General features: G+C 42.6%; 111 protein-coding genes and 1 pseudogene. 41 read left to right on the top strand and 71 right to left on the bottom strand.

The genetic code is table 11. The features are described from left to right. Positions 1-189: 189 nt before the first annotated feature. A complete protein-coding gene (locus tag ACPUEY_RS01420; RefSeq protein WP_425120867.1) occupies positions 190-441 on the top strand; it encodes a hypothetical protein in 252 nt (83 codons plus the stop codon). On the opposite strand, the gene ACPUEY_RS01415 is transcribed toward ACPUEY_RS01420, so the two are convergent. Next, on the bottom strand, positions 416-1,366 hold the full coding sequence (locus ACPUEY_RS01415; RefSeq protein ID WP_425120866.1) for a tyrosine-type recombinase/integrase: 951 nt from the start codon (positions 1,364-1,366) through the stop codon (positions 416-418). The two genes, ACPUEY_RS01420 and ACPUEY_RS01415, sit on opposite strands and share 26 nt — an antisense overlap. Positions 1,367-1,572: 206 nt before the next feature. Here ACPUEY_RS01415 and ACPUEY_RS01410 point away from each other — a divergent pair, with 206 nt between their 5' ends. The 11 genes from ACPUEY_RS01410 (at position 1,573) to alr (ending at position 12,063) form a co-directional block, all read left to right on the top strand. Next, positions 1,573-2,343: an RDD family protein gene (locus tag ACPUEY_RS01410; RefSeq protein WP_425120864.1), complete on the top strand. Its 771-nt coding sequence runs from the start codon at positions 1,573-1,575 to the stop codon at positions 2,341-2,343. Positions 2,344-2,661: 318 nt separating this feature from the next. Continuing rightward, on the top strand, positions 2,662-3,732 hold the full coding sequence (cyoA, locus tag ACPUEY_RS01405; RefSeq protein ID WP_425120863.1) for a ubiquinol oxidase subunit II: 1,071 nt from the start codon (positions 2,662-2,664) through the stop codon (positions 3,730-3,732). Positions 3,733-3,735: 3 nt separating this feature from the next. Next, entirely contained in the window at positions 3,736-5,724 is a 1,989-nt protein-coding gene (gene cyoB / locus ACPUEY_RS01400) for a cytochrome o ubiquinol oxidase subunit I (protein WP_425120862.1), read from the top strand. Between the two features lie 4 nt (positions 5,725-5,728). Further along, positions 5,729-6,349, top strand: a complete 621-nt coding sequence (cyoC, locus tag ACPUEY_RS01395) for a cytochrome o ubiquinol oxidase subunit III (RefSeq protein WP_092818301.1) — start codon at positions 5,729-5,731, stop codon at positions 6,347-6,349. Further along, on the top strand, positions 6,349-6,675 hold the full coding sequence (locus ACPUEY_RS01390; protein WP_086197269.1) for a cytochrome o ubiquinol oxidase subunit IV: 327 nt from the start codon (positions 6,349-6,351) through the stop codon (positions 6,673-6,675). The genes cyoC and ACPUEY_RS01390 overlap by 1 nt, the downstream gene beginning before the upstream one ends. 10 nt (positions 6,676-6,685) lie before the next feature. Beyond that, complete coding sequence (gene cyoE / locus ACPUEY_RS01385) at positions 6,686-7,564, top strand: heme o synthase (RefSeq protein ID WP_092818302.1); 879 nt, start codon at positions 6,686-6,688, stop codon at positions 7,562-7,564. Positions 7,565-7,878: 314 nt separating this feature from the next. Further along, on the top strand, positions 7,879-8,265 hold the full coding sequence (gene rpsF, locus ACPUEY_RS01380; RefSeq protein WP_092818303.1) for a 30S ribosomal protein S6: 387 nt from the start codon (positions 7,879-7,881) through the stop codon (positions 8,263-8,265). Positions 8,266-8,276: 11 nt separating this feature from the next. Then, complete coding sequence (rpsR, locus tag ACPUEY_RS01375) at positions 8,277-8,504, top strand: 30S ribosomal protein S18 (protein ID WP_004719336.1); 228 nt, start codon at positions 8,277-8,279, stop codon at positions 8,502-8,504. 9 nt (positions 8,505-8,513) lie between these two features. Then, positions 8,514-8,960, top strand: coding sequence for a 50S ribosomal protein L9 (rplI, locus tag ACPUEY_RS01370; RefSeq protein ID WP_086200293.1), 447 nt, complete (start codon positions 8,514-8,516; stop codon positions 8,958-8,960). Positions 8,961-9,219: 259 nt separating this feature from the next. Further along, positions 9,220-10,665: a replicative DNA helicase gene (gene dnaB, locus ACPUEY_RS01365; RefSeq protein ID WP_092818304.1), complete on the top strand. Its 1,446-nt coding sequence runs from the start codon at positions 9,220-9,222 to the stop codon at positions 10,663-10,665. A 333-nt stretch (positions 10,666-10,998) separates the two neighbouring features. Then, entirely contained in the window at positions 10,999-12,063 is a 1,065-nt protein-coding gene (gene alr / locus ACPUEY_RS01360) for an alanine racemase (RefSeq protein ID WP_425120861.1), read from the top strand. 65 nt (positions 12,064-12,128) lie between these two features. On the opposite strand, the gene ACPUEY_RS01355 is transcribed toward alr, so the two are convergent. Genes ACPUEY_RS01355 through ACPUEY_RS01340 form a run of 4 tightly spaced genes read right to left on the bottom strand, consistent with a single transcriptional unit; the run spans position 12,129 to position 15,820 of the window. After that, positions 12,129-12,869, bottom strand: coding sequence for a peptidase (locus ACPUEY_RS01355; RefSeq protein WP_425120860.1), 741 nt, complete (start codon positions 12,867-12,869; stop codon positions 12,129-12,131). 27 nt (positions 12,870-12,896) lie between these two features. Continuing rightward, positions 12,897-13,676 (bottom strand): transglutaminase family protein, encoded by a 780-nt coding sequence (locus ACPUEY_RS01350; protein WP_425120859.1) that lies wholly within the window; start codon positions 13,674-13,676, stop codon positions 12,897-12,899. Further along, positions 13,673-14,275, bottom strand: a complete 603-nt coding sequence (locus ACPUEY_RS01345; protein ID WP_425120858.1) for an alpha-E domain-containing protein — start codon at positions 14,273-14,275, stop codon at positions 13,673-13,675. The genes ACPUEY_RS01350 and ACPUEY_RS01345 overlap by 4 nt, the downstream gene beginning before the upstream one ends. 24 nt (positions 14,276-14,299) lie before the next feature. Next, positions 14,300-15,820 (bottom strand): circularly permuted type 2 ATP-grasp protein, encoded by a 1,521-nt coding sequence (locus ACPUEY_RS01340; protein WP_425120936.1) that lies wholly within the window; start codon positions 15,818-15,820, stop codon positions 14,300-14,302. Between the two features lie 272 nt (positions 15,821-16,092). Between ACPUEY_RS01340 and ACPUEY_RS01335 the strand changes: the two genes are divergently transcribed. Both ACPUEY_RS01335 and ACPUEY_RS01330 read left to right on the top strand, forming a co-directional pair. Next, positions 16,093-17,094: a helix-turn-helix transcriptional regulator gene (locus ACPUEY_RS01335; protein ID WP_131274787.1), complete on the top strand. Its 1,002-nt coding sequence runs from the start codon at positions 16,093-16,095 to the stop codon at positions 17,092-17,094. Positions 17,095-17,642: 548 nt separating this feature from the next. Next, entirely contained in the window at positions 17,643-19,313 is a 1,671-nt protein-coding gene (locus ACPUEY_RS01330; RefSeq protein ID WP_425120857.1) for an FMN-binding glutamate synthase family protein, read from the top strand. Positions 19,314-19,906: 593 nt separating this feature from the next. Here the strand turns inward: ACPUEY_RS01330 and ACPUEY_RS01325 are convergent. From ACPUEY_RS01325 to ACPUEY_RS01310, 4 genes are read right to left on the bottom strand one after another with little or no spacing between them, the layout of a single operon-like run. Beyond that, positions 19,907-20,950: an alpha/beta hydrolase gene (locus ACPUEY_RS01325; protein ID WP_131274543.1), complete on the bottom strand. Its 1,044-nt coding sequence runs from the start codon at positions 20,948-20,950 to the stop codon at positions 19,907-19,909. Continuing rightward, a complete protein-coding gene (locus ACPUEY_RS01320; RefSeq protein WP_425120856.1) occupies positions 20,950-22,077 on the bottom strand; it encodes a YdcF family protein in 1,128 nt (375 codons plus the stop codon). Before ACPUEY_RS01320 ends, ACPUEY_RS01325 begins: the two co-directional genes overlap by 1 nt. A gap of 5 nt (positions 22,078-22,082) precedes the next feature. Continuing rightward, on the bottom strand, positions 22,083-23,117 hold the full coding sequence (gene murB, locus ACPUEY_RS01315; protein WP_425120855.1) for a UDP-N-acetylmuramate dehydrogenase: 1,035 nt from the start codon (positions 23,115-23,117) through the stop codon (positions 22,083-22,085). Between the two features lie 12 nt (positions 23,118-23,129). Then, positions 23,130-23,654 carry a low molecular weight protein-tyrosine-phosphatase gene (locus tag ACPUEY_RS01310; RefSeq protein WP_425120854.1) on the bottom strand — a complete coding sequence of 175 codons (525 nt, stop codon included), beginning with the start codon at positions 23,652-23,654 and terminating at the stop codon, positions 23,130-23,132. A gap of 116 nt (positions 23,655-23,770) precedes the next feature. Between ACPUEY_RS01310 and ACPUEY_RS01305 the strand changes: the two genes are divergently transcribed. After that, positions 23,771-24,931: an iron-containing alcohol dehydrogenase gene (locus ACPUEY_RS01305; protein WP_425120853.1), complete on the top strand. Its 1,161-nt coding sequence runs from the start codon at positions 23,771-23,773 to the stop codon at positions 24,929-24,931. A 159-nt stretch (positions 24,932-25,090) separates the two neighbouring features. Next, positions 25,091-25,528, top strand: coding sequence for an acyl-CoA thioesterase (locus ACPUEY_RS01300; RefSeq protein ID WP_092818315.1), 438 nt, complete (start codon positions 25,091-25,093; stop codon positions 25,526-25,528). Positions 25,529-25,530: 2 nt separating this feature from the next. Here ACPUEY_RS01300 and dnaX read toward each other — a convergent pair whose 3' ends face one another. From dnaX to ACPUEY_RS01275, 5 genes are all read right to left on the bottom strand, one after another. Beyond that, the gene (gene dnaX / locus ACPUEY_RS01295) at positions 25,531-27,648 is read right to left on the bottom strand and encodes a DNA polymerase III subunit gamma/tau (RefSeq protein ID WP_425120852.1); all 2,118 of its coding nucleotides are present in this window, start codon (positions 27,646-27,648) and stop codon (positions 25,531-25,533) included. Between the two features lie 134 nt (positions 27,649-27,782). Continuing rightward, entirely contained in the window at positions 27,783-28,232 is a 450-nt protein-coding gene (locus tag ACPUEY_RS01290) for a copper resistance protein NlpE N-terminal domain-containing protein (RefSeq protein ID WP_425120851.1), read from the bottom strand. A 76-nt stretch (positions 28,233-28,308) separates the two neighbouring features. Next, the gene (locus ACPUEY_RS01285; protein ID WP_425120850.1) at positions 28,309-29,574 is read right to left on the bottom strand and encodes a serine hydrolase domain-containing protein; all 1,266 of its coding nucleotides are present in this window, start codon (positions 29,572-29,574) and stop codon (positions 28,309-28,311) included. A gap of 86 nt (positions 29,575-29,660) precedes the next feature. Further along, positions 29,661-30,515: a MaoC family dehydratase gene (locus tag ACPUEY_RS01280; RefSeq protein WP_131274552.1), complete on the bottom strand. Its 855-nt coding sequence runs from the start codon at positions 30,513-30,515 to the stop codon at positions 29,661-29,663. Positions 30,516-30,688: 173 nt separating this feature from the next. Next, complete coding sequence (locus tag ACPUEY_RS01275; protein WP_425120849.1) at positions 30,689-32,080, bottom strand: 3-oxoacyl-ACP reductase; 1,392 nt, start codon at positions 32,078-32,080, stop codon at positions 30,689-30,691. A 240-nt stretch (positions 32,081-32,320) separates the two neighbouring features. Between ACPUEY_RS01275 and ACPUEY_RS01270 the strand changes: the two genes are divergently transcribed. Beyond that, the gene (locus ACPUEY_RS01270) at positions 32,321-33,838 is read left to right on the top strand and encodes an acetyl-CoA C-acetyltransferase (RefSeq protein WP_425120848.1); all 1,518 of its coding nucleotides are present in this window, start codon (positions 32,321-32,323) and stop codon (positions 33,836-33,838) included. Between the two features lie 91 nt (positions 33,839-33,929). On the opposite strand, the gene ACPUEY_RS01265 is transcribed toward ACPUEY_RS01270, so the two are convergent. Then, positions 33,930-34,457, bottom strand: a complete 528-nt coding sequence (locus tag ACPUEY_RS01265; RefSeq protein WP_425120847.1) for a hypothetical protein — start codon at positions 34,455-34,457, stop codon at positions 33,930-33,932. Positions 34,458-34,674: 217 nt separating this feature from the next. Further along, positions 34,675-35,103, bottom strand: coding sequence for a chlorhexidine efflux PACE transporter AceI (gene aceI / locus ACPUEY_RS01260; RefSeq protein ID WP_261181430.1), 429 nt, complete (start codon positions 35,101-35,103; stop codon positions 34,675-34,677). A gap of 84 nt (positions 35,104-35,187) precedes the next feature. On the opposite strand from aceI, the gene ACPUEY_RS01255 reads away from it, so the two are divergent. From ACPUEY_RS01255 to ACPUEY_RS01240, 4 genes are all read left to right on the top strand, one after another. Further along, positions 35,188-36,078: a LysR family transcriptional regulator gene (locus tag ACPUEY_RS01255; protein WP_425120846.1), complete on the top strand. Its 891-nt coding sequence runs from the start codon at positions 35,188-35,190 to the stop codon at positions 36,076-36,078. Between the two features lie 88 nt (positions 36,079-36,166). Further along, complete coding sequence (gene tal / locus ACPUEY_RS01250; RefSeq protein WP_092818325.1) at positions 36,167-37,156, top strand: transaldolase; 990 nt, start codon at positions 36,167-36,169, stop codon at positions 37,154-37,156. Positions 37,157-37,236: 80 nt separating this feature from the next. Then, positions 37,237-37,887: a leucine efflux protein LeuE gene (leuE, locus tag ACPUEY_RS01245; protein WP_425120845.1), complete on the top strand. Its 651-nt coding sequence runs from the start codon at positions 37,237-37,239 to the stop codon at positions 37,885-37,887. 135 nt (positions 37,888-38,022) lie between these two features. Further along, positions 38,023-39,198 carry a benzoate/H(+) symporter BenE family transporter gene (locus ACPUEY_RS01240; RefSeq protein ID WP_425120844.1) on the top strand — a complete coding sequence of 392 codons (1,176 nt, stop codon included), beginning with the start codon at positions 38,023-38,025 and terminating at the stop codon, positions 39,196-39,198. Between the two features lie 364 nt (positions 39,199-39,562). Here ACPUEY_RS01240 and ACPUEY_RS01235 read toward each other — a convergent pair whose 3' ends face one another. Further along, a complete protein-coding gene (locus ACPUEY_RS01235) occupies positions 39,563-40,576 on the bottom strand; it encodes an alpha/beta hydrolase (RefSeq protein ID WP_425120843.1) in 1,014 nt (337 codons plus the stop codon). Between the two features lie 267 nt (positions 40,577-40,843). Here ACPUEY_RS01235 and ACPUEY_RS01230 point away from each other — a divergent pair, with 267 nt between their 5' ends. Beyond that, complete coding sequence (locus tag ACPUEY_RS01230; RefSeq protein WP_092818329.1) at positions 40,844-41,287, top strand: universal stress protein; 444 nt, start codon at positions 40,844-40,846, stop codon at positions 41,285-41,287. A 130-nt stretch (positions 41,288-41,417) separates the two neighbouring features. Then, complete coding sequence (locus ACPUEY_RS01225; RefSeq protein WP_131274561.1) at positions 41,418-41,861, top strand: universal stress protein; 444 nt, start codon at positions 41,418-41,420, stop codon at positions 41,859-41,861. Between the two features lie 162 nt (positions 41,862-42,023). On the opposite strand, the gene ACPUEY_RS01220 is transcribed toward ACPUEY_RS01225, so the two are convergent. Further along, positions 42,024-42,239, bottom strand: coding sequence for a hypothetical protein (locus ACPUEY_RS01220; RefSeq protein ID WP_092818331.1), 216 nt, complete (start codon positions 42,237-42,239; stop codon positions 42,024-42,026). Between the two features lie 298 nt (positions 42,240-42,537). Beyond that, entirely contained in the window at positions 42,538-45,144 is a 2,607-nt protein-coding gene (gene pepN / locus ACPUEY_RS01215) for an aminopeptidase N (protein WP_425120842.1), read from the bottom strand. A gap of 432 nt (positions 45,145-45,576) precedes the next feature. Between pepN and ACPUEY_RS01210 the strand changes: the two genes are divergently transcribed. From ACPUEY_RS01210 to thiM, 3 genes are all read left to right on the top strand, one after another. Continuing rightward, positions 45,577-45,840 carry a hypothetical protein gene (locus tag ACPUEY_RS01210; RefSeq protein ID WP_425120841.1) on the top strand — a complete coding sequence of 88 codons (264 nt, stop codon included), beginning with the start codon at positions 45,577-45,579 and terminating at the stop codon, positions 45,838-45,840. Positions 45,841-46,104: 264 nt separating this feature from the next. Then, entirely contained in the window at positions 46,105-47,268 is a 1,164-nt protein-coding gene (locus ACPUEY_RS01205; RefSeq protein ID WP_425120840.1) for a hypothetical protein, read from the top strand. 75 nt (positions 47,269-47,343) lie between these two features. Beyond that, positions 47,344-48,165, top strand: coding sequence for a hydroxyethylthiazole kinase (thiM, locus tag ACPUEY_RS01200; protein WP_425120839.1), 822 nt, complete (start codon positions 47,344-47,346; stop codon positions 48,163-48,165). Between the two features lie 110 nt (positions 48,166-48,275). Here thiM and ACPUEY_RS01195 read toward each other — a convergent pair whose 3' ends face one another. The 3 genes from ACPUEY_RS01195 to ACPUEY_RS01185 all read right to left on the bottom strand — a co-directional run bounded on the left by ACPUEY_RS01195 (position 48,276) and on the right by ACPUEY_RS01185 (position 50,812). Next, positions 48,276-48,503 carry a hypothetical protein gene (locus ACPUEY_RS01195; RefSeq protein WP_425120838.1) on the bottom strand — a complete coding sequence of 76 codons (228 nt, stop codon included), beginning with the start codon at positions 48,501-48,503 and terminating at the stop codon, positions 48,276-48,278. 24 nt (positions 48,504-48,527) lie between these two features. Next, positions 48,528-49,007, bottom strand: a complete 480-nt coding sequence (locus ACPUEY_RS01190) for a hypothetical protein (protein WP_425120837.1) — start codon at positions 49,005-49,007, stop codon at positions 48,528-48,530. A 278-nt stretch (positions 49,008-49,285) separates the two neighbouring features. Next, a complete protein-coding gene (locus ACPUEY_RS01185) occupies positions 49,286-50,812 on the bottom strand; it encodes a TerC family protein (protein WP_425120836.1) in 1,527 nt (508 codons plus the stop codon). 861 nt (positions 50,813-51,673) lie between these two features. Between ACPUEY_RS01185 and ACPUEY_RS01180 the strand changes: the two genes are divergently transcribed. The 3 genes from ACPUEY_RS01180 to ACPUEY_RS01170 all read left to right on the top strand — a co-directional run bounded on the left by ACPUEY_RS01180 (position 51,674) and on the right by ACPUEY_RS01170 (position 53,365). Further along, positions 51,674-52,141, top strand: a complete 468-nt coding sequence (locus ACPUEY_RS01180) for a MarR family winged helix-turn-helix transcriptional regulator (RefSeq protein WP_131274568.1) — start codon at positions 51,674-51,676, stop codon at positions 52,139-52,141. Between the two features lie 145 nt (positions 52,142-52,286). Beyond that, positions 52,287-52,751: a MarR family winged helix-turn-helix transcriptional regulator gene (locus ACPUEY_RS01175; RefSeq protein WP_425120835.1), complete on the top strand. Its 465-nt coding sequence runs from the start codon at positions 52,287-52,289 to the stop codon at positions 52,749-52,751. Between the two features lie 149 nt (positions 52,752-52,900). Next, complete coding sequence (locus tag ACPUEY_RS01170; RefSeq protein ID WP_092818340.1) at positions 52,901-53,365, top strand: MarR family winged helix-turn-helix transcriptional regulator; 465 nt, start codon at positions 52,901-52,903, stop codon at positions 53,363-53,365. Between the two features lie 10 nt (positions 53,366-53,375). On the opposite strand, the gene ACPUEY_RS01165 is transcribed toward ACPUEY_RS01170, so the two are convergent. The 5 genes from ACPUEY_RS01165 to ACPUEY_RS01145 form a co-directional block, all read right to left on the bottom strand. Next, positions 53,376-54,035: an SOS response-associated peptidase family protein gene (locus ACPUEY_RS01165; RefSeq protein ID WP_425120834.1), complete on the bottom strand. Its 660-nt coding sequence runs from the start codon at positions 54,033-54,035 to the stop codon at positions 53,376-53,378. Positions 54,036-54,123: 88 nt separating this feature from the next. After that, the gene (locus ACPUEY_RS01160; RefSeq protein ID WP_425120833.1) at positions 54,124-55,578 is read right to left on the bottom strand and encodes an aldehyde dehydrogenase family protein; all 1,455 of its coding nucleotides are present in this window, start codon (positions 55,576-55,578) and stop codon (positions 54,124-54,126) included. A gap of 132 nt (positions 55,579-55,710) precedes the next feature. Next, positions 55,711-57,873: a malate synthase G gene (locus tag ACPUEY_RS01155; RefSeq protein ID WP_261181418.1), complete on the bottom strand. Its 2,163-nt coding sequence runs from the start codon at positions 57,871-57,873 to the stop codon at positions 55,711-55,713. Positions 57,874-58,234: 361 nt separating this feature from the next. Continuing rightward, the gene (zapE, locus tag ACPUEY_RS01150) at positions 58,235-59,383 is read right to left on the bottom strand and encodes a cell division protein ZapE (protein ID WP_261181417.1); all 1,149 of its coding nucleotides are present in this window, start codon (positions 59,381-59,383) and stop codon (positions 58,235-58,237) included. A gap of 96 nt (positions 59,384-59,479) precedes the next feature. Beyond that, positions 59,480-60,487 carry an AraC family transcriptional regulator ligand-binding domain-containing protein gene (locus tag ACPUEY_RS01145; RefSeq protein ID WP_425120832.1) on the bottom strand — a complete coding sequence of 336 codons (1,008 nt, stop codon included), beginning with the start codon at positions 60,485-60,487 and terminating at the stop codon, positions 59,480-59,482. A gap of 157 nt (positions 60,488-60,644) precedes the next feature. Here ACPUEY_RS01145 and ACPUEY_RS01140 point away from each other — a divergent pair, with 157 nt between their 5' ends. Together ACPUEY_RS01140 and ACPUEY_RS01135 are read left to right on the top strand one after the other, a co-directional pair. Beyond that, a complete protein-coding gene (locus tag ACPUEY_RS01140; protein ID WP_425120831.1) occupies positions 60,645-62,156 on the top strand; it encodes a flavin-containing monooxygenase in 1,512 nt (503 codons plus the stop codon). A 49-nt stretch (positions 62,157-62,205) separates the two neighbouring features. Further along, entirely contained in the window at positions 62,206-63,114 is a 909-nt protein-coding gene (locus tag ACPUEY_RS01135; RefSeq protein WP_261181414.1) for a lysine exporter LysO family protein, read from the top strand. A 474-nt stretch (positions 63,115-63,588) separates the two neighbouring features. Here the strand turns inward: ACPUEY_RS01135 and pyrF are convergent, their stop codons facing one another. The 28 genes from pyrF to ACPUEY_RS00995 form a co-directional block, all read right to left on the bottom strand. Further along, positions 63,589-64,269 carry an orotidine-5'-phosphate decarboxylase gene (gene pyrF, locus ACPUEY_RS01130; RefSeq protein WP_261181413.1) on the bottom strand — a complete coding sequence of 227 codons (681 nt, stop codon included), beginning with the start codon at positions 64,267-64,269 and terminating at the stop codon, positions 63,589-63,591. Between the two features lie 237 nt (positions 64,270-64,506). Further along, complete coding sequence (locus tag ACPUEY_RS01125) at positions 64,507-64,872, bottom strand: lipopolysaccharide assembly protein LapA domain-containing protein (protein ID WP_131274578.1); 366 nt, start codon at positions 64,870-64,872, stop codon at positions 64,507-64,509. A gap of 21 nt (positions 64,873-64,893) precedes the next feature. Further along, on the bottom strand, positions 64,894-65,196 hold the full coding sequence (locus tag ACPUEY_RS01120) for an integration host factor subunit beta (RefSeq protein WP_086174991.1): 303 nt from the start codon (positions 65,194-65,196) through the stop codon (positions 64,894-64,896). A gap of 160 nt (positions 65,197-65,356) precedes the next feature. Then, positions 65,357-67,033 (bottom strand): 30S ribosomal protein S1, encoded by a 1,677-nt coding sequence (gene rpsA / locus ACPUEY_RS01115; protein WP_086195468.1) that lies wholly within the window; start codon positions 67,031-67,033, stop codon positions 65,357-65,359. A gap of 107 nt (positions 67,034-67,140) precedes the next feature. Beyond that, a complete protein-coding gene (gene cmk / locus ACPUEY_RS01110) occupies positions 67,141-67,824 on the bottom strand; it encodes a (d)CMP kinase (protein ID WP_425120830.1) in 684 nt (227 codons plus the stop codon). A gap of 17 nt (positions 67,825-67,841) precedes the next feature. Beyond that, entirely contained in the window at positions 67,842-68,273 is a 432-nt protein-coding gene (locus ACPUEY_RS01105) for an SRPBCC family protein (RefSeq protein ID WP_425120829.1), read from the bottom strand. A gap of 58 nt (positions 68,274-68,331) precedes the next feature. Continuing rightward, a complete protein-coding gene (gene tadA, locus ACPUEY_RS01100) occupies positions 68,332-68,853 on the bottom strand; it encodes a tRNA adenosine(34) deaminase TadA (RefSeq protein WP_425120828.1) in 522 nt (173 codons plus the stop codon). Between the two features lie 4 nt (positions 68,854-68,857). Further along, positions 68,858-69,982 carry an enoyl-CoA hydratase/isomerase family protein gene (locus tag ACPUEY_RS01095; protein ID WP_425120827.1) on the bottom strand — a complete coding sequence of 375 codons (1,125 nt, stop codon included), beginning with the start codon at positions 69,980-69,982 and terminating at the stop codon, positions 68,858-68,860. Then, positions 69,979-70,692, bottom strand: a complete 714-nt coding sequence (ung, locus tag ACPUEY_RS01090) for a uracil-DNA glycosylase (RefSeq protein WP_086195473.1) — start codon at positions 70,690-70,692, stop codon at positions 69,979-69,981. Before ung ends, ACPUEY_RS01095 begins: the two co-directional genes overlap by 4 nt. 46 nt (positions 70,693-70,738) lie before the next feature. Continuing rightward, complete coding sequence (locus tag ACPUEY_RS01085; RefSeq protein WP_092818355.1) at positions 70,739-71,335, bottom strand: 6-pyruvoyl trahydropterin synthase family protein; 597 nt, start codon at positions 71,333-71,335, stop codon at positions 70,739-70,741. A 172-nt stretch (positions 71,336-71,507) separates the two neighbouring features. Then, positions 71,508-72,455, bottom strand: a complete 948-nt coding sequence (gene gspK, locus ACPUEY_RS01080) for a type II secretion system minor pseudopilin GspK (RefSeq protein ID WP_425120935.1) — start codon at positions 72,453-72,455, stop codon at positions 71,508-71,510. Positions 72,456-72,473: 18 nt separating this feature from the next. Beyond that, positions 72,474-73,157 carry a type II secretion system minor pseudopilin GspJ gene (gene gspJ / locus ACPUEY_RS01075; RefSeq protein WP_425120826.1) on the bottom strand — a complete coding sequence of 228 codons (684 nt, stop codon included), beginning with the start codon at positions 73,155-73,157 and terminating at the stop codon, positions 72,474-72,476. Further along, a complete protein-coding gene (gene gspI, locus ACPUEY_RS01070; RefSeq protein ID WP_425120825.1) occupies positions 73,154-73,585 on the bottom strand; it encodes a type II secretion system minor pseudopilin GspI in 432 nt (143 codons plus the stop codon). The genes gspJ and gspI overlap by 4 nt, the downstream gene beginning before the upstream one ends. A gap of 91 nt (positions 73,586-73,676) precedes the next feature. Then, positions 73,677-74,237, bottom strand: coding sequence for a type II secretion system protein (locus ACPUEY_RS01065; RefSeq protein WP_425120824.1), 561 nt, complete (start codon positions 74,235-74,237; stop codon positions 73,677-73,679). 9 nt (positions 74,238-74,246) lie between these two features. Next, positions 74,247-74,861: a TetR/AcrR family transcriptional regulator gene (locus ACPUEY_RS01060; RefSeq protein WP_425120934.1), complete on the bottom strand. Its 615-nt coding sequence runs from the start codon at positions 74,859-74,861 to the stop codon at positions 74,247-74,249. A 45-nt stretch (positions 74,862-74,906) separates the two neighbouring features. Continuing rightward, on the bottom strand, positions 74,907-75,680 hold the full coding sequence (locus ACPUEY_RS01055; RefSeq protein WP_131274585.1) for a TatD family hydrolase: 774 nt from the start codon (positions 75,678-75,680) through the stop codon (positions 74,907-74,909). Positions 75,681-75,706: 26 nt separating this feature from the next. Beyond that, on the bottom strand, positions 75,707-76,048 hold the full coding sequence (locus ACPUEY_RS01050) for a PilZ domain-containing protein (protein ID WP_261181408.1): 342 nt from the start codon (positions 76,046-76,048) through the stop codon (positions 75,707-75,709). A 21-nt stretch (positions 76,049-76,069) separates the two neighbouring features. After that, entirely contained in the window at positions 76,070-77,053 is a 984-nt protein-coding gene (locus tag ACPUEY_RS01045) for a DNA polymerase III subunit delta' (protein WP_425120823.1), read from the bottom strand. A 13-nt stretch (positions 77,054-77,066) separates the two neighbouring features. After that, on the bottom strand, positions 77,067-77,828 hold the full coding sequence (kdsB, locus tag ACPUEY_RS01040; RefSeq protein WP_425120822.1) for a 3-deoxy-manno-octulosonate cytidylyltransferase: 762 nt from the start codon (positions 77,826-77,828) through the stop codon (positions 77,067-77,069). Positions 77,829-77,840: 12 nt separating this feature from the next. Continuing rightward, positions 77,841-78,848 carry a tetraacyldisaccharide 4'-kinase gene (gene lpxK / locus ACPUEY_RS01035; RefSeq protein WP_425120821.1) on the bottom strand — a complete coding sequence of 336 codons (1,008 nt, stop codon included), beginning with the start codon at positions 78,846-78,848 and terminating at the stop codon, positions 77,841-77,843. Positions 78,849-78,851: 3 nt separating this feature from the next. Continuing rightward, positions 78,852-80,579 carry a lipid A export permease/ATP-binding protein MsbA gene (msbA, locus tag ACPUEY_RS01030; RefSeq protein WP_425120820.1) on the bottom strand — a complete coding sequence of 576 codons (1,728 nt, stop codon included), beginning with the start codon at positions 80,577-80,579 and terminating at the stop codon, positions 78,852-78,854. Continuing rightward, positions 80,576-81,001: an ExbD/TolR family protein gene (locus tag ACPUEY_RS01025; RefSeq protein ID WP_092818364.1), complete on the bottom strand. Its 426-nt coding sequence runs from the start codon at positions 80,999-81,001 to the stop codon at positions 80,576-80,578. Before ACPUEY_RS01025 ends, msbA begins: the two co-directional genes overlap by 4 nt. Positions 81,002-81,012: 11 nt before the next feature. Then, on the bottom strand, positions 81,013-81,651 hold the full coding sequence (locus ACPUEY_RS01020; RefSeq protein ID WP_425120819.1) for a MotA/TolQ/ExbB proton channel family protein: 639 nt from the start codon (positions 81,649-81,651) through the stop codon (positions 81,013-81,015). Positions 81,652-81,680: 29 nt separating this feature from the next. Next, a complete protein-coding gene (locus ACPUEY_RS01015) occupies positions 81,681-82,568 on the bottom strand; it encodes a ParB/RepB/Spo0J family partition protein (RefSeq protein WP_092818366.1) in 888 nt (295 codons plus the stop codon). Further along, positions 82,565-83,347, bottom strand: a complete 783-nt coding sequence (locus ACPUEY_RS01010; RefSeq protein ID WP_425120818.1) for a ParA family protein — start codon at positions 83,345-83,347, stop codon at positions 82,565-82,567. The genes ACPUEY_RS01015 and ACPUEY_RS01010 overlap by 4 nt, the downstream gene beginning before the upstream one ends. Before the next feature lie 24 nt (positions 83,348-83,371). After that, positions 83,372-84,004, bottom strand: a complete 633-nt coding sequence (gene rsmG / locus ACPUEY_RS01005) for a 16S rRNA (guanine(527)-N(7))-methyltransferase RsmG (protein WP_425120816.1) — start codon at positions 84,002-84,004, stop codon at positions 83,372-83,374. Between the two features lie 84 nt (positions 84,005-84,088). After that, positions 84,089-84,778 (bottom strand): N-acetylmuramate alpha-1-phosphate uridylyltransferase MurU, encoded by a 690-nt coding sequence (gene murU / locus ACPUEY_RS01000; protein ID WP_425120814.1) that lies wholly within the window; start codon positions 84,776-84,778, stop codon positions 84,089-84,091. After that, positions 84,779-85,792 (bottom strand): aminoglycoside phosphotransferase family protein, encoded by a 1,014-nt coding sequence (locus tag ACPUEY_RS00995; RefSeq protein WP_425120812.1) that lies wholly within the window; start codon positions 85,790-85,792, stop codon positions 84,779-84,781. It lies immediately after the preceding gene. Positions 85,793-85,912: 120 nt separating this feature from the next. On the opposite strand from ACPUEY_RS00995, the gene ACPUEY_RS00990 reads away from it, so the two are divergent. Together ACPUEY_RS00990 and ACPUEY_RS00985 are read left to right on the top strand one after the other, a co-directional pair. Further along, positions 85,913-88,381 carry an LPS-assembly protein LptD gene (locus ACPUEY_RS00990; RefSeq protein ID WP_425120933.1) on the top strand — a complete coding sequence of 823 codons (2,469 nt, stop codon included), beginning with the start codon at positions 85,913-85,915 and terminating at the stop codon, positions 88,379-88,381. Beyond that, complete coding sequence (locus ACPUEY_RS00985) at positions 88,381-89,691, top strand: peptidylprolyl isomerase (protein WP_425120811.1); 1,311 nt, start codon at positions 88,381-88,383, stop codon at positions 89,689-89,691. The genes ACPUEY_RS00990 and ACPUEY_RS00985 overlap by 1 nt, the downstream gene beginning before the upstream one ends. Positions 89,692-89,829: 138 nt before the next feature. On the opposite strand, the gene hfq is transcribed toward ACPUEY_RS00985, so the two are convergent. The 4 genes from hfq to tsaE form a co-directional block, all read right to left on the bottom strand. Beyond that, the gene (gene hfq / locus ACPUEY_RS00980) at positions 89,830-90,342 is read right to left on the bottom strand and encodes an RNA chaperone Hfq (protein WP_425120810.1); all 513 of its coding nucleotides are present in this window, start codon (positions 90,340-90,342) and stop codon (positions 89,830-89,832) included. Positions 90,343-90,432: 90 nt separating this feature from the next. Beyond that, positions 90,433-91,377 carry a tRNA (adenosine(37)-N6)-dimethylallyltransferase MiaA gene (gene miaA, locus ACPUEY_RS00975; RefSeq protein WP_131274824.1) on the bottom strand — a complete coding sequence of 315 codons (945 nt, stop codon included), beginning with the start codon at positions 91,375-91,377 and terminating at the stop codon, positions 90,433-90,435. 6 nt (positions 91,378-91,383) lie between these two features. Next, entirely contained in the window at positions 91,384-93,357 is a 1,974-nt protein-coding gene (mutL, locus tag ACPUEY_RS00970) for a DNA mismatch repair endonuclease MutL (protein ID WP_425120809.1), read from the bottom strand. Continuing rightward, positions 93,350-93,826, bottom strand: coding sequence for a tRNA (adenosine(37)-N6)-threonylcarbamoyltransferase complex ATPase subunit type 1 TsaE (tsaE, locus tag ACPUEY_RS00965; protein WP_425120808.1), 477 nt, complete (start codon positions 93,824-93,826; stop codon positions 93,350-93,352). Before tsaE ends, mutL begins: the two co-directional genes overlap by 8 nt. 149 nt (positions 93,827-93,975) lie before the next feature. On the opposite strand from tsaE, the gene ACPUEY_RS00960 reads away from it, so the two are divergent. From ACPUEY_RS00960 to ACPUEY_RS00950, 3 genes are all read left to right on the top strand, one after another. Further along, entirely contained in the window at positions 93,976-94,881 is a 906-nt protein-coding gene (locus ACPUEY_RS00960) for an RluA family pseudouridine synthase (RefSeq protein ID WP_425120806.1), read from the top strand. A gap of 115 nt (positions 94,882-94,996) precedes the next feature. Beyond that, complete coding sequence (locus tag ACPUEY_RS00955) at positions 94,997-95,332, top strand: type II toxin-antitoxin system RelB/DinJ family antitoxin (RefSeq protein WP_425120805.1); 336 nt, start codon at positions 94,997-94,999, stop codon at positions 95,330-95,332. Between the two features lie 92 nt (positions 95,333-95,424). Further along, positions 95,425-95,868 (top strand): GNAT family N-acetyltransferase, encoded by a 444-nt coding sequence (locus ACPUEY_RS00950; protein ID WP_092818378.1) that lies wholly within the window; start codon positions 95,425-95,427, stop codon positions 95,866-95,868. A 3-nt stretch (positions 95,869-95,871) separates the two neighbouring features. Here ACPUEY_RS00950 and ACPUEY_RS00945 read toward each other — a convergent pair whose 3' ends face one another. Continuing rightward, positions 95,872-96,582, bottom strand: a complete 711-nt coding sequence (locus tag ACPUEY_RS00945) for a pseudouridine synthase (protein ID WP_425120804.1) — start codon at positions 96,580-96,582, stop codon at positions 95,872-95,874. Positions 96,583-96,721: 139 nt separating this feature from the next. Between ACPUEY_RS00945 and ACPUEY_RS00940 the strand changes: the two genes are divergently transcribed. Then, positions 96,722-97,174 (top strand): DUF441 domain-containing protein, encoded by a 453-nt coding sequence (locus ACPUEY_RS00940; protein WP_092818380.1) that lies wholly within the window; start codon positions 96,722-96,724, stop codon positions 97,172-97,174. A 53-nt stretch (positions 97,175-97,227) separates the two neighbouring features. Here the strand turns inward: ACPUEY_RS00940 and ACPUEY_RS00935 are convergent, their stop codons facing one another. Both ACPUEY_RS00935 and ACPUEY_RS00930 read right to left on the bottom strand, forming a co-directional pair. Next, entirely contained in the window at positions 97,228-98,403 is a 1,176-nt protein-coding gene (locus ACPUEY_RS00935) for a CynX/NimT family MFS transporter (RefSeq protein WP_425120803.1), read from the bottom strand. Between the two features lie 169 nt (positions 98,404-98,572). Further along, entirely contained in the window at positions 98,573-99,493 is a 921-nt protein-coding gene (locus ACPUEY_RS00930; RefSeq protein WP_131274811.1) for a LysR family transcriptional regulator, read from the bottom strand. A 560-nt stretch (positions 99,494-100,053) separates the two neighbouring features. Here ACPUEY_RS00930 and ACPUEY_RS00925 point away from each other — a divergent pair. Continuing rightward, positions 100,054-100,308 (top strand): hypothetical protein, encoded by a 255-nt coding sequence (locus tag ACPUEY_RS00925; RefSeq protein ID WP_425120802.1) that lies wholly within the window; start codon positions 100,054-100,056, stop codon positions 100,306-100,308. A gap of 108 nt (positions 100,309-100,416) precedes the next feature. On the opposite strand, the gene ACPUEY_RS00920 is transcribed toward ACPUEY_RS00925, so the two are convergent. From ACPUEY_RS00920 to hrpA, 7 genes are all read right to left on the bottom strand, one after another. Next, positions 100,417-100,779 carry a hypothetical protein gene (locus ACPUEY_RS00920; protein WP_092818382.1) on the bottom strand — a complete coding sequence of 121 codons (363 nt, stop codon included), beginning with the start codon at positions 100,777-100,779 and terminating at the stop codon, positions 100,417-100,419. 339 nt (positions 100,780-101,118) lie between these two features. Then, positions 101,119-102,102 (bottom strand): ion transporter, encoded by a 984-nt coding sequence (locus ACPUEY_RS00915; protein ID WP_425120801.1) that lies wholly within the window; start codon positions 102,100-102,102, stop codon positions 101,119-101,121. 111 nt (positions 102,103-102,213) lie between these two features. Beyond that, the gene (locus ACPUEY_RS00910; protein ID WP_425120800.1) at positions 102,214-103,929 is read right to left on the bottom strand and encodes an AAA family ATPase; all 1,716 of its coding nucleotides are present in this window, start codon (positions 103,927-103,929) and stop codon (positions 102,214-102,216) included. Positions 103,930-104,017: 88 nt separating this feature from the next. Further along, on the bottom strand, positions 104,018-106,024 hold the full coding sequence (locus ACPUEY_RS00905) for a hypothetical protein (protein ID WP_425120799.1): 2,007 nt from the start codon (positions 106,022-106,024) through the stop codon (positions 104,018-104,020). A 172-nt stretch (positions 106,025-106,196) separates the two neighbouring features. Then, positions 106,197-106,955 carry a lysophospholipid acyltransferase family protein gene (locus ACPUEY_RS00900; protein WP_425120798.1) on the bottom strand — a complete coding sequence of 253 codons (759 nt, stop codon included), beginning with the start codon at positions 106,953-106,955 and terminating at the stop codon, positions 106,197-106,199. A gap of 11 nt (positions 106,956-106,966) precedes the next feature. After that, positions 106,967-108,076, bottom strand: coding sequence for a beta-ketoacyl-ACP synthase III (locus ACPUEY_RS00895; protein WP_425120797.1), 1,110 nt, complete (start codon positions 108,074-108,076; stop codon positions 106,967-106,969). Between the two features lie 28 nt (positions 108,077-108,104). Further along, a complete protein-coding gene (gene hrpA, locus ACPUEY_RS00890; RefSeq protein ID WP_425120932.1) occupies positions 108,105-112,010 on the bottom strand; it encodes an ATP-dependent RNA helicase HrpA in 3,906 nt (1,301 codons plus the stop codon). A gap of 519 nt (positions 112,011-112,529) precedes the next feature. Between hrpA and ahpC the strand changes: the two genes are divergently transcribed. Next, a complete protein-coding gene (gene ahpC, locus ACPUEY_RS00885) occupies positions 112,530-113,093 on the top strand; it encodes an alkyl hydroperoxide reductase subunit C (RefSeq protein WP_092818388.1) in 564 nt (187 codons plus the stop codon). A 422-nt stretch (positions 113,094-113,515) separates the two neighbouring features. Next, on the top strand, positions 113,516-113,722 hold the full coding sequence (locus ACPUEY_RS00880) for a KTSC domain-containing protein (protein ID WP_092818389.1): 207 nt from the start codon (positions 113,516-113,518) through the stop codon (positions 113,720-113,722). A gap of 47 nt (positions 113,723-113,769) precedes the next feature. On the opposite strand, the gene ACPUEY_RS00875 is transcribed toward ACPUEY_RS00880, so the two are convergent. Beyond that, positions 113,770-114,360 carry an O-methyltransferase gene (locus tag ACPUEY_RS00875; protein WP_425120795.1) on the bottom strand — a complete coding sequence of 197 codons (591 nt, stop codon included), beginning with the start codon at positions 114,358-114,360 and terminating at the stop codon, positions 113,770-113,772. A 62-nt stretch (positions 114,361-114,422) separates the two neighbouring features. Then, a complete protein-coding gene (locus ACPUEY_RS00870; protein ID WP_425120794.1) occupies positions 114,423-114,644 on the bottom strand; it encodes a DUF1653 domain-containing protein in 222 nt (73 codons plus the stop codon). Positions 114,645-114,907: 263 nt separating this feature from the next. Between ACPUEY_RS00870 and ACPUEY_RS00865 the strand changes: the two are divergent. After that, positions 114,908-115,343: pseudogene (locus tag ACPUEY_RS00865) on the top strand (alkyl hydroperoxide reductase subunit F); the annotation flags it as partial.

The raw sequence follows: 115,343 nt of genomic DNA, 5'->3' as shown, positions 1-115,343 counted from the left end.
ACTCAACTATTACCCGAACACTGACAGTGTTCGGGGCCAAGATGGACCATATTTTTCATAATGTCAGCGTTGGTGAAATTGAAGAACTATTAATCAATGCGAAGTTTAAAGAAGCGACCTGGAGAAGATAATGGTTATAAAGTTGAAGTTGCCTTTTGAAGTTTTGCAGAGTTTGAAGGAGGTTCCTTGATGGGTGCTATTGAAGTGGTAACAATCCCAGTTGCTGATTTACGTGAATTAATTCGTCAAGAAACATCCAATGCAATTACAAAAGCATTACAAGGGCAAAATGACGAGCTATTAAATGTTAAACAGCTTTGTGAGCGCATTCCTGGTTTAACGCGACACCTTTTTAAGCAACTTGAAACAAAAGCAAAGCTTAAAAATATTCGTGGGAAATACTCACTTAAAGCTGTTAAAGACGCGATGCAATCTCACTAGCAGTGGGATTGTAATAAGCCATGGCACGTTTAGGGTTGCTCCAGCCAAACATCTTACATAAGTCAAGAATTGGTAACTTAAGAGCAATCCGAGTTGCTGCCGTATGGCGCGAATCATGGAATGTGAATCCGTATAACTCAGCACTAATGCGAGCCTTCATAAACTCGGTGCTGGCAGCAAGTGGTGATAAATTAAAAACAGAGCCTGATTTTTTCTTTTGGCGGCTTGATAGTATTTCTAATGCTTTTTGACTCAATGGCACTTCACGAGGCCGTCCATTTTTAGTAATAAGTAATTTTACATATCGCTTTTCTAAATACACCCTATCCCAAGTCATTCCACAAATTTCAGCCTGGCGCATTCCTGTTTCAATGGCCAATAAGAAGATGTCTTTAAGATCCACAGAAAGGTATTCACATAGTTTATCAATTTCATCTTGAGAGATGACGCGTTCACGATGATCTGAATCTTTTGGCATTTGAACATCTCGTACCGGATTTCGTCTTAACCATAACTTTGTCTCGACGCACCAGGTAAAGAAGCCAGCCAGCAAAACAAAATCCCTACGCGCTGTTCCCGTAGAAACATTCTCCAATCGCCATTCACGCCAGTTCACTAAAAATTCTTTATCAACATTTATTAATGGAATGTCGCATCGCATATGTTTTAATATATAGTTAATACGGCTAATTTCCCTGTCGGCACCCCTTTTCTTTATAGATATGGTGTCGCGGTATTCTTCCATTGCATCTCGTAAGATGACGTGATCGAATATCTGTTGTTTTTCATTCTTGAGTTCAACCTCGGTTTCTTGGGCCCACTTCTTTGCATCACGTAAAGTATCAAAGGTTTTAGACTTTGGTTTGTGTGGCTTGATCCGTACTGTTGCAGTAATGCGACCGTTACGTTTTTGAAAGGTTGCCATGGGCTTGTTGCACTCTTGTTGCACTAAATTTTTAAAACGGTTTAAATTTATTATCAAACCAGTTAAAAATCTAGTGAAAAACCAAGTGCTTTGTAATATGTTTAATTCGGGCTTTAATACTGTTTAAGTAATATCGCCCATTCGTGGGTCTTTTTTTTCTTCTACGATTTTTTGTATTTTTAGATTTATTTTGAGAATTGAGTTTTATGCAAATTTACTTGGCGAGAAATAATCAACAAGCCGGTCCTTACACCTTAGAGCAGCTTAATCAAATGCTCGCTAGCCAACAAGTGCTGCTTACAGATTTGGCCTGGCATCAAGGCATGACCGAATGGAAGGCTTTAGGTGAATTAACCCAAGGTAAACTTGTATATACACCTGAAGGCTATACCGCACCTGCGGCTTTTCCAGAACCCAATCCTTCACAGAATTCGGCTATTCGTAAAGTTCAGGTGGAGAAAAAAGTCACTGCCAAACAGGAACTTGCTTCAATTCCAACCCGTATTTTGGCAAAAATTATTGACTTGCTACTCTGGCTACCTGCCGCCGCAATTCCGTCATTTTTCCTGAAACCGGAGCAATTTAACCAGTTGTCCGAGATCCAGCAAAAAATGCAGACGGCCGAGACTTCCACTCAAGCCATGCAATTACAGCAGGAATTATTTACCCTTATCCCCCCTGAAGCCTGGCAGACCATGTTTATTTACCTCATCATCATGTTAGGTATACAGGCATTCATGTTGGCAAAATCCGGGCAAAGCATCGGTAAAAAACTGACTAAAATTAAAATTGTAGATGCCGAAAATGGCGAAAAAGTCAGCCTGATGCGTGCTTTCACTTTACGTAGCTTTATTTTTATCGTTTTAAATTTGCTCTTTATGCCATTTATTACAATTATTGATCATGTTTTTGCACTGGGCGAAAAGCGCCAGACCTTGCATGATAAATTAGCCAAAACCAAAGTGGTTAAACAATAAGCATATAATTAAACAGGGATTGTTTTTATATCCCTGTTTTCCCCCAGAATATTGATATTAAAATAAAATTCATACAATAAAAGCTTAATTCCGAGTAAAAAAATCAGTTTTTATAACAGATATTTAAAGCCATTTTACATATAGCTTAGTTTGTCGATATCAGGCATAATGCCCTACAACGTAGCGGTGCCTCATGATTGGGAAGGCTTTACTATGCTTAGATTTTCTAAGTGAAAAATAAACATTTCCAATCATGCGACACTTTAATCGCTATCCCATATTAAATTAGGGAATGGGACTCTTCACCGAGGTTGTAAAATGAGACAAACAATTTTAGCTGTATTGTCTTTATCTGCGATGGCTGCACTCTTGACAGGGTGTGGTGGTGATATGGTACTTCTGAACTCTAAAGGTCCAGTTGCTGAAGGTCAATCAAACCTCATGTTGACTGCGATTTACTTAATGCTATTGGTGGTTATTCCATCAGCGATTATGGCATTATGGTTCGGATGGAAATATCGCGCGTCGAATAAAGATGCAGACTATAAACCTACATGGGCACACTCTACTGCAATTGAAATTGTAGTCTGGGGTATTCCTGTTATTATTATTGGTATTTTAGCTTGGTTAACTTGGTGGGGTTCCCACAAGTATGACCCATACCGTCCGCTAGAATCAGATAAAGCACCTTTAAACGTTCAGGTTATTGCTGAACAATTTAAATGGATCTTTATCTATCCAGAACAAAACATTGCGACTGTTAACGAAATTCGTTTCCCAGAAAAAACTCCGGTTAGCCTGCGTTTAACTTCTAACTTCACAATGAACTCGTTCTTTATCCCTGCATTGTCTGGTCAGATTTATGCTATGGCGGGTATGCAAACTCACCTGAACTTCTTGGCAAATGAAACCAGTCCTGCTGAAGGCTACCGTGGTTTCTCTTCTAACTATTCAGGTTATGGTTTCTCGCAAATGCGTTTCCGTGCACACTCTGTGACTGATGCTCAGTTTGCTGAATGGGTGGCTGCAGTTAAAGCTGGTAATGGTAATACCATTAATCCTCAAGCTGTTCAAAAAACACTTTTAGACCAGGCTGAATTTGCAACCCTACGTGACGGTAACCGTTCTAAGTACCAAATCGAAGCAATCGTTGCGAATGCCCAAACTCCTGAAGAGAAGGCTGCTGCTGAAGCGTTGAAGCCTTATCCGACTAAGCCACATCCAGTGACTTATTATTCTTCAGTAGAACCTAAACTGTTCGAATCTGTGATTAACAAATACATGAGTAATTACCACGGTGCTGATCACTCGGCAACTGCTGGTCATGAAGCTGCTGCTTCTGAAGCTCATGCAAATGTTGAACATGCGACTGCTTCTGTAGAGGAATAAGACATGAGCTTCTTAGGTAAGTTAGGTCCGGATGCAATCCCTCACGATCCAATCGTGTTGGTGACAGTTGCCATGATGGTCCTAGGCGGTCTTGCAATGTTTGCAGGTATCACCTATTTCAAAAAATGGGGCTATTTGTGGAACGAATGGTTCACATCTGTAGACCATAAAAAAATTGGTATCATGTATATCCTCGTGTCGATTGTCATGCTTGTGCGTGGCTTTGCCGATGCGATCATGATGCGTCTTCAGCAGTTCCTTGCAAAAGGTGGTGGTGAAGGTTACTTGCACCCAGAACATTACGATCAGATTTTTACTGCGCATGGCGTAATCATGATCTTCTTCGTAGCGATGGGTCTTGTCGTTGGCTTAATGAACATTTCTGTACCACTTCAAATTGGTGCACGTGACGTTGCCTTCCCGTTATTAAACTCTTTAAGTTTCTGGCTGTTTGCCGGTGCTGCGGGTCTAATGATGGTATCTCTTGCTTTAGGTGAGTTCGCTGCAACAGGCTGGATGGCTTATCCTCCTCTTTCAGGTATCGAATATTCTCCTGGCGTAGGTGTAGACTACTACATTTGGGCACTTCAGGTTTCAGGTCTGGGTACGCTTTTAACAGGTGTTAACTTCTTCGTTACCATCATTAAAATGCGTGCGCCTGGCATGACCCTTATGGATATGCCTATTTTCACCTGGACATCTTTGGTCACTGTTGTACTTATCATTGCGACTTTCCCAGTATTGACTGCGACTCTTGCAATGTTGACACTTGACCGTTACTTCGACTTCCACTTCTTTACAAATGACTTGGGTGGTAGCCCAATGTTATATGTAAACTTGATCTGGACTTGGGGTCACCCGGAAGTATACATCCTGGTATTACCAGCTTTTGGTATTTACTCGGAAGTTACTGCCGTATTCTGCCGCAAAGCTTTGTTCGGTTACAAATCAATGGTGTACGCTACTGTAGCAATTGGTGTTTTATCACTTGTTGTTTGGGTTCACCACTTCTTTACCATGGGTGCAGGTGCCAACGTTAACGCGTTCTTCGGTATCATGACCATGATTATTGCGATCCCGACTGGTGTGAAAATCTTCTCTTGGTTATTCACCATGTACAAGGGCCGCATTACCTATACAACCCCAATGCTTTGGACACTTGGCTTCCTTGTGACTTTCGGTATCGGTGGTTTGACAGGCGTATTAATGGCAGTTCCACCAGCGGACTTCCTGGTACACAACTCTTTATTCCTTATCGCTCACTTCCATAACGTAATTATTGGTGGTGTAGTATTTGCGATGTTCGCAGGTATCATTTTCTACTGGCCTAAAATGTTTGGCTGGCAGTTAAATGAAGCTTGGGGTAAAGCAGCGTTCTGGTTCTGGTTCATCGGTTTCTATTTTGCGTTCATGCCACTTTATATCCTTGGTTTCATGGGTATGACTCGTCGTTTGAATACATTTGACAACCCTGAATGGGATCCATATGTAAATATTGCTATGTTCGGTGCGGTTCTGATTGCACTTGGTATTGCATGTTTCGTTATGCAAATCGTGGTTGGTTTCTTGCAACGCGAGAAAAACATGGACGTTACTGGCGATATCTGGGATGGCCGTACGCTTGAATGGTCTACTTCATCTCCTGCTCCGTTCTATAACTTTGCTTATATTCCAAAGATCAATGGTATTGATACTTTCTGGACTGACAAAGAAAACGGTATTGCATACGCTAAACCAACCAAGTATGAAGACATTCATATGCCAACCAACCGTGCGGCTGGTTTTGTTATCGCAATGTTCATTACTACCATGGGCTTTGCTTTAATCTGGCACATCTGGTGGTTAGTAGCGATTACATTCGTTTCTGCGATCATTAGCTTCATCGTGTCTTCTTTCACGAAGAAAGTGGACTACTATGTCCCTGCTGCTGAAGTTGAACGCATCGAAAACGAACGTTATGCACAACTTGAAAAACACTTGAAGAAGGACTAAGACTATGGCTGAAGTACTTCATCACGATAACCACGGACACGATGAACATCATCATCACGATGATACTGACATCACAGTCTTTGGTTTCTGGTCTTACTTGATGAGTGACTTGATCCTATTCGGTACACTCTTCATCGCGTTTGCTGTATTAAGCAGTCACGTTCCAGTTGGTACTCCAAGTGCACGAGATCTTTTTGGTGAATCTCTCGGTTTCGTGTTAACTGAAACATTCGCTCTCTTGATTTCGTCTGTAACGTTCGGCTTTGCTGTTCTTGCTGCCTACAAGAAAGACGTATCTAAAGTTCTGACTTGGCTTGCAATTACCTGGGTATTTGGTGCTGCCTTCATCGGTATGGAATTATATGAGTTCAATCATTTAGTTCATGCTGGTCACGGTCCTAGCACAAGTGCATTCTTATCTGCGTTCTTTACGCTAGTAGGTACACACGGTATTCACGTAACTTCTGGTTTGGTATGGATGATCGTGTTAATGGTTCAAATCAAGAAGTATGGTTTGACTCTTCCAAACACTCGTCGTCTTGCATGCTTAAGCTTGTTCTGGCACTTCCTTGACATCGTTTGGATCTGTGTATTCAGCGTAGTTTACTTGATGGGAGTTCTCTAATGAGTCACGATCACAATTCAGCTGGTGCAGCACACGGTAACGTTAAGCAATATACTGTTGGCTTTATCCTATCTATCATCCTGACCATCATTCCTTTCGGAATGGTGATGGCTGGTGGTTTTGGTCGCGGTATCTTGATTACCGTGATTGCGATTACTGCAGTTGCTCAGATTCTTGTACAGTTAATTTATTTCCTGCACATGAACTCTTCTTCAGAGCAACGCTGGAACGTTATTGCATTCGTTTATACGATTCTGACCATTGCCATCCTTCTGGTTGGTTCTGTATGGATCATGAACTACCTTCACTACAACATGATGATCTAAACTGGTTGTCATGCTGAAAAAGTATTTATTCCTGACTAAACCAGGAATTCTCTTTGGTAACTTCGTTACCACTTTGGGTGGCTACTTTGTAGCTGCCCAAGGTTCTGTAGATTTCCTTCTTCTTCTCATTACCCTTCTCGGTACCACTTTGGTGGTGGCATCAGGTTGTGTGGTCAATAACGTCATTGACCAGGACATCGACCAAAAGATGCAACGTACGCAAAATCGTGCGATGGTAAAAAAATCAGTTTCCGTTCCTGTTGCCTTGGTTTATTCCCTGGTACTCGGAGTCACCGGTTTTAGCATCTTGTGGTTTTGGGTCAATGCGTACGCTTTTTTATTCGCTGTCATTGGTTTTGTCGTATACGTTGGTTTCTACAGCTTATGGACAAAACGGACAACCATTCACCAAACCATTGTCGGTAGTATTTCTGGTGCAGCTCCCCCTGTAATTGGTTATACCGCTGTTGCAAACCAGTTTGACATGGGTGCCTTACTTATTTTTCTTGGGTATGCACTTTGGCAAATGCCTCACTCTTGGGGAATTGCAGTTTACCGCTTTGAAGATTACAAAAATGCAGGGATTCCAATTTTACCTGTAGCACGTTCAATTCATCGTACCAAGATCGAGTCGCTCATCTACGTTGTATTGTTCTGTATCACCATGAATGGATTATTTGTTTATGGTTATACAAATTGGATTTATGTGGTCGTACTGAACCTTTTGTGTCTGTACTGGGTGTATTTGAGTATTCAAGGCTTTAAAGCTGAAAATGATCAGTTATGGGCAAAGCAATATTTCATGTTCTCTGTCAAATTAATCACTGTCATCAGCCTCTTGTTTAGTTTCACTTCAACAGCACCACAACTACCCATCATATTTTTTTAAAAGATAGAGTCCTGCTCTATCTTTTAATTAGATATGCCATCCGCTTTTTTCATTTTCCTTGTCATGCTTTGCTTACTTCCTTATTTTCATAAACAAACTTTTTAGTAAGTGAATGTCTTTTTGTTCTTCATGACCAGCAAAATCTAGCCCAGCACTATTTTCAGTATTTTTGCTTTTTGCTCTTCCCAAACCTTGTATTTAACCTGCAAAGGCTCTAAAATTCACGCTTCGCAATTTATGCGACACAACTTTAGTTGTGACTCCTTGCCTCTGCTTTTATTGGCAGAGGCTGTATAAACCGTAAGGAGCTGACAATGCGTCACTACGAAATCGTACTTTTGGTACATCCAGACCAAAGCGATCAAGTTGTGGGTATGGTAGAACGTTACCTAACTCACATCAAAGAAGCTGAAGGTCAAATTCACCGTTTAGAAGATTGGGGCCGTCGTCAATTGGCTTACCCAATTAACAAAATTCACAAAGCTCACTACATTTTAATGAACGTTGAATGTGGTCAAGCTACGCTTAATGAATTAGAAGAATTGTTCCGTTATAACGACGCAATCCTTCGTAATGTTATTATTCGTCGTGAAAACGCAATCACTGAAGAGTCTTTACTTGCTAAGAGTGCTGAAGAAAAACGTGCGCGTAAAGCTCAACGTGAAGAAGCACAACAAGCTCAAGACTCTGCTGAAGCATAAGGAGAACATCAATGGCACGTTTTTACCGTCGTCGCAAGTTCTGCCGCTTTACAGCTGAGAACGTTACGTACATCGACTACAAAGATATCGATACTTTGAAACAGTACATCACTGAAAACGGCAAGATTGTTCCTAGCCGTATTACAGGTACTAAAGCTCGTTACCAACGTCAATTGGCGCTTGCTATCAAACAAGCTCGCTACTTAGCGTTGATCCCTTACACTGACAATCATAAGTGAGGTTGAGCTGTGGATATTATCTTATTACAACGCATTAAAAACCTTGGTAAATTAGGCGATAAAGTATCAGTTAAAGCTGGTTATGGCCGTAACTTCCTTATCCCTCAAGGTAAAGCAGTTGCAGCAACCGAAGCGAACACTGCTGCTTTTGAAGCTCGTCGTGCTGAACTTGAGAAAGCTGAAGCTGACGTTTTAGCTGCTGCTCAAGCACGTGCTGACCAATTGAACGAAGTGAATATCGTAATCACTGCTAAAGCTGGTGACGAAGGTAAACTATTCGGTTCTATCGGTACTCGTGACATCGCTGACGCTTTAACCAATGCTGGTCTTACTGTTGACCGTGCAGAAGTTCGTTTACCAAATGGTGCGCTTCGTAACACTGGTGAATTCAACATCGCAATCCAATTGCATCATGATGTTGTTGCTGAAGTTCTCGTTACTATCGTATCTGAGTAATTTCCTGCAAGAAAAAGAGCATGCTTTTGCATGCTCTTTTTTTATCTCTAAAAACAGTCAAGATAGTTGAATTAACGTATATAAACGTTGTTCACTTCATTTATTTTGACTGTTTTTAATGACTTAAATAAATGAAATTTTCGATTCGCATTTTTTTTAAGAGCGCGTATCATCTGCTTATACGAAGATAATACCTTTTTTTATTCTTCGGCACTTTTTTCAAATTACTCATTTATTGCATTTAAAATTAGGGTTTTATATGTCACAGGCGAATGCCAGCGCTATGCTTAACTCAGCGAAAGTAGATAATAAAGCAAATGAGTCAGGCCAACTTAAAGAGTTTCGTACTCCTCCGCACAACTTGGCAATTGAACAAGCCGTTCTTGCCGCGCTGATGACGGTCGCCGAATCTTTTGAGCAAGTCGGTGATGTATTAAATGAAAATGATTTCTATGCCACACGTCATAAATATATTTTCCGTGCCATTGAAAAACTAGCCCAAGAAAACTCGCCTTATGATGCGGTTTTGGTCAACGACTGGCTGATCAAACAGAATCTGCTCGAGGCTGTGGGTGGCGAAGAATATTTAATGCAGCTGATGGCAGACTCCCCTTCCAGCTTTTATAACCTGGAAACCTACGGCAATAAAATTAAAGAATTTTCAACCTTACGCAGCATGATCAAGGTGAGTTCTGAAATTCTACAGAACGCGTATGACACCAAGGGCCGTACGGTCAGTGAAATTCTGGATTTAGCTGAAACCAATATCTTCTCCATTGCTGAACAGCATAACAACAATGCCAAAGCGCAAGGTCCAAAACCAATCAATGCGGTAGTCGCCGATGTTTTTGACAAGTTGAATGAACTTTCCCAAATGGAAGGCAACATTACCGGTTTAACATCAGGTTTCGTGGAACTGGATAACAAAACTTCAGGCATGCAAGCCGGAGATTTGATTATTGTGGCTGCACGTCCATCCATGGGTAAAACCACCTTCGCCATGAACCTGGTCGAAAGTGTGCTGTTTAACTGTGACTTGCCTGCCCTGGTTTTCTCTATGGAGATGCCCGCAGATTCGATTGCCATGCGTCTGATTTCTGCTTACGGTAAAGTCCATCAGGGTCATCTGCGTGCCGGCAAACTGGATGGTGATGAATGGTCCAAAGTCACTGGCACCATTTTACAGCTGCAGGAAAAGCATCTGTACATTGATGACTCTTCCGCTCTTCCACCAACCGAAGTCCGGGCACGGGCACGTCGTATTGCCAAACAGCATGGAGGGAAAATTGGCTGTATCATGGTCGACTATTTGCAGCTGATGAAAGTACCGGGCATGGGCGATAACCGTGTTGGCGAGATTTCGGAAATTTCCCGCAGCTTAAAAGCCTTGGCTAAAGAGATGAACTGCCCTGTGATTGCACTTTCCCAGCTGAACCGCTCGCTGGAAAACCGTCCAAACAAGCGTCCAGTGATGTCCGATTTGCGTGAATCCGGTGCGATCGAGCAGGATGCCGACTTGATCATGTTCATTTACCGCGACGAAGTGTATAACAAGGAATCTAAAGAAGCCGGTACTGCCGAAATTATTATCGGCAAGCAGCGTAATGGTCCAATTGGTACGGTACGTCTGGCTTTCGAAGGTCAATACACGCGCTTTAGCAATCTCTCGCCTGAGTTCTATGCCCAGTATGATGATGAAGAATAAGCTATAAAAAACGAGGTTCTGACCTCGTTTTTTTACTCTTTGCCCTGTACCCCCACCGTATTTTTTTAAAGTTCACTTAATCGCGCTATTGCTTTAATTCATCACCGCTCAATATTGCATAAATTTTTTCTGTCTAAAATTTGGTGAAAAATACACTTTAACTTAGTGTTTATTTTCAGTCAGAGGACTACAATACCCTTCTTCATTTTGTTTAAGTTCCTCATTTTCAAGACTGAGGAATGAGCATATCTATAATATTCTTACGTAGCTTATAAGCAATTTGATCTCATAAATTGCTGTAATGTTTTATTGTAACCCCAAGGAGTAACGAGGGTGCGCCAAGCAACAGTTTATATTGATAGAGAAGCCCTTCAATATAATTTAAACCGTGTCAAACAACTTGCACCAACTGCCCAAATTGTCAGTATGGTTAAAGCCAATGCTTATGGACATGGAGTCAAAGACTGTTTAGCAGCCTTAGGTGAAACGGACGCTTTTGGTGTCGCCTGCCTGGAAGAAGCCTTAGAAATTCGTGAACTTGGCTATCAACAACCGATTACCCTGATTGAAGGCATTTTTTCGGAAGATGAAATGCAAGTGGTAATAGAGAACAATATTGAATGTGTGGTTCATCATCAGCAACAGTTAGACTGGTTACGTGCACACAAAGCAGCCTACATTGGCAAAAACTTGAAAGTTTGGGTCAAACTCAACAGCGGCATGAACCGCTTGGGTTTTAAGGTACCCGAAATCATTGAAGTGATTAATTCGCTTAAAGCTGAAGGTTTTAGCTGTGTACTGGCCATGCACTTTGCCAATGCCGATGCCGAACATCCTTTAAATGAACAGCAAAAAAATCAGTTCCTGCAAGTAAAACAAGCCTGCGCCCCCGTGATGGGCTCTTGCTGCAATTCGGCTGCCATTTATAAATGGCCTGAATTGAATTTTGATTTTGTCCGTCCAGGAATCATGCTTTATGGTGCATCTCCATTTGCAGATCGATCTGTCCACGATTTAGGCCTTAAACCGGTGATGACTTTTACGGCCGAGATTATTGCCCTAAACCATATTCAGGCAGGTGAACATGTCGGTTATGGGTCCACCTTTACCGCTAAACAAGACATGGACCTCGCTATTGTTTCAATTGGTTATGGAGATGGCTACCCTCGCGCCTTCCCTAAACAAAATTACGTGGCAATTAACGGTCAAGCGACCCGTGTGATTGGCCGCGTTGCAATGGACATGATTGCGATTGATGTGACCGGTATCGATGCGCCACTTGGAACTGAAGTTGAGCTATGGGGTAAAAACCGCCTGGTTGATGATGTTGCCGAAGCCAATGGCACCATTGGCTATGAACTGCTATGTCGTTTAAGTGCCCGTCCTATAAGAAAATAAGATTTAAAATCCAAATAAAAAACTCAAGCTTGCACTTGGGTTTTTTACAATCTCATAACTGTTTATTACTCTAGATAATCATCAGTCGGGATGGGCAATTCTTGCAAGCCACGGCGCAAAGTATCTGACCACTGTTTACTGAGCTTCCAGAAATAGGGATCTTCTTCATAAATTCGTTTGCCATTTGGAATATGTAAAGAATCTTTTTTATACACCACCGTATCAAGCGGCATCCCCACAGAAACATTGGAACGCAAAGTAGAATCAAAAGAAATTAAACAGCAGCGTACAGCTTCATCCAGAGGCATTTCATAAATTAAGGCCCGGTCGAGTATGGGTTTGCCATATTTACTTTCGCCAATCTGAAAATAAGGGGTATCTTCTGTGGCACAAATAAAATTGCCTTGCGGATAAATATTATACAGCTGCATTTCTGCCCCCTGAATTTGCCCGCCCAGCAAAATGCTGCAGTAATAATTACTTTGTTCATGCGTTTGGGCATCTTCAACCACATCGGCAATCACTTTTTTCAGGGTATGCCCCACCAGTTCGGCCATTTCAAACATGGTGTTGACACTATATAGGTTCGGTTCCTGCTTAAGTTCCAGATGGTTGTTTAAATGACCAATGACTGCTTGGGTTGTGGCTAAATTCCCCGATGTCTGGATCGTTAAAAACCGTTCGCCTTCTATACCAAAAATATAAAGCTTGCGAAATACCGATATGTGATCCACCCCGGCATTGGTACGGGTATCACTGACAAAAACCAGGCCGTCTTTTAACCGTAGCGCACAACAATAAGTCATGAGAAACTCCTTATGACTTTAAAATTTTCAGCAAGCGAGCACTTGAACGATAGAATTCATGGATTCAATACCTCCACGCTCCCGTATCCCTCGCACTGGCGCAACATCCCAGTAATCACGTCCTATGGCAACATATATATGTGCATTAGGCGTAAATAACTGGTTGCTGGTATCAAAACAATACCACGAATTTTCAAAAAAAACCTCTGCCCAAGCGTGACTGGCAAGATGAGAGGTATGGGGTACAAATAAATAACCGGATACATAACGTGCCGGCAAGCCTAAATATTTACACATGGCAATAAAGACATGGCTATGGTCCTGACATACCCCTTGCCGGCATTGAAAAGCCTCCATTGCAGAGGTGTGTACCGAAGTACGGTCAGGTGTATAGGGAATATAATTCAGGATGGCCTCGGACAGTACCATCAGGTTAGCCCGATTGATACGGGGAACATAGCAATCTGCAAAACTTTTCATCTCTGCATTGCACAGCGTACTGGATGTCGGTTGCAAAAATATTTGCGGATTGAGCTCTGTCCCAATTCCAAATTGCGTATCAGGATTAATCTCGACAATGCCCTGCGCCATGATGGTCATTTGGCTGTAGGGCTGTCGCTGCGAACTGGTAATCCAGATGTTGTTAAAGGCATCGTTTTTTGTTTCCTTAAGCCCGGGCACACTGACATCCCAACAATGGACCTGCTGATGGACATTGCTGCCTGGCGTCATTTTAATGTACTGGATACTGTTGCAAGCCGGATCACTATATTGATAATGCGTTTGGTGATTGATCATCAACTTCATACATCCACCTCGAACAGGTTTTGAATATGATCACTAAAGTGATAAAAATTCATACTATCCGGGCTTAATTTAAGCTGCTGCCAGGCCTCATCCAGCTTATCCCAGCCAATCTGCGCCAGCAGGTCAACAATTTGATCCATATTGTCCAAAGTCGTGCGCTGCTCCTGTTTTAGACGGATTTGCCGGTCCAGCTGCTCAATATTCTGTCCCAGGCTAAAAAACAGGAACACATCTTCCGATTCAGCCTCGACAACATCATGGCAATCTGCCGCCACGTCACAAATATAGCTCGCATTCGCATGGGCATTTTTAATCAGCTGATTTAATTCTGCATAGGCTTTTGCTGAAAGTACACCACGCAAGTCCTGTATGTTGTCCTTGGCATGTTGAAATTGTTGATGAAAAGACGACGGCTGTTCAATATCCAGCAATAATGCATTGAGTGAACTTGCATCAAAAGCAGGCAAGCAAAAAGCATGGGCATATTGCAATGCATCCTGATCTTCCACAAACGGAAACTGGCTACAGGTATATTGAATCCGGGTTAAATACCGCCCCAACCAAAAAATATGCTGAGCATTGCTATTTAATAAAATCATAATTTCCTTCCCATGGTTAGATATTTATGAATGCAGGTTATCGACAACCCAGGTGTCTTTAACGCCGCCCCCTTGTGAAGAATTCACCACCAGCGACCCGGCCTGCATGGCGACCCGTGTCAAACCACCCGGAACAATCTCGGTGCGGTATGGTGAGCTGAGGACAAAAGGCCGTAAATCGATATGACGCTCTGCCACGCCAAAATCAGTCAAGGTCGGGCAAACCGATAAATCCAGCGTTGGCTGTGCAATATACAAATGCGGAGCCGCACTAATTTTGTCTCTAAAAGCTTCAATCTGGCGGCTTGAGGCTTGCGGACCAATCAACATGCCATAACCGCCTGAGCCTTGGGCTTCTTTCACCACCAGCTGTTCCAGATTGGCCAGGACATACTCAAGATCTTCACTTTCCCGGCACAAATAAGTCGGCACATTTTTTAAGATGGCCTGCTCGCCCAGATAAAAATGAATCATTTTATCCACATACGGATAGATTGATTTATCATCAGCCACTCCGGTGCCCGGCGCGTTGGCAATCACCACATTGTGATTTAAATAAGCTGACATTAAGCCGGGTACACCCAAGGTGCTATCCGGCAAAAAGCATAAAGGATCGAGATATGCATCATCGACTCGACGATAAATTACATCAACCCGCTGTCTGCCACGAATCGTTTTGACATAAACCTTATCGTTCTCTACAAAAAGGTCACGTGATGTCACTAAAGGCACATCCATTTCCCTTGCCAGGAAGGAATGTTCATAATATGCGCTGTTGTAGCGACCTGGCGTCAGGACCACAATAAAAGGCTTATCGACATAGGCATTTTCAGCCAGAATCTCTTTGAGTAACTGAGGATATTGCTCGATACCCAAAACGTTATTTTGCTGGAACAGCTGTGGCATTAATTTCTGGCTAATTTTCCGGCTTTCCAGCATATAAGACACACCGGACGGGGTTCTTAAATTATCCTCTAGTACATAAAATTCACCATGACGGTCACGGATAATATCGATCCCACTGATTTGGCTGTAAATTTTTCCTTTCAGGTCATGTGCGTACATATGTGGCTGATAAGCTTCATGCGCCAATACCTGCAACTCAGGCACAATATTGGCCTTCAAAATGTCCTGTTGATGATAAATATCATGTAAAAATAAATTCAGGGCACGCACCCTTTGCGCACAGCCAAGCGACACCTTGTTCCATTGCTTTTTCTCCATCACCCGTGGAATCAGGTCATAGGGAATGGTTCGCTCAATTCCTTCAGACTCACCATAAACAGTAAAGGTAATACCATCATATAAAAAATGTTTCTTGGCCGTCTGGTTAAGCGACTTCAACTCTTCCAAAGTATGCTGTGATAACCAATGTTCTATCTTTTGGCAGGTTTCACCCGTCATCCCCTGTTCATCAACCAATTCATTAAAAAAATGCGATTTAAATTGTTGAAACAAAGAATTCAATTTAGTTTGAGGTCTAAATGAGGTTGTTAAAGACTCATTGCCCTTCTCAGCCACTTCATTGTGGGAAAACGTCTCCATTGACGCCATCGAATTTGTATCTTGATTTTCTTTAAGCATACAAACCTCGTAAGTATTTTCTATTGTCTATAGATTCAAGCAACAAGCATGCCAATTATTATTTAGGTTCCTGATTTATTGTGGTTTTATTCATTTCAAGGAATTTCCGGATAAACCCAGGTCAAAATATGCACAGTTTCTAGCAACCCTGCTTGCGAAAATAATTCAGTTTTTTTATTGTGTTCATCATTTAATGGATATATAAACACTCTACCCGATCTTTAATTTTAGTTATGTCTTCACAAGAAAAAGAAACGTCAAATAGCCTGTATCGTCAGTGGCAAATTTTATCTCGTCTTTCTACCGGGAAATGGATGGGTACCCGTGAATTGCAGGAAATTTTGCAGCGTGAAGGGATTGATATCAGCCTGCGTACCATTCAACGTGATTTAAATCAGATCTCGCTACGTTTTCCGATTGAAAGCAGTAAAACCGTGCCCCAAGGCTGGCGCTGGCGCTCAGATGCGCCTATTCAAAGTTTGCCGCATATGACCAGCTCGCAGGCGGTCACCTTTATGATGGTCGAGGAACATTTAAAACACCTGTTGCCGCCTAGCCTGATTGAAGAGATGAATCCGTGGTTCGATCTGGCGCGCCGCAGCCTGTCGACCCAAAACAATGTGCGCCAATGGATTAACCGCGTACGCATTGTTCCGGCAACTCAACCGCTGATTCCCCCTGTCGTCGACAAACTGGCGCAGCAGTCCATTTATGAAGGTTTGCTGCAAGACAAACAGCTGGAATGTGTCTATCAGGGACGCAGCCATTCCGGTGAAGAAAAAACCTATATTTTGAATCCCTTAGCATTGGTACAAAAAGGTGCAATTATTTATCTCATTTGTACCCGTCATGATAAAACCGATATTCAGACCTTTGCCCTGCATCGTTTTAAATCGGCTGTGGTGCTCAATTCGCGTGCAATGCACCCGGTGAACTTTGATATTGATGCCTATATTGAATCCGGTGCCTTAGGCTTTAGGGTCGACTACAACAAACCGACCCATAATGTGGCCTTAAAACTGACCATGACAGAAGAAGATGCACATTATTTTGATGAAAGCCAGCTCAGCACTGACCAGGTGATTGAAAAATTAGAAAATGGTTTAGCCCAAGTCACTGCAAGCGTGCCTTTTACTTCACAACTGGCATGGTGGCTAAGGAGTTTTGGCAATAAGATTCAGCACATCGAACCGCTTGAAGTTTCCAATGCAGTTCGCCAAATCGCAGATGAATAAAAGCTCTTAAATAAACAAAAAAAAAGTCCCAATCTTTGGGACTATAGAATATTTCTGCTTGGATCTATTTTTAGTATGGTCTGGTGGGCTTCTAGAACATCAAGCTTTATTTTCTCACCCCGACACAAAGCTTGATAGCGACTGATTTTACACATGGAGAAAAACCTATTGTGCTTTAGCACGCCAGTTCTCCACTATTATAGCGAATGGATTTCATGGTCATATCAATTACCTCTTTTGGCTTGGATAAAACCAATCTAATCCATTATCTCTGCTTTGTGAAAGCATAAGATCTGAAGTTTTAAGCTGATTATTTATTAAGCATTTATTCTGAATTTCTATTTCCCTGTGTTTATATGCAGCTCATCTGTAGTGTGCATTCCAACTTTAATTAAATTCAAGGATCATTGAAATCAATAATGCCTGCACTCAACCTTAAGCCGAGATTTAGCCTTACTTCCCCTTAGCGGTTTTACAAATCAGAACTTGCACCCTGTATATAAAATAGGCAAATTCATATTATGAACCATTTGATGGAAAACATGAAAATGCCAGTTCCAGCCCAAGCCGTCAGACATAGACTTTTAAATACTTTTTTCTCACGATATTCGGTCTGGTTTAGCTGTATTTTTATTACCTTAACCATTAGCTGGTTTCGGATTATCTATGAACCCCAATCTATTCATTATTTTCTTTCCGATCCCTTTCTGAATTCTTTATGGCTGATCTCAGGAATCCTGACGCTGGTTGGCGTATATGATATCTTGCAAAACCAGCATTCAATCCTGAAAAATTATCCCCTCATTGGACATTTTCGCTTTATTTTTGAAGAGTTTCGTCCTGAAATCCGGCAATATTTTATTGAAAATGATCAGGATGCCCTGCCATTTTCACGGATGCAACGCAGTCTGGTTTACCGACGTGCAAAGAATAAAAATGCCGATAAACCGTTTGGTTCCCTGATTGATGTCTATCAGCAAGATTACCGTTTTATCACCCATTCCATTACGCCATGCAAACCTGCCGATCCGGAAAGCTTCCGTATTCAAATCGGCAATCATCAATGCAGGCAACCCTATAGCGCCTCCATCATGAATATCTCCGCCCTGAGTTTTGGCAGCCTGAGCGCCAATGCGATTCGGGCATTAAATCTGGGGGCGAAAATGGGCAATTTTTATCATGACACCGGTGAAGGCAGTATCAGTCCTTATCATCTGGAAAATGGCGGAGATATTGTCTGGGAACTCGGCAGCGCCTACTTTGGCTGCCGCACCCTGGAGGGTCAGTTCGATCCGGAAAAATTTTCCCGCCAAGCCCGATTACCGCAAATCAAGATGATAGAAATCAAGCTGTCTCAAGGAGCAAAACCGGGTCATGGCGGAATTTTGCCTAAAAGCAAAATTTCAGAAGAGATTGCCCAGATACGCGGAGTGAGCCGCGAACATGATTGTGTTTCTCCGGCCCAGCACTCTACATTTAGCACCCCAATTGAAATGATGCATTTTATCCAGCAACTGCGTGAACTGTCTGACGGTAAACCGGTGGGCTTTAAACTCTGTATTGGTCAGCCCTGGCAATTCATGAGTATTGTCAAAGCCATGCTTGAAACTCACATTGTGCCGGACTTTATTGTGGTAGATGGCTCTGAAGGCGGTAGTGGTGCCGCCCCGATTGAACTGATTGACCACGTAGGTACGCCTTTAAGGGAAGGTTTACTGTTTGTGCATAACACCCTAGTCGGTGCAGGTTTAAGAGATCAAATCAAGATCGGAGCAAGCGGCAAAATTATCAGTGCTTTTGACATTGCCAACACCATGGCGATTGGGGCGGACTGGGTCAATTCGGCGCGCGGCTTTATGTTTGCCATCGGTTGCATTCAGGCGCAAAGTTGTCATACCAACCAATGTCCGGTGGGTGTTACCACCCAGGATCAGGAACGGCAAAAAGCCCTGCATGTTCCCAGCAAGGCTGTTCGTGTCTTGAATTTTCAAAAAAATACCCTGCGTGCCTTATCCGAAATGATTGCAGTCGCAGGCTTGAAACATCCGGCGGATATCAAGCCACATCACTTAGCCCAGCGCATTAATGACCGGGAAATCAAGAATTATGCCCAGTTACACTTCTGGTTAAAAGAAGGTGAATTACTCAACTGCAAAGCGGGAGATGATGAAAACTTCTATTATCGCATCTGGAATTTAGCCCATGCGGATAAATTTTAATCGCGGCACAAATTCAGAGTAAAATACATTAAAAAGAATCAAAAAAGAGGCTACATGGGCCAGCACTGTCTCATAATTGAATTTTATTTTCAGCACCGAATCAATATTTAGTCGATATTAGATTCATGAGTGTGGCATGGATGCCACACGTTTCCCATCACGACAAGGAGGTCGTGTATGGGAAACAAAAGGTTTTTGTCTACTTTTGACCTTTCAAAAGTAGAGAGATTGCCTACGAGAAGGTACAAAAATTAAATCAATCAAATGAGGCCGTGCTGATTTAAAAAATCTAATATTGAACATTTTTTGATTTATGAAAGAGATCTAATATTTGATATTTATTTATATTTAATTTTTTCATAGCCTTGTCTTTTCTTTAAAAATTTAAGTCACTTTGTGTAGGCTGAACCCTACTTTTGACAGACTAAAATAAGAACTCAAAATATATCTTGAGTTCGCAAGAAAAGTCTTTATTCCCCATACTTGACATCCTGAGCCAGTTTTAAGCACTGCTTTAAAACACAGCGCCAGGAAATGGGGAACGTGGGCATCCTTGCCACATGAGCCTCTTTTAGGTAGTCATGCAAAGCAAATCAATAATAACCAGACGAGCTTTGGGCATGTAAAAAAGCTGGAATCAAACCGGTTAAGGCTGCACGAATATCGGCACGTTCGTTGATCAACTGGTGTGACCCTTCTTCCAGCATCAATAAGGTCTGCAAACGGAACTTGCGACGAATAAACTCGATATTATAACGCCAGTCCACAGTCTGGTCCTGCGCTCCCTGTGCCAGCCAGACAGGAATGCGGCAAGCAGGACGCGCTTCCATTTCCTGCATCCATTTTGACATGGCCAGAATCCAGTCCATTCCCATCATACGGGGCTGTAACGGATCTTTTAAACGGACAAAACGCAGAAATTCAGGATTGTGGTTATTGCGTCTAAAATGCCTTGGTACCTGACGCTTAATCCGGCGAATAATGCCCAGACCGACAGAATTATGCCACCAGGCCGTCTTGGCAGGTCGAATCAGGGGTGAAAGCAATAAGACACGGTCTACATAGGGATTTTCACGACGTTGGGCAAATTCCAGCAAATGATGCATCCAGATGGCACCACCCGTACTCTGCCCGATGCCTAACCAGGGTTTCGGTAATTGTTCGGCATTTTTAATGTAGTGATAAACCGCATGCAATACCTGCTGGTAATGGTCAAAATTCTTGATGTTTGCCGGAGAACCGTCACTGAGGCCATGACCGGGCAAATCATAAGTAATGACACTAAACCCCTGTTCCAGCAATTCACGAATAATCGGCTGGTAAATTCCACTATGTTCCAGATAGCCATGCAGTAAAAATACCGTACCGCGTATTTTCGGCAAAGCAATTTTTTCCAGATGTGGTTGAAACACCTGTACATGCAATTTAAACAAGGGCATTTGTACATAGCCTTGCCAATGTTCACAATCCAGCAGATGCAAACCATATAACTGGCGATAGGCCTGAATTTCGACTGAAGGCTGATAAGGCTTGTTCAGATTTAATGCTTCAAGTAACTGAGGTGTGGTTTCACGGCTTGGAACGGGTAAATCCAGCTGTTTTAAAATGGCAGGATTTAAGAATGGAATATCGGGCATTAAGGTACCTCTCGGCAATCACTGGAACCAAACCAGATATCACGAATAGTGGCTAACATTTCATAATTGGCACGGCGACTATGATCATAATTCTGTTCACTTGGACGCCACTTGGTCAATTGAGTCGGCATGGGTGCTTCTACGGGTACAGTTTCAATACCATTCAAGGCAAATAAACGACGGGTACGCGGCATATGATAACGGTCAGTAATCAAAATCACCCGTGGAGCTCCACCTTTTTTCTGCAGTAATAACGAGCTAAAACGCGAATTTTCACAGGTATTCATGCTGCGGTCTTCCAGCAGTTTCGCATCGACATTATATGCTTTTAACCAGCGCTGCATATAAGGGGCTTCTACACCACTCAACACAATCGGTAAGCGATACTGCTGTTCTATGGCTAAGGTTTTTTCCAGACGCAGACGGGTATATTTGTTTACTACTATATCCTTTCTGTTTTTATCCAGTGTCAGCCCGCCACCCAGAACCACAATCGCATAGGGTTTAGAACTTTGTGGCTGTGATTGTTCATTTTGCTCCTGAATCAGGGCAATATCCTGATAGATGGTTTCATCGACAGCTTCGCTGGCCACCTTTTCCTGTTCTATTTCATGCGTGCGCAGAAAATCCAGATATTTTTCCATTAAGGCTTGATTTTCAGTACTGTTCAAATCCAGCAAGTCTTTAACTGTTTGAGCTGGATCTTCTGCCTCAGATGCAGCCTCAACCGGCTTTGCCAGCAGCGGAACCTGCGGTTTGTCCTGTTGCTCTTCTTCCTGAATCTGGGTATCTTCAATGGTTTGCTGCAAGGCCTTGTAACGCGCCTGAATCAGAATTAAATCCTGTGAATTTTGCGACTGGATCGCCTCTTCCATCAATTTCAGATAGGCTTGACGGGCAATCCAGACTCTGGAACCTGGCTCCAGATTTTCATGTTCACTCAAGGCTGCCATTTGCTGGCTTTTTGCTGCCACCTGATTCACTTCTACAGGCACAAAACTGTTCAGCGCACTCACGACCCAACCAGAATAAAAGGGTGAATAAAGCAAAACCATGAAACAGCCGAACAGTACAAATAGCACTGAAGCTATTTGTACCAGTCGTACCATCCAATGCGATTTCGCCATCATTTTTATTCCATGTGTGAACGAATTAAACCGGTTTCATCAAACAGCACCGGTTCAGGCTCTAACAAAATATCAAATTTTTGCTGCACATCATGCTGTACAGCCTGGTAGGTGGCTTGAACATCTGCCAGATTGGCCTGATCATAATTCACCAGCACCAGGGCTTGCTTATGAAACATGCCCACCATGCCCAGTTTTTTACCTTTCCAGCCAGATTGATCGATCAGCCAGCCTGCAGCAATTTTAACCCCACCATTGGCCTGAGGATAATGGGGCAATTGCGAAAATGTCTGTGCTAAATGGTCAAAAAGCTGTTCTGAAATAATCGGATTTTTAAAGAAACTTCCCACATTCGGATATTCTTTTGGATCTGGCAATTTACTTTGACGAATCTGAATTACTTGTTTTTGCAAGTTAGCAGCGGTCTGTTCTTCACCTACCGCCTGCTTGAGGTCGCCATAATTCAACATTAAATGAGCTTGCTTAAGCAACTTAAAAGTCACATGAGTAATCACAAATCGATTTGGATCGTCTTTAAAAATACTGTGTCGATAGGAAAAATGACAATCTTGAGCCAGAATCGTGCTGAATTGTTGCATCTGGCGGTCATAGACCTGAACCGACTCGATGAACTCGCCCGCTTCCACCCCATAAGCACCAATATTCTGTACCGGAGACGCACCCACCAGACCTGGAATAAGTGCCAGATTTTGCAGGCCATATAAATGATTTTCTGTGGTCCATAGCACAAAGTCATGCCAGACTTGTCCAGCCCCCACACGAATGGTTTTGCTGTCATCATCTTCTGCAATATCTTCAATACCCTGAATGTCCATATGCATCACAAGCGCATGGATTTTTTCAGGCAATAGCATGTTGCTGCCACCCGACAAAATCAAAACATTTAACTGCTGTTGCTTGGCATAATTTAAGGCATCCACCAATTCAGCGGTAGATTGCACTTTGCAGTAATGCGATGCGGTTGCATCAAGACTCAAGGTATTAAAAGGCTTAAGTTGAATTTGAGTTTGAATATTCATGTGCTTAAACCTTTATTTCACATCAATCTGTTGTTTGAACTGCTGTTCAAAAATAGCTACCCACGCCAAGCTGCTCGATTCACACTGATCGAGTACACGCTCAAAGCCATCTGCCCCTCCATAATATGGATCAGGCAAGGCCTGTTTGGGATAATTCTGATCGTATTCACTCATCAATGCAATTTTTGCCCGAATTTGACTGGCAGCATAGGCCGTTTCAGCCTGTTGTAGAAGCGCTTGAATATTGAATAAATTTTCATGATCCATCGCCAGAATAAGATCAAATTCAAGAAAATCTTGCACTTTTAACTGGCGCGCCCGTAACGATGATAAATCATAACCGCGCTTTAAGGCATGTTTCTGGCTACGCTCATCTGGTGCTTTTCCAGGATGGTAATTACTGGTTCCTGCAGAGTCGATCATAATATTCAGTTGCTGTTTATCACAAAAATGCCTAAGAACAACTTCTGCCGTGGGAGAGCGGCAAATATTTCCTAAACATACACATAACACCTTATAGGGCGTTTTGGATGACATAACAACCTCAATTACTGCTTTATTTTCAGGTGTCTTATGTTAAGTTATTTAGAGGATGAATCCTATAGAACACTAAAACAATAATCTTGAATTTGATATCAAAAAGGAAGCAATAGATGAGCCATTTTCAATTTCAAACCGTCTCGAATATTATTTCCGGACTGGGCTCGATCTATGAGTTAAAGCTATTATTACAACAACACGCTTATAAAAAACTGCTGCTGGTCACCGATGCCGGCATCATTCAGCAGCAACTGCATGTGCAAATTATAGAAATTTTAGAATCGATTCGACTGCCCTATGCGATTTATTCCAACGTTCTGGCCGATCCTCCTGAGCAGATTGTATTGGATGCCGTAAACTTCGCTAAAAATGAACAAGCGGACATCATATTGGGGTTCGGGGGTGGCAGTTCACTGGATGTTGCCAAAGTAATTGCAGTTCTGGCCCATCCGCAGCAACAACAGCGCTTGCAGGATTTATATGGCATCAATAATGCCAAACACCCTAGATTACCGCTGTTTCTGGTTCCCACCACGGCAGGTACAGGTTCCGAAGTTACCTCCATCTCGATTGTCACTACAGGTGAAACCAGCAAAACCGGTATTGTTGCTCCAGTTTTATTTGCCGATGTCGCCATTTTAGATGCAACCTTTACCCAGAACCTGCCTGCACATATTACAGCGGCAACCGGCATCGATGCGATAGTGCATGCGATTGAAGCCTATACTTCAAAAATCAAAAAGAATCCCTATGCCGACATGTTAGCCAAACAGGCGTTAAGATTACTCAATAAAAATCTAAGTTTGGTCCTGGCAGATGGGCAGAATTTAGAAACACGGCAAAATATGCTGGTTGGCTCCATGCTCGCCGGACAGGCCTTTGCCAATGCTCCAGTGGCAGCAGTCCATGCGCTGGCTTATCCCTTAGGTGGACATTTTCATATTTCACATGGGCATAGCAATGCTCTGGTGTTGACCGAAGTGTTAAAGTTCAACGCCCCGAATGCCAAACAGTACTATGCCGAGCTGATGTGCTGGCTTGACCCGAAAAGCAACGGCAGTACAGACGGTTTATGTGATTTATTTATTGACCACATGCAGAATCATCTGGACAAAAGCGGCCTGATTTTAAGGCTGAAAGATTTGAATGTGCCTGAAAATATGCTGGATCAACTGGCCAATGATGCGATGCTGCAAACCCGGCTGTTGCAAAATAACCCGCGTGATCTCAACCAACATGACGCACGGGAAATTTATCAAGCTATTTATGCATAAATCAAACTTATGCTGCTGATAAAAATAAAGATTTAAGTAATATCTAAATTGCTTTTACAGTTATTACAGGTCATCCAGTTTTATTGAGATGAGCTATTTTTAACTTGTATTTTCATAGGCTTTCCAGAAAAAAATGAAATCATTAAAGTGACTATAGCAATGAAACAGATTCCCAAACATCGTGCCGATTTCTCATACTTTTTACCGATTCAAACCCGCTGGTCGGATAATGATATTTATGGACACGTCAACAATGTGACTTATTACAGTTATTTTGATACCGCTGCCAATGCCCTGCTGATTGAAAAAGCAGATTTTGACATTCGCTATTCACCAGTCATTGGCCTGGTGGTCGATTCGGCATGCAGTTTTTTTCAGGAACTGTCTTATCCTGAAATCATTGATGTCGGCGTAGCAATTTCGAAACTGGGCAATTCATCCGTACAATACGATTTGGCCATTTTTAAACAGGGTCATGAGGTGGCTTCTGCACAAGGTCATTTCGTGCATGTATTTGTAGACCGGCAAACACGAAAAAGCACCCCGATTCCAATTAAAATACGGGATGCGCTATACCAATATAGTGTGAATGAATAAGCTTATTTGAGCTGAATATTCTGTATTTCACCGTCAAAGTTTTGCAGAAGCTCCTTGACTGCTGGTTCTGCATGCAGCAGCTCTGCCGCACGTGCATAGGCTTTTTCTTTACGCTCACTTTGCATGCTATACGGCGTTGTGGTTTCTACATCTGCATAATGAACCTGAAAATGTGTACCCGGCCATTCGGTTTTTAATGCCTGCTCCAAGGCATGCTGCAACTGGGTCAACAACGCTTCATATTGCTTTGGAATATGGAAAATCGTTTCACCATTGATTTGCCCCGTCATTACACCCTGTTGTGCCAATTCTTGAACTGCCGGTGACAGATGACTGTTACGGAACCAGTACTCCCATTTATCTACCGTCCACTCGCCTTCAAGCACCTGAGGCTTTAATTTCAGAATATCTTGTGGCATCAGTTTCGATGAAGTATCGGTCAGATTGCCTTGTAGATCTTCAGGTGCCGGAACAGCCGGCTCAGCTGCCAAATCAAATAATGAATCTTGGGCTGTTTCCTCTACAGCTTGCTGAGCTTGCACCGGAACTTCAGCTTGAGATTCGGTCGGTGTGGTTTCACCTGTTGCTAAAGGTGCTATTTCATCAAACAGGAAATCATCGCTGCTGCCTTCATCAGCTGTAGTGCTTATTGCTTCAGGCTCATCGTCAAAGCCAAATAATGCATCGTCACTGGAGGGATCAAAGACAATTTTTTCCGACTGTGCTTGAGCCGGATTCAATGGCGTATTTGATGCTGGAGATAGAACTTCATCTTCTACCGTGTCCTGTTCCAGGAAATCATCCGAACTGGGTTCATCTATAGAAGATTGAGCTGCAACTTCATTAAATGGATCGTCATCATACTGAGACTCATCAAAATCATCATATACAGCTGTTGATTCAACAGGGTCCGGCTCTACCGCTACATGCTGCGATGCTTGCTGCTGTAAAATTTCTGAATGAACCGGCTGTGGTACGACGGACTGAACGTTTTCTGTAACGACCGATGCTTGTGATAGCGGAATTTCATTGGGCTGTAATGGACGGAACGCCAATAAGCGCAATACGCACATTTCAAAGCCCTGCTCTTGCGTCACGGCAAGTTGCAGGTCAGCACGGCCTTTACAAGCCACCTGATAATACAACTGTAAATCTTGTGCTGAAATGCGTTGCGACAACTGCATAATCTTTTGATTGATTTCAGCACTGTATTTCAAGCTCAGCTCAGGCAGATATTGCAACAATGCCAGCTCATGCAGTGTTGAAATCAACTGATCCAGAACCAGTGACACATCCAGCGCCTGCTGGCGGAATTGCATCAGCAATTCACTGACACGGGCTTTCTGGTTTTGGTTAATGGCTAAAATCAGATCATAAATGATGGTGCGGTCAATCAGGCCCAGCATGTCTTTGACATCTTGATGCTGAATTTCACCCTGACCATAGGCAATGGCCTGATCGGTTAATGATAGCGCATCACGCAGTGAACCCTGGGCAGATTCGGCAATTTGCCAGATCGCGTCCTGTTCGGCCTGAATCTGTTCCTGCTTGAGAATATTGCTCAGATGTTCGGTAATTTCATCAACTGCCAGCGGACGCAAGGTAAATTGCAGGCAGCGTGAAATCACGGTAATCGGTAATTTTTGTGGATCGGTTGTAGCGAACAGGAATTTTACATGTTCTGGCGGTTCTTCTAATGTTTTGAGTAAGGCATTGAAGGAATGCGTCGAGAGCATATGCACTTCATCGATCAGATAAACCTTGAAACGACCTTGTGTAGGTGCATAAGGAACGTTATCCAACAATTCACGTGTATCTTCTACTTTTGTACGAGATGCCGCATCAATTTCAATTAAGTCGATAAAACGGCCTTCATTCACTGCCTTACAGGTTGGGCATACTTCGCAAGGCGTTGATGTCACACCAGTTTCACAGTTGAGGCATTTTGCCAAAATACGTGCAATGGTGGTTTTACCTACCCCACGAGTCCCGGTAAACAAATACGCATGATGTAACCGACCACGTTCCAAGGCACTCGTCAGTGCGCGTGACACGTGGTTTTGTCCCACCAATTCATTGAAATTACGTGGACGGTATTTTCGTGCAAGTACTTGATACATGTATGCTCCTTTTTACAGGTCTAAGCATACTGTTTTTTTATAAAATAGTGAAATAAATGGCGGAGGTATGAACAATAAAAATCCTGTATTCCACCCAAACGAAGACGAAATTTTTATTTATACATTCAACACAATTAGCTCAGTTTTCCCAAAAGAAAATCACTTTGCATCTGGTAGCTTTTACCGCTTTGATCTTCACGAATTTCAAGGACTTTTTCATCTAAATCCACATAGAGTAAATTACGTGTTGCCACATTGATCAGCTCAATTCTCTGCTTAGATTCATCCGTAAAACGCAGCTTACCCTTCAAGGTTTCGACTTCATTATGACCACTTAAACTTTCACGGGTTAGGGTATAGGTTTGATCCTCATGCAATGCCAAAGTCACAGCCATGCCCGGACAATCATCACAACGTGAAAGACAGCCCATGCACGGCGTTGTACCTTCATATTCTCCTGCCCATGCGGCCAGTTGCTTTTGCGATTCTATAGATGCCTTGCCTTGCGTATCAGATTGGTTGGCATCCTGACATCCCGATAACGCAGCACTTGCCAACAAAGGAATTAACACGACATTTTTCATAAAATATCAACAGCAGCTAGAATCGCAGGCAAAGTAGCATATTTTGCCGTTATTTTCCCAAGCAAAATGTTGCAGATTAAAACCAGCCTTTACGACCCGCCAAGACACTATCCGCGCAGCGTAGCGTCTCCTGGGTCAAGCCCCACAGCCGATAATCACCTGTGATAGAAGCCGTGGAAAAATTATGGGTATAAGCGAAACTTAAACCACGCTCAGGGTCACACCATGCGCCAGAGCCATTAAAGCCCATATGCCCAAATCCTGAAGATGATTTTCCCAAAGTTAAAATCCGGTGATAACCCAAACGCCAATGCATCGGTAACGGCATGATGCGGTCACGTCGGGTATATTGAATTTGACTTAATTGCTTAAAAATTTCAGGGCGAATCAACTGCTGCCCTTGCCACTCCCCAGCATTGGCAAGCATGGCATAAATTCGCGCCAGGCTATTGGCGCTAAACACCCCTGTTGCCGCAGGAATGATGGCCTGTAGTCCTGCATCACTAAAGAAGCTGAAATTTTTCATCCCTTTGGGAATCATCGCATCCTGAAAGTCTTGAGGGTTTTGGCCGGAAAGTTCTAACAGTTTATCTAAGGGAGATGCTTTGCGTGCCTGTTGAGGTTTGACTTTAGCCTTGGCATTTTGCGGTTTATCTGTTGAAAATTTTTGCTGAGGCATAATCCGGGCAACGTTAGCCAGTTTCTCCTTCGGCACGCCAAAATAGGCAGCATCTAATTGCAATCGATCAATCAGATAGTGTTGCATCAGTTCTGCTAATGTCTTCCCTGTAGCATTTTCCAATACCCCGCCCACTTGCCAGCCAAAAGTTAAGGGCTGATATGCGGCATCTGTCGCGACTTCAAAACGGGGTTTGGCCTGGGCCAAGACATCCAGCATGTGCGGCCAATCCGCCATTTCCGAAGCATCAGCAACAAGATGGCGAATATCATATAAACCGCTTTGGTGACTCAGCATATGCCTTAAACTAATTTTATCTTTACCCTGTTGGGCAAATTCAGGCCAGTACCGTGCTACTGGAATGTCATAGTCAAGAAAACCTTCACTGACCAAAATATGCGCCAAGGTAGATAAAACCCCTTTACCGGTGGAATAGCATAGCGACAAGGTATCCGTTTGCCAGCTTTCAGTTTCAGACTTTTTCCCGGTCCAGATATCAACAACTTTGCGTCCCTGAAAATAAACCACCAGAGCAGCCCCACCTAAATTCGTCCGCGCATCCTGCATCCGGCTGAATTGTGTAGCAAGGTCCATAAATCGTTCATCGACATGACCTTGATAATTTGCTGTATTGGCGAAGAGATATGCTTTGATTTCTTTCATTCAACTGTGCTTTCCATAGACCAGTAAGACATTCTATCGAGCTTAAAACAAAAAAGCCTAAATCTACAGTGACTTAGGCTTTGGTCTTAAAGTGCTTTCACACTTCCCGTAACATGTGGCTTTTTATTTTTACTGTTCCGGATGACAAACTCGGTATCCTTTCCTTCCTGAGCAGTCAAGAACTCCACTTTTGAAGGGAGATACATCGGCAGTTTAAACCACACGTCAGCGGTATAAGCATCTGGCAAAGTTAAGCTGGCCAATGCTTTAGCCTTGCTCCACATCCCATGGGCAATCGCCTGTTTAAAACCGAAGGCTTTTGCCGTGATGGCATGGATATGAATCAGGTTAAAGTCACCAGACGTTAAAGCATAACGACGCCCGGTATTTTCAGAGACATTCCATTCTGCATTCAATTCATAGGCTGGCGTTTTATTGTCGACCAGTTTAGGCGCAGCCTTGACACTGGTTTTTTGACGGGCCAAATAGGTAGTTGTCCCTTCCATTACCACTTCATTGCCCACTTTCGCCGTGGTAATGAAATCAAATTGCACGCCCTTGTCATGCGGTTGCAACTCACCAAACTTGCAGGACAAGGTTAATGGCTCATTGGTCCCCACTTTGCGGCTTTGTTTAATCTGGTTGCGAATATGTACCAGACCTAAAATTGCAAACGGGAAAGCTTCCGTCGTCATCATATGCATTTGCAGGCTTTGCGATAGCACCGCCAGATAAATGGCAGGAATATAACCATTATTCTTGAAGCCACAGACTTCGTTATAAGCTTTAAGATGCTTTTGATCAACCTTGAATGAATCCACCACATATTCCACTTGCGGCAGCACTTTTTCACCTTTAGGCTTTTTAAAAATCAAGCCTTGAATCACTTTAGGATAGGCTAAATAAGGTTTTGGAAGTTGGCTAAAATGGCGAGTATTCATACAGAACCTTTGAGAAGTTTTTCTAATTTATTTAATGGAGTTCTCTCTCCCTTTGGGAGAGAGCTAGAGAGAGGGTTAATAATATATCCCCTTATCTCCCTCTCCTAAATCCTCTCCCTGAGCTTCAGTTAAAGTACAACTTTATTTGAAGCGCAAGAGAGGACTTTAATGTGTTAAGCCCCTAGCAAGCTTTGACCACACACACGAACCACGTTGCCATTTAAACCTGTAGACGCTGAAGATGCAAATAATGCAATCGTTTCAGCAACATCGACAGGTAAACCACCTTGACTCATTGAATTCATACGGCGGCCTGCTTCACGAATTGCAAATGGAATCGCTGCGGTCATTTGAGTTTCAATGAAGCCCGGTGCAACCGCATTAATGGTCACGCCATTTTTCAAAATCGGTGCCGTGAATTTCACTACACCAATCACACCTGCTTTAGACGCCGCATAGTTGGTTTGTCCCAAATTGCCTGCAATACCTGAAATTGAAGATACACACACAATGCGGCCATTCGCATTGAAGCCATCATTTTCCAGCAAGTAATCATTTACTCGTTCTATTGCAGATAGGTTAATGTTGATCACCAGATCCCAAAGCTCGGGCTTCATATTGGCCAAAGTTTTGTCACGGGTAATTCCGGCGTTGTGCACAATAATATCCAGACCCCCCTGCGCCGCTGCAGCTGCCTTGATTTTTTCACCCGCATCCGCAGCAGTGATATCAATCGCAAGCGTAGAACCGCCAATTTCACCGGCAACACGGTCCAGATCCGCCTGCTGTTGTGGAACGTCCAGGCAAATGACATGTGCACCATCACGTGACAGTACATGGGCAATCGCTTCACCAATACCACGGCTGGCACCGGTGACTACAGCAGTTTTACCCGCCAGTGGTTTGGCCCAGTCTACATCGACAACCTCTGCCTTGGAAACACGAATGACTTGACCAGAGACATAAGCAGAACGTGGAGATAGTGCGAAACGTAATGTAGATTCAAGGTTTGCTTCTGCACCTTCATCGACATAAACCAGTTGTGCTGCAATCCCTTTCTTGAATTCTTTACCTACAGATTTCACAAAACCTTCAAGCGCACGCTGGGCAATCGCCTGTTTTACCGTTTTTGCAGTTTCAGGGCTAATCCCTACAACGACGACACGGCCTGAAGACTGAATCTGGCGCGCAATCGGGTTAAAGAAGTTATAAAGTTCTTTCAGCTGTTCTGAGTTTTGAATCCCCGAGGCATCAAAAATGACTGCTTTAAATTTAGACTCTTTGTCGCCTTCGTTGAAGGCACTCAGGTTTAAGCCCACTTTTGCAGCAGCCTGTTGCAGTTCTGCATTGTTACCGGCATAGCCATTAGCATGAATATTGGCCAAAATCTGTGCAATTGCACCCGACAATGTACTTGAAGATGCAGCACCAAATAACACCGCACCTTTCACTACCGGTGTAGCGGATTCAAAACGCTCTAATGAAGTTGGCGATGGCAAACCTAAATTTTTGATGACAAATTTACCAATAGGAGATTTTGCAAAGGTTTGGTATTGGTCAGTCATGTTTATTATCTCTCTTACAAATTAATTTTTGATGGTTTTGAACATATCCTTTTAACTTCAATATGATGTCAGGCACTTATATTTCAATACATCCATCAGTTTCCATAGAATCATACTTGAGTTAAATCATGGATGTCTTGACCTGAATGCTTTGCCGAATGTCATTTTAGTCAATTCAGCTGTTTTTAGATTGTGTTAATGTACTGGACAAGAATACTGTAAAATGCTTGGAAAAGCCTGATGAGCAAAACAACTCAAGAAAATCCGGCAGTCGAAAATTCTGCTACGGAAACTGTGTCAAAACCATCAAAAAGTACCGCGCGTACAAGTAAAACTTCTGGCACTGCAGCCAAGCCAGCAAACAATACGACTAAAACGACCCGTACCCGTTCCACATCTGCACGTAGTAAAACTACAGCTTCAACGAAAACAACACCTGAATCTACACTTCAAACGTCTGTTCAACAGGATAAAACCATGAGCCAAAACACAGTTCGCCGCGTTGCTATTATTGGTGGTAACCGTATTCCTTTCGCCCGTTCAAACGGCGCTTACTTTACTGCTTCTAACAGCGACATGTTTACTGCAGCATTAAATGGTCTGATTGAGCGTTTCAATTTACAGGGTCAACGTTTAGGCGAAGTCGTTGCCGGTGCGGTTTTAAAACACAGCCGTGACTTTAACATGACCCGTGAATGCGTGTTAAATACTGAACTTGCCCCAGAAACACCTGCTTACGATATTCAGCAAGCATGTGGTACGGGTTTACAAGCTGCTTTCCTGGTGGCCAACAAAATTGCGCTGGGTCAAATTGAAGTGGGTATTGCCGGTGGTGTAGATACAACTTCTGATGCGCCAATTGCTTTCGGTGATGGTTTACGTAAAGCGTTACTGGAGCTTAACATCGCAAAAACTGCGAAAGACCGTTTAAAAGCGTTAACCAAAATCAATGTGAAAGACTTGATGGATGCCCCTAAAAATGGTGAGCCGCGTACCGGTCTGTCTATGGGTGACCATCAGGCGATTACCACACTTGAATGGGGCATTTCACGCGAAGCCCAAGATGAACTGGCTGCATCGTCACATCAAAAAATGGCGGCTGCGTACGAAGAAGGTTTCTTCGATGACCTGATCACGCCATTCCTCGGTTTAGAACGTGACAACAACTTACGTGCTGATTCATCTGTAGAAAAACTTGCAAAACTTAAACCGGCATTTGGTAAAGGCGATGCACGTACCATGACTGCGGGTAACTCAACTCCACTCACTGATGGTGCATCATGTGTACTCTTGGCTTCTGAAGAATGGGCTAAAGCCAATGGCCACGAAGTTCTCGCTTACCTGACTTTCCAGGAAACTGCAGCAGTAGATTTTGTAGAGAAAAAAGAAGGCTTGTTGATGGCTCCTGCTTATGCGGTTCCGCGTATGCTTGAACGTGCTGGTCTTAAACTTCAGGATTTCGACTACTATGAAATTCATGAAGCATTCGCATCACAGGTGCTTTCTACATTGAAAGCCTGGGAAGATCCTAAATTCTGTAAAGAGCGTTTAGGCCTGGATGCTCCACTGGGTTCAATTGACCGTTCTAAATTAAATGTTAAAGGTTCATCTTTAGCAGCGGGTCACCCATTTGCAGCTACTGGCGGCCGTATCATTGCAACTGCTGCCAAACTGCTTAACCAGAAAGGTTCAGGCCGTGTGCTTGTATCGATCTGTGCTGCGGGTGGTCAAGGTGTAACAGCGATTATTGAAAAATAATCTGGCTGCTTTCACTTTGTAGACAAAGAACCCTCAGAAAGTTTAACTTCTGAGGGTTCTTTAATTTTTTTGATTGATGAAACTTTAAATTTTATCGCGTAGCACGATCCCAAGCTTCTTTAACTGCAATTCTCGCCTCACTCCAGGTTAAACGCGACAATCCTTTTTCATGATCCCATTTAATTTTTAGCTCACTTTCCACATCTTCAAAACGTGTGCTTGCGTCATAGTGAGGACGGTTTTCATAACCAATTCTATAGGCATTTTCATAATCGCGCTCATAGTCAAGGTCTGAATAGGTGGTAAGTGTTTCTGTATAATACGGTGTGCTAGGTGCGGTTTCTCGCCAATAGGCTTCTTCTTCTGTCGGATTTACTGCTTCAGCAGCACCTTTACCTGCCAAACCACCGACTACAGCACCTACCGCACCCCCCACCAAGGCTCCAACTGGACCACCGATTGCTCCAACCGCTGCCCCTGCTGTTGCACCACCTACTGCACCTACACCTGTTCCAACCGGATGTGCGCCAGGTTCACCTGTAATTGGATCTGCATTTAAATCATCTCGAGCATCTTTAGGAAGGTTTTTTACAACGTCACGATCAAAATTATCATTCATATTGGTCTTATCCTTTTATCATGCTTTTAAAATCAGGTTTAAAACAGCTGGTAAAAAATTATGCACTTTTCACATATTTAAGCAGTGCAGATTTTAATATAAAGGAGATCAAGCCATCGTAATTGCAGTAAACTGTCAGTTTTAGGTTAAGGAATGTACGTTGAAAGATAAAAATCTTTTCTTAAAAAAGAAATCAAAATATTAATTGATTTTTAACTCATGCTTGATAGGTACGATTTATCTCTAAATGATTTTCTATAGCGTCATAACACCATTGGAAAATAAATGTGTATATCAAAATACACAAGGTCATGCTGAAATCCGTCAAAATCGCTTGCCAAATTGACATCTCCAAGGCATAAGCTACCATGGGAATGGTCGCCAGCATCAAGCCACCTTCAAAACCAATGGCATGTAGAATACGCACCCCAACTGTTCTTTTCAGTTGACGTTTGGCTTCAAACTTTTCAAAAAAATGATTAAAAACCATATTCCAAATCACTGAAGTCACGGCCATTGCAATGCCTAGCGTACCGGTCACTTCCATAGGCATATCAAAAATAAAGCTCAACGCAATCGCAATGATCACCAGCAGGATTATTTCATAACTCAATGCATGGATTATCCTTCTTTTGGACATCAACATTTTAAAACTCGTTCATTTAGATGAAAGCATTTTATTTTGATAATATTGATCAATCGAATTAGATTCTTTCAAAAGTTTTGATAAATGAATATTAATCAGGAACAGCTGATCATTTTTAAGACCGTGATTGAAAGCGGCTCATTTTCTGCCGCGGCCAGAAAGCTCGGCAAAGTGCCTTCGGCGGTCAGCATGTCGATTGCCAATCTGGAAATTGACCTCAATTTATCGCTTTTTACACGTATTGGTCGTGAGCCAGTTCCCACACCCCAAGCCCTGACCTTATATGAAAAAACCGAACAACTCTTGATTGAAATTAACCAGTGGAAACAGCAGGCTTTTGCCCTGAGTCAAGGTCTGGAATCTGCCTTAAATATTGTGGTGGTTTCTGAACTGCTGCATACACAATGGATTGACTATATTTCACTGCTGGAAAAACAGTTTCCTGAACTGCAAATCAACATTTTTTCCGCGCCACAGGAAGATGCATTAAAAATGCTGCTCAACCAGACTGCGCAATTGGCACTCATGTTTGAACGTGAACAGCTGGAAGCGCGTGAACAGTTTGTCGAACTTAAACGTGAAGCCTTGGTGCCTGTTGCAGCGATCAACTCTCCATTAGCCGGATTTGAACAAGTGAGCTATGAGCAAATTTTGCAAAGCCGGCAAATTGTGGTGGCAAGTCGCGACCGCAGCATCAAACCGGAACTGTTATTTTCAAAAAGCTACTGGCGTACAGATAACCATTTATCTGCTTGTGCCATGATTCAGCAAGGTCTGGGATGGGGTGTTTTACCTTTAGAAATGTTAAACCAAAATCCACATATTCAACAGCAACTTAAGATTCTTAACTTTCTGGATTTCACTCCGAAATTTGAATATTTTGTCGACCTGGTCTGGAGTCGCGAAAGCCAGCTTGGCGCAGCTGCTCATTTTTTGATTAATCACATCCGAAATTCAAGAAAAAACATAAAATAGACAGGCCTTATACGCGCTTTTTACTTTGGATAACAGTAGATTGTGATATAACAAATAAACGGGAAATAACTTTAAGAACCACACGACAATGACTCAATCAGCTTTAGATCAATTAAAAAACCTCACCACCATTGTTGCCGACAGTAGCGATTTTTCCGCGATCGAAAAATTTCGCCCGCTTGATGCAACCACCAATCCTTCGCTCATTACAGCTGCGGCAAATCAGCCCGAAAATAAGGAACTGATTGAAGCTGCCTATGAACAGGCGAAATCTGAAGGTTATAACGGCGATCTTCTGGTCGAGCGTACCATCGATATCCTGACGGTCAAGTTTGGTGTGGAAATTCTAAAACTGATTCAAGGACGTGTTTCTACTGAAGTGGATGCAGCCCTCTCTTACGATACTGAAGCCACCATTGCCAAAGCCAAAGAGCTGCTGGAATTATATAAAACCTACGGTATCGATCAGAACCGTATCCTGATTAAAATTGCTTCTACCTGGGAAGGCATTCAGGCAGCAAAAGCCCTTGAGGCTGAAGGGATTCATTGCAACTTGACACTGTTATTCGGCTTGCACCAGGCCCAAGCCTGTGCGGATGCCAACGTCACCCTTATTTCCCCTTTTGTTGGCCGTATTCTGGACTGGTACAAAAAAGCAGAAAATGTCGATCATTATCCGATTGAGAAAGACCCGGGTGTACTTTCAGTCAAACAGATTTACCATTTCTATAAACAGCATTGCATTCAAACAGAAGTGATGGGTGCAAGTTTCCGCAGTATCGATCAGGTACTGGGATTGGCGGGTTGTGACCTGCTCACTGTTTCTCCAAACCTTTTGGCAGAACTGGAACAGGATCAGCGTGAAGTGGTGGCCCAGCTTTCCAGCGATCATGCTCAGGCGCATTGCCAGCATCAGGTTGAGCCTTTAAGCAAAGAAAGTTTTAAAGCCCAGATTGAAAAAGACTTAATGTCTTCACAACTCTTACAAAGCGGCATTGACGGATTTATTAAGGCACGTGAGCAGTTAAGTACTTTATTGCGCCAGTCTTTTGGCCTGGATGCTGAAATTAAAGCTTAATTGACTCATATCTTCCCCTAAAAAAAGCCGATTTTGTTATAGTGAACAGGTCGGCTTTTTTTATGATTTGAGAGTTTATTTTGTTCGGCATAACCGATCTTAGCACCTATATTATTGGCACCACCCTAATTGTATTGCTACCCGGCCCAAATTCACTGTATGTGATGTCCATCGCTTCGCGTTTCGGAATAAAAGCCGGCTATAAAAGTGCTTTCGGTGTCTATACCGGCGACCTGATTTTAATTCTACTGACGGCATTGGGTGCAGCCTCATTACTACATGCTTTCTCCTGGGTATTTACCTTACTGAAGATTATTGGTGCAATTTATTTAAGTTATTTAGGCATAAAATTACTGATTGCTGCATATCACAGCTGGAATGCACTGCCTTCAAATGCCCAGATAGCAACAGTAAAAGAAAATATTGAACAGCTGCAACCCTTTAAAACTGCGCTGACCATCAGTATTTTAAACCCCAAAGCCATTCTCTTTTATTTGTCTTTTTTTGTGCAGTTTGTCGATCCGGCTTATGCTTATCCGGCAGTTACCTTTACTGCACTAGCAGTGATCTTGCAGATCATTAGCATGAGCTATTTAACCATTCTGATTTTTTCTGGTGTAAAACTGGCGTCTTATTTTACTTCCCGTTATAAAGTGACAGCCTCATGTGTAGCAGCTGTGGGGCTGTTATTTTGTGGTTTTGGTATTAAGCTTGCCACCTCAACCTTGTAATTTTTAGGCGCATCAAAGCAAATTAAACTTATCAACAGCATATAAATTATGGCGATGATGGCTTTTCGGCTAAAAATGAAAGGCGTATGATTAGTACACTTTTCATCATTATAAGATGATCACAGCAAAGGATTTATGCAAAAATTTCTAGAAGACTTTTCCGTCCCTGCGGTATTTGCAGGTTTTATTACTTTTCTGGTTGGGATCAGTGTTTCATCGGTATTGGTGATTCAATCGGCCCAATTACTGGGCGCATCTACTGAACAAATCACATCTTGGTTCTGGGCATTGGGCTTAGGAATTGGGCTGTCAGGTTTGATTCTCTCCTGGAAATTTAAATATCCGGTTGCCACCTCATGGTCTACTGCTGGACTGGCGCTTATTTTAGCCACCGGCAGTGGTTATAGCTTGCAGGAAGCCATCGGTGCATTTCTGGTTTGCGGTTTGCTCAGTGCCATATTAGGTTTTTCTGGTATTTTTCAGCGCGTGTTATCCTATATTCCCCAGAGCTTAACCAGTGCCATGTTAGCGGGGGTACTGCTCAAATTCGGCATTGCGCTTTTTGCCAGCATGCAAAATGATTGGGGATTCATCCTTTCATTATTAACCGTCTATATTCTGTCTAAATGCCTGTCACCGCGTTATAGCATCGTCATTACGGTGATTGCCGGACTGCTGCTGTGCCCCATATTCATGCAGTTCCATCCAGCAAACATTCAATTTAGTTTAGCCCAGCCGGTATGGACAACGCCTGAATTTAGCTGGTCGGCCACTTTGGGTTTAGCCCTGCCTTTATTCGTCATTAATATGGCATCCCAATATTTACCAGGTCTGGCCATGATCAAGAGTTATGGCTATGAACCAAATATCAACCAGCTGATTGGCTGGACAGGTACGGCGCAAAGTGTTTTGGCACCGTTCGGATGTTTTTCCGTAAATATTGCCGCAATCAGTGCTGCAATCAGCCTGGATGATCAGGCACACCCCGACACGAAAAAGCGCTACATTGCCGGAATAAGCTGCGGCTTTTTTTATATCCTGATGGGTTTGTTTGCGGCAACGCTGACCAGTCTTTTAATGTCATTCCCTGGCGTGTTTATCACCGCACTAGCAGGTATTGCTTTATTCGGGACCATTGGACACAACATTGCACTTGCTTTTCATCAGCCTGCTGAACGCGAAGCTGCATTATTAACTTTTTTATTCAGCGCTTCTGGAATCCAGTTTTTTGGCATAGGTTCAGCATTCTGGGGGTTAATTTTTGGTATTGCCGTATCCATCATATTCAAGTTTAAAGTCGCAAAATCCTGAAAATAACCCGCTACTGGACCATTCATAATCCAGCACAGGGTTATGCGGGATAAGATGTATAGCCATACGCTTCACATGCAGGATCGTGATGATTTTTAAAAATTCTGCTTAAGCCATGCCTGATGGATTTAGAAAAGACATTCATAATCATCACGCCCGTAGTAATCATAAGCATTCCCCAAATAGCGGGAAACCCAGGTTCTGACGGAACAGAAAAATTGAACCGGCCACTTCTGAAATAATGACCACACCCAGTAAGGGATAGCCTATAAAATAGCATTCAGCTCATCTCTTCCTCAATCTGTCTTTATAAGGCTATCTTACCGAGATTAAGTCCTTTCCAGTCTTTGAGATATTGAATGACCTAGAAATTAGACAATAAAGCAGAAGCACTATATTTTTGTATAAACTGGATTGTTTGCTGAAAAGTCTGCTGACTGGCCTTTTTACCCATCATAAACTGATACTCATGCACTAGAAACTCTTTAGATTCCGGATAAAAAACCTCGGTTACCGGTATTTTCTGGCGAAGCAAAGCATTTACAAAAGGTACCGACTGGGTCTGGGTCAAAAAGTCTTTATTTCCTCCACTAATGAATACCGGAGGATAATTCACGGTTAAATATTGAATGGGAGAAATACTTTTTAAAAAATCCGCATCATCCTTTTTATTGCCCGTATAAGCCTGGACCAGATTAACGATGCCCCATTCGATGAGTTTCACTTTATCCGGAGCAGTATTAATGAAGGCATTCAGATCATAAATACCACAATGCAGGATCAAGCCTTTAATTTGCTCCCGTTGAATAAACGGTGTAATGGCAGACTGCCGGGAAAAATCTGGATTACTGATTAAAGCGGCATAATGGCTGGCTAAATTGGCGCCTGCCGAATCGCCCGCCAAATACATGCGCCGGGCATCAATATGGTAAATCTTGGCATGCTCGCTAATAAATTTTAATGCCTGATTAATTTGCAAGAGCTGCTCAGGATAAATCATTTGCGGCGCAAATTGGTATTCGACTGAAACCACGTTATAACCTTGGTCAGCCAATCGTTTAAAGTAGCCTCGAGCATGTTCTTTAGAGCCTGAAATCCAGCCACCGCCATGAATCCACACCACTGTAGGCCGAATTCCCAACGCTGCAATATCATGCGGTTGGTAAATATCCAGATGCAGTGCCGGATTTTGCAGATAGGCAATGTTGGTTTGCACCAACACTTCAGGAGCATGCCGGTCAATAAACTTTTTTTGCACATTGGTCGATGCATTAAACACACTGGCAATGACCTTGCTATTGCTTTGTATATTCTGGCAAGCACTACTGGAGAGTGCAGCAATGAAACATAAACTTAGACTAAAGGATTTGGGATACACAGTTTGCCCTATCAACTTCCCCTCAGAATCTAAAAGGAATCATTATATTTTCAAGCATTTTAAAGATTGTTTAAACATTTGAAAATACTGGTTTTAATATCGAGTTTTTGAGTCGGTTTTAAATGCAAAGCAGAACACACTTATATTTATGATTTTTATATAATTTAATGAATTTTAAAACATTTTTCACAGAGTAAATTGATCAATCCGACACAATATGCTATCTATAAATAATAGCTACATAATAAACTCTAAGGAATCATTCTTATGTCTTATCAAAATATTTTAGTTCCTGTTGATGGTTCTGAGATTTCTTTCTCTGCGGTTAAAAATGCAGCTCAAATTGCCAAAGCGTTTTCCAGTCAATTAACACTGATCAGCCTGGTTACTGAAGACCCATTTTCTGAAGCAGATTTCTATTATCCATCTCCTATCATGAAAGAATACTTTGTTCAGGCTTATGCCAATGCCGAAAAAGCATTGGAAAAAGCCAAAGCGATTGCCGCTGAGTATGGCGTGATTGCAACCCCGCAAATCATTAAAGGCAACATCTCGGAAGAAGGCATTCTTGAAACGGCTGAAAAATTGAAAACCGACCTGATTGTGATGGGTTCCCATGGGCGTAAAGGTTTTCAAAAATTCCTCATGGGCAGCTTTGCTCAGGATGTTTTAAAAACCACCAAGCTTCCTGTTTTAGTGGTAAAAGAATAAGTTAAAAAAAATGAGCCCTTAAAAAAATCCAGGGCTCATTTTGGTTTCCTGTTTTCATGACATGATTATCCAAACTGGCTATAAATCATTCGTACTTTTATCTATTCAGCTATATTCATAAGGAAATTTCATGACTTATAAACATATTTTGGTTCCAGTAGATGAATCCCCTATTTCTTATGCAGCTGTTGAACAGGCACTGGCTTTAGCCAAGCCTTTAAATTGCCAGGTCACCATTACCAGCGTGATTGCTGTTGATCCTTTTGTGGGCGTTGATTTTTATAAGGTCGCACCGGCAATTACCGATTACTTTATCGAAGCTGAAAAAAATGCACAGTTAAACCTGGCAGAAATCAAGCAATCTTTCATTCGTGATGGCATTGCAGTCGATACTAAAATCGTTCGCGGTGTATCACCTGCTGAAGGTATTATGCAGGTTGCCGATGAAGTGGGTGCCGATCTCATTATTATGGGCTCACATGGTCGTACCGGATTTAAAAAATTAGTGCTGGGAAGTGTGGCTCAAGAAGTCTTGACCCAGTCTCCAATTCCCGTACTGATTATGAAAGTCTGAACCATAAAAAAGTCCTTGCAATCAGGGACTTTTTTATATAGGCACGTCTATCATTGGCTTCTGCTGACATCCATATACTTGATCTCAAGCTGGTGAACAGTCTGGGTTATATTTGCCAAAGAAGCCATCTTGAATCAACATTAAATATAGCCACAACAAAATTTATGTTTTGGAAATATGCTGATGCAAGTTCTGCAGATAAATTTCTGCCTCAAGTTTGCTGGTAAAGTTTTTTTGATAACTCCCCATTGCCTGAATATTGTTCGGTGTATATTCAATCAGCACAGCAAAATTTCCGTCAGCCGCATTTTTTGAAACCCGAATTGCAATGATATGCTGAGAATTTAGGTAAAAACCATCTTCAATTTTAACTAACAAAACCAATCTCCAGTCTATTTAGTAAAATGACAGGCTAATGCAATCACAGTCTGTTAAATGATAAAAGCTCACCTTAAGATGAGCTTTGACCTGGCTATTTTAAGCCATAACAGTGATTTATTCGACACTTTTAAAATAATTATACAATATGAATTATGTCTTACTGTGACAGGATTGAATTAAGTCAATCTAAACATAAGCAGCATTTTCAGCCCTTACAATGTTTGAAATATCAACAAAAAAGCCTTTTCCCGGTTTGCACCAAGAAAAGGCTTTTCATGATTCAATCAAGGCTCGCTTAGATACTCAACATACTGTTTAAAGTTTCAGAAACGTTTTTCGATTTCACTTGTGGTTTTAAGGCCTCAAGTGCTGTTTTGACTTCACTGCGCTGTGGTTCAGCCAAGGTATACCAGCGAGAAAGCACTTGTAATAAACGTGAACCGACAATCGGGTTTTTCTCATCCAGATATTTGGCCAGATCAATGTAGTGCTGAACACCAAAACTCCAGGTATTGACCGGATTGGCATTTAAACCGCCACTGACCGAACGAATACGGTTAGGATTGCCCAAATCGTAGTCCGGATGTGAAGTCAGATATTTGATGGTTTCTGCATTTGCTTTTGGATGCGCTGCCTGAACCATAAACCATTGATCTAGCGACAAGGCTTCATCTTCAAAGCAACTGTAGAAGTCTGCCAAGACTTCCTCGGCTTGTGGCGCATCATTCCAGACCAGAACTTTAAGCGCACCCAAACGTTCCGACATGTTACCGGTATGATACTGCTCATAAGCGAGGTCAAAGGCATAGGCATCACCCTGACGAGCCATCATACCCAGCATGATGTTTCTGAGCGCACGCACACCCATCGCCTGAGAAAATTCACGTTGATTATCCGGGTCTAAGTCCAGATAAGTCTCTTTGCAGAATGCACCCAGTTCACGTGCCAATGTGTCCAGCAAAGCATTACGCTGTTCCTGAATTTTGGCAGGTTGATAATCGGTATCGATACGGCTACCCAAATAGCCTTCGGTCGGTACATCAAACAAACGTGAAGCCAATAATGGGTCTTTCTCAATGACTTCAGGCAAAGTATTTTTCATGGCCTGAATATAAATGCCAGCATCATGACCTTCCAGCAAAATACGTTCCAGCAGGGTTTGAGTGGCCTGCCACTGGTTGAAACCATTGGTTTCATATTGCATCAAGAAAGCCAGTTCTTCGTCTGAATAGTTGAATTCAAGATTGACCGGTGCCGAGAAATTACGCAGCAATGAAACCACGGGTTTTGCCGTTAGGCCGCTAAATTCAATAGTTGCCTCATTTTGATCAAATAAATACACCCCATCTTTTACGCCATTTTCAAACAGCGCTTCAGATTGCAGCGTATATTGCTCACCTGTTTCCGCATTAAACAGTGCTAAAGCGACCGGGATAGGAACCGCTTTCAGGTTTGGATATTTTGCATTCGCTTTTAAACTCTGTTTAAAGCTTAAGCGATAGGTTTGAGTTGCAGCATCGTACTCGCCTGTGGCTTGCAGTTTTGGCGTACCCGGCTGGTTGTACCAGATCAGGAATGCAGATAAATCGACACCCGAACCGGCTGTCAATGCAGACACCCAGTCTTCAACCGTTACCGCCTGGCCGTCATGACGGCGGAAGTATTCGTCTGTGCCTTGACGGAATTTTTCATTGCCAAGTAAGGTCGACATCATACGGTTAATTTCCGCACCTTTTTCGTACACCGTTGCGGTATAGAAGTTGTTAATTTCTACAAAGTGATCTGGACGTGGCGGATGCGATAACGGACCGGAATCTTCAGGGAACTGGTGGGCTTTGAGTACAGCAACATCATCAATACGTTGTACTGCCGCGGACTGTAAATCTTCCGAGAAAGACTGGTCACGGAATACGGTCAAACCTTCTTTCAGGCACAACTGGAACCAGTCGCGGCAAGTAATCCGGTTACCGGTCCAGTTATGGAAATATTCATGTGCAATTACCGACTGTACCCGCATGATTGCTGCATCAGTCGTATATTCCTCATCGGCAAGCACGCATGAAGTATTGAAGATATTCAGGCCTTTATTTTCCATGGCACCCATGTTAAATGCAGAGGTTGCCACAATCATATAATTGTCCAGGTCATAGGGACGACCATAATGTTCCTCATCCCATTGCATGGAATGTTTCAGTGCTTCCATGGCAATGTGACATTTTGGAATATCTTTTTCTTCGGCATAAATTTCCAGCGAAACGTTACGGCCTTCAGAGGTCACATAGGAATCTTTCAGTACCGCCAAATCACCAATCACGCAGGCAAATAAATAACTTGGTTTTTTGGTCGGATCCTGCCAGATGGTATAGTGGCGGCCTTCACCAGCCTCGCCCGCTTCCATCAGGTTACCGTTGGCTAACAGTACCGGAAATTTTTTATCAGCTTCGACACGTGTGGTAAATACAGACAGCACATCCGGACGGTCTGGATAGAAGGTAATTTTACGGAAGCCTTCAGGCTCGTTTTGCGTTACAAACAAGTCGTCACCTGCCTGATACAGACCTTCCAGCTGGGTATTGCTTTCCGGGTGAATAACGACTTCCGTTTCCAGAATGACTTGATCTGGTGCACTGGCAATCACCAGTTGTTCTGAATCGAGGCTATAATCCGCTGCAGTCAGCAGCTTGCCATTTAAGCTAATGGATTTTAATTCCAGATCACGACCCAGCAGCACCAAATCTCCGGCAGTCTGACGCTTCATCACCAGGTTTGCATTGACCTGGGTATGATCGCTATATACCTGAATATCCAGATTGATTGAATCCACCAAAAAAGAAGGTTTTTGATAGTCTTTTAAATAAACTGTTTGGTCTGCTTCAACCACCGGGTTTGCCGCGATATTCATATAATGTCCTAATCCTGTCGTTCTTAAGCCAAGACTTTGTTGTTGTGAAATGCTTCGATCATACGACAACTTTCGCAATCTGTCTGTGCCATTGATTTAAGTCATATATGGGCATGTTCCTTTCAGTTTTCAATTCAAATTGCGCACATTGGTACGATTAATGTCCTTATTGATGACTTAAGGTGCATAAATGAAGCACATGCTACACATCAGCATTGTGTATGCCCTTACTTTCCAGCTATACCTTCGAAGGTCGAGATAGTGCTTTTTGCATATATATTTGTATAACTTTAAATTTTTCAGATTAGATAAAAGACTTAACCCAAATTGACACTAATTTTCAAGATGACTACATTTTGAGCACGTTTTTTGCTTGTATTCATCTGTGTAAAGCGCACTATAAAATTAAAGCAAAACCAGAAGAGGTGTATTATGTATTTAAAAGACCATATTGTTCGCGTCGAAAATATCAAAACCATGCAAAAGCTGGATGCTGCCGGAATTGATCACAAAGTAATTGCCATGTTTCTGAGCTGTGAAGGTATTCCGATGCAATCGGCGGACATTTGCGCAATTTTAAACAATTACGATGCTCTAGGAAGCAGAAAAATTCCGTCCAAAAAAGTTCAGGCCTTGATTAATGCAAAGCAGCTAGGCGAGGAGGATGAGTCGCTGCCTTGCCCTGCCTCTTATTAACCGGAAAATTGCCTACTGATTCAACCCCCATCCTTCTGACTCAACCCTATCTTTATTGTGTCATGGTGGAGATGAAAGATCTGGTCTTCATCTCCACATATCTCAATGCATTGTAAAACTTAGGCTATTTTTTTCAGCTCCATACTGTGTGGCTCGCCGTGCCTAGCGAATTATTTTCCATTCAGCACAATTCCATCACGTCACGGCAAAAGACAGGTGTATAATCGGTGCAATGATTAACCCGACTTGTGATCGATTCCTTCCATGCTTCTTCAAATTCTGCAAAAACAGCTCGATGAAAGTACATCATGCCCTTTATGTCAGGCATCCATGTTCTGGATAGAAGCTGAGCAGTACGATCAGGCAACGAATTTTCATGAATGCAGTCACTGCCATCATCGCCTGTTTCAGGACGGTCGCGGCAACTGCCACTGCGACACCTGTCTGGCCAAGCGTAAAAAAATGCTGGCCGAAACACGCCTTCAGGAACAGCGTCAACTCAAGTCTAAAGAAAAAGATGCTGTTGAATACCGGCTGGATCAAATCAGTTTTTTAAATAAATTGTTTTTACTCAGTATTCTGGATAATCAGGTGCAGGAATATACTACGCATCATGAATATATAGATTGGGAAAATATTAAATATCATTCCCTTACACCGAATTACCTGTTCCAGAATTATTTGATCAAGCAACTGGTAAAAGAACAGATCCTGATTACCAAAGATTTTGCCTCCGAAGCCAGTCAGTACTATGTCAATGTGCGTTTGGACGGTTATTCGGAACCGAGTCTGTTTAGCATTACCCAGCAACTCAGAAACTGGTTTTATGAAAATCTAAGCTTGGGCGTACCCTTCAAGAACGCCGATGAAGTCAAAAATGCGCTTTATCTGCTGCTGTATCAGGAAATTATTCAGTTCGCCCAGTTTTACTGTCGTACCTGGGGCATCCAGATTGCCGGAAATAACAGCTTTCAAACGTTCTGCTATCGCCTGATGGATTCTCTGGCGGTGGGTCAGATCTACTATCTGGTACAAACCGCTTTAGAATATTTACATCAGCAAAAAGCCTTGCAGCCACGCAATGAAAACTTTATTAATACCAATCTGTTAAAAAAAACCTTACAGCAATATCGTGAACGTTCCATGACTGAAAAATGGGAAACCTCCACCCTGCCTCGTCCACACAATATTCCTTTCAGCAAGATGAGTGAAATCCTGCTGTTCCGCTTTCTGGGCTATGATGAAAGTATTTTCTTTCAGCCCATCTGGAAGTTATGGAAAAAAATTGAACCCCGATTGAGCTTTTATTCACAAAAACGCTGTATGTATTGTGGCTCCAGCGAACTTAGCGTGGATTATGATGCTGAAAATTATGTAACACTCTGCTGTCGAACCTGTAAGCATCAAGACCACTATTTTACCCAATAGAATTTCACCCGCTAAACGGTGAAGCATATGTCCAGTTTCTCCGACTCCACCCTGTACAATTTAAGGAATAATCCCATGCATCAAACTTCAACATTGGTCGAGCAGATTGTTGAAGCCTGGACACAACTGCAAAGCCAGCAACCTTTGGTGCAATGCATGACCAACAGTGTTGCAGCGAATTATGCAGCCAATATATTGCTGGCTGCAGGTGCCTCGCCAGCCATGATTGACAATCCGTTCGAAGCCGAAAGTTTTACCACGATTGCCGCTGCACTCAGTATTAATCTGGGTACACCCACCCATGAACAGATGCAGGCCATGCAAATTTCTGCACAAACAGCACAGCGTACCCATACCCCATGGGTGCTCGACCCAGTAGGTTATAGTCCTATTCTAAAATGGCGCTCGGACATGGTGGATGAGTTACTGCAATACCATCCCACAGTCATTCGCGGTAATGCTTCCGAAATCAGTACTCTTGCAGGCAACCAGGTAGAATCCAAAGGCGTGGATAGCACTTTGGACAGTGCCGATGTCTATCATCAGGCCAAAGTGTTATTAGCACATGCGGACTGTATTGCCATTTCAGGTGAATCTGATTTTATTTTGACTAAAGAGCTAAATGCCGTAATTCAGGTCAATGGCGGTTCTTATTTGCAGCCCAAAGTCACCGCGACAGGTTGTGCCCTGGGTGCTTTAATTGCGGCTTATTGCGCTGTCACCTCTCCAATGATCGCGACGATTGCAGCCCATACCCATTTTGCCATTGCCGGTAAATTGGCATTCGATCAAGCTCAAACGATCGGACATTTTAATGTGGCCTTTATGGATCACATCCACAGTTTAAATCCGGACTTCATCCGGCAATATGCGGATCTTAAAATTCTTGCACTTTAAGTTGATTCTACATTCCTGTTACTAAGGTTGACCTGGCTCAGATTGTAATGACCGGGTCTGGATTTATATCCACGCCAGTATCGGTATAAAATGTGAATGATGAAGGAAATTTAATAGACTTTCTGGTCTATAAATAAATTAAATAGAGTTTCCAAAATCGTTTGCAAATCCAATTTGCAGATACAGAGCAAACCCATGCCATCAAAATAGTCAGGGACATGCTGCATAAAAAAATTGCTATGCGGGGTGGCTTTATTTCTGAGACGTTGAATATGTTCGGGTGTCGTTTGGGGCATGACATGAGGATAGACAAAAATATCTTCTCGACGTTTTTGCACTTCAGATTTACGCTGCTGAATCTTTTACAGAACTGTTAAATATTGTTGAGGAATTTCTTTGCCTACACGCGGAAAGAAATGTTGTGAGCGGGATGCAAAATAAGTATAAATTTTAGGCTGTATGATGGTCGGCACAAACCATAATGGAATGGCGGGATGTCGAATCCGGTGATTGATTGCAACCCGGATTGCTGTTTTAAGGGTTCTGTTGCCTTTACGATAAGCCGGTAAAATACTCGCCCGGTAACTCACCACAAAGATAGGCTGTCCCTCCAGAGAAAGCTTAAGCACAGGAATAATATTTTGCCCCACCCGTGTATCTTTATGATAATAATGAACTACCAGAACAGAAACGGCATCCTGATCATAGACAAAATTATAAATTTCTTCCTCGCACGAATCCGGAAAAATTTGCCGATCAAATTCACAGATCACTTTAAAAAAACGATGCTTTTCTTCAGATGCAAGTTTTACAAAATCGACAAGCGTTTCTGTAATACCCATCAAATTGATCCAATTTTTTGATATTTATGAATTATTACTGATTTCAGCTGACTTAAATATCACTAGAAATGGTGATTTAAAGTCAATTCATTCTTTTTTCACTCGGTTGCCGCATGACTGCACCTTCCTTGGATATAACAGTAAAGCACAATAAAAAAGCCCAACAGATCAAGTCTGTCAGGCTTTTCCGATTGGTCAAAAGAGTGGATTAAAAGATATCCATCCCTGGTTTAAATCTTAAATCATCCACTTTATTCAACGCGACTTACTCATACTCTCTAAGGATAGCTAATGAGCACGGATTTAATCCGGTTCTCTTCCAGTTCAGTCACTTCAAAGTAAATGCCGCGATATTCCAGTTTAGCTCCCAGACTGACTTTACCGTGAGTTTTTTCCAGAATCAGACCCGCAAGACTGATATAACCAGCCTCTTCTTCAACCAAATCCAGCATGCCCAGCTCCAGTTCCAGCTGATACACATCAAGCATGCCAGAGGCTTTCCAGGTATGGTCATCAATTTTGACCAGATCAAGCTGCTCATCGGCATCCGGAAACTCACCAGCAATCGCCTCAAATACATCCAGAGGAGAAATCAGGCCTTGCACATTACCAAATTCGTCACTCACCAATACCAATGAACCTTTCGAGCTACGCAAGGTATTAATGGCATCGATGACTTTCATTTTTTCAAAAATATAAATTGGACGATGACGTTTGATTAAAGCCTTGAGCTGTTCTGGATCTTCCAGTACATCAAGGAGCTCTTTAGCACGAACCACGCTCAGAACCTTATCCAGGTTGCCACGACAAACTGGAAACAAGCTATGCGGTACAGCAAGTACCTGTTCACGAATCTTTTCAGCGCTGTCATCCAGATTCACCCAGGAAATCTGGCTTCGCGGAGTCATAATCGAGGCAACTGATCTTTCTGCCAGGGTTAATACCCCCCCAATCATGTAACGCTCTTCATCAGCAAAGGTTTCTTGTGCTTCAAAGTGTTGTGCACTATCAGCCATGGTTTCCACTTTACCACCCATCAATTTCAGGATGGAATCTGCGGTACGATGCCGTAATGGAATTTTGGATTCATGCTTTGTAGCATTGCGTTTTGAAAACTGGTTAAAGGCTTCAATAAGAATAGCCACACCAATACCTGAATAGATATAACCTTTAGGAATGTGGAAACCAAAACCTTCGGCAATCAGGCTGATCCCGATCAGTAACAGGAAGCTTAAACACAGGATGACGACAGTCGGATGGCGGTTGACGAATGCCGTCAATGGCTTAGAAGCAATCAACATGACAATCACGGCAATGGTCACAGCAGCCATCATCACGTAAATATTATCCACCATCCCCACTGCGGTAATGACAGAATCCAGGGAGAAGACTGCATCCAAGACTATAATTTGCGCTACTACCGCCCAAAAACCGGCATAAACAACTGAGGATGTCGATTGAACTTCAATCTTGCCTTCCATTTTTTCATGCAGTTCGGTCACGGCTTTATAGACCAGGAATAATCCACCAAAGAGTAAAATCAAATCCCGACCCGAGAAGGACAGACCTGCAATTTCAATAATGGGTTTTGTGAGTGTCACTAGCCAAGAAATAACGGATAGAAGCCCCAAACGCATAATTAATGCGAGAGAAAGACCAATGACACGTGCTTTATCACGTTGTTCAGGAGGAAGTTTTTCTGCCAAAATGGCAATAAAGACAAGGTTATCAATACCTAAAACAATTTCTAAAATAATAAGGGTTAGTAAACCCACCCAAATTCCCGGATCTAACAAAAACTCCATTAGTTCATATCTCCGTTTTCACGAATTGGGTTAAAAAAAAATTTAAACCGGCACGACGAGGGATCCATATAAGTGACCTTTTCAACAATAGACAAATTTATTATGCACAATCTGTTAAATTTGTAATTAAATTTTTGTATTGTTAGCGCTTTACTCTTAGCCAGATATACAATTCGGCCTATTTTGACGCCTTTACTTCATCTCTTTATCTGATTTAACTTTAATAAAATATCAGTTTCTCTTATTAGCAAGAGCAGCCTCGGAAGCTTTTTTCACCCGAATAAAAGAGAACCAGGATGATTGAATTGAATCAATGAGAGCTAAATTCAACCCAACAAGCTTCCACTCCAGGCAACACATTTACAGCACGTGTTACTCTAACCAATGAAAAGTATTGACCGTATAGATAATTTCCAAAATGTGCCCTCAACCAGTAATGAAGGGCTAGCTTAATTTAGATTTCTTATTTAATTCATGTCAGGTGCGGTCGATGAGCGTTCGTAATTGCCAAAAGTTTAAAATGTCCTGGCTGCTCACTCCCAATATGGCATCCTTACAGCAAGGTTATTTTCAGAACTTATCCAAATCCTCAGGTCCGGGTAGAAGTGTAAATTTTGCTCAACTCAGGATATTGCCAGATTTCATCAAGATAAAGCCTCCTGCAGCATATCCGGACTCAACGATCCGGCTTAATTTTATTTTTTGTAAGGAAACTTACATTAATAAGTTTGCTTATTGCAATATAAAAAACTTGATATATATTAATATCAATAAAAATGTGTGTTGTTTGGCAAAATTCTATTTAAATAAGACGCTTTTCAACAAATTAAAATTACAACAATCTTAGGGAGGCTTTTCTCCATGACTAAAAAGTACAGCAAATTCCTACCTTCCATTGCTGAAGATTTCTCTTTGGAAAATTTTCCTTATTATTGGGTCACTCAAGTGCATGCCCAATATATACAAAATGTAGATCACGCTTTGAAAAAATATGGTCTGGACAATTCACGTCGCCGCATTTTACTGTCGCTAAAATCCAAACCGCATGCCAGCGTGTCAGACCTGTCTGAAATGGTCATTTCCAAAATGTCGACCACCACCAAAATCGTCTATCGTTTAAAAGATGAAGGACTGGTGGATACGTATTCATGTGAAGATGACGCCCGTATTACCCGAGTGGTTTTAACGGATAAAGGGCAACAAATGACCAATAAGATTAATGACCTGACCAATGTGGTTTTGGAACAATCTTTTGAAGGCCTCACTCCCCTGCAAATTGAAAAGATGATGGAAAGTTTAAAATATATTTTTAGAAATTTAGCCCATTAAGTTGGGTTGAATTCACAAATCAACAAAATTATTTTTTAGTTTTACTTTACAATATTGTAAAATATATTGTTTTCTCTTTAAATTCATTAAAAATAAGTTACAATAATAAAATACAATTACAACAATTTCTGGGGAGAAAATACAGATGACAAAAAAATACAGTAAATTTTTACCGTCTACAGATAATTTCGATTTGGAAAATTTCCCCTATTACTGGGTAAGCCAAGTCCATGCTCAATACGTACAAAATGTTGATCATGCATTAAAAAAATATGGTTTGGACAATTCACGTCGTCGTATTTTACTCGCTTTAAAATCTAGACCGCATGCCAGCGTGTCAGATCTCTCAGAAATGGTGGTGTCCAAAATGTCGACCACCACCAAAATCGTCTATCGTTTAAAAGATGAAGGTCTAGTTGATACTTATTCTTGTGAAGATGATGCACGCATAACCCGCGTAGTGTTAACCGAGAAAGGAGATCAAATGACGCAGAAAATTAATGACCTGACCAATGTGGTTCTGGAACAGTCCTTTGACGGTTTAACCCCTTTACAAATTGAAAAAATGATGGAAAGTCTGCAACATATTTTTAAAAATTTATCACGATAGTTTAATTTTAAATTTCGGTTAAATACTGACTTTTTCTATTTTAGACTTCGAAAAAATACAAAATTAATACATTTTATTCTATTTTTTTACGAAAATATTACGGTAATAAATTAAAAGTTGAATTTAAAACAATGGGGAAAAATAAGAAAATGACCAAGAAATATAGTAAATTTTTACTTTTATCCAGTGAAAATTTTGATTTAGAAGAATTTCCCTACTACTGGATTACTCAAGTTCATGCGCAAGGTGTAAAAAAACTAGACCATGCCCTGAAAAAATATGGCCTGGACAATTCGCGTCGCCGTATTTTACTTTCTCTAAAATCCAAGCCGCATGCCAGCGTATCCGATCTCTCCGAAATGGTGGTGTCCAAAATGTCGACCACCACCAAAATCGTCTATCGCCTAAAAGATGAAGGACTGGTTGAAACGTATTCATGTGAAAATGATGCCCGTATTACCCGAGTAGTCTTAACTGATAAAGGACAACAAATGACCCTGAAAATTAAGGATCTGAGTAATATTATTCTGGAACAGTCCTACGAGGGTCTAACTCCTTTACAAATTGAAAAAATGATGGAAACCCTTAAACAGATTTTTAAAAATCTATCGTAATAATCGAGGCTTAATCGAAAAAATTCAGCTGGGGGCTCATTTTTTCAATTTTTGCTTTTGGAACATGTGAGCATTCAAACTCAACCTCTGGAAACCCTTCTACAAAACAACGAATATCTGGGGAGTTCCAGCTTAGCCATTCATCTAAACGCTCATGAGGAATAATAATCACCGAGCGTTTCACATTTCCAGGTTCATGAAAATCTTTCATCATGGGGTGATCAATGGCATCCATCGTAATCATGGTTGCTGAACGAATAATTTCATCTCCGATTCGGCAAATCTCATAGAGCGCTGCAATATAAAAAGCCCGTCCATCCTTTCGGCGTACCCCCCAGCGTTGCGGCTTGTTCTCTATATATTTCGACTCATAAAATTCACTCACCGGCATCACGCCAAATTTGCATTTTGAAGCAGCATTGATAAAAGTCGGTTTTTGGAGCAATGTTTCATTTCGAGCATTATATGTTTTCAGGGCAATGCTTTTGTCTTCCGCCCATTTCGGTACCATGCCAAACCTAACCTTACGCCATCCCAAACCTTGAGCTGATTTGAACAGCAAGGGCAACTCATAATTTGGATAGACCTCATCCGGATAGTCAAATGGAATATCAGGAAGATTCAAATCACGTAGCTGCTTTAAATTAAGCGGTTTAAAATTAGCGCACATAAAACCAGATATAAATTAAAACTTACTCTATTATAGCTTGTATGAGATACTTTTTACTTTACTTTACTTTACTTTACTTTACTTTACTTTACTTTACTGTACTATGCGGTAGCGTTAACCAATGTGTACGGCTAAACTCTTCCAATATCCACTGTCCATTAAAGCGCCCCAAGCCTGAATTCTTCTCCCCGCCAAAGGGTGCATTCGGTTGATCTGCCACGGTGATGGCATTGATATGCGTCATCCCTGCATCAATCTGCATTGCAAAACGGGTTCCGCGTTCTAAATCAGAAGTACATACTGCGCTGGATAGTCCATAGGCTGTGTCATTGGCCAAACGCAAAGCCTCGGCTTCATCTTGAGCCTTAATGATCGGCAAGACGGGACCAAAACTTTCTTCTTGGGCTAAGCAGGACTCTGGATTTACATCAATAAAAATATGGGGTGGAATAATATTGCCTTGAATTTCTCCCCTTACAATGAGTCTGGTTCCCTCTTGTAGTGCCTGAGCAATAATCTGTTTGATTTTTTCAACTTGCGCGACATTAATCATCGGGCCAATCAGGGTATCCTCTTGCTGAGGATCACCATAGGCAATATTCTTAGCCCGAATGACCAGTTTTTCAACAAAAGTATCATAAATTTTAGCATCGACAATCACTCGATTGGTACTCATGCAAATTTGTCCCTGATGCAAAAAACGTCCTATTACAGCCAGTTCCACCGCCAGATCCAGATCAGCATCATCCAGCACCACTAAAGGTGCATTACCGCCCAATTCCAGCGCAATACGTTTGAGATGATTGCCAGCAATAGCCAGTTGCCCGACACGTTTTCCTACCAAAGTTGAACCTGTAAATGAAATCAGTTTCGGTGTATCGTGCTCAACAAAGTAATCCCCTATTTCACTGCCTAAACCCGCAACTACACTGAATATTCCTTGAGGGAGACCTGCTTCTTCAAAAATCTTGGCCAGCAACAATCCCCCTGTAATAGGCGTATCACTTGCAGGCTTTAACACCACGCAATTTCCTATCGCAATAGCTGTAATCACAGAACGCATACTGAGGTGAAAGGGAAAGTTCCAGGGACTAATTACCGCAATGACACCCAAAGGTTTCCGGATTACATAACTTTTGCGATCAGGATCGATCGATTGCAATTCCTGGGTGTTCATTCTTTCAGAAAATGTCATGGCTTCATTGATAATGCCCAATGCTGCATCTACTTCAATATTGGCTTTGAAACGTGTACTGCCGGATTCCTGAATGAGCCAGTGGATGATTTCTTCACGTCTATTTTTGATTATATCCAGAACCCGGAGGATGAAGCTTTTACGCTCGGAGGTTGAGGTTTGCGACCATGTAGCAAAACTCCCTTTCGCTGCCGAATAAGCACTATCCACATCGACAAGGCTTGCAGCCTGCAATTTCAAAATAAGTGCTTGAGTATAAGGATTGAGATTATTCAGCGTATGCGTTGAAGTTCCCTTCAGCCAGTGCCCTGCAATAAATTGCTGATCGGAAAATTGATAAGCTTGCATACCTCATCCTTTTTATCATGCTGGCTTTATATTTAATGTAAAACCTAATCTCCCAAAGCACCAGTGTAAAAAGAATTTCGTAACTTTTAGACAATAAAAAAGCCTCCGAAGAGGCTTTTTTACTACACAAGATTAGTCACCTGTATAACCCTTTAACTTCAAACGTGCTGCATGAAGTAGCGGTTCAGTATAACCAGAAGGCTGTTCACCACCTTTGAATACCAGGTCATAAGCTGCCTGGTAAGCATAGCCATTGAATGCTGGAGCCATTGGCGTATAAAGCGGATCGTTTGCATTTTGCTCGTCCACAATTTTCGCCATACGTTTGAATACTTCTTCAACTTGCTCTTTGGTTACGATACCGTGACGTAACCAGTTTGCAACGTGTTGAGAAGAAATACGTAATGTTGCACGGTCTTCCATCAAACCCACATCGTTGATGTCAGGAACTTTAGAACAACCTACACCCAAGTCAACCCAACGAACAACATAACCCAAGATACCTTGAAGGTTATTTTCAAGTTCTTTGGTTTTCTCTTCTTCAGACCAGTTGGTATCTGTTGCTAAAGGCGGTGTCAACAAGTCATCTAATGATAACGGCTGAGTATTCAACAATTCTTTTTGACGCTCAGACACGTTGCATTGATGATAATGGATCGCGTGAATCACCGCGCCAGATGGAGACGGTACCCATGCACAGCTTGCGCCCGCTTCCGGATGCTCAATCTTGGTTTTGTACATATCTGCAAGCATATCTGGTTTTGGCCACATCCCTTTACCGATTTGTGCCTTACCACGTAAACCTGCTTGAAGACCGATCATCACGTTACGGTTTTCATATGCCGGGAACCAGATTTGTGACTTCACTTCACCTTTACGAACGAATGGACCAGCTTCCATGAAAGTATGGATTTCATCGCCTGTACGGTCCATGAAGCCCGTGTTAATGAAAATGGTGCGGTCTTTCGCCTGAGCGATACAGTTTTTCAAGTTCACAGATGTACGGCGTTCTTCATCCATGATCCCGATTTTTAAGGTCTTCGCTGGTAAGCCAAGCGCCTGTTCAGCACGTTCAAATAGCTCAACTGCAAATGCAACTTCTTCTGGGCCGTGCATTTTTGGTTTCACGATATACATCGAACCTTTACGCGAGTTCTTGATCGTGTTTTCGCCTTTGATATCTGCAAAAGTCAGCAATGGCGTGATTAACGCATCCATGATGCCTTCGTAGATCTCTTGACCATCTACCAGGATCGCAGGGTTTGTCATTAAATGACCCACGTTACGAAGCAGCATGAGTGAACGGCCGTGAAGCGTCGTTTCACCACCAATCAGGTTTTTGTGGGTACGGTCCTGGTTCAATGTACGAGTCACGGTTTTACCGTTTTTCTCGATTGATTCAGACAGTGTACCTTTCATTAAACCTAACCAGTTACGGTAGCCTTCAACTTTCTCTTCAGCGTCTACCGCTGCAATAGAGTCTTCCAAATCCTGAATGGTTGTTACAGCAGCTTCAAGCACGAGGTCTTTTACGCCAGCAGCGTCAGTCTGACCAATCGGGCTGGTTGCATCAATTTCAACAATAACGTGCAAGCCATTGTTTAGAAGTACGATTTCAGTTGGTGCAGCTTCATCACCATTGAAACCTACAAATTGAGCTTCTTTTGCTAAAGTTGTGGTTGAACCATCTTTTAGCGTCACAACCAATTTTTTGCCTTCAACCGCATATTTGGTTGCATCGGCATGTGAGCCATTTGCCAATGGGAAGGTTTCATTTAAGAAGTTTTTAGCAAATGCAATAACTTTTGCACCACGAACCGGGTTATAGCCCTTACCTTTTTCCGCGCCACCTTCTTCAGAGATCACGTCGAAACCGTAAAGCGCATCGTATAAAGAGCCCCAACGAGCGTTCGCAGCATTCAAGCAGTAACGTGCATTACGCACAGGAACCACCAATTGCGCACCAGCCAATAATGCGATTTCTTCATCTACATTTTCTGTGCTGATTTGGAAATCTTCTACTTCTGGTAATAAGTAGCCAATTTCTGTAAGGAAAGCTTTGTAAGCTTCGAGTTCAAATTTGTTGTTGCGGTGCCATTCATCAATTTTAGCTTGAAGGTCGTCACGCTTAGCCAATAGTGCTTTGTTCTTTGGGCTAAGATCGACAACGACTTGTTCAAAGTTTTTCCAGTATGTTTCGCTGTCCAAACCAGAACCTGGTAGTGCTTCATTTTCGATGAAATCGTAAAGTTCTTTAGCAATCGCTAACTTGCCTTTTTGAATACGTGCAGTCATTGTCTTTCCTGATATTGCTACTTTTTATAACAAGAGATTCTAGTATACCGATTTATACCTAGCTGAATAGTACTATCACATTCCTAAATAATGATCATTTTCTAATAAATGAATATATACATCATTTAAAAAAATGAAGATCACCAATGCAACATTATTATTTGCCTGAATACCTTTTTATAGTTTATAAAGTTTTAAAAATGTCGAAATTAGACTTAAGTGCAGAATTTTGCTTTAAAACCACCCAAAAGCTGTATTTCTCATAGCTGTCAAGCAAAGATTAAGCCATGAATAGAACAAAATGTCGATAAAATACTCAAACTATTTATGTAAAAAAAGCGCCTGTTTAGGCGCTTGATCTTTAGCTTGCTTCCGAGGCCGACCCCTGTATTTGTCGATGTTCAGAATTCAGATATTCATCGGACTGCATTTCCAGTAAACGTGAACGCGTGCGTTCAATTTCAAAAGCAAGTTTCTCGCCCTGGTAAATATCAATAATACTGTCTTCCGAGGTCAGCAGGAGTTTGACACCACGATCGTAAAACTCATCTACCAGATAAATAAAACGGCGTGTGCCTTCCGACAGGTAATCGGTCAAATGCGGCACATTACTGACCAGTACCGTATTATAAATATTAGCGATTTCAATGAAGTCAGCCGGACTGCGCGGTTTTAAACACAGCTCCGAATATTCACACCACAACACATCTTCGGTATGACCAATGGTTTCCACAATACGGTTATTAATGATAATCGGTTCTTGTGACTGGGTCTGGGTCTGGGTTAAAGCGCTAAAACGCTGGGCAATCCAGAGCTTGTGATCATGCGTTAATGGATGCTTAAACAATTGTGCCTGCTTGAGCACACGCAAACGATAATCAACGCCAGCATCCACATTAAGAACCACGCAATGTTTTTTCACCATTTCAATGGTCGGGATAAAACGGTCACGATGGATTCCGTTCTTATATAAACCATCCGGCGCAATATTTGAAGTCGCCACCAAGGTAATGCCACGGGTAAACAGCTTCTGGAATAACTCGCTCAGAATCATGGCATCCGTGACATTGGAGACAAAGAATTCATCAAAACAGATCACCACCGCTTGCTGGTAAATTTGGTCTGCAACCTGATCCAGCGGATTACGTTGCCCTGACAACTTATTCAGCTCACGATGTACATGCTGCATGAAATGATGAAAATGCATGCGCATTTTACGGCGAAACGGAATCGATTCAAAAAACTGGTCCATTAACCAGGTTTTACCTCGCCCAACTCCACCCCACATGTATACGCCTTTTGGTGAAGTTTGGCGACGGAAACGGCGGAACGCTTTTTTTGAAGCTTTAAAACGCTGAATCAATTCTTGCCAAACACGATCCAATTCATGTACAGCCTGCGCCTGTGCATCATCCGGCATGAACTGGCCAGATGCGATGGCCTGTGCATAGCGCTCCGCAGGTGACAAAGGGATAAAGGCTGTACTGTGCTTAGAATTTAAATCTGACATATGATTGAATACTATTTTAGGCTATTGAAAGTATAGCGAAGATTGAGATGGAATATATAACACTTTGGCATTAACACACTTAGGCTATTTACTAAACTACTTAAAGTACTGCCGTGGACTGTGACCAAACCAGCGCTTAAAGGCATGATTGAAAGCTGCAGGCTCCGAATAACCCAGTAATTCTGCAATCATTTCAATGGAATATTCTTTATATTCCATTAATCTTAATGCCTTGTCTTTAATCAATTGTTCACGTATCTGTTTATAACTGCTTTGCACCTGTTGCAATTGATGCCGCAAGGTGCGCTCCGGAATTTGCAGGGCTTGTGCTGTTTCCGCCATGCTAGGCATCCCCCCTTCTTGTAGTTCCAGATAACCCTGTACACGCTGCACCAGCGCAGGTACGGATTCATCTCCCTTCAACCGCTCCAACTCAGCAATACATTTGCTTTCATAAAGATTAAAGGTCATTTTGTCTGCTGAAGGGATCTGCACATTTAACACGGCATCATCAAACCAGAATTCCGCAGACTCGGCAGCAAACTGCAATTCAGCACCATAGTACTCCTGATAAATATCTAAAGCCTGCTGATTTTCAGGCTGTGCAAATGGCAGTTCTATATGCATTCGGGGAATACTTAAGCCCATCATTTTATACAGATCCTGAATAAATTTATAAGTTCCTGAAATTTCACATTGTGCTCGCAACAGTCCAAGCTCACTGTTTAAATCTTCAGGTGCGTAACACAAAACCACCTTTTGTGCTTTATATTTTAGGCTTAATACGCCTGTTAAATGGGTTAATGCCTGATAGCGAATCCCCTGCTCTAAAGCAGTACGGATATTTTCACTGCTAACCAGCAACATCAGTAAAGGACCATAGCCGGCAAGTGCATAATGCTGGCCAATGAACAGACCTTTTTCTGGTGCCACATCCTGCCCAATGACTTTCAGCACATCCCATTCCAGACCTGGATGAATAATTGAGCTCGGATCCAATGCATCCGCGCGCAATCCAATACTTTGAAGTTTTGGATCAACATCAATCCCAGCTTTACGCATGCCTTGAATTAAATACATCAAGCCGAGAATTGAACGTTTCATAGCAGGATCACATCAAAATAACCTCTCAATTTTTACTATAATTTTTCATGCTTGCAAATTGCCGAAACTATCAATTTTTTTGTCATGGCTATCATGTCAGTGATCTCAGCCTTGCTATAACCTATAAAAAAATAGAAGTCATAAGGCTAATAAAAATATGTATGCTCAAGCCCAGCCCCAGCCTATGCCAGTACAAACAAAGATTGCCATTATTGGTGCAGGTTTTGGCGGTTTGGCAATGGCTATACGTCTGCTACAAAGCAATATGCATGATTTTGTGATCCTGGAAAAAGCTGTTGATGCAGGCGGAACCTGGCGCGACAACCAATATCCCGGTGCTGCCTGCGACGTCCAGTCCCATATGTATTCCCTTTCTTTTGCACCCAAAAGCGACTGGTCAAAACGTTATGCTGAAGCACCTGAAATCTTTAAATATATACAAGATTTAATGACCGATTATGATTTAGAAAAGTACTGCCAGTTCAATTGTGAAGTTTTGGCTGCTCAATACAATGAACAAAGTTGCGACTGGAAACTTAGCCTGAATAATGAGCAGACTTTGATTGCTCAATTCGTGGTTTTTGCATCCGGCCCTTTACATGTGCCACATATCCCACATGTCAAGGGCATTGAAAAGTTTCAGGGTAAAGTTTTTCATTCCTCACAATGGGATCATCAATACGACTTGACAGGCAAAAATGTTGCTTCCATTGGCACAGGTGGCAGTGCAATTCAATACATTCCAGAAATTGCAGCTCAAGTTAAGCAACTTTATGTGTTGCAGCGTACTGCGGCTTGGGTCATTCCCAGAGATGAACGCCGCTATTTCAATATTGAAAAGAAATTATTCAAAAAACTAGACTGGTTCAGAAAGCTGCATCGGGCACGCCTATATTGGTCAAACGAATCTCGTGTGGTTCCCATAGTTCAACCTGCAGTGATGAAATACACCCAAAAACTGGCAGAAGCATTTATCAAGTTTCAGGTCAAAGACAAAAATCTGGTTCAAAAACTGACACCCGATTACATTATGGGATGCAAACGTATTTTAGTATCCAACAAGTACTACCCCGCTTTTAACCGAGGCAATGTTGAACTGGTGACCGAGGCTATTCAGGAATTAACCGAAAGCAGCATCATTACCAAGGATGGCAAAGCGCGCGAGATTGATTGCTTAATTTATGGAACCGGCTTTATTACCGATCCACGGATTTATTTAAAATCCTTTCGTTGTACTGGCGAACATGGGCAGGAACTTAAAGATACCTGGAAAGACGGTGCAGAAAGTTACTATGGCATCAGCACCAAAGGCTTTCCGAATTTATTTCAGTTGCTGGGACCCAATACTGTTTTGGCACACAACTCCGTGATCTTTATGATTGAATCTCAGGTCAATTATATTCTGCAAATGATTGAACTGCTCAAAAACACGCAGAGTCATGCCATTGTGGTCAAAGATCAGGCACAGGACCAGTTCAACCAGCGTGTACAAAAATGGCTGGATGGCACAGTCTGGCAATCGGGTTGTGTGAGCTGGTATCAACAAGATGGTGGCAAAAACTTCGCCCTGTGGCCAACCTATACCTGGAAATACTGGCTACAGACCAAGAAGCTTAATCCTGCTGATTTTCGTCTGCTAAATAAAACAGCTGGAAGTCGTGCAGCCTAAATCATTAAGGCTCATAATAGGCAGGTATTTATTCGCTGCTTAATTCTTTATGCAATCCTTTTGGTTGATTTTCCAGTTACTCATTTGTTTAGCACTCGGATTTGTTTTGGCAAAACGTTTACCTTCGTGGCTAGAACATCTTGCCTTTAGGACGCTGCCCTATTTTACTTATATTCTGTTGATTGCGATTGCCATGGAGTTTACGCAAACATTGCATACGATTGCTCAGCCTTGGCAAATTCTGAATTATGCTGCTGTTTTGGCCCTACTTACCAGCATCGGTGCATTCCTCTGCTGTTATGTGTTATTCAAGCTCTTGGGGTATCAACCCAGTCACGGCAAAGTATCCATAAACCTGGTCAGCAAATCCCTCATCAATATCAGCTATGCTTTTATTGCCCTGGGCTTCGGTTATGCACTGTCTGAATCTGTAACCAGCATGGGCTACACCTTACAGATCAGTACCTGGAATTTATTGCTGGTATTCATGTTCTTGATTGGCCTGGATCTCGCCTATTCCCCCTTAGACCACTCCTGGTTGAGCTGGAAAATTTTACTGGTACCGCTCGGCTGTATAGTCGGTTCACTACTGGGTGCTTTCGTTACAGCGACACTGATTCAGGACATCAGCTTAAAAGATCTCATCATGCTGTCCCAAGGTTATGGCTTTTATTCCATGACCGGCATTGTGGTCACTGAACTCAAAAATACCCATCTTGGCAGTATTGCACTGATGAATGACCTGTTCCGAGAAATTCTGGCGATTGTGTTGATGTATATGATTGGTTGGCGTTATCCACGTTCTGCAATTTCTTCTGCAGGTGCGACAGCAATGGATGTCACCTTGCCCATGGTCAAACAGGCCTGTGGCAATGATTTTATTCCACACGCCATGGTCAGCGGCTTTATTTTGTCAGTCTTGGCACCTGTAGTGGTGAGTATATTGGCGGCGATTTAATTTTTCATATTTATCCCTCATCTAAGTAATGCTAATCAGTTAAGGAGTTGAGAAATAAACTCTTTAATTTTTTAGTAATTCATGGCGGAGTCTTACCGTTTTAAATCAAATCCTTGCAGCTCATTTGTTACTTTGGTTTCGCCCTGAGAAGCATTGCTTCGTAAGACCAAAGGCATCTTGCGGAGCAATGCTCCTCACCGCAAAACTCATCAGCCACTATCAACTCGCAAATTTATCGCAGAAACAATCATTTTTATGTAGCCCCACCTCAAACAGTTGCGGATGACTTTTCCGCATATCAAATACAGTCATGAATTTAAAAAGAAAAAGCCAGTCAATTTCTTAACTGACTGGCATTACTCATCTAAGTCCTTTCGCAAGAGGAGAAGGCTTGTCCATTTTTATAATAGTGGGACGTTCTCTCTCCCATTGGGAGATGAGGAGCACTGCTCCGCAAGGGAGAGGGTGTAAAATTTACAAAGTTGCCAAAATATCTTTCAGCATTTGACGCGGATTTTCCGACTTGGTAATTGGACGACCAATCACTAAATGCGTAGAACCATCCAGCATAGCCTGTTTCGGCGTTACGATACGTTTTTGATCATCAGCCGCAGAACCTTCTGGACGAATTCCCGGGGTCACTAAAGCAAATTGCTGTCCCAAAGTTTCACGCAGCATTTTGGCTTCCTGAGCAGAACAGACCACGCCATCCAGGCCACTCTCCTGAGTGAGTTTTGCAAGACGTTTTACTTGCTCAAATGGCTCAACATCTAAACCAATATCTTTTAAATCTTCACGCCCCATTGAAGTCAGCACAGTCACTGCAATCAACTGGGTATTATAATTACCCGCTTTCAAGCGCTCTACACAGGTTTCCATCATCTTGCGACCACCAGATGCATGCACATTCACCATCCAAACACCTAAGTCTGCTGCAGCACATACCGCCTGAGCTGTAGTATTGGGAATATCATGAAACTTCAAGTCCAAGAAAACTTCAAAACCCTTGTCATGCAATGCTTTCACCACACTTGGGCCTTCATGCGTAAATAACTCTTTACCAACTTTCACCCGACATAATGCAGGGTCTAACTGCTCTGCAATCGTTAATGCGTCATATTGGCTTTTAGCATCCAGTGCAACAATGATACTCAAGAGACTTACCTTCGCTCAGACAAAAAAGAAAGCCTATTATAAAAGGTATTCCCAGCTTTAACAAAGTGATAAAAAATTAGTTAATCAAAATTATTGCTTTGAATTTTCATGATGAGATTAACGTATATAGATAAAAAAACACCCTGAAGCATTTACCTTAGGGTGTTTTAAAATTGATTCAATCTTTCGGTTTCAAGCTGGCGGCTAAAACCTAAAAATTATCGCCAACATACAGAATTACAAGGGATTAGACGAACGATCATTCGGATGAATGTCTAAAACTGTTTTTTCATGTCTGCTATGGGCTGCTGCCTCAGCTGCCGCCAACTGTGCAGCCTGTATTTGTTCTTTTCGAAGATGCTCAATGTCCTTACGTAGACGCTTAATTTCCCAATGATTTTGAAATACCCGGAAAATTTGAACCCCTAACAACAAACCCAATACCAAACCTAATGCCAAGGTTAATAACAGCAATAAACCTAAACGCATTGCAGGTACCTGCGTAAACAGCAGGTCTACCGAAAGTTCAGTACCGTTTTGTAGTACAAGTGCTAATGAATAGCCAAAAAGTACAATGAGTAATGCGACTAAAACGTAACGCATAAACACCCCATAAATTTTTTATTACTGTGCAGATTCGTTTACTGCATCACGCAATGCTTTACCAGGTTTAAAATGCGGAACCGCTTTTGCAGCTACTTCAACAGATCGACCTGTTTTAGGATTACGCCCCACACGTGGATCACGGTGATGCAAAGCGAAACTGCCAAAACCCCGAATTTCAATACGATTATCAGATGATAATGCAGCTATCATTTGATCAATCATAATCTTAACAGCTTCTTCAACTAAAGGCTCTGCTAAGTGTGGATTTTTTAGTGAAATTCGCTCTATTAAGTCAGACTTATTCAGTGCTTCCGTAGTCATCTGCGACCTCTTTAATTATCAAGCTACTTTGTAGATGAAACGATAATAACCTGTTTAAATACAAAACGGTAGCGTAATAAGTTAATACTACGCTACCGTTTACAGTATTTGTGTAAAAAGTATTAGTTAATTTACATTAACAATACATTTTCACCTCTACTTAGTTGCCCATTTGAGCTTTGATCAAATCACCAATAGTCTTAGGACCATTGTCTTGACCAGCTGCAGCTGTTTTCAAGTTAGCAACCGCTTCTTTTTCTTCAGCTTCGTCTTTCGCTTTGATAGACAAGTTGATAGAGCGAGATTTACGGTCTACATTGATGATTTTAGCTTCAACTTCTTGACCCACTTCAAGGAACTTAGTTGCATCTTCAACGCGGTCGCGGTTGATTTCAGATGCTTTAAGAGTCGCTTCAACTTCGTCTGCTAACTTAACAGTCGCGCCACGAGCGTCAACTGCAGTTACAGTACCTTTAACAAGCGCACCGCGTTCGTTAGCAGCCAAGAAATCGTTAAACGGATCGCTGTTCATTTGTTTGATACCAAGGCTGATACGGTTGCCTTCAGCATCTACAGACAGGATAACCGCTTCAACAGTGTCACCTTTCTTGTAACGACGGATCGCTTCTTCGCCTTGTTCGTTCCAAGAGATGTCAGACAAGTGAACTAGACCGTCGATACCACCTGGTAAACCGATGAAGATACCGAAGTCAGTGATTGACTTGATTGTACCTGAAACTTTTTCGCCTTTGTCGTGGTCTTTAGCAAACTCTTCCCATGGGTTAGCACGAGTTTGTTTGATACCCAAAGAAATACGACGACGTTCTTCGTCCACTTCAAGAACCATAACATCAACTTCGTCACCAATCTGAACAACTTTAGATGGGTGGATGTTTTTGTTAGTGTGGTCCATTTCTGAAACGTGTACTAAACCTTCAACGCCTTCAGCGATTTCAGCGAAGCAACCGTAGTCAGTCAGGTTAGTTACGCGTGCTTTAACGATAGAACCTTTAGGGTAACGGTTCATGATCGCTAACCATGGATCTTCGCCTAATTGTTTAAGGCCTAAAGATACGCGGTTACGTTCGCGGTCGAATTTAAGTACTTTAACAGTAACTTCTTGTCCAACTTCAACAACTTCTGAAGGGTGCTTGATGCGTTTCCAAGCCATGTCAGTGATGTGAAGAAGACCGTCGATACCACCAAGGTCAACGAACGCGCCGTAATCAGTAAGGTTCTTGATTGTACCTGTAACTGTTTGACCTTCTTCAAGCTGAGCAAGAAGAGCTTCACGGTCAGCTGAAGATTCAGCTTCCATAACAGCACGACGAGATACAACAACGTTGTTACGTTTAGCATCAAGTTTGATTACTTTGAATTCTAACTCTTTGCCTTCAAGGTGAGTTGTGTCACGGATAGGACGAGTGTCTACCAATGAACCTGGCAAGAACGCACGAACTGGACCGATGTCAACAGTGAAACCGCCTTTAACTTTACCAGAGATAACACCAGTAACGATTTCGCCGTCTTCAAAGATTTTTTCAAGTTTAGTCCAAGTTTCAGCACGTTTCGCTTTTTCACGTGATAAAACTGTTTGACCCATACCGTTGTCAAGAGCTTCAACAACAACGTCAACAGTATCGCCAACTTGAACTTCAAGTTCACGTTGGTCGTTTAAGAATTCAGCGCGGTCAACGATACCTTCTGATTTAAGGCCAGTGTCAACTGTTACCCAGTCAGAGTCGATGTTTACTACAACGCCTTGGATGACTGCACCCTTTTCAACGTTGAGGTTTAATTCGCTTTCTTCAAAGAGGGCTGCAAAAGATTCGGTCATGATATACCTGATAAAGTCAGCGGTCTTGGATCAGACAAGGCCGGTTTAATTAAGCTTCCACATAGTCCGTAATAAACTGATCAAGCTATGCTTTAGCTGAAAATTCTTTAATTGGCTAATTGCTGGTCAACAAAGGTGGTCATCAACTTGAATACTTCATCAATGCCCAATGTAGAACTATCGATAATATAAGCATCTGCTGCTGGCTTGAGTGGTGCGACGGTGCGCTCCATATCACGTTTGTCTCGAGCTTGTATATTAGCTAAAATGTCGTTTATTTTAACATCTAGCCCCATAGCCTGCAACTGCTTTACTCGTCGCTCCGCTCGGGATTCAGCCGATGCCGTCAGGTAAATCTTGGCTTGAGCTTCCGGAAAAATGGAGGTTGCCATATCCCTGCCATCGGCAACCAGTCCCGGAGCTTGTGCAAATGCACGTTGACGCTCCAATAGCGCTGCTCTAAGTTCTGGAACTACCGCAACTTTTGAAGCAAACTCTCCCACCCGTTCGGTACGGATGGTTTGAGTCACATCTTCACCATCAAGCTCAACTCGGGTACCCGATTCAGTCGTCATAAATTTTATGTCTAAATTTGTTGCAATTTTAACGCACTGCTCCAGTTCGGAATCCAGGCAATCAAGTAAATCCTGTTGATGTAATGACAGCCCGAGCAGACGATACAGAGCACCTGAATCAAGCAAATGAAATTGATAATGTGCTGCCAGTTTAGCCGCAAGTGTGCCTTTTCCAGAACCACTCGGCCCATCTATGGTAATAATTTGAACTGTCATTAATTTTCCACTTTACGCTATACAGTTTTAGCTAATTTTGAAAAACCTAGTTTAATCGCAGATTTAAGCTGTGCAAGGATTAATTTACTGATAAAAGGTGCACGTGCCTGCAATTCAATGGTATAGGTGACCAGGGTCTTATCGGCAGCTTTGGCTTCGAACTCGATAATGCCCAAATGGTGTTTCACCAAAGGATTCTTCACAATCTGGTATTCGATACGCTGGTTCGGTTCCAGCAGGGTAATCTGTTCTCGTAAAGGCTTGATGGGACCAAAACCCATACGACGCACCGAACCCACCCCATCCGGACGCTCAGGATCACTGGAATCTTTAACCCGTTCAACCTGAATTGGTGCAAAGGCTACATTGTAGGTCGCATGCTTGGATAACAGATCAAAAACCTGATCGACGGGTGCGTTAAATTCTTTTTTTACTTGAATAGAATTCATGACTTATCCTGATTTTTATTGACAATACTCATTGTCATTATAGTTTACATGATTTGAATTAATGATTTTGATCATTTAGAGATTTTTCTTGTAATTTCTGCAATCGCTTTTGCTCACGGCGCATCTTGAAAAAATTGCTGAGCTGCTGGGAGCACTGTTCCTGCATACAACCTGCCTCATACTCAAAAACATGATTGTAATACCCTGTTTCAAATAATCGACGCACGCTCATTAAGGAACCTGCTTTCGGTTCAGTTGCACCGAACACGACCTTGGAAACCCGTGCATGAATCAAAGCCCCAACACACATGGTACAAGGCTCCAAGGTCACATAAAGCACCGCATCTTCAGGTAATCGATAGTTATTCAGATTTGTACAGGCCTGGCGCAAGGCCTGAACTTCAGCATGGGCGGTCGGATCATTTAAAGAAATGGGTGCATTATGTCCTGCACCAATAATCCGGTTTTGACTGACGATTACCGCGCCCACAGGAATCTCCTGTTTTGAAGCGGCAATTGCAGCCTGCTCATAAGCAAACTGCATCCAGTATTCATCAGTCAGTTGTGTAACATCAGTCATAGGGTTAACTGATGATCCCGTAATGCTTCAACAGATCATTCCAGCTTTGAATATTGGTCACTGGCGGACAATCCGACAAGATGGTTTTTAAAGAGAAATCACTGCCTTTTACCCATTCCGGAGAGAGGTCTTTATCGACCAGACGCGCCCGCACACCCTCAACGAAATCAGGATGGCGAATCTTCCAGTTGGATATCTGCGTTTCAAGCTCAAAAACTTCATTCCAGGAATGAACGCGCTTGCCCCACTGCCAGAGCAGCCAGGTTAATGCCGCTGTAGTAGGCGAACCTTTTTGCAGATTTTCACTGGCTTGACGAAGCCAGTCACTGCGTGCATCACTGAGGCCAATAATAGATTCATAGTCATGTTCAAAGTTCACCCCGCGGCAAACACTATGAATGACATCGAGTGAATTTTGTAAGGGACCCGGACCCACTGGACGGTGCATACTGTTTAAAGTGTCATCAATGGCACGAAAATCCCCTGCCGGATAATGTCCCCAATCGATATTCAGCACTTTATCCAGCACATTGTCACGCTGCGCATCGCAAATATGGGTTGCCCAGCCAATTCCATAGGCACCGGCAGAGGTCATAATTGAACCGGTCAAACCGGTAAACAGGCCAATTGCTCCCCGGTCTGCCAGGAAGCGTGTCGCACCGACATCCGGATACAGGCCAATATTGATTTCAGGCATTGCCAAACGTGAATAAGGCGTCACCAGACGAAATGGTGCAGCCATAAACAGGCCCAGACCACCACCCATCACATAACCTTCACCCCACACCAGTACCGGCTTGGCATAGTTATGCAGCAATAAATCCAGTGCATATTCCTGTTCAAAGAATTTATTTGCCGTTGCAACTTCATCATTAATCACCAGCTGACGAAGTTTACGCACATCACCACCCGCACAGAAAGCCTTCGGGGTGGTTGAATCCAGCCAGATCGCTTTTACCGCATCATCATGGTGAAAATCTTGGAACACTTCCAAAAGTGCGGTAACGATAGATTCATCTAGAGCATGTAGAGATTTCGGCCGGTTCAGGCGAACAATGCGCCAGCCATTGATGGCTTCTTCTACAATGAGATCAGGATGATAATTTTTTAATTCAGGAGATTGTGTCATGCGTCCAGCTGCCAATTGATCGGCTCAATGCCATTTTGTTTCAGATAATTATTTGCTTTTGAAAATACTTTACAACCAAAAAAACCACCACGATTTGCTGACAGAGGAGAAGGATGTGCAGCTTTTAATACCAGGTGTTTATTTTGATCGATACGTTGTCCTTTACGTTGTGCATAGGCTCCCCAAAGGATAAATACAATATGCTCACACTGCTCATTTAAAGCATCAATCACATGATCGGTAAAGTCCTCCCATCCACGTTTTTGATGTGATGTCGGCTGTCCAGCCTCAACAGTCAATACCGCATTGAGCAATAACACACCTTGTTCAGCCCAACGGGTTAAATCGCCATGCTTGGGAACAGGAATCCCCAAGTCGGTGTTTAATTCATGAAAAATATTACGTAAAGATGGCGGTAATGCAACCCCTCTTTGCACAGAAAAACTTAATCCATGTGCCTGATTGGGCCCATGATATGGATCTTGCCCCAAAATAACGACTTTAACACGGTTGAAAGGTGTTGTATTTAAGGCATTAAAAATAAGGGAATTAGGGGGATATATAATTTTGTCTGCATGTTTCTCAGTCAGTAAAAACTGTTTTAAATCATCCATTTTCGCACTCAGCAAGAAATCGCTTAATGCATTTTTCCAACTTGCATCCAACTGGATTTTATCGAGTTTAGCTTGCTGTTGTTCCGTTAAAGACATACCTGCTTCCTAATTTTTTCGACCAGACCAAACTTTCTTATTGTCTTCAAATGTGTACTTGAAGATCGACGGTTGGATTTTGGAATTTCATGCCTTGTTGTAATTTTTCATACATTTTAGGATCTGCCCACTCCACTTGAACCTGTTCAGAAAACACAATCTGGTCAAGACTAAGCACACCCATTTGCGTATTTTCAATATCTTCGATAAAGCTTTGTGCATAACCGGTATCGGTTTCATGCACAATCACCGAATAAACCTCCACGTCGCCTTCCCCATTTTGGGTAATGGTCGAAGCCAGCACTTGCTGTGCCAGATAGAAAAAAATACGTGAAAACTGTTCTGCAGAGGGTGAAACAGGTAAAGATACCCAACGTGCACTAAATTTTTTGCACGCCTCAATATATTCAGCATCGTCATGCTGCCAGAAGCAGATTGCATGATCAAAACTGTCAAAGATATCCTTGATCACCCCTTTTAATAATCCGAAGTCATATACCATTTGACCATGATCAAGCCTGGACGCCTTGAGCAACAATTCAACTTTATAGCTATGACCATGAATTGAACGCTTACAGCGGTCCGATGTGCAATTTCGCACAATATGAGCATTTTCAAACTTAAATAACTTACGAATTAACATGTGCCCTGATGCAATCAAAAATCTGTGAATTAAATTTGATTATAAAGCAAAAGTGAAAGTTATAAAGCAAAAGTGAAATTCTGAACATTAATTTTACTGTTCAAGAGCATTGGAGAAATACATTAAGTTAAATAGAGGTGTTTCTCATTTTTCATTGTTTCTCGGGATCTGATTAGAATGGTGCCATGCTGCGAGATGCCACATACACCGCCTTATCCTTTCGCACCAGATCACTACTGAACTGGCGTTTACGTTCACCGAGCTGCACTTCAATTCTGGCTTTAAAATACGCAGATTTTACATCTAACAAATTGCCAGCCTCACTTCTCACCTCTGCACCAAGCTGTCTAAACGGTTCAATCTCCCAAAGCTCATTCACACTGGAAAAATACTCTAAATTGGCTTGGCGTTGTTGCAACAGCTGTTGCACCGTGTTGATATCCAGTTTGGGATCGAGACTGGCCAGCAGCATTGCCGGAGCAGTATTGATATTCACCTTGGTATCCGCATTTGGAGCAGCACTCACATAATCGGCAATTTGCAGATATTTTTTTCCTTCAAAGCCACGTACCAGTTTCAGTTCTTCTACACGATGAAATTTGCTGTTTGCCGGTAAATAGCCCTGTGGCAATCCCTGATAATAACTGGCTTCTGCACCCATCGAGCCTATGGTTTCGTTATCCGCATCTTGCCAGTCAATGACCGCTTCACTTAACTTTTCCGGCAATCCCACACGCAGCAGCAGTTTCTCAAACCAGGCTTTTGCCTGAGGATTGGGAGTACCATCCGCATTTACCAAGCTGTTTAAATTAAATTTGCCTGATTGATCTTCTAAAGTTCCCGCAATAAAACCATCCTCTACAGGAAAAGCCGGCATCGGTTTGGCCCAGTTTTCTTGCAAATAATCAATATTACCGGCATTTTCAGCATCATCGGCCAAAAGCTCTGAAAAAAAGGCTTCAGCACTTTTGGCATATAATAGTGACTGGTTTTGACGCATCAAATATGCCGTGTTTTCAGCTGTATTGGCCTGTCTTTTGGCAATGGTCGCAGCCAGGATGGTAGCCAATGCCACCATGACCAAAATCGTAATTAAAGCAACACCCTGTTGCGGCTTTATGTTCAATTGAGTCACACCTTAAGATGTAGATTTATTTGTATTGCTATTTGCATTGTTATTCAAAGTACTATTCTGCTGTTTTAAATAATCGGTGTTTAATAAACTGAAAATCCACTCATAGGCCACATCTTTGACGGTAAGTTTAATTTTAACGCCCTTCGGCAAGACCTGTTTTTGTGTGACATCGTTTAAATCCGCCTGACCCTCTGGCCACGCATTAAGCTCATTCGGATTTAATACCACAATTTCAAACTGGTCGACATCATTTAACAGCACACTGGACTCAGGCTGATCCCGACCTGTACTGTTTAAATTGCGATATTTCAGCCGGTACAGTTTCTTTTCATCGGCACGATATTGATATTCCACGCGCTCATCCGGCGAAATACCCTGCTGTAAAGGATCAGTCACACCGGTTTTGCTAAAATTAAATCGGCCATTTTGCAAAACCAAAGCAGGCTGAATATCGTTATTGAGGTTGGCATTCAGTGGCACAGCCTGAACGGTATCACGCAGAATCTGCTGATAGGCTTCCTGCAACTGACTCAATTGCATTTCGTGTTCAGCATTACGGTCTTTGACTTTGATCATATAATCAAAGACTTTCCAGCCTAATGCCGAAAGCACGCTAAAGATGGCAATCGCCACCAAAAGTTCAACCAAAGTGAAACCTTTGTTATTTTTTGCAGTCTGCTTTTTCATGCTTTGGCCTTCGGGTTAAAGAAAACCACATGTGTCACTCCTGATTCAACCTTGCCAGTTTCCGCATTTAACAAACTGACCTGTACTTCTATGCGTTGTACATTGGGACTGATGGTCGATTGTGCAGATTTGTCAATTTGCCAGGTTTCCCCTTGCTGGGTGACCTGTTTGGACTGGGTTCCCTGTAACCATTCCTGATTCACTTCCATCAGCGCCACTTCATTTAAGGCCACGAACTGTGCCTTGGTTCTTAAAATGGCATTCGAAGTCGCCTGGGTATATTGCATCGCCACTTTGGTAAAGGAAATTGCAGCAGTGGCGAAAATTGCCAGGGCCACCATCACTTCCAATAGCGTAAAGCCTGAGCGAGGATAAACGAAACAATGTTTCGTCCGAGCGCAAGATGACGAACCATGTTCGGAGTGCACATGATTAAGTCGAGTAATACTCGACCTGAGCGGTATTGCCTCGCAAGAAAGTTTGCAAGTTTTATCTAGTGAGCAGTGATGTTTTGAGTATCTAGCTTGCATTGATTTTACCCAGATGATCAATCTCGATTTCCTCACCAATCGGTCGCTGCTCAAAATAAAACTGAATCCGAACCGGTTTGGCTTCGCCATTACCCAGCCATAGCAGCTGTGGGGCATTCGAATTCAGCAAATCTTCATTATTGGCATTTTCATAAGCATGATCGAGTGAAGTAATGCTAAAAGAAACATGCTCCGGCAAAGCCCTTGGAGTAAATTCTGTATAATCTTGCCATTTTTTGTTTTCTTCAACAATTTGCGGAGCTACGGCTTGAATAGAAGGAACAATGTATTCAACCACTCCATAACGGAACGGTGATACATCAGTCGCACCGTGTACATCCAGGGCAAAAATGCGGGCCTGATCATTGGCTTCACGGTTAATCCTGCGTAAATCCATCATAAACACTTCCCGTGCCTGCATGGCTTTACGCTGGTCTACCCCGTTAATATTGGTCAGAATTAAAGAAGCCATGATTGCCATAATCACAATGACCACCATCAACTCAATTAGGGTAAAACCACGAATTGATAAGGGCTGGATTGGCTTCATGGCATACCTTTAAGCAAACTGTTCCGCAGAACTGACCTGTTTGGGCATTGCCAGTGCCTGATCGATATAGGCCACGCGCAATGTGTCACGCGACCCCAGATAACGCTGGTAAAAACTGGAATTCAGAATAGCCGCAGCACCATGGGTCAGGGCCCAAATGGAAGCCAAATAATCGCGTGTCGACATGCTGCTTTGAATGCTTTCCAGATAGCTTTCAGTCATACGGATAATAATCCGTAAACGCTGTTTTCTGACCTGATACAGTTCGCTAAATAGTAGATTGATCCCGATACCGGTCGTAGACAAGCGTTCTTCAATTTGATGGAACAGTACCGTGCGCTCAGGATGATGCAAATGATGCAGCATAAAGAAGGCCAGATGCTCTGGAAAAGCTTTCTCCGCGTCCTTAATCATCTCGAGCAACATGTGCTCATTACGGATAATGAGCAACATGTAGAGTTCATCCTTACTCTGGAAATGTTTATAGAGAGTTCCCTTCGCCAAATCGAGTTCTGCTGCCAACGCATCCAGTGTCATCCCTGATTCGCCATTTTCTAACAGCAGCTGCTCTGCAACCTGAAAAATTAACGCTTCTCTTGCTCGAAACTGAGCCTGACGATCCATCTTCACTCTGTAATTCTCTTCTGCGCTTATATCAATTTAATTTATTTACTTTAAATTAAGGAGGTTTTCAAAGTTCTGCATTGTAATGAAAGCAATTTCCTCAACGGACTTATCATATACATCACTTAAGGCTTTGGCTACATAAGGCACGTATTTTGGTTCATTAGATTTTCCTCTATATGGCATCGGTGCCAGATAAGGGCTGTCAGTTTCAATCAGCACCCGATCCAGCGGAACCTGCTTGGCCACATCGCGTAAATCTTGTGCATTTTTAAAAGAAACGATTCCGGAAAATGATACATAGTAACCACAATCCAGTACAGCTTTAGCGGTTTCCCAGTCTTCAGTAAAACAGTGCAAAATACCATGCGTGGATTTTTCAGCCCGGATGATATCCACAGTATCGTGTTTGGCAGCGCGGGTATGCACCACCACCGGTTTTTTCACCGCCTGAGAGGCATGGATATGACGGGCAAAACATTGTTTTTGTTCGGCAATAAAGTCGGTGCTATGGAAATAGTCCAGGCCAGTTTCACCAATCGCCCAGACTTTTTCAGGCTGTGCCAGTTCAATCAGATAATCTGTCGTGGCGCGTGCCATGACCGCAGGATCTTCACAAGGATGCACACCCACACTGTAACCTACATCAGCATGGCGTGAGGCAATTTTAGCCAGCTCGATATGATCGTCCAGATCAACCGAGATCGTCATGAATCTGGACACTCCCGCTTCACGCGCCTGCGCTAATGCCAGATCCAGATTGCCATCATAAGGCGTTAAATCCAGCATGGTTAAATGGCAGTGAGTATCTACAAACACGGCGATATCCTAAATCGTTTAAACAGCTACATAGTGTAACTAGTTCGACCTTCAGACTTAAGACCTGCCAGCAACTTTTCAGCTTCTGATTTGTAATAAACGCCTTTTTCTCCAGTCAATTGCATACCAAAGCCTTGTAACTTGATACCATTCTGTTTCTGGGACACCCAGATGACCTTACCGGTTAAAGGAATTTTCTGGGATTGCTCAGGCAAGGTTGCCAGCACAAAGACTTCTTCCCCCAGCTTGACCGGTTGTTTGGTCGGAATAAACAATCCACCACCAACAACATAAGGCATATAGCTGGCATATAAGGTATCTACATCTGGAATATTGGCATGAATAATACCGCCCATACGTGGTTGCATTGTTATTCCCCTTAAAAATATTTAAATGTTCATTAGTTTTATACACAATTGATCAAGCACTAAATTGCTTTGTACATTCTGCTCAATATATTGTTTGGCTTGCTGCAAATCCGAATAAACCGTAAATAAAAATTCCAAGGTATAGTGTTCGGATAATGCACTCAAATCCAGATCGGAATTTTTAACCTGCTGACTGAGCTTGACACAAATTAAATCGGACAACAAGTATTCAAACATTTGTGAAAATTCACTAAAACTCAGCGCCTTATTCCATTTGGTTGCAATCGCCATCGGCATATTTTTTTGCGTGACCAGTTTTTGCCAGTCCGTTAAAAATTCCTGCCGCTTATTTAACCACTCCGTTTCCGCCAATTGCATGGCTTGCAATGGCATCTGATTGGATAAATTCATCAACAGTTGTTTCTGGGTTTGACCTAAATCCGGTAAATGTTCGGTTAAATATGCATCCGCTTGAGTCACAGAAATACGGTCTAGCGCAAAATGCTGCAAACGGCTACGAATGGTCGCAGGAAGCTTTAGATAATGATCGGCCAGCAGGATGATTACCACCCGCTCACCCGGCTCTTCCAGGGTTTTCAGCAAGGCATTGGCAGAGGCGATATTTAAGGCTTCTGCCGGTTCAATCACGATCACGCGCCAGCCATCGACGGTTTGCTGCACAAAGGGCAATAAATCACGGATTTTTTCAATCTTGATTTTGGCATTCTGCTTTTTATTGTCTTCATCCGTGCTGATATGGACATAGTTGGGATGGGTATCGGACTTTAACCACAAACAGCTGCCGCATTCGCCACAAGGGGCATTGTTTTCATGACGATTGGCACATAGCACCCAAGCCAGAAAATATTGGGCAAAAGCTTCCTTGCCGCTGCCTTTTTTACCATAAAAAAGCAGGCCATGCCCCAGCTTGGGAAAGCGTCCGGTCAAGGTCTCCCAAACCGTTTGCTGCCATGGGTAAACTTGTGCCACAACATTATCTTGCATGGAGGTATTCACCTTATTCGAAGCAGGAAACGTCCATCTGATTCAAACGGTCCAGATCTGCTTGGGTATCTACACCCGGTGGCAAGTTGGCTTCTGCAACCGCAATCGCAATACGGTGACCATTTTCCAGTACACGTAATTGTTCCAGACTTTCCAGTTTTTCCAATACACCCATATCCCAGGACACATATTCTTGCAGCAAATTCACACGGTAAGCATATAGCCCCAAATGACGGTATGCCTGTTGATGTAATTGCTGAATTTCTTGTTTGACACCATCACGGTCATAAGGAATTGTGGCGCGGCTAAAATACAAAGCCTGGTTATATTTGGACATTACCACTTTCACAATGCTGTCGCGCTGAAACTCTTCCAGGCTATGAATCGGCTCACAAAGGGTCGACATGGAAGATTCAGGTTGCGATTCCAGTAATTGAGCCACCTGCTGCACCAATTGAGCCGGAAGCAGAGGTTCATCACCTTGTACATTGACGATAATGTCTTCGCTGTCCCAGCCTTTAATATGGGCAACTTCACTTAAACGGTCGGTGCCAGAGGGATGATCTGCACTGGTGATGACAACATCCACACCTTCTGCACGGCAAACTTCTGCAATACGCTCATCGTCGGTTGCAACACATAAATCATTAAAACCAGCCACTTTTTTCGCCTGGTCGACCACTCGTAGAATCATGGGACGACCATGAATTTCCAATAGCGGCTTGCCCGGCAAACGGGAACTTGCAAAACGTGCTGGAATAACAATATGTTTCATAAACAATGAACCTTAAGAGATTGGAATGCTAAGTTGCTGTAACTGTTGATGCAAGACATCATAGCATTGTGGTGAAAGTACTGCTTCAACAGGAACCACCCAGATTTCCCGTTTAAAATTTGGATTTTGCTTTAATAGGGGCAGCAGTTTTACTGCGTCTTTTTCCGTAGTAATAATGGGATTGTTATCTTCAAACTGCAGATCCGTAATTTCATAATCATAGTGGTCAGGAAATTCATGGCACTGAAACTGGTGAATCCCCATGGAATCCAGGGTGCTGTAAAAACGCTGTGGAAAACCGATACCCACGACAGCATAAAAATTATCCGCCGGATTAAAAGATCTTTCATCTTCCGCATCATTCAGCAAATAAGGCGCAGCGACTTCTAAATGCATATTCAGTTCGGAATTGGGCTGAGTGGCATGCTCAATGACCGTCGCTGTTGTTAAGCGGCTTGGCGGTTCGCGCAAATATCCTTCAGGCAATAACTTTTGATTACCCAAACCACGATTCTGATCCAGCACAATCCACTCAATCTGACGTGCCAAAGCCCAGTGCTGCAAACCGTCATCACTGATAATTAAATCCAGCTCATGTTTAGACAACAGATATTCAATACTACGCTGCCGGTTTGAACCTACCACCATGGGTACACCAGTTGACTGCACAATCAGGCAAGGTTCATCACCAACAACCTCGGGGAGCGATTCCAAATCCACATAGGCGGGAAAAGGTCCTTTTCCACCGTAACCGCGACTGATGACACCGACACGGACATTTTGACTTTGTAGATAATTGACCAACTGAATCAGCAGCGGCGTTTTACCGCTGCCACCAACGGTAATATTGCCAATCACCATCACCGGAACTGGAGATTGATAGCTGGCCTTAACGCCACATTGGTAAAGCTTTTTGTTGAGTAAAAATCCACCACGATAAATCCATGACAAAGGTCTAAGCACAATCAACCACTTGGCCTGTCTATTCCAAGCATCTTGAATAAATTGTGCAAATGACATAAATCAATGTTCCTCGAAATTACGCTGATGCAATTGATAGTAAGCCCCATGTTCGGCAATCAATTCTGCATGCGTACCCTGCTCGACAATTTTACCGTGATCCATCACCACAATGCGATCCGCATTTTCAATGGTGGATAAACGATGGGCAATCACAATGGTTGTTCGGTCTTGCATGGCTGCATCAAATGCTTTCTGGATAAAATATTCAGATTCATTATCCAGCGCACTGGTGGCTTCATCCAGAATCAGGATCGGTGCATTTTTCAAAATGGCACGTGCAATGGCAATACGCTGACGCTGTCCACCCGAAAGGTTCAAGCCTTGTGCACCCAGTTGCGTGTCATAACCTTGTGGCAAGCTCATGATAAAGTCATGTGCATAAGCAGCTTTTGCGGCCGCAATGATTTCTGCATCGGTCGCATTTTCAAGCTGGCCGTAGGCAATATTTTCACGTACAGTGCGGTTAAACAATACCACCTGCTGGTTCACCATGGCAATTTGTGTACGCAAGCTATGCAGGTCTATATCTTGAATATTCTGCTGGTCCAGATAAATATGGCCAGAACTCAATTCCTGAAAACGCACCAGCAAATTGACCAGAGAACTTTTGCCCGCGCCTGAACGACCGACCAATGCAATGGTTTCGCCCGCCTTGACATTCAGGTTGAAATCCTGAATCGCGTGATGCCCATCTGCATAAATCAGGTTGGCATTCTCAAACTGAATATTACCTTTAAGCACTGGCGTTAAAGCGCCTGCATTTTGCTCTTCAGGCAAATCCAGCAATTCAAAAACGGAATGTGCAGCAGCCATACCACGTTGCAGCTTTTCATTGATATCCGTCAATGCCTTGATCGGTTTGCTTAACATACCAGCTGCTGTAATGTAGGCAACGAATTCACCTGCACTGGTATCCCGCAAAATTTCCGGTCGTAAGGCAATCCAGATGATAATTGCCATGGCAATGGACATAATGAACTGCACAACCGGACTATTCAGTTGCTGTACCACCACCATTTTCAAACCGCGTCTTAAGTTTTCCAGCGAGTTTTCACGAAAACGCGTTTGTTCATATTCCTGCCCGCCAAAACCCTTAACAATTAAATTCCCATTCACCGTTTCCTGCACCACATGGTTAACATCCCCCATGGTGTCCTGAACTTGCAGGGATAGTTTACGCATACGTTTTGATGCTTTGCGAACCAGCAACCCCATCAGTGGAGCAAAAATCAGAATAATCAGGGTAAGTCGCCAATTGCTATATAACAGATAGCCTAACAAACCAATCGTAATCAGACCTTGCTGGACAAGGGTTTTTAGAGATTCAGATGAAGCAGCCGTTAATTGCTCCACGTTATACATGATTTTAGCGGTAATATGTCCGCTGGTATTATCCAGATAATATTGCGATGGAAGTTTAAGTAATTTTCCAAAAACTTCCTGACGGATATTAAACACCAGATTACGTGAGATGACTGCGGTATAATAGCCTCCAATAAAGGAACCTAGACCGCGAAAAAACATCAATAAAATAACCAGAAAAGGAAATATAGAAGTAAAGTTCTGGTCTCTGTGCTGGATGGCGGTAATGATTTTTTCCAGTAATTTCGCAATGGAAACCTCAGTCGCTGCACTAATTGCAAAACCGATAAAAACCAGTATTGCCACACCCCAAAAAGGTTTCAAATATCCTAAAAGACGCAGATAGACCTTAAAATCTTGCTTCACTCATAACCCCTAGACGGAACTTTGGTACTAATATTGACGTTCACAAAACCTAACTGTCCTGCTACATCCATCACACGAATGACATCCTGATGCGTTGCCTTGGCATCCGCAGCAATAACAAACATTAAATCACGCCGGTCATTGGAAATCTGTTTAATTGCGGTACTTAAGTCGACCACTTCCTTACTGGCAATTGATTGTCCATTAATAGAATAGTGTCCAGAAGCATCTACCACCACTTCAATTTTATGATCATACTGCTTGGGAGGCACCCCTTGCGCATCCGGCAAGGTTAAATTCATGCGGCTAAACTGGTTGAATGTGGTGGATAGCAGTAGAAAAACCAGGATAAATAGCAAACAGTCAATCATAGGTGTCAGGTTAATGTGAATATCTTCAACTTGTGTGCGTTTGAATTTCATGTTTCACCACCTTAACCTGCTTTTCTAATATCTTGTTCTTCATCTGTAGAATTTTGATAGAAAAGTGCTGCATGAAACAAGGTCGATTGCTGTTCAAGCTCTGCAATATATTCTTGTACCAAACGCTGAAAATAGCGATAGGCAAACAGTGCCGGAATGGCAATAAACATCCCTGCTGCCGTTGTGATCAACGCTTTTGAAATACCCGGAATCATTAAAGTAGGATTGCTATTGGTGCCTAAATCAATCACCAGAAAGGATTCGATAATGCCCAGAACCGTACCCAACAAACCCAAAAGTGGTGCTACCGCACTCAACGTTCCCAAGAAGTTGATGTTTTTTTCCAGATAACCAATTTCTTGCGATGCGGTCGTTTCCATCTGTGCACGGGCAAATTGCTGATTTTGACTTTTACTTTGGTAACCCGCCATAAAAATTCGACCTAAAGTACTCGCTTGTAAGGCTTGATCCTGCTGTAACTGCTGCATGACCGCATCAGTATTTTGCGCAGAGTTTAGTAACAATACCTTAGGCAGAATCATTGATTTTTTTAAGCGAATAAAGCGTTCAATCGTGATTGCAACGGTAAAAATTGAACATAAAACAAGGGGAAGCATCAGCCACCCACCCGCCTTAACTAATTCCCACATATGTTTTCCCCAATAAAAATTTTAAAAAATTATTCTGCAAAGCAGATATTTAAAATACCGTCCAATTCATCAAGTGAATGGTATTGAATAACAAGTTTTCCCTTGCCTTGTTTATTATGATCAATCTTCACATCTGCACTGAAACGCTCTGCCAAACGCTGCGTCAGTTGCTGAATATCGGGTGCAATTTCAGCTTTCGGTTTTTCTTGTTTTGGCGTATTAAAGTCGCGTACCAGTTGTTCGGTTTGACGTACAGATAAACTTTTTTCAATCACATGTTCTGCAACTTTAAGCTGGTCCTTGGCTTTCAAGGTCAGGATGGCACGTGCATGCCCCATATCCAGCAAACCTTGCTGCATGAAATCTTTTACCGATTCAGCCAATGTGAGTAACCGTAACAGGTTGCTGACTGTGGTACGCGCCTTACCGACAGTATCGGCAATTTCCTGATGGCTCAAACCGAATTCTTCATGGAAACGCTGGAGTGCCATCGCCTGATCGATCGGGTTTAAATCCTGACGCTGAATGTTTTCAATCAATGCCAGGGCGATGGCAACCTGATCATTCAAGTCACGAACAATTGCAGGAACTTCAGTTAAACCCGCCAGTTGTGCAGCACGCCAGCGACGCTCACCGGCAATAATTTCATAGGGATGCTTTTCATCATCAATTGGACGAATCACAATCGGCTGCATGACCCCATGCTTTTCAATTGATGCTGCCAGCTCCTGAAGATCTTGCTCATGAATAAAACGACGCGGCTGATATTCACCGCGTTTTAATAAATGGACATCAATCTGTTTCAGCTGACCATGATCTAACGCTTGAGCTTCCATTTGTAATTTTTCTTTCTGGATTGAGCCAAGCAAGGCATCCAGACCACGACCTTTAGCTAGTCCGCGTTTTTTTGTGGTCATGCGTTACTTCCTTTTTTTACTTTACTTTTCTTTAACATCTCAGCTGCCAGATTCAGGTAAGCAACTGCACCCTTGGAGTTTTTTTCAAAATAGATAATCGGCAAGCCATGTGCCGGTGCTTCAGCCAAACGTACATTACGCGGAATCACCGTATCATAGAGCTTTTTGCCAAAATACTGTTCCAGTTCTTCCGACACATCACGGGTTAATGCATTACGTGCATCGTACATGGTGCGCAGCACACCCACGATTTCAAGATCAGGATTCAAAGCCTGCTGAATGCGGTCAATGGTTTGGGTTAAATCGGCCAGACCTTCCAGGGCATAGTATTCACACTGCATCGGAATCATGACACCCTGCACGGCGGCCAAGGCATTCACCGTAATCAGACTCAGGCTTGGCGCACAGTCAACAATAATATAGTCAAAAGAAGATTCAATTTCTTGCAATGCGTCACGCAAAATATATTCGCGGCCATCCTGCTCGGCAATGGCAAGTTCAACACCCGCCAAATCGCGGTTAGCCCCGAGAACTTTATAACCGACTTCCGCTTTGGTAATTGCCGTTTCAATCGGGACTTCACCCAATAAAACATCAGTAACCGAATACAAAAGATCATTTTTCTGGATTCCAGACCCCATCGTGGCGTTGCCTTGCGAATCCATATCCACAAGTAAAACGCGCTTTTTTAAAACAGCTAACGATGCTGCCAAATTTACTGCGGTTGTGGTTTTACCTACGCCACCTTTTTGGTTCGCAATCGCAATAATTTGTGCCATGGTGACCCCAATCCTTCGAAAAAATTAAATATGTTTCAATAAAAGCAAATGACGTTGTTCATCTAAACGCGGAACTTTAAGTTCAATAATCTCAAAACTGAATTCATTTTTTAAAGCCTCTACTTCATCCTCAGGGATTAATCCTTTCATCGATGCAATAATACTGTGCGCATGCATAAAAGGTTTAGAAGCGGCAACAAAATCGGTTAAAGAGGCGAATGCCCGACTGGTAATGACATCGAACTGACCCAGTTCCTGAATGCTTTCTTCATTTTCGACACGCGTCTGTACAGCTACCACATTTTTTAGTTTTAAATCGGCAATAAACTGTTTCAGGAAACGGATTTTTTTACCGTTCGAATCGAGCAATACACACTGACGTTCAGGCTGGCATAATGCAATGATCATGCCTGGCATACCGCCACCCGTCCCGATATCCAGCAAACGGCCCTGAGGCAAATCTTTCAAAATACTCAAGCTATCCAGCAGATGCTTCACCAGCATCTCTTTGGGATCACGAATCGCGGTCAAGTTATATGCTTTATTCCACAGTACCAAAGCATCCTGGTATTTGAGTAATAAATTTAAAGCCTCATCGCTAAGCTCCAAACCCAAAGCTTGACTACCCTGCTTAAGTTCTTTGAAAAACTGATGCATATACAAATAACGTCTCGAAAAGTTAATGGAAGTATACCGATTTATACAACAAGTCACAGTAGCTTGTGCTTAGTGAATATGCACTTAATCGTACAAGCCTTGCTTAATTTGTTGATCCAGTACATTTAATCGCTCAGGAGTGCCAACATCGACCCAAACGCCCTGCATTTTGGATGCAGAAATTTGTTGCTCAAGCATCGCTTGCTTTAATAAAGGTGCCAGTGGTCGCTTGCCATTCTCCAAACCCGCAAACATCCCGGGCTGAATCACCGCAACGCCACTATAAGTCAGTGCTTCACCTGGCTGGTTTTGGTCAAAAGTATATGCGCGACCATTGGCCAGGGTAAAGTCACCATTTGGATGTTGAGCCGGATTCTCAACCAGAACCAGATGGGCGAGATCATTTTCCAGCTTCACATCCAGTAAAGTTGAAAAATCCATGGTGCTCCAGACATCGCCATTCACCAGAATAAAAGGCTCTTGTCCCAAAAGCGGTAAGGCATTAATAATGCCACCCGCTGTTTCCAGGCCTTCGCCTTCATGTGACCACAAGATATTGACGCCAAATTGAGAGCCATCTCCCAATGCCTGGGCAAGCTTTTCACCCAGCCATGCCGTATTAATCACAATTTCCTTTATGCCAATGTTTTGCAGTTTTTCAATATGCCAAACAATCAGAGGCTTTCCACCCACTTCCAGCAAGGGTTTTGGCGTATGCAAAGTCAGTGGACGCATGCGGTTACCCAAGCCCGCAGCAAGAATCATGGCTTTCATTTATGCAGCAACCTCATAGCAACCATATTTGGCTTCAAATTTCGGCATTACCTTCGCTTGAATAAACTGCATAAAAGGTTGCAGTTCTGCATAAGGCTTGCTTTCTTCGAGTAAATACCACATGACACGCGGTAAATCCTTGAGATAACCCGATTTGCCATCGCGTTCAAATAAGCGCACAAAAATGCCCAAAATTTTAATATGGCGTTGAATAGCCATCATGTCAGCATCTTTTTTAAACTGTTCGAAATCACGGTCCTGCTTTGCCGATTCAGGTAACAGGTCATAGAAAGTTTTAAACCATGTATAAACACGGTCCGCATTCCACTGTACATAAGCATCGCGGGTAATTGAAATCAGGTCGTAGGTATCTGCGCCAATGACGGCATCCTGAAAGTCAATCACACCCAGATTGGTTTCGCCTTCAATTTTCATCAGGTTGCGGCTGTGAAAGTCGCGATGCACAATCACTTGCGGCTGCGCCAAGGCAGCGTTGGCTAAAATGGCAAAAGTGCGTTTAATTAAAGCACTCTCCTCATCTGTCGGTTGAATGTGCAGTGAAGGCAACATCCAGTCCGTCAGCAGTTGCATTTCTGAAATCAGTTTTTCATAGGAGTAATCTGGAAAATGATGTGTTCCATCAATCGCCTGTAATTGAATCAGCTGTTTAAAACTTTGCTCATAATAATGGTCTACAGTTTGCTCATTCAGCAAGGTCGAAAGCAGGACATCACCAAAATCTTCCAGCAGCAAGAAGCCCAATTCCTGGTCTTTGGCAACAATATGCGGTACACGCACACCATTGTTATCAAAAAATTCATCGATCGTCACAAAAGGCCCACAATCTTCTTTTTCTGGTGGTGCATCCATGAGCATAAATGTTTTATTATTCAATTTGATTCGTGCATAACGACGGAAGCTTGCATCGCCTGCCAAAAAATGAGTCTCAAATTGATCTGAACCAAGTACAGATGTAATCCATGTTTGTATCAATTGTTCACGTTGTGTATTCATTTGCGATAAATTCTAATACAGGCTGAGTTTTTAAAGTGCTAAGTGTAGCCACTTATCAACTTTTTCTCTATGATGCGAGAATAATTAATTGCGATTAAGCATACTTGGTTAATGAAACAAATGAAGCATCAGTTTAAATTTAATCCTTTAGCGACTGCTATTTTAACCCTTTTATGTGGCAGCTCGATCTCAAGCTATGCTGAATCCACAATTCCGGCTTCGACTGTCGACAACCAAAAAATGAAAGACAGTATTCAGGAGTCGTATCCTGGACAACAATTTTTTGAACAATATTATGTAGACAAATCCTCCCCGGAAGCCCAGCAGCGTCAAGGACAGCATTTAAGCTCTGCTTATTGTAAAGGTGCCTGGATTACGCCGATCAGCCCGGAGACCAAAGCTGTAGATCCAAACAATGCCACATCTACAGTAACTGCAGATTATGGCCATTATGACCCGAATGGCGACTCCGTTCTTGAAGGCAATGTATTAATTGACCAGCAAGGCCGCCAGATTCGCGCCGATAAAATTACCATTGACCAGACCCAAACTTATGCCAATGCACAAGGCCGTGTGCAAATGGCACAAGCCGGCTTATTGGCACAAAGTGACCAGATCAATTACAACTTAAAGACCCAGCAAGGCGATTTAAATAACAGCTACTACATTTCTGAAGAGCAGCATGCGCATGGCATGGCAGAAAAAATTGCCCGCACATCAGAAAATGTGGTGGTGATGAATAATGCCACATATACCACCTGCCCCCCCGATGAAAAGCCAGGCTGGAAAATTCAGGCGGATAAAATCACCTTAAACAAGGAAACAGGACGCGGTGAAACACGCGGAACCAAACTGTATGTCAAAGAAGTTCCGGTACTCGCGGTACCTTATTTCAACTTCCCGATTGATGACCGCCGTACCACAGGTATTTTAAATCCAAATTTCGGTTTTTCTAACGATGGTGGCGTAGAGCTTGCTGTTCCTGTTTATTTAAACCTGGCACCGAATTACGATGCAACCGTTACACCACGCTACATCGGTAATCGCGGTGCAATGCTTGAAGGCGAATTCCGCTATTTAACGGAAAATTACGGCTCCGGTATGGTTTGGGGCGGCTACTTGGCTTCAGACAGTGAATATAACGACCAAGACCGTAAAGCTTTACAATTTTTACACAACTGGCAAATCAACAACCAGTTTTCCACCAATGTTGAATATAACTATGTTTCAGATAAAGACTATTTTGCCGATTTAAACAATAATCCAAATTCTAAAACCACTTTAAACTTGCGCCGTGCCTGGGAACTGAACTACGGCAACGGTATCCCTGGCCTTCGAGCCCAGTTAAAAGTAGAAGATTTCCAGACTGTAGATAAGTCGGTTTCCGATCAGGATCGTCCTTATGCACGTTTGCCGCAATTTTTACTCAACTATACAGCGGGTGACCCACAAGGTTTACAATTTGAATTTGACCATGATACGGCTTATTTCAAAAAAGATATCAATGCTTCCAGTTTAACCAACAATAACTCTTACGAACCGAGCGGCACGCGAATTTACAATGATTTTTCGGTACGTTACAACTATCGCAATCCCTGGTCGTTTGTCATTCCTGAAGTATCGCTACGTAATGTAAATACGTTCTATGATAAAGACACGCAACAAGTTATTAACCAACAAAGCCAGACCAGCTCTTCAAGTGAAAATCAATCGGTTACCATCCCTGAATTCACTTTAGATACCGGTTTAATCTTTGAAAAAGAAGGCAAGTATCTACAAACCCTGACTCCTCGTGCCTTCTACGCATATGCGCCCTATAAAAATCAGGATGGGCATCCAAACTTCGACTCGGCGCCTGCATCCATCAATTACGATCAGCTCTTTAACTCTCGTCGTTTCTATGGACATGACCGTTTAGAAGATAATAATTTCCTGTCTTTAGGACTAAGTTATAGTCTATTTGATGAAGTCGGTCTGGAACGCCTAAAAACCAGTGTCGGTCAAAGCTTCTTTTTTGAAGATCGTCGGGTAACGCTAGAAAATGAAACCGATCAGTTTGATACTGAGCGCCGTACCGGTCCAATTTTAAGCGTATCCAGCCAACTGTCGCAAAATTTCACCTTGGGTGCAAATTCTGCATGGATGTCGAATGGTGATAATGCCCAGCGTGATTTGCAGCTGTATTACACCGGCAATCAGGGTAACCTTTATAACCTGGGTTATTTCTACCGCAAAGACATTCCAAACCGCCAAGACCAGTATGACCAGGTTGTTGCATCATTCATTCAACCTGTAGCCAATAACTGGCGTATTTTAGGTCATGCCCAATATGATCTGGACAACAATGTCGCTCGCGAGTATTTACTCGGCGTAAATTATGAGTCATGTTGCTGGGGCATTTCGGTGTATGGCCGTTCTTACTATAATGACCTGGACAACGTGAATGATGAAGGTGTTTCACCAAAACGTGCCATTATGGCTGAAATTAGCCTCAAAGGTTTAGGCGGTTTCAACAACAAGCTTTCATCTTTACTCGAAAGCCGTATTCTAGGTTTCAATAATATTAATCAATCTTGGACACAACGTTAATGAAGACAATACAGTTAAAACATTTTTTTAAAGCGACTGCGCTTGCTTTAGCCTTATCTTCATCAATGACTACATTTGCTCAACCCTCAGATGAAGTGGTTGCCCTGGTAGATAACAGTGTCATTTTAAAAAGTGATTTAGAACAAGGCATCGCCGAACTCAAACATCAGCTACAAACGCAAAAAAAACAGCTGCCACCAGAACAGTATTTACAGCAGCAGGCATTGGACCAGTTCATTATTCGTCAAGCGCAACTTGAACAGGTTAAACGCTACAATATCAAACCGAATGAAAAAGAACTGAATGAAGCTGTGCTTAAGGTTGCAGGCCAATCTGGCACCAAGACTTTAGAAGCATTCCAGCAAAAGCTTGACGGTATTGCTCCTGGGACTTATGAATCCCTGCGCAATCGCATTGCAGAAGATTTGGCAATTAATCGCCTGCGTCAGCAAATTGTGATGTCCCGAATCAAAATTAGTGATCAGGATGTAGAAAACTTTTTGAAAACGCCACAAGGTCAAGCAGCTTTAGGCAGCCAGGCACATGTGATTCATATCCGTGTATCGGGTAATGACCAGGCAGCATTAGAAAAAACGGCAAAACTTGTCAAAGCTGAACTGAATAACAGCAATGATGTTAAAGCGATTGACCAAAAGTTCACCACCAAGACCGTTAAGGTCGAAGGTGCAGATATGGGCTTTAGAAACCTGTCTGACATCCCGGCTGAACTGGCTGCCCGCGTAAGCACGCTGCAGGAAGGTCAAACGACCGACCTGATTCCGGTACGTGACGGCATTCATGTTTTAAAATTGATTGAACGCAAAGGCGGCGAGCAAAAAGCGATCGTATCGCAATATCAGGTACGTCACATTCTGATTCAGCCTTCTGAAGTGGTAAGCCCTGAAAATGCCAAACAACAAATCGACAGCATTTACAACCGTTTAAAAGCGGGTGAAGATTTTGCCGTATTGGCCTCTACTTTTTCCAACGATCCCGGTTCTGCACGCGATGGCGGCAGCTTAGGCTGGGTGAACCCGGGTGTCATGGTGCCTGAATTTGAAGCACAAATGAAAAACACCCCTGTCGGTCAGACCAGTCAACCGTTCCAGACTCAATTTGGCTGGCACATTCTGCAAGTGACTGATACACGCCAACAAGATATGACGCGCGAATATCAGCAACGTATGGCACGTCAAATTCTGGGTGAACGTCAATTTGATGCTGAACTGGATAGCTGGTTACGTGAAATTCGCAGCAATGCCTTTGTAGAAATCAAAGATCCAAATCTGGACCGTAAAAAAAATAAATAATCCTTAGATGATTTGAGTTAAAAAACCAGTTGCCTAAACAACTGGTTTTTTATTATGGACAAGAAAATACATTATATCTATTCGCTTGTGCTCAAATAAAAAAGCCTCTCATAAAGAGAGGCTTTTAAGCATTAACAATTAACGATTATTTTCGTCGTCTTGAGAATCTTCAAATTTTGTTTCGCTTTCAAAACCCGGGTTTGATTGACCACCGAAGCCACCTTGACCACCGAAGCCACCTTGGCTACCAAAACCGCCTTGACCACCGAAGCCGCCTTGGCTACCAAAACCGCCTTGACCACCGAAGCCGCCTTGACCACCGAAGCCGCCTTGGCTACCAAAACCGCCTTGACCACCGAAGCCACCTTGACCACCGAAGCCACCTTGAGGCTGACCGCCACCAAAACCGCCAGCACCTTGAGCACCAGCAGGAGCACCGGCAGGACGTGGATTACGTGCAGGAACAACTGTAGAAATCGCATGTTTGTAAACCATTTGGCTTACAGTATTTTTTAACAAAACAACATATTGGTCAAATGATTCAATATGACCTTGTAACTTAATACCATTTACAAGGAAGATAGAAACAGGAATACGTTCCTTACGGAGAGAATTTAAGAACGGATCTTGTAAAGTTTGACCTTTAGACATGTTATAACTCCAAAAAATTAAAAATCAGCGCAAAAAACTATCTTTATTTCTCAATAAAAATTATAAAAAAGATAGTTACTAAATTTTGCTTTATCCGTAACACTTTCGCAAGTCTTCTTGAGCCTGCTGGACCGTCAAATATGTTTTAAAATTATGCGATTCTTGCAAAGATCTTAACCAAGTATATTGACGTTTTGCCAGTTGTCGTGTTGCAAATAAAGACTTATCCTCCATTTCCCGTCGTTTTTCGACACTTAGATCACTTTTTTGTATAAATTCTAGAGCTTGTCGATAACCAACTGAGCGCATGGATGGTAAATTATCATTTAAATCGTATTTTTCAATCAAACCTTCTACTTCATGTAAAAATCCAATATCCCACATAGTTTTTAAACGTTGTTCGATACGCTTGTGTAATTCTACACGATCAGGCAATAAAGCATGATTATGAAATGTGTAGCGATATGGTATATTTTTGGGTTGTTCAGCTTGTAGTTTTGTAATTGGCTGTCCGGTCAGTCTAAATACTTCCAAGGCACGAATAATGCGTTGCTTATCACTGACCTTAAATTTCTGCCCTGCCAAAGCGTCAACCTTACATAATTCCTGATAGACCGACTCCCAGCCTTCACGCTCCGCTTTGGCCTCAATTTCAGCCCGTACGGCGTAATCCGCACTCGGTAAATTACTCGACAATCCTTCCAATAAAGCCTTGAAATACAGCATGGTACCACCAACTAAAATCGGGGTTTTACCGCGTGCATGGATATCATCAATTAACCCGCAGGCATCTTCGACAAACTGGGCTGCTGAATAGACTTCCAAAGGGGTAATAATATCGATGAGATGATGCGGATAACGTGCCTGCTCCTCCTTCGTCGGCTTCGCGGTACCAATGTCCATGTCCTGATAAACCAGCGCAGAGTCGACGGAGATCAGCTCGAAATGACCCTGCTCATAAAGTTCACATGCCAAAGCGGTTTTACCACTTGCAGTTGGTCCCATTAAATTGATGACCGGCAATTGATTCGACATGTACAACTACTCTCCTCGAGCAAAAAGTTTATCTAATTGTGAAAGTGGAAATGCACGCCAGGTGGGGCGTCCATGGTTACACTGACTGGCAAATTCGGTTTGTTCCATCTGGCGCAGTAAAGCATTCATTTCAGAAAGACTTAAAATACGATGCGCACGTACTGCTCCATGACAGGCCATACCTGCTAGAATCTGGTCACGCTTTTGCAACAATCCCTGTGCTTCATCATTGGGATCGAGATCATTCAGCAATTCAGGGACTAAAGCCGCGAAATCGGCCTTGTGCAAAATAGCGGGAACACCACGCACAATCACCTGTTCATCGCCATATTGGTCAATTTCCAGACCCAGTCGTGCCAACTGGCTTTTTAACTCATCCACCCGCATCGCCTGCATACGACTGATGCTGATCACTTTAGGAATCAGCAGTTGTTGTGATGTCCAGAATTCAGGCTTATCCCATGCGGCTTTCATTTGCTGCAATACAATGCGTTCATGCGCTGCATGCATATCGACAATAATCAGACCTTCGCTGTTTTGCGCCAGAATATAAATACCATGTAACTGTGCAATGGCGATACCCAGCGGATGTTCATCTACGTAGGTCGATTGCGGCTTTTCAATATGATGACTATCACTTAGGCTATTGATTTGAGAAGATGGAATATCCATTTCTTCGCGTAACGGTGCCAGATAGCTTTTTAAGGCATTATTCAGCTGTTGTGAACCTGCATAGCTATTTGCGACATGAGATGAAGCATAATGCACCGTTTGCGGACTGCTGGCATTAAAATCACTCAGCACATCGGTAGAAATTTGCGCTTCCGGTTGTGGCGTATACGCATCTACCGCCTTATGCAGTTGAAACTGTTCCTGATAACGCGGCTGAGGTTGTAGCGAAGCCAACTGATCTGCTTCATCTCTTTTCATTGCCGAAGCCAGTTCAGCTGTGGCCGTTTGAAATTGAGACAACTTTTCTTTAGCAAAATGACGTACAAACTCATGTACTTCACGCTGATTTAAAAAGCGGATTTCATGTTTGGTGGGATGCACATTGACATCGATATTTTCAGGATCGACTTCCAAAAACAGCAAATAGGCTGGATGCTGATGACCGTGCAGAATGCCATCATAAGCCATACGCAAGGCATGCGAGATGGTCTTGTCTTTGACAATCCGGCCATTCACATACACATATTGCAAATCGGCCTGCGCACGCGCATCTGAGGGATGTCCCAACCAGCCGGACAAGCGCATATTGATACTGTCGGCATCAATCCAGTACGCATTTTCGGTAAATTGTCGGCCCAAGAGCTGCTGCACACGCTGAAAACGCAGCTCACCGCTATCTGCAACCGGCAAATTCAGGCGGATATTATTGTTATGTTCCAACACAAAACGGATATCGAAATGAGTCAATGCCAGACGGCGCACGATTTCTTCAATATGACCAAATTCAGTCGCCTGTTTTTTTAAGAATTTGCGACGTGCGGGTACATTAAAGAATAAATCCTGTACCCGGATATGGGTACCTTTTTTTGTTGCAACCGCTTGAATTTCCTGATGATCAAAAGCCGTACCATTGACTTCTACCTGATAACCGATGCCTTCATCATTTTGACTGCTGGTCAGGGTCAGGCGTGACACCGCAGCAATCGATGCCAAGGCTTCGCCACGAAAACCCAAACTGACAATGGCATGCAAATCATCTGCCGTCTGGATTTTACTGGTGGCATGCCGCATGACGGCCAGAGCCAAATCGTCAGGATGAACCCCATGACCATTGTCCATGATTTCAATGAGGGTACTGCCGCCTTGCTCAACCCGAATAATAAGCTCCGTCGCACCCGCATCAATTGAATTTTCTAATAATTCTTTGACCACCGATGCAGGACGTTCAATCACCTCACCTGCTGCAATCTGGTTCGCCAGTGCAGGATTAAGGGTATGAATACGGCGTTCGCTTAAATTATCACGCATTGTTAAAATGGCTCTCTAATGCTTGGTTTAATGCTGCAGACGAGAAACTTAAACTTGCAGTACGCGTCAGCTCATCTTCAGACTTTTCAATATTGATGATCAGGTCAGGTTGTGGGATTTCATCGCCACCTTTGGATGGCCATTCAAATAAAAATAGCGCATTCAGCGTTTCCAAATAGTCGCGAATGCCCATCAGCTCCAGTTCATAAGGGTCATTTAAACGGTATAGGTCGAAATGGAAGATGTCTTTTCCATGAATATTATACGGTTCCACCAAGGTATAAGTCGGGCTTTTTACTGCACCTTGATGTCCTAAACTTTGCAAAAAATAGCGTGTCAGTGTGGTTTTACCTGCACCTAAATCACCAATTAAATAAATTACACCTGTTGTAAAATGCTGCGCCAAAACCTGTGCTAAATTTTGGGTATCGTCTTCATTGTTTAAAGCCAAATTAAATGAATACTGCATATTACTCACGACAAAATTTAAAAGAACAATTATGATAGCATCGCACCGCTTTATTGCCCATGTTCACACTTCCAAATATGGAACTTTTCCTGCATTTCATTGTAAATAGCAGGATATTATGCACAGCAGATTGATCTACCACAAATCACATGACCAGTACTGAATTTCTTCCGCCTATGATTGAGGGTGTTAGCGCAAGTAAAGTTTTTTTGCCTAAAACCTCTCCTGCACCAGACAGTGTATATCAATATCTTTGTCAGCAATTTGCGCATATCGCGCCTGCTGAATGGCAACAACGTTTTGCCGATGGTTTAATTTACGATGCCGCAGGCAATATCTTAACGGTTGATGCACCTTATAATGAAAATAGTCATGTGTTCTATTACCGCTTTTTAGCTCATGAAATACCTGTTCCTTTTGAACATAAAGTTTTATTTGAAAATGAACATTTACTGGTTATCGACAAACCGCATTTTTTAACCATCAGTCCGACCGGACAATATGTCCAGGAAACGCTTTTAGTTCGCTTAAAGAAACAGACCGGCAATGAATTTCTAACCCCGATTCATCGTCTGGACCGAGAAACTGCCGGTGTGGTTTTATTCTCAAAACAGGTTGCTAGCCGTGCAATCTATCAGGAGATGTTCGCCAAACGTGAGGTGAAAAAAACCTATCATGCCATTGCACCGTTTCATGCCGATTTAACATTTCCCTGCTATACACGTTACCGCATGGAAAAAGGTGAACCCTTCTATACAATGCAAGTGGTTGAAGGCAAAATAAATAGTGAAACAGAGATTGATCTGATCGAACATGATGCAGCGTGGGGAAAATATGAGCTGAAACCGACCACCGGCAAGCAGCACCAGCTTCGCGTGCACTTGCACAGCTTGGGCATTGCCATTAAAAACGACCCCTTTTATCCAACAATACAACATAAAAGGGAAGATGATTTTTCTGCACCGCTGCAACTGTTAGCCAAGCATCTTGCATTTATTGACCCCCTAAGCGGGCAGGCCATGGCTTTTTCATCTCATTTCGAATTGACATTGTAATATGCTTGTCATTACAAAATATTTTGGTAAATCGAGTGTATGAATATTGAAATTACATTCAATTTGATTAAAATAAATGCTGAAAAGTTAAGTAATTAGACGTATTTAAAAAATCATGAGAAAAACCGAAGTTTATCAAATACGACTTGATTCCCAAGAAAAAAAGCAAGCTTTTGCAGTGTTTAAACAATTGGGCATTACGCCAGCACAAGCTGTCCGACTGTTTTTCAAGCAGGTTGTTTTAACAAAATCCATTCCATTTTCTATTGAAAATCAAAATATTAATCTTGATCAACTGCAGAAAATCCGAAAATTAAAACAACAACAAAACACTTTAAACGCTCCTGCAGAACAAGCTGTTTCTCATGACCAGGACTTTGATCTGGATGATGACCATTTAGACTTATTTGAAGAACTGAATGCGATTTTGGGTGAAAGTGACAAAACTTAACAGTGTCGCATTTACAAACAAAATTTAGAAAAATTCTCATAAAAACTTAGGTATGCTTCATGCAAAGACTATAAAAAAGCATGGAGTATCGCATGATCGTACGACGCGCCTCTTTAGAAGATTTACACCCGCTTTCTGTTCTTTTTGATGAATACCGTCAATTTTATGGTGCTTCTTCTAATCTGGATGTATCTTATCAATTTTTAAAGCAGCGATTTGAAAATCAGGAAAGCGTTATTTTCATTCATGTCAAAGATGATGTTTTTACCGGTTTTATTTTGTTATATCTGGGTTTTTCTTCGGTGGCTTGCGCAAATTATTACATTCTGGATGATGTTTACGTCACCCCGACTTTTCGTCGTCAGGGTTCAGCCAAACAGCTCATCGATACTGCAATTTTATTTGCTCGTCATGAAAATGCTCAGCGGATTAGCCTGCAGACTCAAAAAAACAACTATCAATCCCATCAACTTTATCAACAAATGGGCTTTGTTAAGGATGATGAATTTCAAATCTATCATTGTTTCCTGAAATAATCATTAAACCGTCATTCGTGTCTTGGCCAGTTCCACCTGTTCCGGGCTTAAATAGATCCAATGCCCTTCTTCCAATTCTGTGCATGTCAAGGCGCCGATTTGCTGACGATGCAATCGCTCCACCTTATTACCGACTGCCGCCAACATTCGCTTCACCTGATGATATACACCCTGATGAATCGTGAATTGCAATTCGTTTTCGGCCAGTAGAATGATATCCGTCGCGGCAAAAATACCCGCTTCATTGCGCAATTCCACACCCTGCTCTAGCTGCTGAATTTGCCCTGCCGTTACAGGATCGGCGGTTTGCATACGGTAAACTTTGGCCACATGTTTTTTCGGGTGGGTTAGAGCTTGCAGAAATTGCCCATCATCAGTCAGCAACAACAGTCCACTGGTGTCCTGATCTAATCGCCCCACACACTGTAAGCCGCGATTCATCAATACATCGTCAAACAAGTCAAATACGCTAAAATGATGGGTGGCCTGATGGGAACACTCATAACCTTGCGGCTTGTTTAGGGCAATATACACCTTTTCCCGATAATCAAAGCTTTCACCATAGACCGTAAAAGTTAAATCCTTTAAATCCAGCTTATGTTTGGGATTGCTGATGACTTCACCTTGAATGGCAATCGCTCCGTTTTTAATGAGCTGCTGGCAATGTTTACGCGAACCAAAGCCCTGCGATTGCAACATCTTTTCCAACAACATAGACCCAACCTTTTACTCTCACGGAATGCGCATTCTATACTGAAATGACGGCTTTTTTTATTGTTCCCGCTTTTTCAGGCAAATCTTTTATCAAAACCTTATACAATAGCGATGATTCATCACTTTCTCCCTTAAAATCATGTCCCATCTCGATTTAAACCTGATTGTTCTACTGGTGTTATTGGCCTGCGGTATTTTTAGCCACAACAGTGCCGTAACGATTGCTGCGGGGGTACTGATCGTTTTTCGCATTACCCCGCTGAGTGAATATTTTCCTTATCTGCAACAACACGGTTTAAATATTGGCATCATCATTTTAACCATTGGAGTACTTACGCCTATTGCCAGTGGCAAAATTCCCGGGGATGCCATTTTAAAATCCTTTTTAAGCTTCAAATCATTGCTTGCCATCGCCGTTGGCGTACTGGTCGCATGGCTGGGTGGACGCGGGGTCAAACTGATGAGCAACCAGCCAGATGTGGTTGCAGGATTGCTGATTGGTACAGTTGCAGGCGTGGCAGTATTGCGCGGCGTTCCTGTCGGTCCTTTAATTGCAGCAGGGATATTGACCCTGTTTATTGGACATTCTTAAGTTTTTAATTTCAAGCCTGACAACGGGTGATTGGCAGGCTTGATCTGCACAATTTATGCAGCTTTTCGAAATAGAATTCTGGTTAAAAGCATACCGATGAGTGACAGTGTGGCCATTAAAATTCCCACCAAAAACCATCCACCTGTGGCCATTACAATTGAGGCAATCAAAGGCGGCAACAGGAATTGTGAGGTGGCAGAAAATTGCAACACCAACCCGATTGTGGTGGTAATGGCAATCGGCTTTGCGGAAAAATTTAACACTTGAGAAAACACGACCGCTGCGACCAAACCGCCAAACAATGAAAAGTTCAAAACCAATATAAATTGCAGAATAAAGGGCAAGAATTCGCGTAACAGATAAAAACTCAGGGCACAGACCATTAAGGTGGCAAAACCGGTTTGGACTAAAGTTTGAGGCCGAAAACCACGCTGTAACAGTAAGCCACACCCAAAGGTACCAACCGCATTGGCAATCGCCACGATTGCCGTTAAGGCCCCGGCAACCGCTAAAGAAACTTGATATTGCTGATAAATGCTGGGCAAAAAACCGACCAGACTTAACCATTGTCCGGCATATACACCAAAAACAGTCGCCAGAATCCAGGCTGGAGGATGTTTTAAAGTCAGCTTAATTAAATCAAGTATTGCAACCGATTGGGTATGGGTTTGCACGGTGGGAATAACCGTGTAAATCACGCCAGCCAAAGCGAGTGATAATATCCCGAAACCCATCCACACCCCTTGCCAGCCCATACTATTGATCAGGAATGGCGTACACAGCAAGCCTATTCCCATTCCGCCTCCCATATAGGCACTCCATAGGCCCATCTTGGCTTGCAACTGCTCGACTGGAACCAGTTGACGGATAAAAGCGGGACCACTCAAGGTAATCAGTAAAAATCCGAAACCTTCAACCACGCGCAGTGCCAGCAACGTCGGGAATGCCCGTACAAAACCACCGCTAAAACTGGCAATTGCGAGTAAACTCAGACCCAATAGTACACAGCGTTTTAAGCCAATTTTAGCGGTATAGCTGCCCAGCAAAAGTGCCATGCACATGCCTGCAACTTGCACCAGGGACAATAAAAAACCGGCTTGCACCAAGCTGATGCCTAACTCGGCTTGCAGAACAGGAACCGCAGGTGGCAACTTGCCTACATGCATGGCAGCGACAAATCCTGCTGCAATAATCCATAAATCTTTGCTGAGCCAACGCACGGAACTCACAACCCTTCTCCCTTGGTGATTCCAGCATTAGACTAGCAAGAATAAAAACGGTTATTTATCGTTGATTTGAATAAGCTAAGAGCTTGCAACAATCAATCCGCCATTAGCTCAAATCATGAAAAATTTCCCTATAAAGCCTTGATCCTGTAACAAATTCAAGCACGAATTTTTAAGCAGAATAATACGGATTACGTTTTTGCGAGAATTTTTCCAGTTGTTTCAGGAAACCCTCAAAATAGCTTTTTTCTTTTTCCTCAGTTCGATAACCTGCATATAAAGTACGGCGCAAACCACTTGCAGCAACACAGTCTAAACGGCGTGAAGTCACCCAGCCCTTTTGCTCATATTCATTCACGACCCAGTCTGGAAGTGCTGCTATACCACGCCCACTGGCCACCAGTTGAATCAGCATCTGGGTCAGATCCGTGGTCCGGATCTGTTTCGGCTGTATATTGGCAGGAATAAACAGTTTCGCCATGATGTCCAGACGGTGCTTATCGACTGGATAAGTAATCAGGGTTTCCTCCGCCAGTTCTTGCACGGTGATGCGTTCTGCACGTACCAGCGGATGGGTATTGGATAAGACCAGACGTGACTCATATTCAAAAATCGGGAAATATTCAATGCCTTTTAAGGCAATCGGATCTGCCGTAATCAACAGGTCAAATTCGGCATTTTGCAGCAGTTCATGCGGATTGGCTTCAAAACCTGAAGCAAAATCAAGATCTACATCTGGATATTGCTGACGATATTGATTCAGCAAGGGCATTAACCAGTCAAAACAGCTATGACATTCAGAGGAGAAAATAATCCGCCCCGTCTGGCCATGCACAATACGGGTAATGTCTGTCTGGGTAATCTGGATTTGTGGCAATACATCATCCGCCAATTTCAGCAAGCGCTGCCCCACATTGGAAAAAGTGACCGGACGGCTACGGCGATTGACCACCTCCACTCCATACCAGTGATCCAGTTCTTTCAGCTGATGAGAAATGGCTGATGGCGTTAAACACAGGTCATTGGCAGCAGCCACTAGTGAACCATGTTCACGCAATGCCGTTAAAGTTTTTAAGTGACGAATTTCAAGCATGAGCGAAGACCAGCAAAGCACGGCTTTGCCTGAGCGCAAGACGAGAAGCTATGCTTCGAGTGGCAAGGCTTAGACAAAATCATTAAAAATAATCTTCGCAACGCTTTCAGCTATGCTGGAAGTGCGAAGAGGCAATAAAAGCACGGCTTTACCTGAGCGCAAGACGAGAAGCTATGCTTCGAGTGGCAAGGCTTAGACAAAACCATTAAAAATAATCTTCGCAAGGCTTTCAGCTATGCTGGAAGTGCGAAGAGGCAATAAAAAGCAGCTTTGCCTGAGCTCAAGACAAGAAGCTATGCTTCGAGTGACGAGGCTTAGACAAAGCTTTAAATAAATAAGATTAATAATTTGAAGTTATTCGCACTACTAAAACGAATAATCAAACCAATAAGTGAATATTTTTCAATATAACATTAAATTAATTAGTATGTTTCATGTTTAATTTTATTTGATGAGGTTTTCAACAAAAATAATCTTTCTTTTAAGAAAATTTCTTCATACGCACATGGGCTATTGAAACTTTAAAGACCGCTTAGCATAAATTACAGAGGGATACAGAGGTGATTAGCATTGCAACTTCTTGTTCTGGTTTAGCTCTATTAAAAGGGCTGCATGAGCAAGGTGATTCAAATGCGATTGACCTGGTTGTCTATGATGCTCACAGTCCGCATACATCAAGTATAGAAACATGCCTAAGTAAAATTGATGGCACGCTTAAGAGCATTGCAGAAAGTTTATGGGTGAATCCAGTTTGTGACTTGAACACGCGGGCATGGGATAAAAGACTGCCTTGGCAACTTTGTTGCAATGGCTAAAGAAGGATCGAAAGAATGAGAGGCTGCCTCATCCATTTACATGGCATAGGATTTTCAAAACAAGTGAGCTTCTTTTAGAGAATATTTTTAACCTTAAAACATTATGACTCAGCTAAAGTTGTAATATTGCCCTGTACTAAAGTCATACAGACTAATGGTCGAACCGGAAACCGTGATTTCATAATAACTCGAGTTGCCATAATGGTAACCCTCATATTTCTTGATTCCTTTCTTTTTTAAACTGATAAATTCACTATGACCATAGTCATACAGGTTAAATTCCCGGCCGGTATTTCGTCCTTCAAAAACTGCTGAGCGCTGATAATCATAAAGTTTTGCCTCATGTGCATTTACATTACCGCTGATTTGGGGATATGCACTTTCATTATAATCATAAATATTTGATTTATGATTGCCAAACTCCAGCTTGGCCACCACTAGGGCAAGCGCTGCTCTCTGATACTGTTTCATATATTTTCCTTTTCATTTTTTTTATTTTCATTGAATGAAAAAATCATCCTGTTTTTTTCAACGTTAAAACTGACCCAGCTTATTGTTAATCACAACCAACATAACAAATTATTTTTGCGGCTCAAAGTGATTATTTTTTACAAGGCTCCCTTGGAGTGAGTTCCATGACCTGCGTGCTCTACATATACGCATTTCAACCTGTCAGGGACGCATCAATCCAGCAATTCCAGCGAAGACATCCGCCATTCTTCAATGCCTAATCATCAACCAGTCCCAATCATCAATTTTAATCTACAACGCAAGCCATGTGTGAAATGTCAACGGACCGTAAATATCAGCTTACTCTGGCAATTTTTTTCCGCAATGTGGGCAATAGGCATATTGCTCGCGTTCTTGCTTTAATGCTTCTTCTCGCTGTTCACGTAGCAACTGGAAAACAATATCTCGAGTTTGATGCGAAGTGAGCCCCACCTCTTTGCGAATAATCTCTATTTTCTCCTGATCCCTCAATAAATCAATTTCCGAACTCTGCAATAGCTCTCTAAACTTTATTTCCAGATTTTGCTTACGCTGTTCCAGTTCGTGCGTTAAACCAGTGGCCAAAATACCTGCCGGCAAAGCAGCCAGCCCGACGCCTAAAATGGTAATAATTGCGCCAAAAAAACGCCCCAACGGGGTAATCGGCGTAACATCCCCATAACCTACAGTGGTCAGGGTCACTACGGCCCACCACATGGAGGCAGGAATGGAGGTAAACACCTCTGGCTGGGCTTTGCTTTCGACCACATAAATACTCGCAGCAGCCATCATGATCATAATGCCTAAAATAAAAATGACTGCCTGGAACGATCCTTTTTCTCGCTCAATCACACGCAATAGAATTTGCAGGGAAACAAAATAACGGGTTAATTTTAACAGTCGTATCAGCCGTAAAATTCTCAGGAAACGTAGGTCAATCGGCACCCAGAAATTAATATAAGCCGGCAGAATGGCCAATAAATCGATAATTGCGGCACCACTTTTGACCCAGTTCAGGCGATTTTTCCAGGCACTGTAAAATGGATTTACTTCGGCAACCGACCAAAAACGCAGTAGATATTCAAGCGAAAAAATGAAGATAGAAAAATATTCGAAAAAATCGAAAAATGCTGCATAGGATTGATACAGGTCATTCACCGACTCCAATAACACGGCTGCCGCATTGCCCAGAATCAGTAAAATTAAAAAATAATTGATCGCCCGACTAAATTTTGTTTCGTAGTCTTCATTATGTAAATTGTTATAAACGAATTTTCTTAGTGTATACCACGTAGTAAATGCCATAGCCGTGCATATCGTGATTGAAAGGACTTTAGTTTAACCGAAGTTTGCGATGATGTAATGAATGATCAATACATCCTGACTGATCATTCATAAGCAGGAGTTTGATGATGCTTATTCTACAAACAACAAAGCCAAACGCACCTGATCATAACCCATACGCGGACTGGTCGCTTCCACAATCGGGCGCAGCTTGATTGCACCATCTTCACTAAAGTTTTCAGGACTTTGACGCTTCATTAAACGCTTATAGATTTTCCGTACCTGTTCCACCACCTCATCGCCCGGATGAGCCACGGAAATGTCCAAGCCCTGCTCTTTATGCAATTTCGCCAGATGATTGATAATGGTCGCTGGCGTCAAACCGCGCTCAACGGCAATATCCTGAATTTCATAGCCTTCTTCAAACAGTTCACGGGTTTCATCCAGTGTGGCAGTGGCATAATTGGTTTTGCCGCCACTTTTGGCAATTTTCTTCTCGTTACGCTGAATTTCAGCTTCATTCAGGGTACCACCACAATGACGGATAAAGGCCTTATGCTGCAGTGTTAAATCGATCAGTTCAAAGTGGTTTTCCGCTTCTTCCGACAGTTCCTGAAAACGGCGATCCGCCTTGATGGCCAGACTGTCCAGTTCCAAAGCCTGTTCATTCATGCCCAGCAATTTTAAACCGCTTAATGCTTTTAAACGCGACAGTGCCACATAGCCCTGACCTTTTTCAAAAGTATGCGCCAGGTTAATCTCGGCCGCTTCCAGCGTCATGCCTTGTGATTTATGAATGGTAATGGCCCACGCCAGACGTAATGGAATTTGCTGAAAACTGGCAATGGTTTTACCGGCATCGTTATCGACCGACCAGGTTTCAGGCTCCACCAGCAGTACCGTACCATCGGTCAGTTTTACCTTGGGCAAAATGCCATATTCATCATCTTCTTCAAAGCCAATGACCTCGCCCAGACTGCCGTTGATATAGCCCATATCAAAGTTGTTTTTAACAAACATGACCTTGGCATTTTTCTTTAAAGTCAGGTTTTCAGGTGCACGTACGGACGATTTCAAGGTTTCAATCAGCTTGTCATTACCATCACAGATCGCGTCAAACTGCTTGCTTTCAGCATCGATGGCATTCAGATGCTTAAAGTTGATGCTATCCACATCCATATTGTGGGTATATAAGCGGGTAAAGGTTTCTCCCACATCCTGCTGCCGGGTCTGTTCCAAAGCTCGAAGATGTTCAGCGCTTATGCTTTGGCTGCGAATGGCATTTAAAATATCATTTAAATAGTCATTGCCCTGGCGGTGCTGCTCGGTCAGATAACAGACCCGAAATTTGGCTTCCACCCATGCATCAGACATAAAGCAGAATTTGTCCCGGTTACGTTCATCATTTTTACCTACTGGCGGCAACTGGAAGAAATCACCGGCGACAATGACCTGAATCCCGCCAAAGGCTTCATCACTTTCTTTAAAATATTTTAAAACCTGATTGACCAGATTCAACTGCTTGGCATGCAGCATAGAAATTTCATCAATAATCAGTACCTGGGCATTTTCCAGATGCTCTTTGAGGTACTTGCGTTCTTTCATGTTTTTCAGGTCAGCATCACCCAGAAAATCCTTGATGCCGATTCCCGCCCATGTATGAATGGTCATGCCATTCATATGCGTTGCCGCAATACCAGTGGATGCTGTAATCGCCACAGGCACCTTGCGGGCTTTTAAATAATTGATGTACTGATTGAGTGTATAGGTTTTCCCTGCACCAGCCGAACCTGTTAAAAAGACATTTTCGCCCGCTTTCAAAAGCTTGAGTGCAGTTTCTTGTTTCATAAGACCTATAACCGTAAATTAACGGCTATAGCCTACCGATTTTTTTGCTAAAAGTTAAGCCCGGAAAAAAGTTTAGCGACAGCGGCTGTCACTTAAACGGCGCAAACTGGCCATTTAACCAGGAGATAAATTGCAGCGCGATATTGACAAAAAGATATTCGGTTTTTCTGTTGTGCGGATATTCCAGCTGGTCATAAATCAGCTGACCTTCACGCAGGTAACAGCCTAAAGTCATATGCAGCTTGCCGGTTTGCGAGACCATATGAAAAGCCACATACTCTCTTTCAATAATCCGCTGTGCATAACTGGCAGCCAGACAATTTTGACATCTTTGCGACTCTTCAATAATCCGGTCCAGATCTGTCAATTCTTCAAAGCTCCAGCTGGAAAAGTGCATGACTTTTTCCGGCATTAAAGGCTGCCATACTGAAGCTGCATAACTTGACTTTAACTGGCTGATAATTTCCTGCTTCTGGATGTAATTATGCCAGTCCGTGGCCTGATGATAAAACCCGATCCAGCTGGTACTTTTCGCTACAGGTTGATTATCCTTAAAAAACTCAACCAGATAATCGCGCACATAGGAGTCGAACACCGACACCCGGATATTTCGGCCACGCAGGTAAAAGATCTGCCTAAACTCATCCAGCTGCATTTTATAGCGTTGCAACACGCTATAAAATTCTCGATTCTGATGGGTTTCCGGTCGGATATAAGCCATTAAATCATCGCCGAAAACCCGGGTTATTTTGTGCAGGTACAACATATAGGCCTGCATCACCCGGCTTAAACGCAAATAGATTTTCTTCACGGTTTGCTCATTGCCTTGGGTGACATTGCGCATTAACTCCATCCATTCATCCAGATACAAAATAGATGGACTGATGGCAATACGCTGGTCATCCAAAGCCTGATTATGCCCTTTAAGCATCACACTATGATTATGTTCATGCTCAAACCAGGCTTCCTGCATGGCAAAATAATGACAGCTATGAATAAACATGCGTGCTGAACAATGCTGAAAGTACTGCAAGGTGGCTAAAATAACTTGAGGATGAACCTGACTGCTATCAATAAAACTGAATGCCGTGACTGCAACCCGTACACTGCTCTGCTGAATATTGCGGCTCAGCCAGTCCAGTACCTCGGCGGACTGTTTAAACAGCCAGTTTACCGCTCGCGGATAATCAAATAAGGGCAATTTTGCGACTTTCTTTTGCCAGACTCCGGTCGAACTGTGCAGAAAATTATGCTTGGAGAGTAAATTATCACGCTGCCAGAGTTCACGCCGCATCAAACGAACAAAGCCCAGCAAGGCAGGTTGCTCGCAAGCATGCCGATAGAGCAAATGGATATCATCCTGATGTTCCATTAGTTCATTCAAGTTAAAGCGCTCTTCAAATGAAAGCGCCATTATGCGGTACATCGCTGCAGGCAAACACTGGGCTGCACTAAAACAAAATTCATCCAGCGCTTCCATTAAAGCTTGCAAGGGTAAAAATTCATTTCCATACACCCGTTGTACTGAACAGATCTCCTGCAGCATCTGGATCAGCGCTTCAGGCAAGGCCGTTTTATTCACGACATAATCTGTCAAAACGGCACAAGAATAGATATTGGCTTTCATCATCAGCTGATCAATGATTTCAGCTTCAAGCAAGGAAAGATTTTTCAAATAAGCCCGCACCCGCTCGGCACCATGCACCCACAGATACACCTGATCGAGTAAGAGCTGGCGCAGCTGCTGGGCTTTTTGACGCAGATACAGAGAATGTTGCGGCTTTAAGTCATTGGTGAGAAAGTACAGATCATGCAGTATGAATTCTTCCAGCGATTCAGCTTTTTGTCCCCGATAAGTGAAATCAAAATGCAAAATACTGGTCTGCGCCGACTCAGGGGCATGAAATTGCAACTGAAACAACCCATTGGCCACGTGTACAATATGCCGTTCCTGATCGATACGAAACATATTTTGTGCATTCAGCTCACCAACAATATTGAGCTGATCTTGAAAAATTTCATTGAGATTTTTAGAAATTCTGAGTAACTGTTTCGCAATCCCTTGATCTTGCAGTACTAAACAATCCTGTTCCATACTCGCCTCAAATTAAATGATCATCCTAAAATGAATTTAATCATATAGTAATCTAATCCAGATACTGTATGCCGAGTTCATAATTTAATCAAATTTGCTCGATGAATCCTTAAAGCCTAATGACTGGTTCATCCATTTATCATTGTGGAAATAAAATACAGGTCAAGCCTGTTCAAGCTTTTTTGTGATCGCGCTGCTGTTTTAAATATTCTAAAGCCGCATAAATTTGTTGCTGAATCTGATCGCGAAAATCTTTTAATTGTTCCGTATTTTCGATATGCATTAAATTCTGTCGCGGCATAAATTGAAAATAAAAAGGCAGGCGCTTCGGAATGATACTTTTTGGCAAGGATGGAATGACATCGCCATGGCGCAACCATTTATCCAGTTGCGGCAACTTTAACAGTGTTTGAAACCACGCGCTTTCAATAATCCGATTGGCATCGAAGCCCAGCTCAAAGATTTCATCACCACCTAAGGCAGCAAAAGGCACAATATCATAGTTAAATTCTTGCGCGAGTTTTAGAAAACCGTAACGCTGTTTCCAGATCAGCTGGTAGGCCTCACCTTTTCTTTTTAAAACTTCCCGCCCGCCTCCAGGAAAGACCAGAATCGAATAACCCTGCTGCATCGCTGCACGGATATATGCTTTTTCGCCATCGACCGCACCGAACTTCTTAAACAGGGTACGCCAGCCAGGCAAATAAAAATGGCCATGATCAGCAACACTGACCACAGCCACCTGATGATGATTATATAAATAATCAATCAGCACCGGGGAATCAAATATCCCATAAAGGGTGTGATTCCCGACATACATTGCAGGTCTGGCAGCATCAATATGTTCAGCTCCCAAAAAGGTTGGGGTGAAATACAGTTTGGACAATGCGCTGAGGCATTTAATCCATCTTGCATCATGCTCGACCTGCAATAGATGATTCCTTATGCAACAACGTGTTTTTGTACCAGAACCGAACCGACCGAATAACCCGCACCAAATGAGCAAAGTACGCCGTACTCGCCATCATTCACTTCATGTGCGGTGCGGTGTAAGGCAATGATCACGCCTGCAGAAGATGTATTGGCAAATTCATCGAGAATAATCGGCACAAGCGAACGGTCAGCATCTTTACCAACGACATATTTCAAGATCAGGTCATTCATGCTGGCATTGGCTTGATGCAGCCAGAAACGCTTCACGTTAGTTGGCGCAATTTCGTTTTTCTCAAGTTGCTTGGTGATGATTTTCGCAACCAGCGGACACACCTCTTTAAACACTTTACGACCGTCCTGACGGAACAGCTTGTCATCCACCACGGCATCTTCACTACGGTTCAAGTAACCGAAGTTGTTGCGGATGTTGTTGGAAAATTGCGTAAACAAATGCGTATCTAAAATGTCAAAACCGGTTTTAGTGGTCGTATCTTCAATAATTGATGCCGTAGCCACATCACCGAAAATAAAGTGACAGTCGCGTGAACGGAAATCGGTATGGCCAGAGGTAATTTCTACATTGACCAATAACACGCGGCGTGCACCGCTTTTGATTGCATCAGCTGCCTGTTTTAAACCGAAAGTTGCAGCAGAACAGGCAACGTTCATGTCATAGGCATAGCCTTGAATGCCCAAAGCTGTTTGAATCTCAATCGCTACAGCAGGATAAGCACGCTGGATATTTGAACATGAAAGAATCACGACATCGATATCTTCAGCCGTGACACCGGCATTTTCCATCGCCTGTTTGGCAGCGGTTACGCCCCATTCCGCTTGAATAGAAAGCTCATCATTGCTGCGTTCTCGTAAGCGTGGATATAAACGTTTTGGGTCTAGGACGCCTGATTTTTCAGCAACATAGCGACTTTTAACACCAGACGCCTTTTCAATGAATTCTGCATTCGAACCGCGAAGCGCTTCAATTTCACCCGCTGCGATTTTATCCGCATTGTCGTGGTTAAACTGTTCCACATAAGCATTTAAACTTTCAACCAATTCATCATTGCTAATCGATTCTTCTGGGTGATAAAGACCAGTACCGGTAATACGAATGCCCATGTAAAACTCCCGTTAATTTTGCGCTATGTTAATTCATGCCTGATTGATTCCATACTTTTTGCAATCGGGTTGGAGAAACCGGCATCTTTGTTTTCATTGGCTGTGAGAACAGGGAAATGCGGAACTCCTCGACCATAAAGTACAAATCTTTCAGGCGAGCGTCATTTTTAAACTTAAACAATTTTTCCATCCATGGGTCAACTTGATCGATGGCAGAATTGTCTCTTTGCAGGTTATTGGGCAAGCGCTCCAAACGCAAGACCAATGCCTTCAAATAGCGTGGAAATTCCTGCCAGATATCCGAAGATTTCACATACACACAGTTGGAAAGATTCATCAAATCAAGCTGATCCTCAATGTCATCGATATTTTTTCCAAAGATAGAATCGTCGAGAACCAATAATTTCCGACGAATATCCTGCCACTGGATATAAATATCGCTGAGTATAGATAATGCCACTTGACCATGAGTTAGGAAAGATTTTTTTACATTTAAAAGCAAGTTTTGAAATTCTTCAGCATTGACAGGAAGCTCATTTATGGTCATCTGAAGTGTGGCATAAACCAACATCTGCTCCAGTTGGGCCTTGTCACCCAGCGGTGAATAGGCCAAAGCCAGCGGTTTCGGAATCTGTTTTTTCAGTTGACGAATCAAATCGCCCAGCTGCAAATAGACCAGATGAATCACCCCTTCCCGATGCTGTTTAATGGCTTCAGCCTGATCATTAAAGGTCTGAATCACCACACCGGATTCGTCTTTAGCCTCCAGCTTTGCAAATGCTTTGGTCGGTACCAGTGCCTGATATTGTTTCACAACAACACCGGTCACTTTTTGCGAAGCTTCAAAAGTGAAATTTTCCGGGAAAGTCTTAAATTCGCCCTTTAGCTGCTTGACCGGACTATGCGTTTCAGTACGGCAGCGTGCTTTCAGTTCAGACAGATCCCGGCCTTTTTCAATCACACGGCCCTTTTCATCAATCACTTTAATAAACGGCAGCAAATACTGTTCGACACGCTCAAAAGAAAAGTCTTTTTCGGAAATTTGTTCGCCACGCAGTTGAAAAGCCAGGAAGCTGAAAATATGCTCGCGTAAATTGACCGCATCTATTGCCTTCATCAGTTTACGTGCGGTGTCCGGAATCGGCACCAGATTACGGCGCTTGTCTTTAGGCAAAGATTTTAACAAAGCTTCGATTAAATCCTGACGCCAGCCCGGAATTCCCCATGACCAGATGTTTTCATCCACTTGTGGCAAGGCCTGTACTGGAATTTTAACCGTTGCACCATCTTCATCATGACTCGGATCAAAACGGTAACTGGCCGCCAGACGCAATGTACCATTATGCAAATAATCCGGAAATTGCTGCGTGGTTGGACGGTCGTTCATCCACAATGCATCATCTTCGACAAATAAATAGCGCGGATTTTGCGGCTCGACCGTTGCACGCCAGTCTTCAAAACTACGGCGGCTGGCCACTTCTGCCGACACTTTAGAGGCATAGAATTGATAGATGGTTTCTTCATCCACCACCAGGTCACGACGACGCAGCTTGTCTTCTACCCTTTCCACTTCTTCCAGCTTCAGCAGGTTGTGTTTCAAGAATGGCGGCGTGATACCCAAATTCCCGGTGGTTAGAGCATCACGCAGGAAAATTTCATGTGCAGCAGCCTGATCGACCTTTTCATAGTTGACCTGACGTTTCGGCTCTACAATCAAACCGAATAATGAAATCTGGTCATAGGCATTGACCACACCGGCCTTTTTCGACCAATGTGGCTCGAAATAATGATGTTTTAGCAAATCACGCGCAGCCAGCAGAATCCATTCCGGTTCAATTTTTGCAAGTGTGCGCAAGTACACCTGAGATGTTTCCACCATTTCAAAAGCCATCACCCACGGCGTATTGGTCTTATGCAAGGTGGATGCCGGGAAAATACGGGCTTTTTGCTGACGCACGGCCATAAACACATTGCGCTCATCAGTTTTATTGGCAATAAAAGACAATAAACCGGTCAGCAAGGCACGATGCAGGTTTTCATAGCTGGCTTTCTTTTCATTAAAGGACAGCTTCAAGCCTTTTGCCAAATCCACCAGCTGTTCATGAGTTTTTTTCCATTCCCGCAAACGCAGCCAGCTCAGGAAGTGATTGCGGGCAAAAGTACGACGCTTGTTTTCGCTCATACTTTCGCGATTGGCATGCAAGGTTTCCCACAGTTTTAAATAAAACAGGAAATCTGAATCTGCTTCACGGAACAGCGCATGTTTTTGGTCTGCCTGCATCTGTTTATCCGCAGGACGTTCACGTGGATCTTGCACTGCTAGCGCAGCGACAATGACCAGGACTTCATTCAGCACACCAAAATGCGCACCACCCAAAATCATCCGGGCCAACCGCGGATCAATCGGCATTTTTGCCATCTGCTGACCGATTTTGGTTAATCCACTGCTTTGAAGTCCTCCTTTATCAAAGGATGAGGAGTTTTTCTCCGCAAGAGGAGAATTTGCATTTGGATTTTGACCTTTAGGGGGATTTTTCTCAGAAAGTGCCCCAAGCTCAATCAGCAATTTACGCCCATCATTCACTAAACGGTGATCTGGCGGCTCAATAAAATCAAATTCTTCCAGTGAACCCAGATTCAGACTTTGCATTTGCAAAATCACCGAAGCCAAGTTGGTTCGTTTAATCTCGGGTTCGGTAAATTCAGGACGGCTTTGGAAATCTTCCTCAGAATACAATCGGATACAGACACCCGGCGCAATACGGCCACAACGGCCTTTACGCTGATTGGCTGCCGCTTGAGACACTGCTTCAATCGGCAAACGTTGCACACGGGAACGGTAGCTATAACGGGAAATACGCGCAAAACCGCTGTCGATCACATAGCGGATATTGGGTACAGTTAAGGCCGTTTCAGCCACGTTGGTGGCAATAATAATGCGTCGCCCACCACCGCCAGGATTGAAAATCTTTTGCTGCTCTGCAATAGCTAAACGCGCATATAAAGGCAAAATTTCGGTGTGCCGTGGTCCATGCTTTTTCAGGGTTTCCTGCAGTTCACGAATTTCCTGTTCGGTACTGGCAAAGATCAGAATATCGGCATGTTCAGGATGGCCTTTTTGCTGTGCATCGGCAAAACATTCTTCTACCGCTTGTACCACTGCACGCGGCAGGTTTTCTTCAAAGTCATCAAACTCGTCGTCATCACTGCCGCCAATGCTCATTTCTGAAATGGGACGATAACGCACTTCTACCGGATAACTGCGCCCTTCCACTTCAAAAACAGGTGCTCCGTTAAAGTAGTTGCTAAAACGGTTTACATCTAAGGTTGCTGAGGTGATGATGACTTTTAAATCTTTGCGGCGTGGCAGAAGCTGCTTTAAATACCCCATGATGAAGTCGATATTCAATGAACGTTCATGCGCTTCATCAATAATAATGGTGTCGTATTTGGTCAAATAACGGTCATTAGCCAGTTCAGCCAGTAAAATACCGTCCGTCATCAAACGAACAATCGAGTCTTGCGAACCTTGCTCGTTAAAGCGAATTTTAAAACCGATGGATTCACCCAGCTTCTCACCCACTTCTTCGGCAATACGCTGTGATACGCTACGCGCAGCCAGTCGACGCGGTTGGGTATGACCAATCATTCCAGTTAACCCGCGACCGGCCAGCATGGCAATTTGTGGTAATTGTGTGGTTTTACCCGAACCGGTTTCCCCAGCCACAATAATCACTTGATGCTGTTGAATCGCTTCAATCAACTTGTCTTTATATTGGGTAACAGGAAGGTCCTGATTCAGCTTGACGCTTGGAATACGGCTCAGGCGTTCGCGAACTTTCAGATTGGATTTCTCGAACAGCTCTTGGTATTGTTTTTCGTTGGCATCTTTACCTTTGCGGAGTCGATTTAAACGATGACAGTCACGAGCCATGACCAATTGATCTACATTTAAATGACTGAACACAGATACCTTATCCCAAAACAAAAAATTGAACTGAGTATTTTACGCTGTAACGCAGCCAAGAGAAAGCCAGCCTGATATTTATTGCTGCTATTTTTAAGCGCGACAAGCGTTAGAATCCTTCAGCTTTGGGCACAATCAGGACAATAAACCGGCACTTTATCACTCGGTTTTCCCTTGGCCAGCAGAATGAGAAACCAATAAAATGCTTTGTCCTGAAAACAAATTAAATTTTTAAAAAATTACCCTTGAATTTTACTTGTGCAACCTTCATGTTCTTAGGCAAGCTGAAAAACTGCATATTTGTCATTTAATAATCATTTTTAAATGATTGAATAGATAAAGAGTCAGATTTGGTGGAATTGTAGACTTTATATTAGTTAATTCGGTTTTTCCGATTTCAATAATGTAAAAATACTGTTTCAGCAATAAGAAAAAATTCGCTATCCTTTTGGAAATCAAATACAAACCTCAATCATGGAGACAATGATGAGCTTAATTAATACTGAAGTTAAACCATTTAAAGCAACTGCATTCCAAAACGGTCAATTTATTGAAGTGACTGAAGCTGATCTTAAAGGCAAATGGTCTGTTGTATTCTTCTACCCAGCTGACTTCACTTTCGTTTGTCCAACTGAACTGGGTGACCTTGCAGACAACTACGCTGAATTCCAAAAATTAGGCGTTGAAATCTATTCAGTTTCTACTGACACTCACTTCACTCACAAAGCTTGGCACGATTCTTCAGAAGAAATCAAAAAAATCCAATACGTAATGGTTGGCGATCCAACTTGGACTCTTGCTAAAAACTTTGAAGTATTAATCGAAGCTGCTGGTCTTGCTGACCGTGGTACTTTCGTAATCGATCCTGAAGGCAAAATCCAGATCGTTGAAATCAACGCTGGTGGTGTAGGCCGTGACGCTCAAGAACTTCTTCGTAAAGTTAAAGCAGCTCAATACGTTCACGCTCACCCAGGTGAAGTTTGCCCAGCTAAATGGAAAGAAGGCGACGCTACTCTAGCTCCTTCAATCGACCTAGTAGGTAAAATCTAATTTAAATTAGATTGAACTAATTCAAAAAACCACGCTCTTTAGCGTGGTTTTTTTGGTCACTCGTTTGTTGTTATATTTGATTTATGAAAGATATATATTAATAAACATTTGCAATTTTATTATTTTTACTTTTAGGGTTTACCCTTTAAATAGCCATTTTGAGAAAACCAAAGCTCATCCATAAACCCTTGCCATGGCAAAAATACAATAATCTATGGGTTAAATTAAAAATGGAAAGGTGTACTTTGACAGTATTAATTTTGATCGGTATAGCTGGTGCTATATTTGAAAATCACAACAAATTAAATCTTAATTCCACGCTACCTTTCAGCAATTATTTCTGTTATACATCAATTATGATCTTATCAGTATGGTCATGCTCAGTAAGACATCAAAACGCTTTGGTTATATATGAGGTGCTTATGGGAACAATGCTTGTCGTAACTTCTTATAAATACAGTACATCATCACGCTATTTAAAAATTTTTTATAATAATGGTTCAGCTGAACTGTACCATCCTGTACCTGAATTCATTTATAACAACCTGCTTCGCAGCAGTGATAAGGCAGCATTTGTCCATAAATATCTCGAATATGATTTGCACTTTACCCGGGTTTCAATTGATTAAAAAAATCAGGGTTTATCCCTGATTTTTAAATACCCTGAATTAATTTTTTATTTATAACAAATCATAAATAAGCCTGCGCCAATAGACAGGGTCATACTCATAAAACGTTCATCACTTTTCACCAACGCCATAAATTGTTTAACTTCTGCGGCATGCGAGATCACATTATCGACAAACATGACGCCATTTTCAGGATGCAACATATGCTGCAAATACTGCCAGTAATCTACATAGGCATCCCGTTCGGCATCTAACAAAATAAAGTCATATTGCTGTTCGGCCTTTTCAAGAAAACTTTGTGCATCCCCTACCCAGAAATCAATCATTTCACTCAATTGTAGCTCTTGGGCATATTGCTGAGCTTGCTGGGTACGTGCCGGATCAATTTCTAAAGTAGTGACATGACCTTGGGAAGTCTGTGCTGCATTGGCCAGCCATAAAGTCGAATAACCTGTTGAAGTGCCAATCTCCAAAATATTTTTAGATTGTTGGATGCGTACCTGCATGGCTAAAAATAATGCAGAATCCGGCTCGATATTTCGATAACGCTGAATACGGTCTTTTTGCAAGGCATCAAACTTGATAAAACTTTGATGCAGATCCTGCATTCGTTTCTGGAATGTCTCACTCATGCTCATCACAGCTATTCCCATCTTATTATTCTGTTGAGTCTAGCGTTTATCGAGGTCGTTAATCCAGTTCATGCGGTTTCTTGAATTAATTTAAATCGTGAAACCACTGTCCCATTCTCGAGTGTGACCGTTTCCTGAAACATCTCCAAGGGACGTACCCACATTGAATAATCGCCATATAAACATTGATAGACCACCAGTTTCTCAGCCGTTTCACTATGGGTAGCCACATGAAAGACCTGATATAACTTGCCTTTATAGTGTTGATAAATCCCGGATTTTAGTTGCATTTTTATGACCTTGTTAAAACATGATGCCATCATAATCAAAATTACCCAGAAGTATGCAGAAATTGATAAAAATGCTTTAATTTCTAGTTAATACTTGAATATTCACGCTAAACCAGCATTTACTTAAAACAGTATTTTTTGTAAAAAATTTATCAATCTATTAAACCGATTGTTTTTATAAAAATGAAATGTTTTACCTATTTAAATATTTGTCCTAGTATAGCTTTATTCAATAAGCATTTACTCCCTTGGAGACGTTAGCCATGTTAGACCAAAACACTTCAGCACAACTTAAAACACTCTTGCAACGTCTGGAAAGCCCGATTGAACTGGTCGCAACTTTGGATGGTTCGGACAAGTCGGACAAGATTAAAGAACTGGTGACTGAAGTTGCAGCCTTATCTGATTTAGTCACGGCACGTTTCGACGGTACCAATAAACGTGCCCCAAGCTTTGGGGTAGCCAAGGCAGGTGAACAGCCGCGCGTCAACTTTGCCGGCTTGCCGATGGGACATGAATTTACCTCTTTAATTCTGGCCTTGCTGCAAGTGTCGGGCTATGCACCGAAAGTGTCAGATGAAGTCCTGGCGCAGATCAAGGGGCTGAACCTGATGGCTGATTTTGAGGTGTTCGTATCGCTGAGCTGCCATAACTGTCCGGATGTGGTGCAAGCCCTCAACCTGATCGCGATCTATAACC

The sequence above is a fragment of the Acinetobacter sp. G11 genome, assembly GCF_049808495.1.
Classification (GTDB): Bacteria; Pseudomonadota; Gammaproteobacteria; order Pseudomonadales; family Moraxellaceae; genus Acinetobacter; species Acinetobacter kookii.
The sequence above is the reverse complement of the archived record's forward strand: the minus strand, read 5'-3'. Positions and strand labels throughout refer to the sequence as shown.

Bases quoted from the DNA above. Each gene is read 5' to 3' on its own strand.
- ACPUEY_RS01420 (WP_425120867.1), top strand. From the start codon at position 190: ATGGGTGCTATTGAAGTGGTAACAATCCCAGTTGCTGATTTACGTGAA.
- ACPUEY_RS01415 (WP_425120866.1), bottom strand. From the start codon at position 1,366: ATGGCAACCTTTCAAAAACGTAACGGTCGCATTACTGCAACAGTACGG.
- ACPUEY_RS01410 (WP_425120864.1), top strand. From the start codon at position 1,573: ATGCAAATTTACTTGGCGAGAAATAATCAACAAGCCGGTCCTTACACC.
- cyoA (WP_425120863.1), top strand. From the start codon at position 2,662: ATGAGACAAACAATTTTAGCTGTATTGTCTTTATCTGCGATGGCTGCA.
- cyoB (WP_425120862.1), top strand. From the start codon at position 3,736: ATGAGCTTCTTAGGTAAGTTAGGTCCGGATGCAATCCCTCACGATCCA.
- cyoC (WP_092818301.1), top strand. From the start codon at position 5,729: ATGGCTGAAGTACTTCATCACGATAACCACGGACACGATGAACATCAT.
- ACPUEY_RS01390 (WP_086197269.1), top strand. From the start codon at position 6,349: ATGAGTCACGATCACAATTCAGCTGGTGCAGCACACGGTAACGTTAAG.
- cyoE (WP_092818302.1), top strand. From the start codon at position 6,686: ATGCTGAAAAAGTATTTATTCCTGACTAAACCAGGAATTCTCTTTGGT.
- rpsF (WP_092818303.1), top strand. From the start codon at position 7,879: ATGCGTCACTACGAAATCGTACTTTTGGTACATCCAGACCAAAGCGAT.
- rpsR (WP_004719336.1), top strand. From the start codon at position 8,277: ATGGCACGTTTTTACCGTCGTCGCAAGTTCTGCCGCTTTACAGCTGAG.
- dnaB (WP_092818304.1), top strand. From the start codon at position 9,220: ATGTCACAGGCGAATGCCAGCGCTATGCTTAACTCAGCGAAAGTAGAT.
- ACPUEY_RS01355 (WP_425120860.1), bottom strand. From the start codon at position 12,869: ATGACTTATTGTTGTGCGCTACGGTTAAAAGACGGCCTGGTTTTTGTC.
- ACPUEY_RS01350 (WP_425120859.1), bottom strand. From the start codon at position 13,676: ATGAAGTTGATGATCAATCACCAAACGCATTATCAATATAGTGATCCG.
- ACPUEY_RS01345 (WP_425120858.1), bottom strand. From the start codon at position 14,275: ATGATTTTATTAAATAGCAATGCTCAGCATATTTTTTGGTTGGGGCGG.
- ACPUEY_RS01340 (WP_425120936.1), bottom strand. From the start codon at position 15,820: ATGGAGACGTTTTCCCACAATGAAGTGGCTGAGAAGGGCAATGAGTCT.
- ACPUEY_RS01335 (WP_131274787.1), top strand. From the start codon at position 16,093: ATGTCTTCACAAGAAAAAGAAACGTCAAATAGCCTGTATCGTCAGTGG.
- ACPUEY_RS01330 (WP_425120857.1), top strand. From the start codon at position 17,643: ATGCCAGTTCCAGCCCAAGCCGTCAGACATAGACTTTTAAATACTTTT.
- ACPUEY_RS01325 (WP_131274543.1), bottom strand. From the start codon at position 20,950: ATGCCCGATATTCCATTCTTAAATCCTGCCATTTTAAAACAGCTGGAT.
- ACPUEY_RS01320 (WP_425120856.1), bottom strand. From the start codon at position 22,077: ATGGCGAAATCGCATTGGATGGTACGACTGGTACAAATAGCTTCAGTG.
- murB (WP_425120855.1), bottom strand. From the start codon at position 23,117: ATGAATATTCAAACTCAAATTCAACTTAAGCCTTTTAATACCTTGAGT.
- ACPUEY_RS01310 (WP_425120854.1), bottom strand. From the start codon at position 23,654: ATGTCATCCAAAACGCCCTATAAGGTGTTATGTGTATGTTTAGGAAAT.
- ACPUEY_RS01305 (WP_425120853.1), top strand. From the start codon at position 23,771: ATGAGCCATTTTCAATTTCAAACCGTCTCGAATATTATTTCCGGACTG.
- ACPUEY_RS01300 (WP_092818315.1), top strand. From the start codon at position 25,091: ATGAAACAGATTCCCAAACATCGTGCCGATTTCTCATACTTTTTACCG.
- dnaX (WP_425120852.1), bottom strand. From the start codon at position 27,648: ATGTATCAAGTACTTGCACGAAAATACCGTCCACGTAATTTCAATGAA.
- ACPUEY_RS01290 (WP_425120851.1), bottom strand. From the start codon at position 28,232: ATGAAAAATGTCGTGTTAATTCCTTTGTTGGCAAGTGCTGCGTTATCG.
- ACPUEY_RS01285 (WP_425120850.1), bottom strand. From the start codon at position 29,574: ATGAAAGAAATCAAAGCATATCTCTTCGCCAATACAGCAAATTATCAA.
- ACPUEY_RS01280 (WP_131274552.1), bottom strand. From the start codon at position 30,515: ATGAATACTCGCCATTTTAGCCAACTTCCAAAACCTTATTTAGCCTAT.
- ACPUEY_RS01275 (WP_425120849.1), bottom strand. From the start codon at position 32,080: ATGACTGACCAATACCAAACCTTTGCAAAATCTCCTATTGGTAAATTT.
- ACPUEY_RS01270 (WP_425120848.1), top strand. From the start codon at position 32,321: ATGAGCAAAACAACTCAAGAAAATCCGGCAGTCGAAAATTCTGCTACG.
- ACPUEY_RS01265 (WP_425120847.1), bottom strand. From the start codon at position 34,457: ATGAATGATAATTTTGATCGTGACGTTGTAAAAAACCTTCCTAAAGAT.
- aceI (WP_261181430.1), bottom strand. From the start codon at position 35,103: ATGTTGATGTCCAAAAGAAGGATAATCCATGCATTGAGTTATGAAATA.
- ACPUEY_RS01255 (WP_425120846.1), top strand. From the start codon at position 35,188: ATGAATATTAATCAGGAACAGCTGATCATTTTTAAGACCGTGATTGAA.
- tal (WP_092818325.1), top strand. From the start codon at position 36,167: ATGACTCAATCAGCTTTAGATCAATTAAAAAACCTCACCACCATTGTT.
- ACPUEY_RS01240 (WP_425120844.1), top strand. From the start codon at position 38,023: ATGCAAAAATTTCTAGAAGACTTTTCCGTCCCTGCGGTATTTGCAGGT.
- ACPUEY_RS01230 (WP_092818329.1), top strand. From the start codon at position 40,844: ATGTCTTATCAAAATATTTTAGTTCCTGTTGATGGTTCTGAGATTTCT.
- ACPUEY_RS01225 (WP_131274561.1), top strand. From the start codon at position 41,418: ATGACTTATAAACATATTTTGGTTCCAGTAGATGAATCCCCTATTTCT.
- pepN (WP_425120842.1), bottom strand. From the start codon at position 45,144: ATGAATATCGCGGCAAACCCGGTGGTTGAAGCAGACCAAACAGTTTAT.
- ACPUEY_RS01210 (WP_425120841.1), top strand. From the start codon at position 45,577: ATGTATTTAAAAGACCATATTGTTCGCGTCGAAAATATCAAAACCATG.
- ACPUEY_RS01205 (WP_425120840.1), top strand. From the start codon at position 46,105: ATGCTTCTTCAAATTCTGCAAAAACAGCTCGATGAAAGTACATCATGC.
- thiM (WP_425120839.1), top strand. From the start codon at position 47,344: ATGCATCAAACTTCAACATTGGTCGAGCAGATTGTTGAAGCCTGGACA.
- ACPUEY_RS01190 (WP_425120837.1), bottom strand. From the start codon at position 49,007: ATGGGTATTACAGAAACGCTTGTCGATTTTGTAAAACTTGCATCTGAA.
- ACPUEY_RS01185 (WP_425120836.1), bottom strand. From the start codon at position 50,812: ATGGAGTTTTTGTTAGATCCGGGAATTTGGGTGGGTTTACTAACCCTT.
- ACPUEY_RS01180 (WP_131274568.1), top strand. From the start codon at position 51,674: ATGACTAAAAAGTACAGCAAATTCCTACCTTCCATTGCTGAAGATTTC.
- ACPUEY_RS01175 (WP_425120835.1), top strand. From the start codon at position 52,287: ATGACAAAAAAATACAGTAAATTTTTACCGTCTACAGATAATTTCGAT.
- ACPUEY_RS01170 (WP_092818340.1), top strand. From the start codon at position 52,901: ATGACCAAGAAATATAGTAAATTTTTACTTTTATCCAGTGAAAATTTT.
- ACPUEY_RS01165 (WP_425120834.1), bottom strand. From the start codon at position 54,035: ATGTGCGCTAATTTTAAACCGCTTAATTTAAAGCAGCTACGTGATTTG.
- ACPUEY_RS01160 (WP_425120833.1), bottom strand. From the start codon at position 55,578: ATGCAAGCTTATCAATTTTCCGATCAGCAATTTATTGCAGGGCACTGG.
- ACPUEY_RS01155 (WP_261181418.1), bottom strand. From the start codon at position 57,873: ATGACTGCACGTATTCAAAAAGGCAAGTTAGCGATTGCTAAAGAACTT.
- zapE (WP_261181417.1), bottom strand. From the start codon at position 59,383: ATGTCAGATTTAAATTCTAAGCACAGTACAGCCTTTATCCCTTTGTCA.
- ACPUEY_RS01145 (WP_425120832.1), bottom strand. From the start codon at position 60,487: ATGAAACGTTCAATTCTCGGCTTGATGTATTTAATTCAAGGCATGCGT.
- ACPUEY_RS01140 (WP_425120831.1), top strand. From the start codon at position 60,645: ATGTATGCTCAAGCCCAGCCCCAGCCTATGCCAGTACAAACAAAGATT.
- ACPUEY_RS01135 (WP_261181414.1), top strand. From the start codon at position 62,206: ATGCAATCCTTTTGGTTGATTTTCCAGTTACTCATTTGTTTAGCACTC.
- ACPUEY_RS01125 (WP_131274578.1), bottom strand. From the start codon at position 64,872: ATGCGTTACGTTTTAGTCGCATTACTCATTGTACTTTTTGGCTATTCA.
- ACPUEY_RS01120 (WP_086174991.1), bottom strand. From the start codon at position 65,196: ATGACTACGGAAGCACTGAATAAGTCTGACTTAATAGAGCGAATTTCA.
- rpsA (WP_086195468.1), bottom strand. From the start codon at position 67,033: ATGACCGAATCTTTTGCAGCCCTCTTTGAAGAAAGCGAATTAAACCTC.
- cmk (WP_425120830.1), bottom strand. From the start codon at position 67,824: ATGACAGTTCAAATTATTACCATAGATGGGCCGAGTGGTTCTGGAAAA.
- ACPUEY_RS01105 (WP_425120829.1), bottom strand. From the start codon at position 68,273: ATGAATTCTATTCAAGTAAAAAAAGAATTTAACGCACCCGTCGATCAG.
- tadA (WP_425120828.1), bottom strand. From the start codon at position 68,853: ATGACTGATGTTACACAACTGACTGATGAATACTGGATGCAGTTTGCT.
- ACPUEY_RS01095 (WP_425120827.1), bottom strand. From the start codon at position 69,982: ATGACACAATCTCCTGAATTAAAAAATTATCATCCTGATCTCATTGTA.
- ung (WP_086195473.1), bottom strand. From the start codon at position 70,692: ATGTCTTTAACGGAACAACAGCAAGCTAAACTCGATAAAATCCAGTTG.
- ACPUEY_RS01085 (WP_092818355.1), bottom strand. From the start codon at position 71,335: ATGTTAATTCGTAAGTTATTTAAGTTTGAAAATGCTCATATTGTGCGA.
- gspJ (WP_425120826.1), bottom strand. From the start codon at position 73,157: ATGAAAAAGCAGACTGCAAAAAATAACAAAGGTTTCACTTTGGTTGAA.
- ACPUEY_RS01065 (WP_425120824.1), bottom strand. From the start codon at position 74,237: ATGAAGCCAATCCAGCCCTTATCAATTCGTGGTTTTACCCTAATTGAG.
- ACPUEY_RS01060 (WP_425120934.1), bottom strand. From the start codon at position 74,861: ATGGATCGTCAGGCTCAGTTTCGAGCAAGAGAAGCGTTAATTTTTCAG.
- ACPUEY_RS01050 (WP_261181408.1), bottom strand. From the start codon at position 76,048: ATGCAACCACGTATGGGCGGTATTATTCATGCCAATATTCCAGATGTA.
- ACPUEY_RS01045 (WP_425120823.1), bottom strand. From the start codon at position 77,053: ATGCAAGATAATGTTGTGGCACAAGTTTACCCATGGCAGCAAACGGTT.
- kdsB (WP_425120822.1), bottom strand. From the start codon at position 77,828: ATGAAACATATTGTTATTCCAGCACGTTTTGCAAGTTCCCGTTTGCCG.
- lpxK (WP_425120821.1), bottom strand. From the start codon at position 78,848: ATGTCATTTGCACAATTTATTCAAGATGCTTGGAATAGACAGGCCAAG.
- ACPUEY_RS01025 (WP_092818364.1), bottom strand. From the start codon at position 81,001: ATGAAATTCAAACGCACACAAGTTGAAGATATTCACATTAACCTGACA.
- ACPUEY_RS01020 (WP_425120819.1), bottom strand. From the start codon at position 81,651: ATGTGGGAATTAGTTAAGGCGGGTGGGTGGCTGATGCTTCCCCTTGTT.
- ACPUEY_RS01015 (WP_092818366.1), bottom strand. From the start codon at position 82,568: ATGACCACAAAAAAACGCGGACTAGCTAAAGGTCGTGGTCTGGATGCC.
- ACPUEY_RS01010 (WP_425120818.1), bottom strand. From the start codon at position 83,347: ATGGCACAAATTATTGCGATTGCGAACCAAAAAGGTGGCGTAGGTAAA.
- rsmG (WP_425120816.1), bottom strand. From the start codon at position 84,004: ATGCATCAGTTTTTCAAAGAACTTAAGCAGGGTAGTCAAGCTTTGGGT.
- murU (WP_425120814.1), bottom strand. From the start codon at position 84,778: ATGAAAGCCATGATTCTTGCTGCGGGCTTGGGTAACCGCATGCGTCCA.
- ACPUEY_RS00995 (WP_425120812.1), bottom strand. From the start codon at position 85,792: ATGAATACACAACGTGAACAATTGATACAAACATGGATTACATCTGTA.
- ACPUEY_RS00990 (WP_425120933.1), top strand. From the start codon at position 85,913: ATGAAGCATCAGTTTAAATTTAATCCTTTAGCGACTGCTATTTTAACC.
- ACPUEY_RS00985 (WP_425120811.1), top strand. From the start codon at position 88,381: ATGAAGACAATACAGTTAAAACATTTTTTTAAAGCGACTGCGCTTGCT.
- hfq (WP_425120810.1), bottom strand. From the start codon at position 90,342: ATGTCTAAAGGTCAAACTTTACAAGATCCGTTCTTAAATTCTCTCCGT.
- miaA (WP_131274824.1), bottom strand. From the start codon at position 91,377: ATGTCGAATCAATTGCCGGTCATCAATTTAATGGGACCAACTGCAAGT.
- mutL (WP_425120809.1), bottom strand. From the start codon at position 93,357: ATGCGTGATAATTTAAGCGAACGCCGTATTCATACCCTTAATCCTGCA.
- tsaE (WP_425120808.1), bottom strand. From the start codon at position 93,826: ATGCAGTATTCATTTAATTTGGCTTTAAACAATGAAGACGATACCCAA.
- ACPUEY_RS00960 (WP_425120806.1), top strand. From the start codon at position 93,976: ATGACCAGTACTGAATTTCTTCCGCCTATGATTGAGGGTGTTAGCGCA.
- ACPUEY_RS00955 (WP_425120805.1), top strand. From the start codon at position 94,997: ATGAGAAAAACCGAAGTTTATCAAATACGACTTGATTCCCAAGAAAAA.
- ACPUEY_RS00950 (WP_092818378.1), top strand. From the start codon at position 95,425: ATGATCGTACGACGCGCCTCTTTAGAAGATTTACACCCGCTTTCTGTT.
- ACPUEY_RS00945 (WP_425120804.1), bottom strand. From the start codon at position 96,582: ATGTTGTTGGAAAAGATGTTGCAATCGCAGGGCTTTGGTTCGCGTAAA.
- ACPUEY_RS00940 (WP_092818380.1), top strand. From the start codon at position 96,722: ATGTCCCATCTCGATTTAAACCTGATTGTTCTACTGGTGTTATTGGCC.
- ACPUEY_RS00930 (WP_131274811.1), bottom strand. From the start codon at position 99,493: ATGCTTGAAATTCGTCACTTAAAAACTTTAACGGCATTGCGTGAACAT.
- ACPUEY_RS00920 (WP_092818382.1), bottom strand. From the start codon at position 100,779: ATGAAACAGTATCAGAGAGCAGCGCTTGCCCTAGTGGTGGCCAAGCTG.
- ACPUEY_RS00915 (WP_425120801.1), bottom strand. From the start codon at position 102,102: ATGGCATTTACTACGTGGTATACACTAAGAAAATTCGTTTATAACAAT.
- ACPUEY_RS00910 (WP_425120800.1), bottom strand. From the start codon at position 103,929: ATGAAACAAGAAACTGCACTCAAGCTTTTGAAAGCGGGCGAAAATGTC.
- ACPUEY_RS00905 (WP_425120799.1), bottom strand. From the start codon at position 106,024: ATGGAACAGGATTGTTTAGTACTGCAAGATCAAGGGATTGCGAAACAG.
- ACPUEY_RS00895 (WP_425120797.1), bottom strand. From the start codon at position 108,076: ATGGGCATTCGTATTACCGGTACTGGTCTTTATCACCCAGAAGAATCG.
- hrpA (WP_425120932.1), bottom strand. From the start codon at position 112,010: ATGGCTCGTGACTGTCATCGTTTAAATCGACTCCGCAAAGGTAAAGAT.
- ahpC (WP_092818388.1), top strand. From the start codon at position 112,530: ATGAGCTTAATTAATACTGAAGTTAAACCATTTAAAGCAACTGCATTC.
- ACPUEY_RS00880 (WP_092818389.1), top strand. From the start codon at position 113,516: ATGGGAACAATGCTTGTCGTAACTTCTTATAAATACAGTACATCATCA.
- ACPUEY_RS00875 (WP_425120795.1), bottom strand. From the start codon at position 114,360: ATGAGCATGAGTGAGACATTCCAGAAACGAATGCAGGATCTGCATCAA.
- ACPUEY_RS00870 (WP_425120794.1), bottom strand. From the start codon at position 114,644: ATGCAACTAAAATCCGGGATTTATCAACACTATAAAGGCAAGTTATAT.